Genomic DNA, 113,600 nt, shown 5'->3' on the forward strand with positions numbered 1-113,600 from the left:
CGGAGATCTTGCCGATCGAGTACTCCAGTCCCGACAGCACCGGCGGCCTGTCGCGTGGCGCGATCACCCAGGAATTGGCCGGGCTGATGTCACGGCGGATGCTCGCCGCCAGCTCGCGCGCAAACGCGGCATCGTGGACGACCACCGCGCTTTCGGTGTTGTAGTTGTCCCCGCGCGGATCGAAGTTGTGGGTGCCCACCACGCCGATCCGGCGATCGATGACCAGCGACTTGGCGTGCATGCCCACCCGCACCCCGGCCCGTCGCAGAGGTACCGGCTCGTTGGACTGCCGGCGCAGGTGGCGGATGGCGCCGTATTCGGTCGCCAGCGGTTTGCGGTAGCGGGCGGAGCGCAGCACGCTGCGACGGTCCCGGGCCACACTCGGACCCGGCGGCAGGGGAGCATCGACGAACTCGGGCAGGAACGCGCCGGTGGCCTCCAGGTCGATCGGCGCATCCTCCGGAAAGGGTTTGTATTCGTAGATGTTGAAGCCGAAATCGCGCAGGTAGCGGCGCTTGTACTTGTAGGAGAGCGCGTAGGCGATGAAGGCATCGGTTGCGGCCAGCGAGTTGGTCGACACCACCACGCGCGGTGCATCCGGACGCTGGTGCAAGCGCTCGAACAACGTCTGTGCCGGGCGCGAAAGCACCAGGTAGGGCGTCTGCAGGACCACTTCCCGGTCGGCGGAAGCGATCAACTCCCCCAGAGACTGCGACGCAGCCGCAAATTCCGACGGGGTATCGGCCTCGTGCTTGCCCGGGCCGTCCGACACGTATTCGACCTTGCCCACCTGCAGTGCTTCGCTGGCCAGGCGCTCGAACACCAGCAGCGCATCGCCGGCATCCTGCCGCATCGATGCGGCACGCTCGGGGAGGCGGTACTGACCGGGCTCCAGCGGTGGCACACCGCGTTCCAGCAGCAGGCGGCCGACGTCGACCAGACGCGACGGTGGCACGGCGCGGCGGTCGTCCCAGAAGCGGCGGAAGTCCACCGCCATGATCCGTGCGACCGGGCCCGCCACCAGCAGGTCGCGGTCGCGGAAGTTGTACTGGTCGCTCCAGTCGAAATAATCGTCCTGATAATTCCTGCCGCCGGTGATCGCCACGGCATCGTCGATCAGCAGCAGCTTGGTGTGCATGCGCTGGTTGAGTTGCCGCCAACAGCACGCCGCCGCGATCGCGTATTGCGGGTAGGTGACCCGCGCCCGTCCCATCACCGGGTTGTAGAGCTTGATGTGGAAATTGCGGTGCGCACCGGCCAAGGCCGCGAGCGACTCCACGCTCTGGATAGCGGACAGCTGGTCCATCAGAACGCGTATGCGCACGCCGCGCCGCGCCGCCGCGAGGAGCTCCTCGAGCACCAGCCGGCCGGCATCGTCGTCCTCATAGATGTAGGTCTGCAGGTCGATGCTGGTGGTGGCGCTGCGGATCAGGTTGATCCGGGCGAGCAGCGCGTCGGTGCCACGGTCGAGGATCACCGTGTAATGACGCGGCTGTTGCGGCGTCGACTCCCGCAAGGCCTTGTCGGCCAGCTGGTGCAGTGGCGATGGCTGGGCGCAGGCATCGCGCGCATCGCAGCTGGAGGCGTCGGACCGGGCCGCGCCGGCAATGGCATACGCGCGGTCGGCCTGCTGCGGACTGAGCGTGGCGCAGGCGGCCAACAGCAGGACCAACGCAGCGGTGCAAAACCGCAGCATCACACCGGAAAACCCATCGCCGAGCAGCGGCCACGCGGCCAGCGCCCGACTCATGGCGCCGGATCCCGCAGCCGCACCTGCATGGTGAATCTCACCCGGTCGGACAATACCAGGCGCATGCCGGCAATGCCGTAATCACTGCGCGCGACGCTGCCACTGGCAAACGCGTCGCAGTCCTCGCCCGCGCGATCACAGCGCGCCGGCGCAACCACGAAGGTTTCCGGGCGGCTCACCCCGTGCATGCGCAGGTAGCCCTGCAGCAGTCCGCCCCGACGGGTCAGCACATCGTCGTGCGGCTCGGACACGAATTCGATATCGGGATGGTGCTCGGCGTCGAAGAACGCGTCGGAACGGGCCATCGCGGCGTAGCGCTCCGATCCGGCGACATCGATCGAGCCGGCGGCCAAGCGGATCCGCACCTGGCGGCGACCGTCGGGCAGGAACAGGACCGTACCGTCATACACCGGAAACTGGCCCTGCACGCGCTGGCCCCAACGGGTGCGCAGTTCGAATCCGAACCGCGTATGCGCGGCGTCGAAGGCATAGACGCGCACGCCCGACTGCCTGGATCGGTCGGCAAACGCGCGGAATGCCTGGTCGGCGGCGGCCTGAACAGACACCACGGGTGCAGCGTGCTGCGCTGGCGCGGCCAGGGGCAGCGTCAGCAACAGCAGCAAGCACCATTTGTCGCGGAATCGTGCTGGCGTCACGGCCACCAGAACGCGTCGAGCCGGGCTACACCCGGCTCAAGGCGGGCGCCGTCGGGGATCGAAAGCACCGCGACGCTGCCCGGTGGCATCCCGCGGTAGTCACCGGTGCGGCCGCTGTACAACAGCGCCGCCAGCAACTCCAGGCCCGGGTTGTGACCGACCAGCATCAACCGTTCGACCCCCGGACTGTTGTCGGCCAAGGCGATCAGCGCGCCCGGCTCGGCGTCGTAGATCTCCTCCTGGATGCGCTGCTCGACGTAGCCGATGACGCCCAACACCGCTTCCAGAGTCTCCCGCGTGCGCCGCGCCGGCGAGCAGAGCACGCGGTCGGGCGCCATCTTGCGCTCCTCCAGCCAGCGGCCGGCGGCTTCGGCCTCGGCCAGTCCCTGAGCGGACAATGGCCGGTCGATATCCGCCTGGCCGGCAGTGGCATGTTCGGCGTGGGCATGGCGCAGCAGGATCAGTTCACGCATGGCGGAGTCTCCTCATTTGGCCAGCCATTTCAGCAATGGCTGCCAATCGGACTGGTGATCGCGGACATTCGCGGAATGGTAGTCAAACAGACTTTTGCCGAGGCCGGCCAGCACCACGTAGGCCTGACTGTCGCGCAGTTGGGCGACGACCGGATAAGGCCACTTGTCGAGCATCGCGAGGGTTTCGCGCGAGGTGCTGGTCCAGGGCCGCAACCGGTTGGCTACCAGACCCACCTTCAGCTCGCCGCTGCGCACGCGGCGATGCCGCGCCAGCGAGTCCAGGAAGGGCACACTGGCCTCGATGTCCAGCAGCGATGGCTGGATCGGCACCACCACGGCGTCGGCGACGTCGAGGAAGCTCTCCAGCTCGTCGGCCATGGCCCCTGCCGGGGCGTCGATGATCACCCGCTCGGTGTCCGCAGGCACGCCGCGCTGCCACTTCCAGCGATTGGTGCCATCCACCGGCAGCACCGCGCTGTCCAGCGCGGCCCGACGTTGCGCCCAGCCGTGGGACGAGCGTTGCGGGTCCGCGTCGACCAGCGCCGTGCGATGACCCTGCAGCGCGGCGTTCGCGGCCAAATGGGTGGCGATCGTGGTCTTCCCTGCACCACCCTTGGATGTGGCCACCAGCACCGTTTTCATCGCGTCTCCGGGGTTTGCAGTCTGCGCTGCGCGTCAGGCTGCAGCGTACAACACCGGGAGCGCGCTTCACCGCCAAGGCGGGGCGGCTTGTGCGGTCAACGCGGCGGTGGCGGCAGCTGCCAATCCGCCGGCGGTGCCGCCGCGATACCCGCGCGGGCCAGCAACTTCGCCATCGCACCCAACTCGCCATCGCTGGCGACCCAGCGCGCGTACTCGTTGGCTCCTGGCGTGCCGCTGACATCGGCGAGCAATGGCAGTGACTGCTCCTGCCACCACGCGAGCTGGCGCATGCGCGGCGCCCACTGGTTGGTCAGCCCGGGATCCAGTCCGACCAGCAGTCGGGTCGCCATCTGTGCATACGGCAGGTTGGTGTCGTCCGCGGCGAGCCGGGAGAGCAGCGCGATGCAGTCGCTGCGCAGGCCCGGATCGCGCGCGAGTTGAGTGGAACCCGGTCCGCACAAGTGGCTGACGCCCTGCATCGGCGCCAGCGCGATGGCGGCCCATTGACCCAGTGCCTGCGTGGCCATGAAATCCGCCGGCGCGCGGGTGCCGGTTGCGGCCTGCATGCCGGCGGACACGCGCGGATCCATGGTGGGCACCGCCGCTCCCGCGCGCGCGTCGAGCAACAGGGCCAGCAATTGGCCGGCGTGGGGTTCGTAGCGGGGCGCGACAGCGGCCGAATGCAGGTACTCGCGAGCGGCGCGCAGATCACCCGACTCCAACGCAATGCCGTTCGCCCACAGGTGGCTCGCGGCGTTGTTGCCGTCCAGCTGCAGCAGGCGTGCAATCGCAGCGTCACGATCGCAGCCGAGAACATGGCAATCGGTAACCTCCACCCAGGCGACCAGCGGGTCGGTCGGCCCGAGCTGGCGGGCACGTGCGAACCAGCCGCGCGCCTGCGGTCCCAGCACGCCGGGCGCGTTATCGGATGTGCCGTCCTGGGCGGGCATGATCATCATCGCGCCCAGCAGGCTGCGGACATCGCCGCGCTGCGCCAGCGACTGCGCATGCGCCGCCATCGCGGACTCATAGTCGCGGCTCCACGCCTCCATCGCCGCCTGCGTGGCGGGATCGTCCAGCACCGCACGGTCGAGGCCGGGAGCCTGTCCCGCCGCGTGAACGGACCCCACCAACGACACGGCAACGAGCAGGACCGTGGCGAGGGTTCCTTCACGCAGTCGTCTACTCAGCATTCCGTTGCTCCCGTTCGAGTGGTAGAGTGGTCAGGCGCGGATCAGCGCCATTGTGGCGGATCAGCCTGCCACGCTTGTTGGACCTTCACGAGTGTCTCGCGCTCGGCGGGCAACCAATCGGGCAACAGCTCTTCGTACCGATCGGGGTAGCTCCAGCGGTCCGGGTGCGTACGCACGGCAGCCGCATACCACTCCACCGCCTCGTCCTTGCGGTCGAGTTGCCACAACGCCAGGGCAAACGTGGTCGGCATCCAGTCGGCGGTGACGTTGCGCGCCTTGACCAGCGTGTCCCAGCGCTCCAGCGCGGCTTCCGGGTCGCCGTTGCGGAGCAGGTCCCAGCCGTAGTTCCACAGCACCGGGCGATACAGGACTTCGGTCGTGCTCAGATCACGCAGCACGCGCTCGTAAAGCTCCACGCCCAGCTCGGGCCGCCCGCCGCTCATGGCGACATGGGCAAGCTGGGCGGTCTCGGCTTGGGCACGCGGCTTACGCGCGATCACCTTGAGCAGCGCTTCGGCCACCGCCTCGCCTTCGCCCCGGATGGCGATCACCGGACGCGTCGTGCGCGCCTCCTCGGCGAAATAGAACTCCGACGCCGGCACCAGCCGGCTTTGCGCCGCTGCCCCACCGGTGACCAGCAGACAGGCTGCCAGCGCGGCACCCAAAACCCGGCCACTGAGCGGCCGCTTCAAATTCAACATGCACATTCCCCCCTGGATTGCGCCCTCATGGTAGCGCGCGCGGCCCGCTGGACAAAGCCGTTGGCTGTTAGACTCCCGCGGCTGCGCCCACGTCGCGCACCGGTCATTCACCCTCAGACCCGGCGGGTGCAGCAGCGTTTCCCGAGCCGACTTCAGATCCCCGCAGCCACCTCGCGGCCGCCGCCGCGTCGGAGCCCCGCATGACCAGTACCGCCCAGCTCTCCTCGCCCGCCTCGGCCGACACCGTCGGCCTCGCCGACCCCGATTACGGCCTGGACCACAAGTACAGCCGCGAATCCGGTCGGATCTATCTGTCCGGCGTGCAGGCACTGGTGCGGTTGCCGCTGATGCAGCGCCTGCGCGATCAGGCCGCCGGACTGAACACCGCCGGCTTCATCTCCGGCTACCGCGGCTCGCCGTTGGGCGGATTCGATCTGGAGCTGTGGCGGGCCAAGCAGCACCTGACCAAGGCCGGGGTGAAGTTCATTCCCGGACTCAACGAGGACCTCGGCGCGACCATGGTCTGGGGCACCCAGCAGACCAACCTGTTTGAAGGCGCGAAGGTCGATGGTGTGTTCGGCATGTGGTACGCCAAGGGCCCCGGCGTGGACCGCAGCGGCGACGTGCTCAAACACGCCAATGCCGCCGGTACCAGTCCGCTGGGCGGTGTGCTGGCGCTGGCCGCCGACGACCACGCCTGCCGCAGCTCGACGCTTCCCCACGGGTCGGAGGGCGAGTTCACCAGCGCGATGATGCCGATCCTGAATCCGGCCGGGGTGCAGGACATCCTCGACATGGGCGCGATTGGCTGGGCGATGTCGCGCTACACCGGGCGCTGGGTCGGCTTCAAGACGATCGCCGAGACGGTGGAGTCCTCCGCTTCGGTCGACGTCAATCCGCTGGCGCTGCAGATCGTCACTCCGGACGACTTCGAGATGCCGGTCGGCGGCCTCAACATCCGCTGGCCGGATCCGCCGCTGGACCAGGAAATGCGCCTGCACCGGTATGCCGTGAAGGCCGCGCAGGCCTTCGCGCGGGCCAACGCGATCGACCGCATCGTGATCGACTCGCCGAACCCGCGCCTGGGCATCATCACCACCGGCAAGTCCTACCTGGACGTGTTGACCGCGCTGGAATACCTCGGCCTGGACGAGCGCGCCTGCGAGGACCTGGGCATCCGCGTGTACAAGGTCGGCATGACCTGGCCGCTGGAGCCGGTCGGCCTGAAGCGTTTCGCCGAGGGTCTGGCCGACATCGTGGTGGTGGAGGAGAAGCACGCCTTCATCGAGAGCCAGATGAAGGAGGCGATGTACAACTGGGGCGGCGGCGCGCGTCCCTCGATCGTCGGCAAGTACGACGAGCAGGGCAACTGGATCCTGCCCAGCACCGGCGAGCTGACCCCGGCCACGATCGCCGGGGTGATCGGGCGGCGGATCCAGAAGTTCCACGACAACGAGCGCATGCGCGAGGTGATGCGCTGGATGGCCGAGAAGGAAGCCGAGTTGGCGCTGCCGCGGGCGCAGTTCCCGCGCGTGCCGCATTACTGCTCCGGCTGCCCGCACAACATCTCGACCGCCGTGCCGGAAGGCTCGCGCGCGCTGGGCGGGATCGGTTGCCATTACATGGTGACCTGGATGAACCGCAGCACCGACACCTACACCCACATGGGCGGCGAGGGCGTCACCTGGGCCGGGCAGGCCGCGTTCACCGACACCGAGCACGTGTTCCAGAACCTCGGCGACGGCACCTACTTCCACTCCGGCACGCTGGCGATCCGACAGGCGGTCGCGGCCGGGGTCAACATCACCTACAAGATCCTCTACAACGATGCGGTCGCAATGACCGGCGGCCAGCCGGTGGACGGCCAGTTGAGCGTGCCGCAGATCGCCCATCAGGTCCGCAGCGAAGGCGTGCACGCGATCGTGGTGGTGTCCGATGAGATCGGCAAATGGCGCCGCCGCGACCTGTTCCCGAGCGACGTCGAGTTCTTCGACCGCGCCGAACTGGACGCGGTGCAGAAGCGCCTGCGCGAGGTCAAGGGCACCTCGGTGCTGATCTACGACCAGACCTGCGCGACCGAGCTGCGACGTCGCCGCAAGCGCGGCAAGGTGGTCGATCCGGCCAAACGCGTCATGGTCAACTCGCTGGTCTGCGAGGGCTGCGGCGACTGCGGCAAGAAGTCGTTCTGCGTGTCGGTGCTGCCGAAGGAAACCGAGTTCGGCCGCAAGCGCGAGATCGACCAGTCCAACTGCAACAAGGACTACAGCTGCGTCAGCGGCTTCTGCCCCAGCTTTGTCACCATCGAAGGCGGCGGGTTGCGCAAAAAGTCCGCCAGCAACGCACGCGACCGGCTGGCCAATCTGCCGATGCCGGTACTGCCGACGCTGGAGCGGCCATGGAACATCCTGATCACCGGCGTTGGCGGTACCGGCGTGGTGACCATCGGCGCGTTGCTGGGCATGGCCGGGCATCTGGAGGGCAAGGGCTCCAGCGTGCTCGACCAGACCGGACTGGCGCAGAAGGGCGGCGCGGTCACCACCCACATCCGCATCGCCAACAGCCCGGCCGAGATCCACGCGGTGCGCATCGCCGCCGGTGAGGCCGATCTGGTGCTGGGCTGCGACATGGTGGTTGTCAACGACTACTGGGCGCTGTCGAAGATCCGCGGCGGCCGCAGCCAGGTGGTGCTCAACAGCTACGAGGCGATGCCGGGCAGCTTCACCACCCGTCCGGACATCCAGTTCCCGGCGGCCGACATCATCAGCGCGGTGCAGACGGCGCTTGGCGGCGAGAAGCCGTTCGTGGTCGACGCGACCCAGATCGCCACCGCCCTGCTCGGCAACGCGATCGGCAGCAACCTGTTCCTGCTCGGCTATGCCTGGCAGCGCGGCCTGGTGCCGATCTCGCTAGACGCGATCATGCGCGCGGTCGAGCTCAACGGCGCGGCGATCGAAATGAACAAGACCGCATTCGCCTGGGGCCGGCTGGCGGTGATCGATCCCAACGCGGTGGCCGATGCGGCCGGACTGGTGCGCAACCAGCCGACCGCGGCGGAAGCCACCCCACGCGACCTGCCGATGCTGGGTGCCGGCGACTGGGAAGGCAGCGAATTCGCCAGCCCGTCGGCGCCACTGGGCGGGCGCAACGAGGACGAACTGCGCCACGTGCCGCAGAACCATCCCGGCGACCGCGTCGCGTTCCTGCCGATGGACGACTCACGCCTGTCGCGCTCGCTGGACGAACTGATTGGCCGCCGGGTGCAGTTCCTGACCGAGTACCAGGACGCCGCCTATGCGCGCCATTACGCCAGTCTGGTCAACCGTGTGCGCGACGCCGAGGCCGGCAAGGCCGGCGGCAGCACCGACTTGACCGAGGCGGTCGCCCGCTACGCGTTCAAGCTGATGGCCTACAAGGACGAGTACGAGGTCGCACGCCTGTACACCAGCGGCGAATTCCTGCGCCAGGTGGAGCAGCAGTTCGACGGCGACTACAAGATCAGGTTCCACCTCGCACCGCCGCTGTTTGCCAAGCGCGACGACAACGGCCAGCTGATCAAGCGCGAGTTCGGGCCGTGGATGTTCACCGCGTTCAAGTGGCTGGCCAAGCTGCGCACCCTCCGCGGTGGCAGGCTGGACGTGTTTGGCTACACCGCCGAGCGCCGCGCCGAGCGCCAGCTGATCGTCGACTACTTCAAGACCATCGACGCCCTGCTGCCGACGCTGGACCGCGGCAACGTCGCCCTAGCCGTCGAAATCGCCACCATTCCCGAGCACATCCGCGGCTACGGCCACGTCAAGGAGGCGCATCTGGAAAAGGCCAAGGCGCGCGAGGCGGAGCTGTTGAAGGAGTGGTCCGGCGAGGCGCCGTCGCGGTTGGAGCTGCGTCTGATCGCCTGACTGCTGCCAAGGACCTGCCAGCCGAGCGCTGGAGCACCGAGTATCTGCAAAAGATCCACGGTGCTCCAGCGCACTAGGGTCCGCCCCAGCTACCGCGGCGCCTTGCATCCGCCCTATGGTCGGTACAGGCGCCGAAAAGGAGGCGGGACATGTTGATCGGTCAGGGTGGACTCAGCGGACTCACCAACCGCTTGCAGATGTTGGCACCGTTGCAGAACCTGCAGCGACCCGTGCCGTTTTCGCCGTTGCCACTGGGCACGAGCGGTCTGCGCGAACCGAGCTACCACCCGCAGCTGGCTTCGCTGTCCCCGGCGCGACTGGCGCCACAGGCCCCGCCGTCTCCCCCCAGCCCCTATGCCCTGCCTGCCGGCAGCACGCTGAAGGATGCCGTCAGCGGTACCAAGGCGCAGCCGTTCGATGTGACGATGTCGCAGCTGGCCACCTCGGTCTACGGAACGCGAGGCGCACCGCCCGAGGGCTGGAGCGCGGTCAGCGACTCGATGCTGGAATCACGCGGGATCGAGAACCCGGCCACCTGGCGCCAGGAATTCCTTGGCGGCGTCGAGCAGACCACCGCCAACCAGTTCAAGGCCGAGGTCTACACCGACGGGGAGGGAAACTTTGTCCTGGCCTATCGCGGCACGGCGGAAGGCGCGGCGGACTGGGGCGACAACTTCCAGCAGGGCCTGGGTTTCGAGACCGGTTCGGTCGACAAGTTCACCGGCCTGGCAGCCGACAGCGCCATCGAGTTCGCCCGGGTCTTCGGCGATGGAGAACCCGGCGCCGCAACCAACCTGGCCATCACCGGTCACTCCCAGGGCGGTGGTCTGGCCTCCGTCGCATCGCTGGCCACTGGCATTCCGGCGGTCACCTTCGACGCCTCGGGCATCCACCCCAACACCTTGGACCGGTTGGGACTGGCCAGTCCCCAGCAGGCGCGCGACATCGCTGAAGGCGGCCAGATCCGCGCCTACTCGATGAAAACCGATCTGCTAACACGGGTGCAGGAGTCCGGCCCGCTTTCGCTGGCAGCGCCCGACGCGCTGGGCACCAAGATCGTGGTCGAGCCCAAGGGCATCGACCAGCACACGTTGACCGGACGCGCCGCAAAACACGAGTTCGACCTGCCGCTGCTCGGCCAGGCTGGCGCCAACGCGTTGGTGGAAGCGATGCGCAACAGCGGCATCCCGGTCATCAGCAGTGCCGGGCAACTGGCCTACAACGCGCTCAGCCACAGCCCCAACCTGCTCACCGACACCATGATTGCGCGTGAGCCCTGGCAAGCCGGTTACCAGAACCCGTCGGACTTCGGCAAATCCCTCCACGACATGGTGCCGGAAGGCCTGCGTGATGATTTCGCGCGCAACACCCATGAGGTGGCCGATGAGGTCGTCGGTGTATTCAAGACCGACATGGCGGATGGCAATTACCTGCAGGGTTCGGTGAAGATCGGCGGGCATGTGGTGGACGGCGTGCTCAACTCGGTTGGCGATACGATCCACCACACCGCGGAAGGCGTTGCGGCGCGCGTTGAAGAGCGGGTCGCCGGGCCGGCGGGCGATCTGTTGGCCGGTGCGATTTCGATCGGCGGCAAGGCTGCCCAGTTCACCGCCGACAAGCTCGGCGACGGGATTGAGCAGATCGCCGGCGTCCAGGGCGCGATGGTGCAGAACACCGTCGACGGCATTGTCTGGGCGGGTGGCAAGGCGATCGAAGGCATCCAGTGGACGGGCGAGAAAGCGATCCAGGGAAGCACCTGGGTGGCTGGGAAGGCCGTCGAGGGCGCCAAGTGGACCGGCGAAAAAGTCGTCGAGGGCGGTATCTGGGTCGCTGGCAAAACGGTCGAGGGCGCGAAGTGGGCCGGTAACAAAGTGGTTGAAGGCGCCACCGCGATCAAGGATGGTGTGACCAACACCGGCCGCGCGATCGGCGAGGCCGTCTCCAACTCGCGGGTCATGCCCTGGAACTGGTAAATGCGTGCAGGATCGCGGATAGACTCGCTTGTCCCGGGCCGCCTCAGCGGCGCCCTTTTCGCCGCGTTCCTCTTCTCCGCTACCGGGTGTGATCCACAGTCCATGAGCAATGAAGCCTTCGCCAATTCCAGCCTCGAGCCGCTGGCCCAAGCGGTTGCCAGCGGTGACAGCGTCGAGATAAAGCGCCAACTTGCCAGCGTCGACCCCAACACCCCCGGCGCAGAGGGTGCAACCTTGCTGGTAGCGGCCATTGGCGCTGAGAACCTGACCGCGACCCAGGCACTGCTGGATGGCGGAGCGGATCCCAACCAGCCGGGCGGCGGCGGTGAAACACCGGTGCATGCGGCGGCATTCGTCGCCAATCCGGCGTTCCTGAAAGCGGTGCTGGCCCATGGCGGCGACCCGGATGCACGCAATCCGGCGACCGCATCGACCCCGCTCTCACGTGCCCTGCGCGGCCTGCAGCTGGACAACGTCCGCATCCTGCTGGATGCCGGCGCCGACCCGCAACTGGGCGACAACAACGGCGACAGGCCGTTGCACGTTGCCGCGCGAACCAACGCAGGCGAGGCAATACTGATGTTGCTGGAAGCAGGGGCGGACCCGATGGCCACCAATTCGGGCGGCGCCAGCTTCCAGGCGTATTACTTCTCCTACCCGCCGCGTAATGCGCTCAACGAGCGTGCCTTGGCGGAGCGCCGAGAGGTGGTGGCCTGGCTGAAGGCGCACCAGGTGCCGCTGGAAGCGAACGTCGACGCGGACTACTGACCCGCGCCACCTGTCACGTCCCCGCCGTATTGCCGACGTTACAACCCACCCGCTCCCGGCCGGACCTTCTCCGCGCGTTCGCGCTCCCTTTGCAGCCAGCGGACTTCCGCGTTGCGCACCTCCCGATCGTGACGCTCGCGCAGCCGCTTCTCCTCGCCCAGGGTGCGGTTCAAGGAGACCATGATCGCCACCAGCAGCACTGCAAAGGGCAGCGCGGCCACGATGATCACCGCCTGCAGGGCCTCCAGCCCCCCGGCAGCCAGCAGGGCCACGGCGATAACCGACTGGAGCACGCCCCAGACCATCTTCTTTGCCAGCGGCGGATCGCCGCCGCACTCGCTGGACATGCTGGCCAGCACCAGCGTGGCCGAGTCGGCGGAGGTGACGAAGAAACTCAGCAACAACACGATCGCCACCCATGAGATGACGGTCGACAGTGGCAGCAGGTCGGCCATCGCAAACAGCACGTGTTCGATGCCCAGGCTGAGCGCGGCCAGCTGGTCCGCGCCCTGGAACATCTGCTGGTAGAGCACGGTCGCGCCGAACGCGGCGAACCACAGGAAGCTCACCATTGCCGGCCCGCAGACCACCCCGAACACGAACTCGCGCACCGTTCGCCCGTAGGAGATCTTGGCGAAAAACGCCCCAACGAAGGGCGCCCACGCGATCCACCACGCCCAGTAGAAGATCGTCCAGTCACCCACCCACGCGCGCTGCGAGAACGGCGTCATGTGCAGGCTCATCGCCGGCAGCTGGTTGAGGTAGGCGCCCAGGGTGGTGGTCAGCGATTCAAAAATGAAGGCGGTCGGGCCGAGCACTATCACCAGCGCCAGCAGCAGCGCCGCCACCGCCATGTTGAAGTTGGACAGCCACTTGATGCCCCGGGACAGACCGGTCGCGCTGGATGCCATGTACAGCACGAACGCCACGGCGATGATCACCGCCTGGGTGGCAAAACCGGCCGGAACCGTGGTCACGTGGCTGAGGCCGGCACTGATCTGCATTGCGCCAAACCCCAGCGTGGTCGCCACCCCTATCGCAGTGGCCACGACAGCCAACACGTCCACCGCCTTGCCCGGTGCACCGTGCGAGTGCCGCTCACCGATCAAGGGCGACAGCAGGTCGCTGATCAGGCCGCGTGAGTTGCGGTTGAACTGGAACCAGGCCATCGCCAAGCCCATCAGGGCGTAGATCGCCCAGGGATGCAGGCCCCAATGGAAGAAGACATAGCGCAGCGACGCGCGCGCCGCCTCCAGGCTTTGCGGCTCAATGCCTTCCGGTGGGCGCTGGAAATGCGACAGGGGTTCGGCGGCACCGAAGAACACCAGACCGATGCCCATTCCGGCCGAAAACAGCATGGCGAACCACGAGCTCCGGCTGAATTCGGGCTCCGCATCGTCCCCGCCGATGCGCAACGCGCCCATGGGGCTTACGGCCAGATACAGCAGGAACACCAGTGCCACGAACACGATCACCAGGTACATCCAGCCTGCGCCAGACAGGGTGAGCGCCTGGGCGCGGGCGCTGATCTCACCGAATGGCCCCGGCGCGAACACGCCCGCCATCGCCAGGACGGCCAGCAGCAACACCGAAATACGAAAGACCATCAGCTCGACTCCCGCAGGCGTCGGGACTGTCTCACAAGCTGCCGGCCACGTCGCTGGACTCGCTGCGCAGTGCTTCCGACAGCTGCCCACGCTGGTCGTGGTCAACCGGGTTGGCGACAATCACGAAGCGGCCATTGTCCAGCGCTTCGCGCACCTTCATCACCACATGGTCCTGATCCGGCCGCAGCGTGATCAGGCCCCCTGCAAACAACCCGAACACCGCACCGAAAAACACCAGCACTCCGGCAACCGCCAGCGGCGAGGACGTAACCGCAGTGATGTGCATGCCGCGGAGAATGGCGAATATCACCAGTCCGGCGACGATGCCCAGGATTGCAAAAGTGATGTGCGCCTTGATGGCAGTCTGGCGGACGCCACGGCTATCGGGCTCGATCTTTCGGCCCGGATGCGGATCCTCAGGCGAGATCACCTGCAGTTGCGCGGCGTTGAGGTTGAACTGCTCGCGCAGTCGCGCGGCCACATCCTCCGCCCGCTCGCGGGAGTCAAATACCGCCGCCAGTTTGCTCAGCGACTTCTCACCAAATACCGGGCCGTCGGTTTTCATCGCGCCACTCCATGAACGTCAATGCGTCCATCGTGGCCGTCGCCCGGTCGAAGGGCGGTGAACCCCAGCTCAGAGCGTCGTCGCGGCGGCTCCGCCACTATTACCCGCACTGGCGACGGCATCGTGGGACGCGGCACCGTTGCGGGCGTCCGCCAGTATCTGGCCGGCTGTGCGGCCGCCGCAACCGAAGAAGCGCGAACCCTTCAACCACGGATCATCGGGGTAATAGGCGAACACCAGCTGGTCGTTCTTGATGGTGTCGATGACTTCGCGGGCGACCTGCGGCCGCAGCGCGGGACACCCGTAACTGCGTCCCAACCGGCCCTGCCGCTGCGCCTGCTCGGGATTCACGTAGGGCGCGCCATGGATGACGATCAGGCGGTCACGCGCATTGTCGTTCACGCCCGGCTCCAAGCCGTCCATGCGCAGGGAGTAGCCGTTGCCGCCGACGTAGGTTTCCGCGGTGCGGAACAGGCCCAGGCTGGTCTGGTGGCTGCCGTCCACGTTGCTGAAGCGGTTGGACATGTTTTCGCCACTGCCCTGGCCGTGGGCCACGTGCTCGGCATAGAGCAGGCCAGGCTGATCGACGTCGAACACCCACATGCGCTTGCGGGTGGAGGGCAACGAGTAGTCGATCACCGCCAGGCGGGTGCCGACGGCGGTCCCGCTGTTCAACGCGCATGAGCGCGCCTCCAAAGCCAGCGCCAATACACCCGGATCGATCTCCGGAGCAGCCGCGCGCAGGGCATCCAGCAGGCCCGATACGATCGGCCGCTCATCCGCGACGTCCGGTTCGGCCATCAGCTCGGCAAGCCGCGGCTCAGCCGACGGGTGCCGGTGGGAAGGCGGCGCGTGGGCGGCAACCGCAGGGCTGGCGACCACAGGCAGCGAGCCGGCCGAGCACACGGCGATCGCTGCGGCGCAGGCCAGCAGGAAGGAGGCAGGTAGGCGTGGCATGGATGGCAGGATACGGGCCGGCAGCCGATCGCGCCTGAATAGCGGGTGATGATCCCGGTCAGGAACGGCTTACTTTCCGGTGGGCGGTGGCGCAGCCGGGTCCTCGTCGGCGCGCAGCACGGTGAGGTCGGCCGGGGTGGTGCCGCGTATGGACTCGCTAGTGACCACCACGGTGGATCCGGGTTGCAGCACCTCATACACAGCACTGGCAAACGCCGGCGGAAGGTCCACCCCGCCATTGCCCAATGCGGCCTCCACGGTCGGTGCATCGGGCGATTTGCCGTCGCCGATGCTGGCCACTTCCAGCCAGCGCAGCGCCGAGCGGTCCGGAACCACCGTACTGGGCTCGGGCTTCTCGCCCTCCAGCAGCACGTACACGTGGGTCCCGGGGACCCGCGCATCCCGGGTCACGACGCTCGCACGACCGATTTCCACGCCGTTGCGCATCACCACCACCTGCTGGTCGGCGAGGCTGAGCACGAGGGTCAGCGCACCCTGGGGCGAGCGGTCGGGGTTCCAGCTGTACTCGCCCGGCCCGATCTCACCGAACTCGACGCGATGACCGCGGGCATCCGCGCCGCTGACGGGATCCACCGGCGCGAACCAGCCCGGGTTGGACACCGCCGGCGAATGCGAGGACTCGTTGGCCACCACCACGGTCATGCCGTTGGCGGTGACCTCATACAGCTTCTGGGAAAACTCGAAAGGCATGCGCACGCAACCATGCGACGCGGGGTAGCCGGGCAGACTGCCGGCGTGCAGGGCGATACCGTCCCACGTCAGCCGCTGCATGTAGGGCATGGGCGCGTTGTTGTAGAGGTTGGAATAGTGCTCCTTGCGCTTTTGCAGGATCGAGAACACGCCCGTCGGGGTCTCGTGACCGGCCTTGCCAGTGCTCACCGTGGAGACGCCGATGCGCACGCCGTTGCGATACACGTGGAGCAACTGCTCGGGAAGACTGATGACCAGGACGACCGGGCCGGAGGGCGCCATTTCCGGCATCCACAGGTACTCGCCGGCCGCCAGGCGCACCGTCGAGGTAGGCAACGGTGCAGCGACTTCCTCGGCCGGCGTGGTCGCCTCCTGCGCCATCGCACCACCAGCAATCGCAACACCCAGCACAAGCGCCGCGACACGCAGCACGATCGGATTCCAGAGTGCCGGCGTTGTGCGCGGGTCGGGATGGAAGCCGGATGTCGCGCGTCGAGGGCTAAGGGAGTTCAACGATGCTGCCTGCAGATGGTAGGGAATCAGGGCCATTATCCGCGCTCCCAGGTGATGCAGCGGTTGTTGGCGGGCGTCGCCGCGTCATCAACGAGGCGCAACCCGATCGCGTTGGCCAGTGCATCGACCGCCTCGAAATCGCGGATACCCGATGCCGGGTCACGCGCCTTCAGCCATCCATCAAACTCGCGGTTGCTGTCGCTGGTGTAATCGCCGGCATAGTTGAAGGGCCCATACACGACCAACGTGGCTGCCGGCGCCAGCGCCCGGTCCAGTCCGCGGAAGAAGGCCTGCACCTGCGGCCACCCCATGATGTGCAGGGTGTTGGCACTGAACGCCGCATCGAATTGGCCCGCCTCACCGCCCAGCTGCCAGTGCACATCGTCGACGTCGAGCTCCCGGGGGTCCGGCGTATTGGCCAGCGCGGCCTCGTCCAGCCATTGGCGGATGCCCGGCAGGTACTCGCGGCGGTCAGTGCATTGCCAGACCAGGCCGGGCATCGCGGCGGCGAAGTGGACAGCGTGCTGGCCGGTACCACTGCCGATCTCCAGCACGCGCTGCCGGTTGGCGAAAGCGCTGCGCAGCACCCCGAGGATGGGGCCGCGATTGCGCTCGCAGGCAGCTGAAAATGGCTTCTCGTGCACTGACTTATCGGACATGGCTGCGGACTGACACCGGTGAGGGACCGCGCCATGATGGACGATCCCGCCCGGCGGCACGCGTCAGCGCGTCGCCCGATCCGCCAGCAGGACGCCACCGGTCCGGCCGTCGTCCCGGCGCGCCCAGAGATAGATCAACAGGCCCGCCACGGCGGTCGCTGCACCGACGTAACCGGTCGAGGTCCAACCAAGTCCGGCGGTGATCGCCAGTCCTCCCACCCACGGCCCCAACGCATTGGCCGCGTTGAAGGCGGCATGGTTGGACGCAGCGGCCAGGGTCTGGGCCTCCCCGGCAACGTCCATCAACCGCGTCTGCAGGGCCGGGCCAAGCGCGCCCATGGTTCCGATGGCCAAAACCGCGGGCAGGATGGTCCACAGCGAGTGGGCGGCAAGCGGGAACACCAGCAGCACCAGCGCAGACCAGATCAGGATCACCGCCGTGGCGCGGAACTGCATGCGATCGACCAGCCAGCCTCCGGCCAGGTTGCCGATCACCGAACCGACACCAAATACCGCCAGCGCGACGGGTATCCAGCCGTCGGCGACGCCGGTAACGTGGGTCAATGTGGCGGTGAGGTAGCTGAAGACGCAGAACATCCCCGCAAAACCAATTGCCCCGATCAGCAGGGTCAGCCAGACCTGCGAGGTGTTGAAGGCGCGCAGCTCGCGCAGTGGCGACTGATCGGGATCGGCGGGCACGGTGCGCAGGTGGCGCGCGATCATCGCCACGGTGACCACCGCGACCACGGCCACCACGGCGAAGGTATAGCGCCAGCTGACCGCCTGGCCCATCCAGGTGGCCAACGGATTGCCGACCAGGATCGCGATCGACAGGCCCAGCATCACCTGACTCACCGCGACGCCGCGCCGTGCGGGGCCAGCGATGTCGGCCGCCACCAGCATGGCGACGCCGAAATAAGCGCCATGCGGCAGACCGGCGATGAATCGGAACGCCAGCATCGTGAGGTAGTTGGGGGCGAGCGCGGTCGCCAGGTTGCCCAGCGCGTAGAACGACATCAACGCCAGCAACAGGGTTCGCCGCGGCAGGCGCGCTCCGAGGATCGCCAGCAGCGGCGCACCCACCACCACGCCGAGCGCGTAGGCGCTGATCATGTGGCCGACCTGGGGTTCGGTGACGCCAAACGCCTGCACCAGGTTGGGCATCAGCCCCATCATCGCGAACTCGCTGGTACCGATGGCGAAGCCGCCCAGCGCCAGCGCGAACACGATCACGGCATAGCGGCTGTGGCCGTCGCTGCGATCTGGTGCTTGCGGCATTGCAGGAGCCACGCGGTGCATCCGTCGGACATCGAGCGTGCATTGTGGACCGCAGCAGCGCGGGGAGGCTTGACCGCACCCAAACGCCCTGCGCCGTCGCACCGGCCGCAGGAAGCGCGTGCGCGCAAGGCAGACCACTCCGGCGAGCCGCGCGCGGGCTGGTGCATGATCGGCCTATGGACCTGGCTTGCCCTCCGCACACCCTGCTGCTGCCCATCGATCCGGGGTTCTGGGCGCCGCCGGCAAAAGCGGTATGCGTCGACGGCGTCGCCTTTGCACCCAAACCGGAATTGCACGTGACCCTGATCGGCTCACGGCTGGGACAGCAGCTTCGCTCCACGCTGGGGCCGGACTTTCTCGCTGAGCGGATTGCATCTGCGGTGGATCAGGACTGGCGCATCCAGCGAACCGGGCGGTATGTCCAGCTCGCACACCCTGCTTCTGCCGCGCACGGAGGGGACACAGACACCGCGCCCCGCCAGTCCATCATCGAGCTGATCGAGCTGGCCGCGATGCAGCGGTTCCACCGCGCACTGGGCCGCCTGCTTGGCCGTCAGCTGCCCGTGCCGCCGCCCCACGTGACGCTTTACACCGCCCAGGACCCGCGCGGAATCGGCCTCGCCAGTGCCTCGCAATTGCGCGATCGCCGGGTGCGCGAATTGTCTGCCGACGCCCTGCGCGACGTGGATCAGCACGCGAGCGGACCCGCATGAAAGCAGGTGGCATACGGATCTTCTGCGCAGAGTATGGGTGCAATGCGGCAAAAGCCTCGCGTCCAGTCGAGGGTTTTCCCTACCGTTTCAACGGAATATCCCGCCCTGAACGCGACACACTTCCCGAATCACCAAATCACTGAACGCAAGCTTAGTGACTCGCGCGATAACGCCGTGGCAGGGGACGCACACCACACGGAGTTCAGGGAATCATGAGGGGATATTCACGGATTTTGCTGTCGGTCGCGATCAGCGGCCTTCTTGCCTCGACTGCCTTCGCCGGCGAGTCCGCCGCGTTGCCGGAGCAGGCCGCGCTGGTCGAACGCTTGAACGCCGAGGAAGCCGCCCTGCGCCCGCAGCGTCTGGCTTTCCAGCGTTACTTCAAGGAAGCCTACGCGCGCTACCCGTCGGTGCCGGTGGGCACGCTGGAGGCGATCGCCTACGTGCAGAGCCGCTGGCTCAACATCCAGCCCGACGCGAACGAGTCGCAGACCGAAGCGCACCACCACATGCCCGCCGCCCATGGCGTCATGGGGCTGTACGCCGGCCAGGGCTTCGCCGACCAGGTGACCGCTGGCGCCCAGCTGCTCGGCGTCTCGCCCGTCCTGGTCCGTACCGATGCACGCACCAACGTCCTGGCCGCCGCCGCGCTGCTGGATGCAGAAATCCGCAAGGACCACCCCGCGGCGGACTCACGCTCGCGGCTCAAGCCCGGTGGCAACACACCGACGCCGGAGGAGATCCGCCCGGCCCTGATGCGCTACGCGGGATTCTCGGCATCCCCGGTGGAAGCCGCCCGCGCCAGCGCCGTCGGCGAGTTCGCGCGCACCAGCTTTGCCTACGACGTGTTGCTGGCCCAGGACCGCGGCGTCAACGATCGCGGCATCGTGGTGCCCGAGCGGGCGATCGAATGGGAGCGCGCGTTCGACATGGACCAGCTGATCACGCAGCGTGCGCCGATGGTGCGGCTGGACGTGACCAATGACCGGATCGAGACCGCAGACTACGAGATCGACCCGATCAGCGAGACCCTGCGGGCCAAGTCGGCGGAAACCCGGCCCACCATCAAGGGCACCTCCGCCACAGGTCCCGACGCCGGCATCCAGAGCACCGACTACGGCCCGGCGATCTGGAACGCCGCGCACTCCTCCAACTACAACGCCTCCCGCTCGGCAGCGGTCAGCGCGGTCGCCATCCATACCGCACAGGGCAGCTACGCGGGCACCATTTCCTGGTTCAAGAACTCCAGCTCGAACGTCAGTGCCCACTACGTGATCCGCAGCTCCGACGGCCAGGTCACCCAGATGGTGCGCAACGCGCACACCGCATGGCACCTGCGCAACCAGAACAGTTTCGCCCTGGGCATCGAGCACGAGGGTTACGTCAACAACAGTTCCTGGTACACCAACGCGATGTACAACGCCTCAGCCGGCGTGGTGCGCAGTTTCTGCGCCAAGTACAGCACCATCCCCTGCAGTAGCGCCTACAAGGGCGCCCCCAGCAGCGGCATCAACGTGTTGCCGACCAGCGTCAAGATCAAGGGTCACCAGCACTACAGCGGTCAGACCCACACCGATCCGGGCATCAACTGGAACTGGAGCAAGTACTACGACCTGCTGAATCCGGGCAGCGGCGGCGGCAGTGGCGCGGTCACCTACCTGGACCGGTTCGAGAGCAGCGTCGGCCACTTCAACACCAGCCCGGCCTACTCCGGCAGCACCACCGGCATCTCCACCGCTTCCACCGCGACGCGCGACTGCGGTACGCGCAAGAACGGCTCCTGCTCGCTGCGGGTCCTGCTCAAGGACAACAAATCGAGCTCGGCCAACTGGGCGGTACGCCTGCTTTCCGGCAGCGGCAATCCGGGCAGCAACACCGCCCTGACGCGCGCCAACGGCACCGTCGGTTTCTGGGTCTGGTCCGGCGGTACTGGCACCAGCGTGGGCGTGGGCATCGACGACAGCGACGGCACCGAGCGCTCCACCAGCAAGTCGGTTCCGGCCAACACGTGGACCTACGTGTCCTGGGCGCTGCCGACCGCGTCAAACTGGAACGCCTGGGTAGGCGGCAACGGCGCGATCACCGCGAGCACCGTCAAGATGGACGCGATCTGGCTGTACCACGCCAACACCGCCTACGACGTCAACGTCTACATCGATGACGTGCAGATAAAGAACTAACGCGTTGCAGCAAGGGCGAACGCCCGCCGGCCTCTCTCCCGGCGGGCGTTTTTCCTCTTTTGGTTCCGCGGCGCCCGGTCGATCGGTTGGCGTTGGCTATTCCTCACCGGGAATATTGGTCTCCGTATCCAGCGCCTCGCGCACGTACAGGCGCTTGACCAGCACGAAGATCACCACCGTCAGCGGCGCGGCCAGCAGGACACCGGGCAGGCCGAACAGCGCGCCGATCGCAAACAGCGAGATCAACAGCAACGCCGGCGGCAGATCCACCACCCGCTGCTGGATCAACGGCTGCAGCACGTGGCTCTCCAGTTGCTGGATGACAATGAACAGCGCCAGCGCACCGAATCCGACCTGGGGGCTGACGGTGAAACCCAGCAGGACCGCCGGGATGGCCGCCAATACGGGCCCCGCGATCGGGACGAAATCAAGCAGCGCGGTGATGATCCCCAAGCCGAGTGCAACCGGAACGCCCAACAGCCACAGGCCCAGACCGGTGAGGACGCCGACCACCACCATCGCCAATACCTGGCCCATCAGCCAGGACTTGAGGGCATGCCCGCTGGCATCCAACGCATCGCCCACCAGCGCGCGGCGGTCAGCCGGGAACAGTTTCAACAGGCCCACCCGGTACAGGTCGGGCTGGGCCGCCAGATAGATGCCGCCGGCCACCATCAGCACCAGCTGGGTGAGGTTGCCCGAGGCCGACATCGCCAACGCACCCAGCCTGGAAGCGAGGTTGCCGGCATCGGACTGGGTCTGCTCGCTGAACTGCTGCACCGTAGGCCCGAGCGGACTGGCAGCAAGCCACGATTGGAACTGTTCCCAGGCCAGCGGCAACGAGGCCTTCAGCGACTCCATCTCGCCGGCCAGCTGTGCGCCGAACAACCACATCAGCAGGGAGAACGCGATCACCAGCACCAGCAGGACGACGGTCAGGGCCGCCCCTTGCGACAACGGAGTGCGGCGGACGGTCTGGGCGACCAGCGCGTGCAGCATCACCGACACCACCACGGCGCCAAACACCACCATGACCAAGTCCGAGAGCTGCCAGAGCAATACGGCCAAGCCGGCAAGTGCCAGCGCTATCACCACGCGCGCGACGTAGGCGCGGATATCTGACGTCCCCTGCATGAAACCCTCGAAGCGGTGGATGGGTGGGCAAACCGTAGTGGACCCTGCGCGGCGGAACTGTGAGGAGCGGAGCTCGGCCGGATCGCTGGGCGTGCTGGAGCCGGTGCTGGACGACTATCCGCAAGCGACCCTTCCCCAGCACCTCCGGCCTGCAGACCGCAACCGTCGTCGGCCTGCCGGAATCGGCCGCGACCTCTACCAGTGGCCATCACGTCCGAATCCAGTTCCCGTGGCAGCGCGGCATCGGGCCCAACTCCGGCGGTCTGGCAGAAACCGGTTCCAGTACCAGCCCCGAGGGTCACGCACCCGGCAACGACACCACCGCCACCTGGAAAGCTCACGCCCGCGGCAAGCACTAGGGAAAGCGGTTGCCCATGCAGAATTAACATCGCCTTTGTGATGAACTTCGTTCTTTCTGGTGAACAACACGAGGAGGTGAAGATGTTTCCTCGCGTTGTCCGTGCGAACTCCCGGAGCATGGGCGAGGTTTCAGTGCAAGGAAATCCCCTCCCCTCTGCCGCACTAATCGAACCGTACGTCCCTACCACTTTTGACAATGTCGGAGCCAATGAGCTTGGACATCTATTTGGCTGGCCGGACGAGTGGTTTCTGCACTGCGGCGCGCTCCACGGTCGATATGTCAACTCAGACAAGTCAGTAGATATTTCGATGCCGAAACCGGATGATGATTGGAAGCTCGACTCTGCGCTCAACTGGAGAGGTCAAGGAATGTGGGCGCAGAGTCCACAGACACCAAAATATCACATGAATCACATTAGGGACTGGTTTGTATCTAACACGGAGATGGAATGGGTAACCTCAGTGTAGCCTGCATTATTTTACCGCTTTCTGCTCTCATTTCCGCCTGTGCCGGAACGACCATGACGAAAAACGATTCTGAACGCATGTCGTTTACCCAAGATACGGTTGGCACGTCGAGACCACCGCAACCGACGTCATTGATCCTTGACGGTGACGTCGCGTCCCTGATCATACGCAAGTCGGCGCAGAATCCAGATACGGGCATGGGATATCTCGGCATAGGCGAATATGCGCTTCAAGCGAGCCCTGATCTGAAGCTGAAATTTGAATCGCTAGCCAAGGCACTTAGCAGCCAACAACTGCCGTCGCCAAAGCCGGCCCGACGTCAGAATGTCCTCAGGTATGACTTCCGCTTGGCTGAAAGAACTTACTCTGGCATTTATGACTTTTCGCTAGGAAAAGATTTTAACTCCAAGCTGAAGACTTTTGGAGAGATCAAAAACGCGATCCTGGAAAACGGCAATCCAGTTATTGGCTTTCGCCCGGAGGTAAGTGCTCAGGCAGCGGGTGGTCACATCACAATCTCCCTGACGATGGTCAATACCGGTGAAACACCACTAGAGCTGACTGGCCCGTCGGCATGGCGTGAGGACAGTGGACCCGGGGTTGCGTCGGTGACCGTCGGGGTTTCCTCCGCCGGCAAGGACAGCTCCGTATATTATTTGGATAGTGAGCATTTGGTAGTAGAAGACAGTCAGCATTCCGACGTTATTTCGATAGAGCCGGCGCAGTCGGTTACGCTTAGATTCGCGTATCCGCTGAGTGTGTCGGAAGGCTTGTCTGGAGATTATATGCTGGCCGCAAGAATGGTGGCGGTGATTCTTGCGCCCAAGAGATTCGCAGGTCCGATCGAGACTGGCGTGGACGTTGTACGGATGGCGTACTGAGCGGTTACTCGTGTTTTCAAATAGCACAAGTACACGTGATTTTTTCATTGTAGCTGCCGCATTGCGGTGTGGATCAGCGAACCACTACACACAAGAATGTCGCGACGCTTAATGCCTGTGTCATTGGACTAGATTCATCGCGAAAGCCTGCGCGTGAGATCGATCCAATCGACCAGGTGATCACCGACCGGATCGAGCTCTCGGTCATGGTGATGGGCTCGCGGCGGCACCGAGCCTGCCGAGGCGACCGTAGTCCTGCAGGAGGCGGGCACGTCGTAGGTGCTGGAGGGCCAAACCTTGGTGAAACTCGGAAGTGACCCGGCTTTCGGTGGCGGATTCACGATAGACGATGCTTTGAACGAAGCACCCAAGTGTCTGCAGCAGAAGGTTCTGGCGACCTTCCATCAGGTCCGCGACGCTCCTACGGTTGCCGCTGCGGAGCGACCGAAGCGGTAGCCGTCGGCATTGGACGTTGAGCAAGCTTCCCGCGGGTCTTCTGCCGCTTTCCGCTCTGCATGCGCACCGTCTCACCCCCTGAGACCGCCCCATGTTCCCATGGCGCCCTTTGTCAACGATGGCCGCCATGTCCTACGCCCTTGCTCCCCGTACCGCCGCCAGCGAACAGGCACTGTCGACCATCGACGGTCGCCCGTCCCGCGATGGAGCGCTGCTGGGCCAGCGGCTGGAGCGGCGCTACGCGGACCGGATTACTGGCAGCTTCACCATCCCGGGTCGGCAAGGCTCGTATGCGCCGATCCCGGAGGACGTGCCGGCAGCTTTGAGGTCGGCGCTGAAGCAACGCGGCATCGAGCAGCTCTACTCGCACCAGGCCGAGGCCTGGGATGCGGCCCAGCGAGGTGAGCATGTGGCGATCGTCACGCCCACGGCATCGGGCAAGTCGCTCTGTTACACGCTGCCGGTGGTCAGCGCGGCGATGTCGGGCAACGCGAAAGCGTTGTATCTGTTCCCGACCAAAGCGCTCGCGCAGGACCAGGTCGCCGAGTTGCTGGAGCTCAACCGCGCCGGCGATCTGGGCGTCAAGGCCTTCACCTTCGACGGCGATACGCCCGGTGACGCACGCCAGGCGATCCGCCTGCACGGCGACATCGTGGTCAGCAATCCGGACATGCTGCATCAGGCGATCCTGCCGCATCACACCAAGTGGGCGCAGTTCTTCGAGAACCTGCGCTACGTGGTGATCGACGAGGTGCACACCTACCGCGGTGTGTTCGGCAGCCACGTCACCAATGTGCTGCGCCGGCTCAAGCGTATCTGCGCGTTCTATGGGGTCAGCCCGCAGTTCATCCTCTGCTCGGCGACCATCGGCAATCCGCAGGCGCACTGCCAGGCGCTGATCGAGGCACCGGTGACCGCAATCACCGAGTCCGGGGCGCCGTCCGGGGACAAGCACGTGTTGCTGTGGAATCCACCGGTGGTGAACGCCGATCTGGGCCTGCGCGCGTCGGCCCGCTCACAGTCCAACCGCATCGCCCGCATCGCGATCAAGAGCGGTCTGAAAACGCTGGTGTTCGCACAGAGCCGCTTGATGGTCGAGGTGCTGACCAAGTACCTGAAGGACATCTTCGACCACGACCCGCGCAAGCCGCCACGGATCCGCGCCTATCGCGGCGGCTACCTGCCGACCGAGCGCCGCGCGGCGGAGCGCGACATGCGCGCCGGCAACATCGACGGGATCATCTCGACCTCCGCGCTGGAACTGGGGGTGGACATCGGCGCGCTCGACGTGGTGGTGCTGAACGGCTACCCCGGCTCGGTCGCGGCGACCTGGCAGCGTTTCGGCCGCGCCGGCCGCCGCCAGCAGCCGGCGCTGGGCGTGCTGGTGGCCAGCTCGCAACCGCTGGACCAGTACGTGGTGCGGCATCCGGACTTCTTCGCCGATGCCTCGCCCGAGCACGCACGCGTCGCGCCCGACCAGCCGCTGATCCTGTTCGACCACATCCGCTGCGCGGCCTTCGAGCTGCCGTTCGTGGTCGGCGAAGGCTTCGGCCCAATCGACCCGGACGTGTTCCTGGAGGCGCTGGCCGAGACCGACGTGGTGCACAAGGAAGGCGAGCGCTGGGAGTGGATCGCCGACAGTTACCCGGCCGGCTCGGTGTCGCTGCGCGCGGTCGCGGACGGCAATTTCGTGGTCGTCGACAAGACCGGCGGCAAGCAGCAGATCATCGCCGAGGTCGACTATTCGGCCGCCGCACTGACCCTGTACGAGGGCGCGATCCACATGGTCCAGTCCACCCCCTATCAGGTCGAGCGGCTGGACTGGGAGGGCCGCAAGGCCTATGTGGTGCGCACGTTCGTGGACTACTACACCGACTCTATCGACTACACCAAGCTGAAGGTGCTGGAGCGCTTCGAGGGCGAAGCGGCCGGTCGCGGTGAGGCCAACCACGGCGAGGTGCACGTGGTGCGCCGGGTCTCCGGCTACAAGAAGATCCGCTACTACACCCACGAGAACATCGGCTACGGCCCGGTCAATCTGCCCGACCAGGAGTTGCACACGACCGCGGCGTGGTGGCAGTTGCCGCAGGCGACCCTGCTGGCGTGGTTCGCGTCGCGGCAGGATGCGCTGGATGGTTTCCTCGGCGCCGGCTACGCGCTGCACGTGGTGGCGACGGTAGCGGTGATGGCCGATGCGCGCGACCTGCAGAAGGCGATCGGCAACGGCGATGGCGCGTGGTTCGCGACCGCCGACAACAAGGGCCGCGGGACGCTGCGCGGGATCGAGGACAGCAGCATCCTGGATGACGAGGACACCAACCACCGCCTGACCCACGCCAACGAGGAGATGATCGAGGTGCGCCAGTTCGTGCCGACCATCTACCTGTATGACAACTTTCCCGGGGGCGTCGGCCTCAGCGAGCCGCTGTGGAACCGCCAGGCCGAAATGGTCCGGCGTGCCGCGGAGCTGGTTGAGCGCTGCGACTGCAAGGCCGGCTGCCCGGCCTGCGTCGGCCCGATCCTCGCCGCCGACGAGGGCAGCGACGAAGCCACGCCCAAATCGCTGGCCCTGCGGGTGCTGGAGTTGCTGCAGGCAAACCAGTCACTGGAGGCGACCGAGGCGTGAGCATCAACCTGGACAAGTTGCGCGCGTTGCGACGGCAGGCCGGTGGCGACGTCCCAGCGCAGCCGTTCCTCGCGCGATCGCGTGTGGGCAAAACTGGAATCGGCGGCGCGGGCGGTGTGCGGGCGCCCGACGCCGCGGGACGCTCCGCTGCGGCGGGCGGAGAAACGCAGGAACGACCCGCCGCGCCCGCGTCCGGCGCAACGTCACTCCCGCCGTCATGCGCGAACTCCCCGGCACGGGCGAACGCCCCCACCCCCACACACCCGTCTCCGCATGCCGCCGCGAACCCGCGCAGCACCTCGATCGAATCGCTGCGACGGCTGCTCGGCGTCCGCGAGCGCAAGCCGGCCTATATGCACTACCCGGCGGGCCCGATAGACCGCGCCTTGCCGGGCGAGGAAATCGCGCCCGGCCTGCGTCTGATCCAGTCCCATGTCGCCTTCCCTGCTCCGGCCAGCACGTTGGCACTGGATTTCGCCAAGCGTCCGGGCGAGACCGTCGACCCGCGTGACCTGCTGTTCTTTGATACCGAAACCACCGGATTGGCCGGGGGCACGGGCACCCGCGCGTTCCAGATCGGCGCGGCCGACTGGCATCACGATCCAATCCACGGCGATGGCCTGCGCATCCGCCAATTGCTGATCACGACCCTGGCCGCCGAGCCATTGATGCTGCAGACCTTCACCGACTGGCTCCGGCCCGCGATGGTGCTGTCCAGCTACAACGGTCGCTGCTACGACGCGCCGCTGTTGAAGACGCGCTACCGGCTGGCGCGCATGGCGGACCCGATCACCGCGCTGGACCACGTCGACCTGTTGTTCCCGACGCGCCGGCGCTACCGCGGGGTGTGGGAAAACTGCCGCCTGGCGACGATCGAGCGCGAACTGCTCGGCATCGTACGCGAGGACGATCTGCCCGGCTCGGAGGCACCGGCGGCGTGGCTCTCCTACCTTCGCGGTGGTCCGTCTTCGCTGCTGCGCCGGGTTTGCGCACACAACCATCAGGACGTGGTGACGCTGGCGCGGCTGATCCTTCGGCTGGTGGAAGCGGAAGCCGAGGTCACCGGCGAGGTGTTTACCGCATCCTAACGGTGCGGCGGGCACGATCCGGGAGGTTGCCCGCCGACTGGAGACGCCGATGATCCGCACCGCCCTGTCCGCCACTGCACTGATGCTTGTCGCAGCCGCCTGCACGACTGTGCCGCCGCCGATGGCCCAGCAACGGCCGGATTCCTGCACCACCGACACGATCGGCTGGGTGATTGGCCAAGCCCCCACGCCCGAGATTGTCGAGCGCGCCCAGTTCGAAAGTTACAGTCGCGCCGTGCGGGTGATCGAGCCCGGCATGGCGGTGACGCTGGACTACCGCGGCGACCGCCTGAACCTGCACGTCAACAGTGCCGGCGCAATCAATCAGGCCACCTGCGGCTGACGGATGCCAACGCCGGTTAGCGCTGGGTCGGACAGGCGTTAGACTCGGCCGGTCAATCGAACAAGGAAGCGCCTGATGGACCGCACTCGCCTGTGGCTGGTGGCCGCCGTAATCGTGGCCGGCCTGTGGTCGTGGAGCCAGTACCGCCAGGCGCCCGTCGTGCCGCCTGCGCCGACGGTCCAATCGCCCGCGTCGTCCAGCGAAGCACCCGGCACCTCCAACGGACCTACTGCCGCGCCCACTACTCCGGCATCCGGCAGGCAAACTCGCTACCCTGCGTTCCTGCCCGCGGAAGCCCACCCGGTTTTGGACGCGATTGCCCGCGGCGGTCCTTACGCGTATCGCCAGGACAACGGGGTGTTCCAGAATCGCGAGCGACTCCTGCCGCAGCGGCCCCGCGGCCATTACCGCGAGTACACCGTCCCCACGCCCGGGGAAGCCGACCGCGGCGCGCGACGCATCGTCACCGGTGGCGATCCGCCGACGGAGTACTTCTACACTGATGACCACTACGGCAGCTTTCGCCAGTTCGAGGTGACCCCGTGATTCCCACCGACTTCCGCGCGCTGCTGCTGGAACCCGAGCAGGCGCGGGCGTTCTTCATCGACGCTCGCGACAACAGCGCCATGGCGGAGGCGGCCGCGTCGCTGGATTTCGCGATCGCGCGGATCGATCTGGGGGGTTGCGCGGAGAAGGCCGAAGCACTTGAGCGCATCGCCAAAGGACTGTCATTTCCCGGGTGGTTTGGCGGCAACTGGGATGCACTGGCCGATTGCCTTGGCGACCTGTCGTGGCTGCTGGCACCGGGTTACCTGCTGCTGATCGAGAACAGCGGCGCCTGGCACGCCGCGCAGCCGGAGGAATTCGACACGCTGTTGGCGATCCTCAACGAGGCCGCGCTGGAATGGCGCGAGCGCAACGTGGCGTTCTGGGCGCTGTTGCCCTTGCCCGCGGAGGCAATGGAAGCCCTGGAGAATGCCATCGAGCCACCTCCGGATACCGAAGGCAGCTACAGCGGGCCTTGAAGCCGGGCCGGGCTCGGCATCCGGTGGCGTGCCTCAGACCCGGTCATCCAGACCGATCACCCCCGACTTGCGTGCGCAATGCGCGCAGCAGTACATCTTGCCGTCGTGCTCGCTGCCGTGGCCGATGATCTTGCACTGGCAGTGGGCGCAGCTGGGCGCGAGTGCGTGGATCGCACATTCGAACGAGTCGAACGTCCCGCCGCCGTCAACGGTTTTCACGGTGAAGCTCTTGTCGTAGTCGTTGCCGCAGACATCGCATGTTGCCATGGTGTTTTCTCCGCACGGGATCTCGAGTTTCCCGCGCCGGGCGGCCACAGCGGGTGAAGATTCGGCCTACCGCGACCGCCTGTGCTCGCGCTTGAGGAACTTCAGCGCGGCGCTTTCCCACTGGCGCGCGCCGCGCACATTCGCCGCGGCACGCTGCAGCCGACCGTGCTCCCAGCCATCAAAGACCACCGGATCGATGTACGCCTTGCGACACACCGCCGGGGTGTTGTTAAGTTCCTGCGCGACCTGCTTGATCACCGCGTTGCGCGCCTGGGCCAGTGCGCGCTCGCTGGGCTCTCCGCCGGGTCCAGCCTCGGGGACCGGCGTGCCTGCCAACTCGCGAAACGCGATCAGCGTGCCGCCCCAGGTGCGGAAGTCCTTGGCACTGAAGCCGTTGCCCAGTGTGCGGTGGAGATAGTCATTGACCGCGCCCGAATCGACCGGCTGGATGCTCCCGTCGTCATCGCGGTACTGGAACAGCGCCTGCCCGGGCAGTTGCTGGCAGCGCCTGACCAGCTTGGCCAGACGCGCATCATCGAGCTCTATCTCGTGCTGCTGCCCGCCCTTGCCGCGGAAGCTCAGGCGCGCGCGTCCGCCGCGCAGGAAAGCGATATGGCGGTTGCGCAGCGTGGTCAGGCCGAAGGAGCGGTTGCTGCGTGCATAGCGGTCGTTGCCAATCCGCACCAGCGTATCGGACAGGAGCGCGACGACGATCGCCAACACCTTGTCGCGGCCAAAACCCGGCTCGGCCAGATCCTTGCGCAGGTGCCGGCGCAGCTTGGGCAACGCCGCCCCGAATTCGACGATTCGATCAAACTTGCCGTCTCCGCGGACCCGGCTCCAGTCGGCGTGGTAGCGGTATTGCTTGCGGCCGCGCGCGTCCCGCCCGGTTGCCTGCAGGTGACCGTTGGCGCGCTGGCAGATCCACACCTCGGTCCACGCAGGCGGAATCGCCAGCGCCTGGATGCGCGACAGGGTCTTCGCATCGCTTACCCGGTCGCCGTCCGCATTCCGAAAGTGGAAGCCCTTGCCAGACCGCAGACGGGCGAACCCGGGCTGATCGTCGCACACGTAGCGAAGTCCCGCCTGACTGGCGATTTCGATGGCGTCGACAGGGGGTGACACGGAAGCTTGTGATCTCATCGCGAGAGCATCCGGAGGTGCGTGTCGACGGACTGCGAACCCGGCAGTCCCGAATGATCGGGCTGGCGCGAAACGACCCAAAAAGATCTATCAGATCGCCGCGAGCAGACGCAGCCCGAACCAGTCGTTGGGATCGTTCCAGCGATCGACCACGCGCAGCCCGGCGCGCGCGGCCAGCGCCGCGAAACTGGCGTCGGTGTACTTGTGGCTGTACTCGACTTCCATCGCCTCCCCGTCGGCAAAATCGAAGCTCTTACCGGCCACCGTCACCTGCTGGTCGCGCAGGCTGACCAGATGGGTCTGGATGCGCATGCGCTCCGGCGAGTACACCGCGCGGTGGGCGAACGACGCCACGTCGAAGTCGCTGCCGATATCGCGGTTGAGCCGCACCAGCAGGTTGAGAGTGAAGTCCGCCGTCACCCCGGCCGCATCGTTGTAGGCCGCCTCGATCAGCGCCGGATCCTTGTCCAGGTCGATACCGATCAGCGCCTGCCCGCCGGCACCCATCGTTGCGCGCATCGAGCGCAACAGGCGCTCGGCGTCAACCGGCAGGAAGTTGCCCAGGGTCGATCCGGGAAAGAAGACCAGCACGTGGCCGTTGCCGCGCGCGGGCGTGGGTAGCGGCACCGGCTGGGTGAAGTCCGCGCAGACCGGCAGCATTTCCACGTCCGGATACGCGTCGGCGAGCCGCTCCACGCTGGCCAGCAACGCGGTACGCGAGATCTCGATCGGCGTGTAGGCCACCGGATCGGCCAGCCCGTCCAGCAGCAGGTGGGTCTTGCGCCCGCTGCCGCTGCCGTATTCCACCACGTGCGCCTTGGGGGTCACCGCATCGGCAATGGCCGGCATGGAGGCGTCCAGCAGGTCCAGTTCGACCCGGGTCAGGTAGTACTCCGGCTCGCGGGTGATCCGCTCGAACAGGCGTGACCCGCGCTCGTCGTAGAAGTACTTCGACGGCAGCGTCTTCGGGGTCTCCGACAGACCCTTGAGCACGTCGCCGGTGATGTCATCGGCGCTGGGCTGTAGGTCGCTGAGCGTGATATTCAACGCCACGGTGACCATCATGCGTCGCGCGCCAGACGCAGGCCGCTGAACTGCCAGCGGTCGGGCGCATGGAAGAAGTTGCGGTAGCTGGCGCGCAGGTGGTCGCGCGAGCTGGCACAGCTACCGCCGCGGAGGATCTGTTGTCCGCTCATGAACTTGCCGTTGTACTCGCCCAGTGAGCCGGGCATCTCGCGGAAGCCGGGGTAGGCGGTGTATGCGCTTGAGGTCCACTCCCACACGTCGCCGAACATCTGCCGCAGACCGCTCTCGTTGGCGCTGTCCGCGTCGCGCTGGGCCGCACCCGGATGCAGGTAGCCCTCATCGACAAAGTTGCCCTCAACGGCAACCGCCGCGGCCGCGTTTTCCCACTCCACCTCGGTTGGCAGCCGCGCACCGGCCCATCGCGCGAACGCATCGGCTTCGTAATAGCTGAGGTGGCTGACCGGCGCGTTGGGATCGATCGGGCGCATGCCGGCCAGGGTGAACTCGGACTCCAACGACTCATCCCAGTACAGCGGGCGCTGCCACGCGGCCTGGGTGACCAGCGCCCAGCCATCGCTCAGCCAGAGCGCCGCATCGCCATAGCCGCCGGCGTCGATGAAGTCGCGGTACTCGGCATTGGTAACCGGACGGGTGGCAAGCGCATGCGCCGGCATCAACACACGGTGCCGTGGGGATTCGTTGTCGAAGGCAAAACGGTCGCTGTCCAGCGGCCAGGCGGCTGCGCCGATCTCCACGATCGCCTCCTCCTGGCCCAGCCAGTCCAGCGGACCGGCGCTCGCTGTGGCGACCGGCAGGTCATCGCGATAGGCCGGCTTGAGCGGGTTGCACCACAGCGCATGCTTGATGTCGGTCAGCAGCAGCTCCTGGTGCTGTTGCTCGTGATGCAAACCCAGCTCGATGCGCTGGCACAGCGACGCGTCGAAATGGCCGGCGTCGAAGGCCCGTGCCATGCGCTCGTCGACCTGCCGGCGGTAATCGCGGACATCGGCCAGCGAGGGTCGCGACAGCATTCCGCGCCGGTGACGCGCGTGCATCGGGCCGACGCTCTGGTAGTAGCTGTTGAACAGGTAGTCCCACTGCGCGTTGACCGGCTGATAGCCGGCGCTTCCGGCCAGCACGAAACGCTCGAAGAACCACGTCGTGTGGGCCAGATGCCACTTGGTCGGACTGGTCTCCTCCATCGACTGCAGCATCGCGTCTTCGGCCGAGACCGGCGCGGCAAGCGCCACGCTGCGTTCGCGCACGGCACGATACCGGGAGGCGACGGACTGGCCGGCCTGCGATGCGGGAAAAGAGCGCGTCAGGCGGTCCGGCGCGTCGGCCGGCTGCGGGGCAAGTTGGCTGGACATCGCTCCAGAATACAGACGCGAATGTATCGGCCTGATCACGAAGCGGCGGCAATCAACTCCGGGACGGGCTGCCGATGAACTGCAGGAACTCGGCGCGGGTGCGGCCGTCCTCGCGGAAGCCGCCCATCATCTTGGAAGTGATCATCGCCACGCCGCGCTTGTGCACGCCACGGGTGGTCATGCAGCCGTGGGTCGCCTCGATCACCACGCCGACCCCGCGCGGTTGCAGCACGCGCTGGATGCAATCGGCGATCTGCGCGGTCATCTTCTCCTGCACCTGCAGGCGCCGCGCGTAGGCATCGACGACCCGTGCCAGCTTGCTGATGCCGACGACCTTGCCGTCGGGCAGGTAGCCCACGTGCGCACGACCGATGATCGGTGCCATGTGGTGCTCGCAGTGGCTCTCAAAGCGGATGTCGCGCAGCACGATCAGCTCGTCGTAGCCCGCAACTTCCTCAAATGTGCGCGCCAGGTACTCGTCGGGATCGATTGCGTAGCCGCTGAACCAGTCCGCGTAGGCCTTGGCAACGCGCTTGGGGGTATCGATCAAGCCCTCGCGGCTGGGGTCGTCCCCGGCCCACGACAACAGCGTGCGGACAGCGGCCTCGGCCTCTTCTCGAGTGGGTTTGACGGGATCAGCCATGGCTCTGCAACACCTTGTCTCAGGGCCCGCCATGCTACTCCACAGGCGTCAGGCGGGCATCAGGGCGTGCGCGCGGCGGCCTTGACGGCGCCCTCGCGCAGGTACTCCCAGCCAGCGGCGACGGCCGGTCGAGCTTCGGCCCATTCGGCGCGCTCCGGGCGGTCGGCGCGTTCGGTCTCCCACTCCCGGCGCAGGTCCGACTCCACTTCGGCCAGAGGCCGGCCGCGGTACTCCTCGAACTGGTCGAAGGCGAACTGGTAGGCAGGCTCGTAGTCATCCCAGGCCGTGCCCGGGCGGTAGTACGCCGCGCCGGTATAGTCGCGTTGGAAGTGCGCACGGTAATCCTCGACATTGGCTGTCGCGGCCATGGACTCGCCAGCGCCGGCACCGATCACACCGCCGGCAATAGCGCCGATCGCCATGCCGATGGGACCACCGGGTGCGCCGACGGCAGCACCCGCGACCGCGCCGGCCGCTGCTCCCGCGCCAGTGCCGAGTGCCTGCTTGCCGGTGTCATCCAGGGGTTTCTTTTCGTCGTTCATAGGGTTTGCTCCGTCAAGTTATCGAGCACCGAATATGCGTCGGCATGGGCACCACCCTGGCGGGCGCCGCGTCCGTCCTCAGTGAAGACGATCCGGATGGCGCCGTTGCGGGGGGTTGTCATTGCCACCCATTCAGCCTGCGGAGTGCGCGGCGGGCAGCAGACTGCGACAATGCCGGAGTCGCCCGGCCCGTCAGGCTGCGCGACCCGTGTCCGCATTTCCGACTCCATGCCCATGACCGTTTCCAGTCCCATCGTTCGTCTTGCCGGCCTGCGCCTTGATCGCGGCAGTCGCACGGTGTTGCAGGACATCAACCTCAGCGTGCCGCGCGGTCAGGTGCTGACGGTGTTCGGCCCGTCGGGCAGCGGCAAGTCGACCCTGCTGGCGGCGCTGACCGGAGAGCTGCCGGCGGCCGCGGGCACAGTGGAGATCTTCGGCCAGCCGATTCCACGGCGATCGCGTGCGTTGTATGAAATGCGCAAGGGCATCGGCGTGTTGCTGCAAGGCAATGGCCTGCTGACCGATCTGACCGTGGCGGAGAACGTGGCCCTGCCATTGCGCACCCACACCGCGCTGCCGCCGCCGTTGATCAACCGCCTGGTGCGGATGAAGCTGCATGCGGTCGGCCTGGTCGCGGCCGCCGATGCGTATCCACGCGAGTTGTCCGGTGGCATGGCACGCCGCGTCGCGCTGGCACGTGCGCTGGCGATGGATCCCCCGTTGATGATCTACGACGAGCCGCTGACCGGGCTGGATCCAATCGCGTCCGGCGTGGTGATGGAACTGGTGCGCCGGCTCAACGACAGCCTCGGGCTGACCAGCATCCTGGTGTCCCACCACGTCCGCGAGACCCTGCCAATCTGCGACCACGCAATCATGATCGCCAACCGAACGATCGTCTTTTCCGGCACACCTGCGGAGTTGCAGGCCAGCACCGATCCGCTGGTGCGTCAGTTCCTTGACGGCAACCCCGACGGCCCGATCGCTTTTGATGCGCGACCCCGCACCGCCACCGCGTCGAAGGAAGCTGCCTGATGGCCATCGCACCCCCGGTCCGCGCGGTCGGTCGCGCCGGACTGTTCACCTTGGCGGTCCTGCGCGCCTCCGTGCCCAGCGCCGACCTGTTCCGCGAGCTGGTGCGGGAGATCTACAAGATCGGTGCACGCTCGCTGCCGATCATCGTCGTTGGCGGCGCCTTCGTCGGTCTTTCGCTGACGCTGCTGGCTTACCGCGCCCTGGACACCTATGGCGCCAGCACCCAGGTCAGCATGATCCTGGGCCTGGGCATCTACCGCGAGTTGGGTCCGGTGCTGACCGCATTGCTGTTCATCGGCCGCGCGGGATCATCCATCGCCGCTGAGCTGGGCCTGATGCGTGCGACCGATCAGATCACCGCACTGGGCCTGATGGGCATCGACCCGGTGGGCAAGGCGGTTGCGCCCCGGTTCTGGGCCGCCGTGCTGTGCGTGCCGTTGCTGACCGGCTTCTTCTGCAGCCTGGCCATCAGCGCCAGCTATCTGGAAGCGGTTCACGTGATCGGCGTGGACGCCGGCGTGTTCTGGCAGGTCCTGCGCGACAGCGTTGACCTCGTCGACGACTTCGGCATGGCGATGGTCAAGTCCGCGGTGTTTGGCGGCGTGGCCGCGCTGGTCGCCGCCTATGTCGGGTTCCACGCCGAGCCCACCATCGAAGGCACCTCGGTGGCGACCACCAAGGCCGTGGTGAACGCCTCGCTGCTGGTGTTGATGCTGAACTTCGTAATGTCCGCCCTGCTCTTCAACTGAGCTCCGGCTCTGAACCCCCCCTTTCATGAGTAGCACCCCATGAGTAACCACAGCCCCCGCATCGAATTCGCCGTCGGCGCCTTTCTGTTGCTCGCCCTGGCGTCCCTGCTCGTGCTGGCGATAAGCTCCACCAACGGCAAGCTGGGCTGGTTTGGCGGCAATGACTACGAAGTCACCGCCCGCTTCAGCAACCTGGGCCCGCTGCGCTCGAACGCGCCGGTCAAGATCGGTGGCGTGGCGATCGGCCGGGTGTCCAACATCACCCTGGATCCGGTAAAGCTTGACTCGGTGGTGACACTGGCCATCGACAAGCGCTACGACGACCTGCCGGCGGATACGAGTGCCGCCATCCTCACCTCCGGCCTGCTCGGCGAGAGCTATATCGGCCTGCAGCCCGGCGGCGATCCCGAGCCGCTGAAAGCCGGCGACCAGATATTCCTCACCCAGTCCTCGGTCGACCTGATCCAGATGGTCGGCAAGTACATGTTCAGCGGCGGTCCGGAGAATGGTCCGGGTAGCGCCGATGACGGCGCCGCCGAGCTTCCCGCGTATCTGCAGGACAACGGCGATACCCCCAAGGACTGACTATGAAAATCCGCCTGATCTCCGTTCTGGTTTCCGCCGCGTTGCTGGCCACCGTCCCCACCCTGGCGCTCGCCAGCGGGCAGACGAGCGCCGCGACTGCCGCGGCCACCGCCTCGCCGAGCAAGCTTGTACTGGACAACTCGACCCGCGTGCTGACCACGCTGGAGGCGCGTCGCGCCGAGTTCACCACCGATCGCGCCGCGCTGCAGAAGTTCATCAGCGCCGAGTTCGAGCAGATGTTCGACAGCAAGTACGCCGCCCAGCTGGTGCTCGGTCGCCACGGTCGCGGCGCTGCCGAGGCGGACGTCAACCGGTTTGCCAAGGCCCTGGCCAGCAACCTGATGGGACGCTACGGCTCCTCGCTGCTGGACTTCAACACCCGGCTGAAAGTGCGCATCAAGTCCGAGACGCCGCTGCGTGGCGGCGCCATGGTCAAGGTGTCCAGCGAATTCATCCGCCAGGGCGGCGATCCGATTCCGGTGGATTACCTGATGCGAAAGGTCGGCAACGACTGGAAGGTGTTCGACGTGATGGTGGAAGGCGTTAGCTTCGTCCAGACCTTCCGCAACCAGTTTGACGAGCCGTTGTCGCGCAAGTCGATCAACGAGATCTCCACCGACCTGGAAGCGGGCAGGTTGCAGCCCACCGCCAAGTGACATGAGCTCCTCGGCCCACATCGCATCGGTCAAGCGTGACGGCGACGCGCTGGTCTTTTCCGGCACGCTCGATCGTCAGGCCGTGCCTGCGTTGTGGACCCGATGCGCGGCATGGCAGAGCGGTATCACCCGGCTGGATCTGGCCGCGGTGGACCGCGTCGACAGTGCCGGCGTGGCGCTGCTGGCCGAGCTGGCGGCCCGCACCGGTGCGACCACGGTTGCCGGCGAGCCGACCGGCCTGGCCGAGCTGCGGCGCGCGTATCGGCTTGGCGCCACCTTGAACTTCGCCACCTAGACGGCCCGGCGTGCGGCAATGGCGGTCGCCGCGGAATCGCTCCCCCCGACATGCCATGGACTGCTCTTGATGCCCAGACGATCCGGTAATCGCAATCGCTGTACGCCTTCGCTGGCGCTTGCCCTGGGCGTGATTCTCGCCGCGGCGAGCGTTGGTTGCGCGAGCACTCCGGGACGCGACGCGGCAGCGGCGCCGTCGACTGCGGCGGACGCCGTATTGCCTGCCCCGTTCGATGCTGTCGCGGGCTCCGCCGCGGCTGAAGTGAGCGCGGAAAGCCGGGGCGACGCTACGGCGGACGCCGCGACCATCGCGGAAGGTGCCGCGCCGGATCAGCACACGGCTGACTCGGACGAGACTTCCGCGGCGGTGGCTGCAACCGATCTTGCCGCGGCCGAGCAGGACACCCGTACCGCCGCGGAACGCGACTTCGACGCGCTTTACGGCCCTTATGACCCCGTCGCCGACCCCACCCTGCCGGCCGCCGCGCAGATGCCTGGCGTGTACGACCCCTGGGAGCGCTACAACCGGTCGATGCACCGCTTCAACAACGCGGTCGATCGCGCCGTCGCGCGACCGCTGGCGCGGTTCTACGTCGCGGTAACGCCGCGCCCGGTGCGGCTCGGGGTGAGCAATTTCTTCAGCAACCTGGGCCAGCCGGTCACCGCGATCAACGCGCTGCTGCAGGGCAATCCCGGCCAGGCGGGACAGGCCCTCGGACGGTTCGTGCTCAACACCACGCTGGGGATCGCCGGCATCTTCGATCCTGCCAGCGACGCCAACCTGGATCGGCGCAGCGAAGACTTCGGCCAGACCCTTGGCGTTTGGGGCTGGGAGCAGTCGCGCTACTTCGAGCTCCCGCTGTTTGGTCCGCGCACGGTGCGCGACGTGTTCGGGATGATTGGTGACGCCCCCCTCAGCCCGTTGCGCCAGGTGGAGGAGGACAAGATCCGCATCCCGCTGCAAGGCCTGCAGCTGGTGGATGTGCGCACCCAGTTGCTGTCGACCGACAGCCTGCGCGAGGGCGCGGCGGACGATTATGCACTGGTCCGCGACGCGTGGATGCAGCGGCGCAACTACCAGATCCTCGGCGACCGCATGAACGAGGATACCGATGACTCGCTGCCGGATTACCTGCGCGACGACGACAACCCGCTCGTTCCCGCCTCGGCGATGCCGGTGATGCCGACCGACAACTGAGGCGCTCGGTCCGTGGCTGGGCCGCCAGTGTCGGACTCGGGCTTGAGCTCGTCGGTGAGCGCGCGCCTTCCGTGCGCGCCCAGCTCGGCCAATCGTCGCGCTCGCGGGATAACCGCCTGACTGGACTCGCTGAGCCGCCGGCGCGCGTTCTTGAAGGCCTTGTCCGCGTCATCCAGGCTCTTGCCGACCTTGTCGAAGTCCGCCAGGAAGCCGATCAGCGCGTCCAACACCAAGCCGCCGGTGTCGCTGATCGCGATCGCCTCGCGCTGGATCTTGTCGCGCGTCCACAGTCTCTCGATCACCCGCAACAACGCCATCAGGGTGTTGGGCGATGCAAACACCACGCGACGGTCGAACGCGTCCGTCTGCAGCGCCGTGTCGGTACCCAGCGCCGCTGACAGCGCACCCTCGATGGGGATGAAGGCGATGGTCACCTCCAGCGCGGTATCGCCCAGCACCTTGGGGTAATTCTTCTCGCTCAACTCGCGCATGTGCTGGCGCAGGCCGGCGGCGTGGCGACGCAGGGCATCGCTCTGCTGGTCGGGCGTGTCGGCGTTCATCGCCTCCTGCCAGGCGATCAGGTTGACCTTGCTGTCGACCACCACGCACCGGTCGTCGGGCAGGCGGACGACGATATCCGGGTGCAGGCGCGCGCCGTCCTCGTCGACGGTGCCCTTCTGACGGTCGTAATGGACGCCATCCTCCAGCCCGGAGCCGCGCAGCACGCTCTCCAGCATCAACTCACCCCAGTCTCCGCGGACCTTGGAACTGCCCTTCAGCGCCCGGGTCAGCGCGTGGGCCTGCTGCGCCATGTCCTGGTTGAGGGTTTTCAACTCGGTGACCGCGCCCAGCAATAACGCCCGTTCCCTGGCCTCCTCGCCGTACAGCGTATCGACCCGGCTGCGGAACTCGCCGATGCGCTCGGCAAACGGCTTCAACAGCGCGTCGATATCAGCCTTGGACTGCAGCGACACCCGCTGCACGTTCTTCTCGAACAGCTGTCCCTTTTCCTCGAACACCTTGCCGGCGAGCTCGGTGAATGCACCGGAAAGCTTCGTCTGCGCCTCGGCCAGGAAGGCCTGCATCTCCGCGTGGGCCTGCTTGGCGTGGTGTAGATTGGCCGACACCCCCGCGTGCTCGGACTGCAGATGGCGGTAGCTGTCGCGCAACCCGGCGAGCTCGGCCTCCAGACGGTCGATCGTATGGTCGCGCTCGACAAGCGCATCCTCCAGCGCACCCACACGTCCGTGCAGGCGCCCACTTTCGGATGCCTGCCCGCGCGCCGTCTCGCGCTCGGCGCGCAACTCGTCACCCAGCCGGTCGCGCTCGTCGCGCAACGCGCCCAACTCCGCGCTTTGCCCCTGCAAACCCTGCCTGCGCAGCAAGAGGACCAACAGCACTCCGACGACCGAGATCGCCACGAGCAACAAGATGAGGAGCAGTTGGGTATCCATCGCTCCAGTGTAGCGACGCCGGTCTCACCGCCCGCGACGGCGGGTCACCGCGGAAAGCGAGCCGGCAGGCGCCGGTCGGCAGTCCCGATCACAAAGCGAATTTCGTGGAGCGACTGATCGGGATGGCCGGTCGGCGCCCATTCGACTTCCAACACGTTGATACCGAATCAAGAGAGCCCCTCAACGATGCACGCCTGAGCGCCGGCCGCGGGCTTCGATCACCAAGCGAATATCGTGGAGCGACTGATCGGAGCCCGCGGCCGGTGCCTTCCTGCGTCACCAAATACGCCAATGTGTTGCGGCGAGAGTCCGGTTCGACCGATCAAACCGACTCAGTCCAGCACCCGACAAAACGCCGCCTTCAAATACCGCGACTCCGGCACTTGCGCCAGCCACGGATGGTCCGGCCCCGCGCCGGCCACCTTCAGCACCTGCACCGTCCGGTTGGAGAAGAACGCCGCCCGCCGGATCATGTCCAGGAACTGGTCCTCGCTGACCAGACCCGTGCATGAGAACGTCGCGAACAGCCCGCCGGGCTTGACCACCCCCAGCGCCAGCTTGTTCATGTCCAGGTACTTCTTCAGCGCCGGTATCACCTGCTCGCGGTCGCGGGTCATCTTGGCCGGGTCCAGCACCACCACGTCGTACTGCTCGCCGGCGATCGCCGCATCGCGCAGCCACGGAAAGATGTCCGCCTGGACGAACTTCACCTCGGCATGGTTGAGCTTGGCGTTGCCCTTGGCGATCGACAGCACGTCCGCGTCGATATCCACGCCCACCACCTCGCTGGCGCCACGCACGGCGGCATAAATGCCGAAGCCGCCGGTGTTGCAGCACAGGTCGAGCATCCGTTTGTCGGCCACGTGCTGGCTCAGCCACTGTCGGTTGTCGCGCTGGTCGGCGAAGAAACCGGTCTTGTGCGCGCCCGCCGGGTCGGCGCGGAACTTCACCCCATGCTCGGTGATGATCGCCGGCTGGGCCGGCTCGGTGCCGCGGAAGTCGAAACTTTCCTGCTTCTGCACATGGACGTCGGCGGACATGTGGAAGCGACAGCCCGGGAACTGCTCGCGCAGCGCGGCCTGGATCCATTCGCGGTGGCGGAACGCGCCGGCACTGAAGAACTCCAGCACCAGCAGGTCGGCGTAGCGGTCGATCACCAGCCCGGAGATGCCGTCGCCTTCGCTGTGGAAGACGCGCCAGGCATCGCTGACCTCGTCAAGCTTCAGCACATCGCGGCGCAGCGACACGGCAGCGGCGATCTTGCGCGCGAACCAGTCCGCATCGATCACCGCGTTGGGATCGTTGTCGAGCATGCGCAGGGCGATGCGCGAGTGACCGTTGTAGAAGCCGCGACCGATCAGTTCGCCGTCCACGCCGATCACGTCGACGATCTCGCCGGGACGGGGCCGCTGCGCAGGCTTGGCGACCAGGCGCTGGAAGATCCAGGGATGGGAGGACTTCCAGGCGTTCTTGAGGTGGACCGTGGGGATGGTGTTGTTCATGCCGCCATTCTACGGCGCCCGCCTTGTATTCACGGCCGACAGCGCCACAGTTGGTAAATGCCTGACAAGATTCCCGAAGCGGTCGCGCTGGATCCCAGGGCCCAGCGCATCGCCGACCGCAAGCGCTGGATGGGTGCGTTCAACCTGAGCCTGGCGGCGGTGCTGCTGTTGCTGGTGATCCATTCGCTGCAGGGCGCGGTCGACCTGCGCGGCTGGATGGTGCAACCGTGGTCGGCGGCGGGACTGCTCGGCATCCTTGGTGCGCCCCTGCTGCATGGTTCCTTCGAGCATCTGGCCGCCAACGCGATTTCGCTGTTGATGCTCGGCACCTTGGCCGGCGGGATGTACCCGCGCGCAACGCTAAGGGCGCTGCCGCTGATGTGGTTCGGCTCGGGCGCCGGGGCCTGGCTGCTGGGCGAGGCGGGTTCCTACCATCTGGGCGCCAGCGGGATCACCCACGGCCTGATGTTCCTGGTTTTCATCCTCGGCCTGCTGAGGCGCGACCGCCCGGCAATTGCGGCGGCAATGATCGCGTTCTTCCTCTACGGCGGCATGCTGCTGACGATCTTCCCGCGCGAGATCGGGGTGTCGTGGCAGGCCCACATGGGTGGAGCGCTGGGCGGCGTATTGGCCGCGGTCCTGTGGCGGCGGCTCGACCCGCGCCAGCCTCGCAAGAAATACAGCTGGGAGATCGAAGAGGAGCTGGCGGACGGCGACCCCACCAACCCCGATCCGGAAGGATTGGAACTCTCCGCGCCCGACGAGGTGCCGGTGTTGTGGCACCGCCCGGAAGCCGGGGACGAGCGCGGCGTGGTCCTGCCCTTTCGACGCCGCGACTAGGCGACCCCGGCACCGATCACACCCATCCGATCAGTGGCGCGCGGCCAATCGCAGACCTCGTGGAGTGAGGCCCCGCTCAACCAGCTCGAAGCCGCCCTGCACGACCAGCGCGAGCAACGCGGCCGGCACCGCGCCCTCCAGGATCAGGCCGATATCGTCCAGGCGGATGCCGGCCAGGATCGGCTGGCCGTAACCGCCGGCACCGATCAGTGCGCCCAGCGTGGCGGTGCCGACGTTGATCACCGCGGCCGTCTTGATACCGGCCAGGATCATGCCCAGCGCGAGCGGGAGCTCAATCCGCCACAGGCGGGTGCGCGGTGGCAGGCCGAGCGCCGCCGCGGTTTCACGCAGTTCGCGCGGTATGCCGGTCAAGCCGGCATGGGTGTTGCGCACGATCGGCAACAGGCTGTAGAGGAACAGCGCGGCAATGGCCGGTCCGGCGCCGATGCCGAACAGCGGAATCATGAACACAAACACGGCCAGCGACGGCAACGTCTGCAGCAGGCCAGTCACGGTCAGCACCAGCTGGCCCAGCCGCGGCCGGCGCGCGGCCAGCACACCGAGGGGCAACGCGACGACCAGCGCCAGTCCCAGCGACATTCCCACCAGCGCGAGGTGTTCCAGGGTCCGCTTCCAGATCCGCTGCGCACGCGACGCTGCGGCTGGCGCGCCAACGCCCAGCCATTCCGCGGCGACACCGGCTTCGCTGACGCCTTCCAGCTTCACTTCGGCATTGAGGCGTTGCATCGTCGGCGCATCGATCCGGCCAGCCAGACCTTGCAGCGCCGCCAGCCATTCCGGCGCGCGCGCGTCCAGGTCCTTCCGGTACAGGAACACCGCCGCGTAATCGGGAAAATAGCCGCGATCGTCGTCCAGCACGACCAGGTCGTAGTACGGAATTTCCGCGTCCGTTGTGTACAGGTCGATGACATCCAGCGCACCGCTCGCCAAGCCGCGGTAAGCCAGGTCGTGGTCGAGTCCGTCCGGCCGCTGCGGCAAGCCGTAGGCCTCACGCACGCCCGGCCACCCGTCGGCGCGCTGCATGAACTCGTTGCTCAGACCGATTTTCAACTCTGGCTGGGCGGCCAGATCGGACACCGCGGCCACCCCCAGTTCGCGCGCCCGGGCGCGCGTCATGCCCAGCGCGTAGGTATTGCTGAATCCCAGCGACGCGGTCATGCCCAGACCGCGTTCGCCCAGCGCGGCGCGCAGCCGTCCAGGGTCGGCGCCGGGCATCTGCAGCAGTTCCGCGGCCAGGGTGCCGGTGTATTCGGGATAGGCGTCGATGTCGCCTTCGATCAGCGCCCGCCACAGGATCCGGGTGCCGCCCAGCTGGGCCCTGTGGGTCACCGCAACACCCTCGCCATGGGGCAGTCCGGCGGCGACCTCACCCAGGATCACCGACTCGGTGAACGCCTTGGATCCGACCGTCACCCGTTCGGCATGAACCGGGGCGGTAGCCACCGCGGCGCCTGCCACGGCGGCGACCAGCGCCATCAGCCACCCAGCCATGCCGGCACCCACGCTCACAGACTCTGCTCCAGGCTGCGCTGGGCGGTCATGAACCGCGTCACGAAGGGCTCGGCGGGCGCGTCATGCAGTTCGCGGGCGCTGCCCTGCTGGACGATCCTGCCGGCGCGCAGCAACACCAGCGTGTCGGCCAGGTACGCCGCTTCGGCAACGTCATGGGTGACCAGCACCACGGTCTTGCGCAGCTCCACAAACAACTCGCGCATCTGCTCTTGCAGCTCGTAGCGGATGATCGGATCCAGCGCGCCCAGCGGCTCGTCCAGCAACAGCACTTGCGGGTCCAGCATCAGCGCCCGGATCAGCCCGACCCGCTGACGCTGGCCGCCCGACAACTCGGCGGGATATCGCTGTAGTGCGGCCACCGGCAAGCGGGTCATCGCCGCCAGCACGTCGATGCGCTGGCCAATGCGCTCGGCCGACCAGCCCACGGTGCGCGGCAGCAGGCCGATATTGGCCGCCGCGCTCAGGTGTGGGAACAAGCCGCCCTCCTGGATCACGTAGCCGATGCGGCGGCGCTGTTCGAGCAGGCGGCTGGGTTGCAGCGGTTCTCCATCGAAGCGCACCTCACCGGTGTCCGGCCAGTCCAGTCCGACCAGCATCCGCAGCACGCTGGACTTGCCCGCGCCACTGGGGCCAATCAAGGCCGTGGTGCGGCCGCTGGCAATGCACAGGTCGACCGCGTCCAGCGCAACGACGCGACCGTGGGATTTGCAGACCTGGCGGAGTTCGAACACGCCCCGAGAATAAGCCACGCGCGACGCTGGACTGACCACATTCAAGCGCCGCGCTCTATCCTTGCAGTCCCGTCATTCAATGTGCCTGTCGCCATGCGGCTGAAAACCCTGTTCCGCCCTTCTCACTGGCTGGCCCTGAGCACGGGCATGCTGCTGACCGCGTGCGGGGGCAACACCCGACCGGACCCCGCGCCTTCCATCGCGGCGCCGGTCACACCCGTCAGCGTGCCCCCGCCCCGGATCGGCGTGGCCCTGGGGGGCGGCGCGGCTAAGGGTTTCGCCCACATCGGCGTGATCAAGATGCTCGAGGCCAACGGCATGGAGCCGGTGGTCGTATCGGGCACCAGCGCGGGCAGCGTGGTCGGCGCGCTGTATGCCAGCGGCATGGATTCCTTCCAGATGCAGCGTCAGGCCTTCGCCCTGGACGAGTCGAAGATCCGCGACGTAAGCCTGTTCTCCGGCGGGGTGATCAAGGGCCAGAAGCTGCAGGACTACGTCAACGAGCTGGTCGGAGGGCGAACGCTGGACAAGATGGTCAAGCCCTTCGCGGTGGTGTCCACCCAGTTGGAAACCGGCGAGCGCACCGTGTTCGTGCGCGGCAACACCGGCCAGGCGGTGCGCGCATCCAGCAGCATTCCCGGCGTGTTCGAGCCCACCCTGATCGGCGGCCGCCACTACGTGGACGGCGGCATCGTCAGCCCGGTGCCGGTGGACGCTGCGCGCGAGCTGGGCGCGGACTTCGTGATCGCCGTGGACATCTCCACGATTGCCAGTGGCAAGGCGCCGGGTAGCCTGCTGGGCAACGTCAACCAGTCGATCGCGATCATGGGCCGCAAGCTCGGTGCCCAGGAACTGGCCCGGGCGGACATCGTCATCCGGCCGCGGGTGGACGACATCGGGCCGGCCAGTTTCGAGCAGCGCAACAACGCGATCCTGGAAGGCGAAAAAGCCGCGATGGCGGCGTTGCCGCAGATCCGCGCCGCGCTGGCCAAGATGCAAAAACAGCGTGTCGCCGAAGCCACCCTCGCGGCCCGCCAGTCGGCGGCTGCCGCGGCGCGCAAGTCCGCGCAGGAGGCAGCTGCGGAGGCCGAACGCTGCGCGCAGGAGCAGTCGCGCATCGGCAGCCTGCTGCGGCGCACGCCCGATTGCGCCGCGGGCGCCGACTCACGCTGACGGGCTGGCCGGCAAGGGCATCCCGCGAAACGCCTTGACAGTGCGCAGCACGAAACTCGAGTTGACGTCGTCCACACCCGACTGGTTCAGCAGGTGGTCCAGCAGGAAGCGCGAGAAGTGGTCGAGGTCGCGCACCGCCACCTGCAGCAGGTAATCCATGTCGCCGGTCAGCGCGTGGCAGGCAACCACCTCCTCCCACTGGTTGACGAAAACGGTGAACCGCTCGATCGCACCGGTGTCGTGACGGCTGAGCTGGACCCGTACAAATGCCTGCAGGCCCACCCCGATCCGCTCCGGGTCGACCACGGCGCGGTAGCCTGCAATCACTCCCTCGCGTTCCAGCCGCTGCACCCGTCGCAGGCATGCCGACGGCGACAGGCGCACCCGTTCGGCCAGCTCGGCATTGGTCTGGCGACCAGCGCGCTGCAACTCGCCCAGTAACTGCAGATCCGTTCGATCCAGGCTCACGTTTGGCATGATCTTGCTCGCTTTGGACGATTGACGCACCTATCGTGCTCTTGGGCGGGGCTGGCATGCAACAACGCAACCCGATTGCGCGTGGAGGCGTCTATTGTGGTGGTTGACCCGGACTGTCAACGAGGATCGCCCATGGAAAGCGCCCGCCGCACCGAATCCCAGCTCACCGACAAGGGCTACGTGCCGGTGTACACGACTGCCGTTGTGGAGCAGCCATGGGACAGTTATACCGCCGCCGACCACGCGGTCTGGGCGCAGTTGTTCGCGCGACAGAAGGCGATCCTGCCCGGCCTGGCCAGCGACGAGTTCATTGCCGCGCTGTCGGCGATGGAGATGACCGCCGACCGGATCCCCAGGTTTGCCGACCTCAGTCCCATCCTGCGTGCGGCGACGGGCTGGGAGTTGATCGGCGTGGAAGGCCTGCTGCCGGAGCTTGAGTTCTTCCAGCACCTGGCCAACCGGCGATTCCCGGTGACGTGGTGGATCCGCCGTGAGGACCAGCTGGACTATCTGGCCGAGCCGGACCTGTTCCATGACCTCTTCGGCCACGTGCCGCTGCTGATGAACCCGGTGTTCGCCGACTACATGGCGGCCTACGGACGCGGCGGGGTGAAGGCCCACGGCATCGGCAGCGACGCACTGGTCAACCTGACCCGGCTGTACTGGTACACGGTCGAGTTCGGCCTGATCCAGCAAGAGGACGGCCTGCGCATCTATGGCAGCGGCATCGTGTCCTCCAAGGGCGAGTCGATCCATTGCCTGCAAAGCGATGCACCCAACCGGATCGGCTTCGACCTGGAGCGGATCATGCGCACCCGCTACCGCATCGACACCTACCAGAAGACGTACTTCGTCATCGACAACTTCCAGCAGCTGATGGACGCGACGGGACCGGACTTCGCGCCGATCTACGCGAAACTCGCCGCAATGGACCCGATTCCGGCCGGCGACGTGCTGGACAGCGACCGTGTCTTTCACCGCGGCACCGGCGAGGGCTGGCTCAACGACGGCGACGTCTGAGCAGCCGGGCCGGAACGTGGGCCGCGGCTTACAATGCGGCCATCGCCACTGCCCGGGAACGCCACGATGACGCCCAATCGCTCCAACAGCCCGTACTCGCTCACCCGTTTCCTGATCGAGGAGGAGCGCGCCGGCCATATCCGTCCCGACCTGCGCCTGCTGATCGAAGTGGTCACCCGCGCCTGCAAGCGCATCTCCATCGAGGTCGGCAAGGGCGCGCTGGGCGGGGTGTTGGGGGATGCCGGCACGCCCGGGCAGGCCAGCATCAACGTCCAGGGCGAAGCGCAGAAGAAGCTCGACGTGATCGCCAACGACGTGCTGATGGAAGCCAACGCCTGGGGCGGCCACCTGGCTGGATTGGCGTCCGAGGAGATGGACCACAGCGTGCCGATCCAGGAACTGTGCCCGGACGGCGCGACGGCCGGCAACTATCTGCTGCTGTTCGATCCGCTGGATGGCAGTTCCAACATCGACGTCAACATCTCGGTCGGCACGATCTTCTCGGTCCTGCGCTGCCCCGAAGGCGTGGAAAAACCCGCCGATGAGCACTACCTGCAGCCGGGCACGGAACAGCTGGTCGCCGGCTACTGCACCTACGGACCCAACACGACCCTGGTGCTGACCATCGGCCACGGCACCCACGCCTTTACCCTGGACCGCGAGATCGGCAGCTTCACACTGACCACGCGCGGCATGAAGATCCCGGAAGACACGCAGGAATTCGCGGTCAACATGTCCAACCAGCGCCATTGGCAGCCGCCGATGCAGTCCTACGTGGCCGACCTGCTGGCGGGCAAGACCGGACCGCGCGGGAAGGACTTCAACATGCGCTGGGTGGCCAGCATGGTCGCCGACGTGCATCGCCTGCTGACCCGCGGCGGCATCTTCAGCTACCCGCTGGACGCCAAGTGCGAGGCAAAGGGCGGCAAGCTGCGCCTGATGTACGAAGCCAACCCGATGGCGATGCTGGTCGAGCAGGCGGGCGGTGCGGCCAGCACCGGCCGCCAGCGCATGCTGGAAGTGACGCCCACCGGCTTGCACCAGCGCGTGCCGGTGTTCCTGGGTTCGCGCAATGAGGTGGAGGCCGCAGTGCGCTACCACCGCGAGTTCGACCAGCAGACCCCGGCCTGACCGGGGCTGCAGTGGCGCCAACGGCTCCCCCGGTGTTCATGATCATGTCCGGGAATCCGCAGGCGCCGCGTTGTAATCCAGTACCCGGGTCATTGCGGCACCTCGCGCGCGGCTTGAGGAGTGTGAAACCCGTATCAGGAGGGAGACTGCAGTCGGCTTGACAGGGGGAATCCGGCCGCGTTTTGCCCAAGCGTCATTTGGGGGGAACCCATGGCTGTTGTTCCAGCGCTTTCCACGCAGTGCGTGATCTGGTTTGGAGAACCACGGCGCCACGAACGCGCTGCCCTGGGCGCCGCCGGTTGGCAGGTTCGTGCAGCCCATGTCGATGATGGGATCGGACTGCGCGCGGGCGATACGGTGGTCGGCCTGCTGGATCTGCGCGACGGCAGCCACGGCTGTCTGGACGGGCTGGAGCGTCTCACCGATGACCACGATTACCTGTCGTTGCTGGCGGTCGTGCCGGGGGGAACCACCCACCCACCGGTCCACCACCCCTTGTTGGAGCAGTGCGCGGCGATCCTTACCGCACCGCTTGATCTTTCTCGCCTGATCCAGGCCCTGGGTCGGCTGGCCCATGAGCCGCGGCTCCACCCCACCCATGCGTTGGATGCGCTGATCGGCGCAAGTCCGCCGATGCGCGATATCCACGGCACGATCCGCAAGTTCGCCCCCGTCGATCTGCCGGTACTCATCACCGGCCAGACCGGTACCGGCAAGGATGTGGCAGCGCGCGTGCTGCATGAGCTCTCCGCGCGTCGCCACGCGCGCTTCGCTGCGGTCAACTGCGGCGCACTGTCTCCCAATCTGGTCCAGTCCGAATTGTTCGGGCACGAACGCGGCGCCTTCACCGGTGCCAACGCGCGCCGCACCGGGCTGTTCGAAACCGCCAATGGCGGCACCGTTTTCCTGGACGAGATCGGCGACCTGCCGCTGGAAGCGCAGACCAACCTGTTGCGCGTGCTGCAGGAGCACAGCGTGCAACGCGTGGGCAGCCACGAATCGATCCCGGTCGATGTGCGGGTACTGGCTGCCACTAACCTCGATCTGGAAGCGGCCGTCGCGGCGGGCAGGTTCCGCGATGACCTGTTCTACCGCCTCAACGTCCTGCGATTGCACATGCCACCGCTGCACGAGAGGGGCCAGGACATCCTCCTGCTTGCGGGGCATTTCCTGAGTGCTTTCCGGGAATCGAACCCGACCCGCGCGCGTGCGTTCAGCGCGGATGCGCAGAAGGCCATGCTGGGGTTTGATTGGCCCGGGCACGTGCGCGAGCTGATCAACCGGGTCCAGCGCGCTGCGGTCATCGCCAGCGGCGAGCTGATCAGCGCCCAGGAGCTGGGCCTGTGCGGCAAGCGGCAGCTGCATGTGGGTGACGGCGCGCTCGACGTGGCCCGAGAGTCGGCCGAACGCGAGGCAATCCTGACCTGCCTGCACGAGAGTGGGTTCAACATCAGCGAAACGGCGCGCCGGCTGAAGGTGTCCCGGGTGACCGTTTACCGCCTGTGCCGGAAACACGGCCTGGACCTCGCCGAGCTGCGTTGACACGGCGTTCGGCGCGCAACCCTCAAGCGGTCGCCAGGGCCTCGCGGCTCACAGCATGTACGGCACCTTGAACACCAGGCTGAAGTCGGGTGCATCCGGCGTGAGCCCAATGCCCAGCGAGCTGACCAGGGTGGTGTGCTGACTGAGCGCATAGGTCACGCCCAGGTTGAACATGCCCGCGTTGGCATCGCTGCCGATGATCTTGACCCACTCCTGGCCGTCGTAGCGGGTCCTCGCACGGGCGCTGAGCTTGTCGCTGTAGGAAATGCTCAGGCTGGTGCGCTCGTTGAACGCGAATGCCACCCCGGCGCCGAAGTAGAAACTGCGGCCCAGCTGCACATCTCCGGGATTGACCGTCTCGGGGTTGTTGTCGAGGTCGTCGAAGCTGTTGCTGAACGAGTGGATGTAGCCGAAGTTGCCGAACAGGATCGCCGGGTCGGCGGTCTTCACCACCGACACGCCCACGTTGGTTTGCCAGACGCCGTTGCCGGTGGGTTCCTTCTCGGGTACGGCGAAGCGGATGAATCCGTCGTCATCGCGTTCCAGCACCTCCCAGGAGATACCGTACGGCTCGCGCCCGGTGGGGGCGGTCACACCCAAGGTAAGCACGGTCTCCGGCCAGCGCGGGCTTTCCATGAACATCCGATAGTTGCCGCTGACCGTGATATCCCCGAACCCGTGCCCGTAGGTGTCCTCCTGGGCCACCGCCCCGGCCGATCCGCCCGCGCCGCCCTTCTGGTAGACCGTTTTGCGCGCGATATAGGGCACGTCCAGGTTCAGGGTCAGGCGCGGGTTGAGGCCGTAGCGGGCGGCGAAGTTGTAGGTCAGCGTGTCGGACTCGACGTTCTCGATGGCGATGTTGCCAAGGAAGATCGCGTCCAGTGCCAGGAAGCCGGTCAGAGTGAGTTGCTTGCGGTCGTAGCGGTTGTAGGTGACGGCGTTTTCCAGGGTGAGCCGGCGATCGAACACCGCCGCGACCTGCTGTTTGACGTCATCGACGCTGCGCTTGGCGGCTTCCTTCGCCTCGGCCGCTTCGGCGGGGCTGCTGGCGTAGCCCTCCGCCGATGTCGGGGGCGAGGCGGCAGCCGACCGGGTCGCGGTCGGCGCAGGGGGCGGGCTGCTTGCAACCGCCGCCGACTGGGCCGGAAGGGTCTTGCCGTCGACCCGTGCCTGCAGCGCCTGCACGCGCATGTCCAACTCCCGCAGGCGGCGAACCTCCTGTGCGTAGCTTCCTTTCAGCGCTTCCAGCTCGGCGAGTAGCGCGCGCACATCGGCCTGGTCCTGCGGGTCGACACTGCGCTCCGGGGACGCTCCAGCGGATTGGCTTTGTGGCGCTGGTGGCGCTGGCTGGGCTCGGTGGGCCTCCTGAGCGATCGCGGCGAGTGGTGTGACGCCGGCCAACACCACGGTGATGGCAATCGGCAGGACGTTCATGCGCGGCCTTCCGTGAGCGATTGCCCCGCTGTCCGTACCCTCGCACTCCATGGCTCCGCGCTCCACGCGCCCGCCGTCCATGCGTCTGCCTGCTCCATTTAATAGCCTCCCGGCCCGATCCCGCGCGTCATCTGTATTGCCTGGGCCACGTTCTGCGCCAGCTGCGCATTGGACGCCAATGATTGCCGCACCAGATCGATCTCCATCCGGTTGCTGACCTGCTGATGGTCGCTGGTCAGCTGGATCGACTGGCCCAGGCTGCCATTGCGGATCCACTGCTGGACCGCGCCCTGCCCCTGGATCTGCAGCAGCACATTGGCACTGCCGCCGTCGAAACCGGCACTCGCCACGGCGTCGCCGACACGGCTGGTGGCACTGCCGGTCGCCGATGCCGCGGTGGACGCGGGTGCGGCTCCATCACGCACGCGCAGGCGGGTAACGTTGGCGGCGATGTTGCCGTCGCCGGCCACCTGCACGCTCTGGGTCATCCCCGACACGTTGGCCAAGCCGGACGCATCGACGCTGCGGGCAATTCCGTCATTGCCGATCACCGGCGCGTCGGCCGCGGTGATATTGACCGTCGGCGTGAAGCTGACCACCGGGCGGCCACCCTGGGCGAAGTCCATGCCCAGCAGCAGCGTGCCTTCCAGCGTCTGTCCGGACGCGGTCTGCCAGGTCGAAATCATCGACACACCGAACCAGGCCACCTGATGGTCGCCCACCGTGTAGCGCCCGCGCATGGTCGCCAGTTCCGGATCCGGGATTTCGGTCATGCCCGCCGGGCGGCGCTCTGAATGCGGGGAAATGGGGGTTGCCAGAACCGTGCTCGCGTTGGCGGCGTCGGTCGGACCGGCTGTCGGGCCGCCAGCATCCGCGGGCATGGCCAGCAGCAACAGGCCCAGCCCGAACCCGGCTGTTGTGAGGTTGGAACAGAGTCGGCGCATGATCGCGCTCCTTCAAAAAAGATCGGCGTGGGTGAAACCGAAATCCAGCAGGTCGGCTTCACTGATCGGTCGCTGCATGGCCAGCAAGGCGCGCGCGCTGGGGCGCTCGGACGGCTGCAGCAACGCCGTGTTGCGGTCAAAGTCACTTCCTATAACGACGAACACCGCACGCGACGGCCAGGACTCGAGGAACTCCTCGATCGGCACGCTGCGGTTGCCAAGGATCGGATCGGCGATTTCGGCGTACTCCCCGGCCACCTGCTTGAGCACGACGAAGTGACGAAATCCGCGCACATCCATCAACACCAGGCCCGGGACCCGCAACGAACGCAGCCGTTCTTCACTGATCCGGTAGCCTCGCCCTCGCATGCCAATCGACTCGACGAAGCGCTTGATGTCCAGCAACGAGAATCCGCGTTGCTCGACCAGCTCCGGGTCGGCGATTCCCAGCATGCCTTCGATCACCGTGGTCTCGTCGGCATCCAGGTGGTAGGCATAGCGCAGGATGGTGGCGAGCGCCGAGGCGCCGCAGCTGTAGTCGGTTTGTTGACGCACGATGTTGCGGAAGCGCCCTTCGCGCATGCTTTCCACGTTTCTCGTGTACAGGCCTCCGTTGGGCAGCACCCCGCTGAATGCGATCTCGCCGGCCAGTGCGGGCGCCGCGAACGCGGACCAGGTCAGCGCGCAGCCCATCGTCAGCATCGGCAGCAATCGGGTCATGTCACTCCACCGTTGAAAGGGAAAGCCCCGCTCCCGGGGGAAAGGAGAGCGGGGCTTTCGGGACCCGGTCGCAGGGGAGGGCGACCGGGGTTACGCTCCTGGGTTACTGCTCGCCGCCGCCACCGCCACCACCGCCGCCGCCTGTCGAGGGCTGCGCGACCGCGAGGGACAGGCTGTTGGCCTGCAAGTTGCCGGTACCCGCGGCGACGTTGACGCCGATGTTGCCGGAGGCGGCGCTGAATGCACTGCCCGACAGGCTCGCCGTGTTGGTCGCGTCCACTGCGATCCAGTACGAGTTGGTCACGCTGCCGCTCAGGCTGGCATCCAGTGCCGCGTAACCCAACTCCAAGAAGCCCAGCTCACCGGACTCGCTCGACTCGGTCGTGCCGGAGACTGTGCCGTCGCCGTCCAGATCCACACCAAACGCCAGCGCACCACCGTCGCCGTTGAGGTCGGATCCGCCCTGGGTATCGGTATCCAGGTCGAGGTGGCCCATCAGGTTGCCGCCCGGATGCGGATTGGACGAGTCGTCGTTGGCTGTGTTGGACCACATGTCGGGATACACGTCCCCGATCTGGTCGGCATAGCCGGACAACGAGGCCGTGCTGTCGCCTTCGAAGGTGCCCTGCGACGTGCCCTCGTAGTTGCCGTAGCCTTCGGCGATCGTGAAGCCGTCCACCGTACCGGTCAGGTTGATTGCGACCGTTTCGCTGCGCCGCTCGTAGTGGCCGGCGTTGTCGGTCACGTTACCCGAGCTGTTCTGGTTGGAACTGACGCTCGATTGGGCGTAGGCACTGGTGGCCACCGACGCGGCCAGCGCATTTTTCTGCTGGTTGTTGTTGCCCGCAGCGATATTGACCCCGATGTTGCCGGAGGCCGCACTGAACGCGTTGCCACCCATGCTGGCGTCGTTGGTCACGCCGCTGTTCATGGTGAGGTTGCCGCTGCCCGCCTGATTGACGAAGACCTCGGCATCGGCCATGCCGAAGGCGAAGCTGGCATCCGCTGCGGACAGGGCCGCCGCGTTGTCCTGGACGTTGTTGTCACCCGCCGCGACGTTGAAGGCCAGGTTGCCGGAAGCATCCGAACCCACATCGTCCTCGATCGACGCCTCGTTTGTCAGCATGTCGTTCAGGCCGAGGTTGTCGCTGGAAGACTGGCGGTTATCGACGATGGCAATGGCCGCCGAGTCCAGTTCGATGTCGCCACTGATGGTCGGATTGCCGGTGAAGCTGATATCCGAGCTCAGCGAGAGATCCTTCTTCAGCGACACCGATACCTGATGCTCGTTGCCTTCCTTGCGGATGTCGGAGTTCACCACCTCGGTGCGCTCGATGTTTTCGGTGACGTCGTTGGACCAGGTGTAGGCACGATCATCGGTGATGGACGTGTCGCTGGTGTACGAATCGCTCATCGAATTGCTCGTGTCGTTGGTGCTCGACGTGCTGTAGTTGCGATCGTCGTTGACCGATACGTCGCTGGACCAGTCGCTCGAGTACGAGTCGCTCACCGAGTTGCTGGTGCTGTTGTCCACCGACGAGCTGTAACTGCGATCATCGTTGATCGACACGTCGCCGGTGTAGTAATCGCTCACCGAATTGTTGGTGTAATTGTTGACACTGGTGCTGTCGGAGGTGTTGTTGGTGGTGTCGTTGTAAACGATGGTGTTGCGGGTGTCGTCAACGGTGATGTCCCAGTCTTCCACGACGACGTGGTTGTGCAGGATATCTGCACTGACATTGGGGTCATCCACGCTCTGGGCAAAGGCCAGCGGGCTGGCGAGCAGTGTGGTGACCGCCAATGCGATGGCGGTTTTCCGGATCCTGATCTTCATTGCTTCATCCTCTCTCTCTCGTGGTACCAATTGAACGGGAACGACTCACGGGTGCCCTTCGACAGACAGCGCCAGCTGGTTGCTGATGCTGTTGCCGGACCCCGCGATCTGGTTGAGTTGCAGAATTCCTTCGAACCCCTGCATGGCGGTGGATTCCACCGCGACGTTGCGCGTGCCGGGTCTGGCCACGTCCGGATTCGGGGACGCCTGCCCCCCTGCTGACGCGGATACGGCCGACAGCAGGTTGCCGTCGGTCGATTCGCGTATGCCCTGGTGCGCCAGCGCGGCGGCAACGAGATTGGTCTCGGCGTTGCCGCTTCCGCTGGCCTGGTTGATCGACACCAACCCGCTGGCATGGCCAAAGGCCTGACCACCAATCGTTGCGGACGCATGGGTCGGGGTGTCGTAGCGATCGTTGTCGCTTTGCTGGTTGGACTGGGCGATGGAAGCCGCTTGTCCGCCACTGGCAAAGCTGCGCAGGTTGGCCTGAAGATTGTGGTCACCGGCCGCCAGGTTGGCACCGATTGCGCCGCTGGCATCGACGAACGCCCGGCCGTCGATGCGGCTGGTGGCAAGGTAATCGAGCATCTCGGCATAGCCGTCGCCCGACTGCCCGGCGAGCGCCGACGAGCAGAAAAGGGTGGCCGCGACAGTCATCGCCAGAACGTGCAACGGACGGGAGCAGGTCATCGTCATCTCAGCCACCCGGCGGCGGTGTAGTAGCGGGGGGCGTCATCAACGGGAACTGCGCCAGCGCGCCGCGGACCTGGTCACCTACACCGCGGGTGACATTGCCCACCGCGCCCATCGGCACGCCGAGTGCCTGGTTGATGCCGCTGCCCGACAGGGTGCCGTTGGTGGTGCCAGTCAGCGATCCCAGCGGCGCCAGCGCACGTCCGGTGATCTGGGTCACTGCCGGGGAGGGTCCACCGCTGCTGCCCGCACCCAGGCTGGCGTACTCTTCGTCGGACAACTCGCCGGTGCCGAGGGTCTGGTCGATATTGCTCTTGGGCGACGGATCAACGATCAGCGCCATCCCTGGCGGCTTGGACCGGACGGCGTGGCGGGCCGAGACGTCGCGCAGCAGGACCATCTCGCCAGGCTTGGCGTGGACGCCCTTGCGTGCGCCGGATGCCGAAGCGCTCGAGGGCACCAGCACAAGGGCTATCAGCAGTAGCGGCACCAGTCCCGCTGGCGTGACGATTGCGTAGCGCATATCCATTCCCCAGGTAGGTCCGGGGTATGACGCATCATGCGTGCCAACGGAAAATACTGTTATTTTTCAGTACGTTATAGGATTTTGGTCGGAATCATAGCCGACAGGTTGTCACACCCCTGTCACACCCACCCGGCGGAACGCGTCCCGCAAGCCCTTAATCCTTGATGAACCATAGGTTCCGCCGCTGTATCAGCGATGTAACACCTCGTTCGGGGTCGCGTTACAACGCTCGGGTATGGTCCCGGCGAGCGCATGGCGTTCTTCAGCGGCGTACGGCTTCGGATTCCGCCTGGCGGGTGCGACGATGCGTGGGGCCCGCTCATCCGAACCACATCCATGGAGTCCGCATGCCCGTCCCCAGCCAGTCCAGCCCGAGCCCAACCGCCCCTTCTGCCGGTGCCGGCGATTTCATCCATGTCCGCCACGACTGCCTGGATCGGGGCTGGTGTCAGGATCTGGTCGCGCGTTTCGGCAGCAGCGGCGCGGCGCGGCCGGGGGAGGTGGGCGGAGGCGTGTATACCGACCTCAAGGACAGTCTGGACCTGACCATCAGCGGCCGCCCCGAATGGCGCGATGTCGAAGCCTCGTTGAACGCGGCGATGTTCTCCGCGCTGCTGGAGTACGTGCGGCGCTGGCCGCACACGCTGATCGCACCCTTGATGCTGGAGGTCACCGACGCGGACGGCGGGCATCGGCGGCTGACGCCGGAGCGGATGCAGGCGATGACCGATGCTGAGCTGGCACCGATCGTACGCACGGTTCTGCGCCCGGGAGCGATCAACCTGCAGCGCTACCGCGCCGGCAGCGGCGGCTATCCGTACTGGCATTGCGAGCTTTATCCTCGCGATGCCCAGGCCGAGACCTTGCACCGCCACCTGCTGTGGACGGCCTATCTCAATGACGACTTTGAGCAGGGAGAAACGGAGTTCCTCTACCAGCAGCGCAAGATCGCGCCGCGTACGGGTTCGGTGTTGATCGCCCCGGCCGCCTTTACCCATACCCACCGCGGCAATCGCCCGCAAGGCGGCGATAAATTCATCGCTACCAGCTGGCTCCTGTTCCAACGCGCCGAGGCGCTGTACGCGCCGGGCTGATCCGGAACCGCGAACTCAGGTACGAGCGTGGTTGAGTACCAACCAATACAGGCCAACCTGCTTGACCGCCCAGACGAACTGCTCGAAATCGACCGGCTTCTGGATGTAGCTGTTGACCCCCAGCGAGTAGCTGGCTTCGACATCGAAGGGCTCGGTGCTGGTGGTCAGCACGACCACCGGCAGCGTCTTGGTGACAGGATTGGCGCGCACCGCCTGGAGCACCTCGCGCCCGTCGACCTTGGGCAGGTTGAGGTCCAGCAGCACGATCGAGGGCAGCTCGTTCGGATCGCGGTCGGCGTACTTGCCCTTGGCAAACAGGTAGTCCAACGCTTCCGCGCCGTCGCCCACCACCACCAGCTGGTTGGCGATCTTCGCCTCGTCAAACGCCAGGCGCGTCAGCTCGACGTCGTCGGGGTTGTCTTCGACCAGCAGGATGACCTTGTTCATCGGTACTACTCTCCAGGCACTGCACCGGCGATCTGGGCCGCCGGCAGATAGATATGGAACACACTGCCGGCATCCGGTTCGGATTCGGCATCGATGCGACCGCCATGACGTTCGGCGATTCGCTGGGCGATGGCCAGACCCAAGCCATCGCCGGCCCCTTCATCGGCGCCGTGCAGGCGCTGGAAGGGCTCAAACAGTTTGTGACGGTAGCGCATGTCGAACCCGCGGCCACGGTCACGTATGGACAACTGCAGCATGCCATCGACCTGCGTGCCCGCCACGTCAACGCTCACGGGGCCGTCGTCGTGGGAAAACCGGCGTGCGTTGTCCAGCAACTGGATCAGCATTGTCTTCAGCAGGTGCTCGTCGCCGCGGGCGCTCAGGTCCGGCTGCACCGTGATGACGAACTCCCGGTCCGGGTGGGCGTCCTGCAGCTCGGCGCCCACCCAGTCGGCCAGCATGCTGAGGTCGACCGCACCCTCGCGCACCTGCGCGGTGGATGCGCGCGACAGCTCGGCCAAGCCGTCCAGAAGGCCGGCCATGCGCGCGGCGGCGGCGCGGATCCGGCCAAAATGGTCGCGCGAGGTCGCATCCAGTCCTTCGTCCAGCTTGCGCGCGAGCAAGCCCGAAAAATTGGTGATCGATCGCAGCGGTGCGCGCAGGTCATGGGCAACCGCATCCACCTGCGTCTGCAACTGGCGACGCATGGCATCCAGGGCGGTGGCATGGGCGGCGCCGGTGTCCTCGCGCAGCTGCACCACCAGACCGGTCGCCTGGCCCGCAGCGTCGCGCATGACGGCGATAGTGACCCAGGCATCGAACGTGTCGTCGCCGCGACGGCAGGTGACTGCGCGATCGACGGCGCGTTGGTTGCCTGCGATCAGGGCACTCACCAAGCGGCGCAGCTCAGCCGCCTGATCAGGCGCGACAGCCTCGAAAATCGTCCCGGGGCCGGGCCCTGCAGCGGATGGGGCACCGGGCGCACCGGCGAGCAACTCACGCATCGCCGGATTGGTCTCCAGCCATATGCCGTCCAGATCCAGGATCGCCATCCCCAACGCAGTAGCGTCCATTGCGGCACGAAAACGATCGTCGTTGGGCGGGGGCAGCGGGGTGGGCGGCATTGACAGGGAGGCGGGAGGCAGGTCCGGATTGTAACGTCACCCGCCGTGATGGGGCGGTGGTTGGATCGACACACGACGGCCGCCACTGTCACCGGTTCTAACGCACAATGCGCGCAATGGCCTGGCTCCCGATCACACTGCAGCAGCTGACCTTCCTGCTGATCCTCGGCGGTGGACTGTACCTGTTCATCAGCGAGCGGCTGCGCGTGGATGTAACCGCCATGCTGATCCTGATGGCGCTGGTGGTCACCGGCCTGCTGAACGAGGAGCAGGCATTGTCCGGCTTCTCCAGCGAACCGGCGATCATCGTTGCGGCGGTGTTCGTCATCTCCGGGGGTCTGGGCGCAACCGGCATCACCGAGCACATTGGCCAATGGATCGGCCGCGCGTCGGGCAAGAGCGAGGCACGGGTGATAGCGGTGACCATGCCCGCGGTCGCGATCATGGCGTCCTTCACCCACCACGTGATGGTCACCGCGATGATGCTGCCGATCATGGGGCGGCTGGCCAAGACCAACGGCCTGGCCCCGTCGCGACTGCTGATGCCGATGTCCTTGGCCGCGTCACTGGGCACCTGCCTGACCCTGGTCAGCGCGCCGGCGTTCCTGCTGGCCAACAACCTGCTCAAGCGCACCGGCGCTGAGGGCCTCGGGGTGTTCTCGATCACGCCGATCGGCATCGCGCTGGTGCTCATCGGCATGGCCTACATGCTGTTGACCCGCTGGATCCTGCCCAAGCGCGGCGTGGATGCAGAGGATGACGGGTACCTGCGTCTGGACCGCTACCGCACCGAGCTGCTGATCGTTGAAGGGTCGCGCTGGAGCACCCGACCGCTGGCCGAGTTGGAGAAGGCACTGGGCGACAAGTTCCGCATGGTCGGCTGGCTGCGCAACAACAAACTGCGCCGCGACCTGGGCACATCCAGTCCACTGATCAGCGGCGACGTGCTGCTGGTGGAGGCCTCCGCCGATGCGCTGGCCTCACTGCACGATGACAGCGGGATCGACCTGCACGCCATTTCGCGCTTCGGCACCCGCGCGCTGGGTGATGGCGACGGCAAGCCGCAGCTGGTCCAGGCGGTGGTGGCGCCGGGTTCGGAGTTCATCGGCCGCAGCATCCGCGAGCTCGATTTCTCGCACCGTTTCAAGGCCGTGATCGTCGGCCTGTGGCGGCGTCAGGGTCACGTTGCACCCCGCCTGGCGGATGCCCGCCTGCGCGAGGGTGACCTGTTGGTCCTGTGGGGACGCCCGGGCCGCTTCGCCGAGTTGGCCACCCACCACGGCTTCCTGATGCTGGTGCCGTTTGCCGGAGAGGCCAAGCGTCGCGTGCGCGCGCCGCTGGCGCTGACGATCCTCGCGGTCACCATCCTCGCGGCCGTGCTGGAGTGGCTGCCCGTGCCGCTGGCATTCCTGCTCGGCGCGGTGGCCATCGTCGCCACCCGCTGCGTCGACGTCGGCCAGGCCTACCGCGAGATCGACGTGCGCGTGTTCGTGATGATCGCCGGGGTGATCCCACTTGGCATCGCCATGGAGCAGACCGGCACCGCACAGCTGATGGCCTCCGGCTTGCGCCACGTGGTCGCCGACTGGCCGGTGCTGATGATCCTGCTGGTGCTGTTCTCGATCGCCGGCCTGTTGACCCAGGTCCTTTCCGACTCGGCGACAGTGGTCCTGCTGGGTCCCATCGCGGTGCAGCTGGCGCAGTCGCTGTCGTTGGAGCCGACCCCGTTCGTGGTGTGTACCGCGCTGGGCGCGGTGGTTGCGTTCCTGACCCCGATCGGCCATCACGGCAACCTGTTGATCCTGGGACCCGGACAGTACCGGTTCGGCGACTTTCTGCGAGTGGGTGTGCCACTGACCGTCCTCATTGCCCTGGTCAGTGCGTGGATGACGCGCTGGCTGTGGCTGGACGGGCCGCTGCTGCCCGGAATTGGTTGAGCGATGAGTGAAACCCTGAGTGCGTGGTGGCATCAGACCACCGCGATCGAACATCTGGCGGCGTGGCTGGCGCTGGGCTGGGCAGTTTACGTGGTCTGGCTGGGGGTCTGGATCATCCTGCAAAAACGGGAGCCGGCCGCGACCCTGAGCTGGCTGGTGAGCCTGGCCGCCCTGCCCTACCTGGGGTTTGCGATCTACTTCTTTTTCGGCCCGCAACGGATCCGGCGGCAACGGCTGCGGCGCGATCGCAGCCGCACCCGGATGCCGGCACTGCAGCCGGGCCGGGTGCCCGACGCGGCGGCCATCGAGCTCGCGCGGATGGCGCAGACCATCACCGGCCTGCCCCCCAGCACCGCGACCAGTGCGCAGCTGCTCATCGATGGCAGCAGCAAGTACCACCGCCTTCACCAGGAGATCGCGACCGCGCGCGAGCACGTGCATCTGGAGTACTACATCTTCCAGCCCGACCGCACCGGCACGGCGCTGCGCGATGCGCTGATCGAGCGTGCCCGCGCCGGGGTCAAGGTGCGCCTGCTGCTGGACGCGGTCGGCTCGGGCAGCACCTCGCGGGCGTTCCTTAAACCGCTGATCGACGCCGGTGGCGAGGTCGCGTGGTTCCATCCCATGCGCCTGCACTGGTTCTGGCAGCGGCCATGGCTGAACCTGCGCAGCCATCGCAAAATCGTCGTGATCGACGGCCGCGCGGGCTTCATTGGTGGCATCAACATCACCGATGAAGAAGACGAGACCCTGGGCGACAACGCCTATCGCGACCTGCACCTGCGCCTGGAGGGCGACGTGGTGCGCTCGCTGCAGCTGGTGTTCCTGGAGGACTGGGTCTACGCCACCGGCGAACCACCGCCGCACGTCACCTTCCCCGAGTCCACGCCCGGCGACATCATGGTGCAGATGGTGGTTTCCGGACCGGATTCGCCTTGGGAAGCCATCCACCGCCTGCATGTCTCGGCCATCCACGCCGCGCGTCGCCGGGTCTGGTTGGTCACCCCCTACTTCGTCCCGGGCGAGGCGGCGATGATGGCGCTGACCTCCGCTGCTCTGGGCGGCGTCGACGTGCGCCTGCTGGTGCCCAAGAATACCGACAGTCGGCTCGTCACCCATGCCGCCCGATCCTACTTCGACGATCTGATGGCGGCGGGAGTGAAGGTCCTCGAGTACGGTCCCAGGATGTTGCACACCAAGGCCCTCCTCTGCGACGACGACCTGGCGATCATCGGCAGCGCCAACTTCGACCATCGTAGCTTCCGCCTGAATTTCGAAAGCTCGGTGCTGTTCCGCGATCGCGCGGTGGTGGCCGACCTGGCCGAGCTGATCGAACACGACTCCCTGAGCTGCACCCCGGTTAAGGCCGACCGCCAGCGCCCGCTGTGGCGCAGCCGCCTTCCCGAAGCGCTCGCGCGGCTGATGTCGCCCTTGCTGTAGCTCCGGCGCACGCCGATCAGCGGCCGCGGGAGGGTCGCCGGCGGTGCGACGCGGCCGGCGACACGTCCTACACTCGGCACGTTGCTCCACATGGAACGTCGAGATGCCCTGGATTCTTCTGGCCGCCGCCGTCGTGGCCCTGATTGGCGCCTTCAAAACCACATCGGTGGGAGTTTTGGCGTTGTGCCTGCTGCTGAGCTTCGGATTGGCCGTCACTGCGTTGGTCCAGTTGCTGGCCAGGCGTGTCGCCGAGCGCACCCGCGACGAACGCACCATGATCGACCCCGTTGTACTGGCGCAGCTCCGCAGCCAGGTGCAGACGGACGCGCCGGCCGAGCGCGCACCGCCCCAGTAACGGGTCCCAGTGACGCACGTGCCGCGGGTGACGCGCTAAGCTGTGGCGATGACTTCGCTAAGCGTCAACGTCAACAAGATCGCGGTGCTGCGCAATTCCCGAGGCGGCACCGAGCCCGATGTGGTGCAGGCCGCGAGCGCGTGCTTGGACGCCGGCGCCCATGGCATCACCGTCCACCCCCGCCCCGATGCCCGCCACATCCGCGCGGCGGATGTGCATGCGCTGGCTGAGCTCACTGCGACACGCGGTGTCGAGTTCAATCTGGAAGGCAATCCCTTTGCCCCGCCGCGCGAGGGCTATCCAGGGTTCATCGCCCTGTGCGAGGCGGTCCGCCCCGCCCAGGCCACGCTGGTTCCCGACGGCGATGACCAGCTCACCTCCGACCACGGTTTCGATTTTCTTCGCGATGCCGATCGTCTGCGCCCGCTGGTGCGTCAGCTGCACGACCTGGGCTGCCGGGTCAGCCTGTTTGCCGATGCCTGGGATCCGCTGCGCTCGGCCGGCATTGAACACGCCGCCCATATCGGTGCGGACAGGGTCGAGCTGTACACGGGGCCGTATGCCGATGCGTTCCACCGCGGAGAACAGGCCAGCATGCTCGAGCGCTTCGCCGGCATCGCCCGCCGTGCGCAGGGCGTGGGCTTGGGCGTCAATGCCGGCCATGACCTCAGTCAGGACAACTTGGGCGCGTTCCTGGCCGCGGTTCCCGACGTGCTGGAAGTGTCCATCGGCCATGCCTTGATCAGCGAGGCGCTGCATGACGGTCTGGCAAAGACCGTCCGTGGCTACCTGGCGATTCTGGACCGGACCACGAAGAAATCATCGGCGTAGCAGTGCGTCAACGTGCCGCAGGCAAAAAAACGCCGCCCGAGGGGCGGCGTTTCCAATCCACGACGTGGTGCAACTCAGTTCTCGACGAACCCGATCTTCTTCATGTCGGCGTTCTTCGCCAGCGCCAGGACCTTGGCCAGGATGCCGTAGTCCGCGTCCTCGTTGGTGTCGATCTCCAGCTGTGGCTGGTTGGTCGGATCACGTTCGACTTCGGTGCGCATCATATTGCCGATCACCGACAACGGATACGGTGAATCGTTCCAGAACACCTCGCCCGATGCCCCGATACGCAGCCGGATCGGCGGCGGCGGTTCGGACAAAGGCGGCGGCTGGGTGGAGCGTTGTGGCAGGTTGACTTCAATCGGATAGGACGCGATCGGTGCCGTGACCATGAAGATGATCAGCAACACCAGCAGCACGTCCACCAACGGGGTAACGTTGATGTCCGCCATTGCGCCGCTACCGGAGCTTGAACCCATGGACATGTTTCTGTTCTCCGGTATTAGTTGGAACGATCCTTGGTAGCGACAAAACCGACCTTGCGCATGCCCTGGGACTGTGCAATCTGCACCACGTCCTTCACGACGCGGTACTTGGTGGTCTTGTCGCCGCGGATGTTGATCTGCGGCTGCGGCGTCTTCTGTGCCTCCACCGACAGGCGGCTTTCCATCAACGCCGGAGTGACCGGCTCGTCGTTCCAGTACACGGTGCCGTCGGCCTCGATCGCGATCGTGATCGGTGGTACCTCAGGTGCCATCTCGTCCTTGCGGTCGAGGTTGGCTTCAGGCAAAGCCACCTGGATCTTATGGTTCATGAGCGGTGCCGTGATCATGAAGATGATCAACAGCACCAGCATCACGTCGACCAGGGGCGTGACGTTGATTTCGGCCATCGGGCCGGCGTTACTGCCTGTACTGAAGGCCATATCCGTACTCCAACTTGCTTATGGATGGCCGATCAACGCTGGGACGGCAGTTCGCCAACACGCGAGCCGGTTGCGAAGAAGTCGTGCAGGTCGTGCGCGAACGTATCGAAACGGCTGTTGGTGACCCGGTTGATGCGGGTGAAGAAGTTGAACGCGATCACCGCCGGGATTGCGACGAACAGACCGAACGCGGTCATGATCAGCGCCTCACCCACCGGACCGGCGACGGCGTCGATGGACGCGTTACCGCTCTGGCCGATGCGGATCAGGGCGTGATAGATGCCCCAGACGGTACCCAGCAGTCCGATGAACGGCGAGGTGGAACCGACAGTCGCGAGAACGGTCAGCCCGCTTTCCAGCTTCATTGACTCGCGGGTGACGGCCTGACGCAGCGCACGGTCCACGAACTCGGAGCGGTTAAGCGATTCAACCAGGCGCGAGCCTTCGTTGCGCTGGTGATGGGCCGCGGCCTGGGCCGCATCAAGGGCGATCTTGGAGAACGGCTCCGAGCTGCCCTGCTCTTCCATGTAGCGAATCGCATCCTGCGCGTTGGTGGTTTCCCAGAACGTGGTGACCACGCGGTCTGCCTTGGAGCGCAGGCGCGCGCCCTTGATCAGGTTGACCACGATCCAGTAGATCGAGAGCACCGAGAACAGCACCAGGGTAAGGAACACGATCCAAGCAACGGTATCGAAGTTCGTCACCATGTGGGAGAAGCTCATCTGCTGGAACGCGTCGGCGTTGTTGCCTCCAGCAGCAGCGGTAGTGGTTTCCTGAAGCATGACGCTTACCTTTGGATGTCGTGGAAGAAAGGGACGGCTAGTGAAGCAAGGGGGTGAAGCGGAAAAACAGTTGCGGCTACAGCTTTATCAGTTGAGGTTGAAGTCGACCGGGACCCGGACGCGGCTGGCGACGGCGACGCCGTTCTGCACCTCCGGGTTGAAACGCCATTTCTTTGCAGCGGCCATGGCGGCCCGGTCAAGGTCACGGTTGCGACTGGACTTCTCGACCTCGACACCCAGGACATTGCCCTCCTTGTCGATGCTGATGACCAGAATCACCGTACCCTCGATGCCCGCACGTGCGGCAGCCGGCGGATACTGCGGCGGGTTCATCGCCTTGGACGACGGATCAACCGCACCCAGCGACGTGGTCGGTGCCGGCGGTGCCGGCGGTGCCGGCGGCAGCGGAGGCAGGTCAACCGGGCTCGGGTCATCGAACTCGATCGGCGGCGCTTCCGGCGGCGGCGGCAACGGCGTGGTCTGCTTCGGCGGCGACAGCTCCTTGGGCGGAGTGATCGGCTTCGGTGGCTCCGGCGGCGGCGGCGGCGGTGGCGGCGGCGGCGGCGGCGGCTTGATCAGGTTCACCATCGTGACCGGTTCTTCAACCTTGTCCGTCGGTGGTGCAGCCATCGGAGCCAGCATCATCAACAGGGCGCCAGCGTGCACAGCGATAGCCATGGTGATACCGGCGATACGCGCCCAGTTCAGACCTTCGCTGTCGTCTCTAACCTTCTTTACGGGAGTATCCAAGTCTTGCGTCATGCGCCGTCAGCTCGGGAGTATTGCCGGGCGCGTGGAGCACCTCGGACCGTCAGATGGGTCGCGCCGCCATTGTGGCGACAGGAACCTACAAGGATATACCAAAGCCTGCTGTCATTTCCAAGCAGAATCTGGTGGTTGGGTGATCGGCTCACTTGCCGGGAAGCGCAATGATCACGTTGGCGTCCTTCTCCCTTTTGATGCCCTTGGCCAGCGCCTGTCGGGCGGCCGCCTTGGCTTCTGTGATGCGGTTTTCCTGCTGCAGCACGCGGGCCAGGTTGAGATAGGTCTCGCCGTCCTTGGCCATCGGCGCGGCTTTTTCGTAGGCGGTGATCGCCTGGGCCGGCTGATCGGAGAAGTAGTACGCCTGCGCCAGCGCGACATAGGTGTTGTACTCCGGCTCGAGCACGCCCTTCTCCAAACCTTCGTTGATGACCGCGATCACGTCCTTCTCGCGGCCGTCGATGCCGGCGTAAGTCGTGAACAACACCTTGTATTCGTTGGCGGAGTCGAGCTTGCCGCTGGTGCGCAACTTCTCCAGGATCCCCAACGCCTTGTCGGACATGTCGGCCTGGGAATAGATCGCGGCGAGGTTCATCTGCGCACGCTTGTCGTCGGGGTTGGCCGCGGCGATCTGCTCGGCGGTGCTCACCGCCTCGCCGATCTTGTCCGCGTCCAGATACACCTGCATCAACAGCGACAGCCATTCGGGCTTGGGCGCATCGCTGGCTTCGATGGCCTGCTTGATGGTGGTCGCCGCCTCGTCGTAGCGCTGCATCAGGTAGAGCCCCTGGCCCTTGACCATCAGCACGGTCGGGTCAGTGCTCTTGGTCTCGGCGAAGAAGCGGTCGAAGGTCGCCAGCGAATCGGCGTACTGCTCCTCCTGCTGCTGCAGCTGCGCTAGGTTGATCATCAATCCGTAGTGCGAATTATTGTCCAGGCCATCGGCGTCGATCGCCTGCTGGAAGTAGCGGATCGCACCGGCCATGTCATCGGCCTCGTAGGCGATCTGGGCAGCGAACTGCGCCGCGTAGGCCTTCTCGTAGCTGTTGGCCTTGGCGTCGGTGAGGATCTCCTCGGCGACCGCGCGGGCTTCGTCGCGTTTGTCGGCGTCGAACAGCTTGCCCATCTCGGTCATCTTGCGCGACATGGCTTGACTGGCCTTCGCGGTCGGATTCTTGCGGGTCGCTTCCGGGTAGGCCTCGACTGCCGCCGCCTCGGACTTCCGGCTGGAGCGCGAGCTGTCGCGATCGGCGCTCTTGGCGCCACCGCGTGCCTGCGGCTCACCGGCAGGCGCGGCGAATGCGGCACCGGTCATGGTCAAAAACGCGGCACCCATGGCGACAGCAAGGATCCGCTGGGAGAAATTCGGATTGGTCATCGGGTCTCTTGTCCACGCTCGGGGCGAACCGGGCACGGCGCTGAAAGCTGCGGTGGGAGTGTCAACCTAGCAGAAAGCGTTTCGCGGAAGAAGCCGTCTTGCGGGCCGGCGCGATTCATGTTTAGCCGCACTTCGGCTTGCGGCCCGACGCACGCGCCTGCTGGTAGGTATCGGCCAGACTGCCGGCGCGGTTGCGGAGTTCGGAGATCCGCGAGCGTGGATCGGGGTGGGTGGAAAGCCACTCTGGCGGGTTACCGGAACTGGCGGAAATCATGTTCTCCCACAGGTTGACGGCCTGCTGGGGATCAAACCCGGCCTGGGCCATCAGCCGCTGTCCGACCACGTCGGCCTCCGACTCCTGGGTACGGCTGTTGGGCAGCAGGAATACCCCCTGCACGACCGCGCCGCCGAGCTGCTGTGTGGTCTGCTGCGCGGCACTGCCGTACTGCGAGCCGAGCAGCGCTCCCACCAGCCCCAGGCCCGTCTGCGCACCCATCTGACGGGTCACGCGCTCGTCGTGGTGGCGCGAGATGACGTGCCCGATCTCGTGTGCGATCACCGCCGCCAGTTGGTCCTGGGTCTTGGCCACCTTGAAGATGCCGGTGTTGACGCCGATCTTTCCGCCCGGGAGGGCAAAGGCGTTGGGTGAGTCGTCGTTGAACAGGGCCGATTCCCAGCCCGCCTGCGCGCCGGCCGGCAATTCACGCGTCAGCGCGTTCACCACGCAGCTGACATACGCGTTCTGGGCGCCGTTGGTGCTGCGCGGCAGCTTGCTCTTGTACTCGGCGAAGGCCTGCTCGCCCATCTGGTCCAGCTGCTGCTGGGAAATGGCACCGACGGTCTGCTTCCGGCCGGTCGGTGAGGTGGTGGTCGCGCAGGCCGCGATGGCACCGGTAATGGCAAGGGCAAGCAACAGTCGTTTCATGGAGAGGTAGTCCTGTTCATATTGGATGGGGCAAGCAGAGTGGAGAGGCCTCGGCACGCGGCGCTGTGGGTCGATCGGCAACGTGCAAGGGTCGACAGTCATGGGCATTCAGGCGCGAATCGACGGATCGGGCAAAGTTCGCGCAAGCTCGTCACAGCGTGGGATTGACTGTAATTGGCGGCAACGCAGCCCCAAGTGAAGACGCGGAGCCAAGGCAATGTGCGCTACCGCACAAAATGATTAACCGGAAAACAGCACGGCCCGCAAGAATCGCGGGCCGTGCAGATGGCGCCCCCTGTTCAGGTACGCCGACCAAACGGTGGATCAGATATCCAGGTTGCCGGCCTTGAGTGCATTGTCCTCAATGAATGCGCGTCGCGGCTCGACCACATCGCCCATCAAAGTGCTGAAGACCTCGTCGGCGGCCACGGCATCCTCGATCTTCACCTGCAGCAGGCGACGCGTATCCGGATTGACGGTCGTGTCCCACAGCTGTTCGGGGTTCATTTCACCCAGGCCCTTGAATCGCTGGATCTGACGTCCCTTCTTGGCCTCCTCAAGCAGCCACTCCTGCGCCTCGGCAAAGCTTTCAATGCTCTTCTCGCGGTTGCCACGCACGATCTTGGCACCGTCGCGGATCAGTCCATGCAACTGTGCGGCGGCCTCGCGCAAAGGACGCAGCTCGCCGGAGCCGAATGCTGCCAACGGCAGGATCTGGATCAGCTCCTCCCCCATGTGGCTGCGTTTGGCGACCAAGGCCGCAGGATGGCCCTCGGTGGCGGCTTGCAGTCGCAGCGAATAACGCGGCTTGCCCAGACCCTTGCGGTTGACCCGCTTTTCCAGCGCGTCCAGTTCAGCCCGCTCGTCGATGTTCTGCGACAGATGCTCGATGTCCAACGGGGTGAAGTCGACCAGCGCCTCCAGGATGAGCGGATCGTAGCGGTGGGCGTTACGGGTAATCGTTTCGCGCGCACCGGCAAAGGCCAGCAGCAACTGCTCAAGAGCCGCGCCGGTGATCGGCGGCTCGCCTTCGGCGGGAATCAGTGCCGCGCCTTCAATGGCATTGCTGGCCAAGTAAGCGTTCAGCGCAGCGTCGTCCTTCAGGTACAGCTCGGTCTTGCCCTGCTTGATCTTGTACAGCGGCGGCAGGCCGATGTAGATGTGCCCGCGCTCGATCAGCTCCGGCATCTGCCGATAGAAGAAGGTCAGCAGCAAGGTACGGATGTGGCTGCCGTCGACGTCCGCGTCGGTCATCAGGATGATCCGGTGGTAGCGCAGTTTGTCGGGGTCGTAGTCGTCCTTGCCGATGCCCGTGCCCAGCGCGGTGATCAGCGTTCCAACCTCCGCGCTGGAGAGCATACGGTCAAAGCGCGCCCGCTCGACGTTGAGGATCTTGCCCTTCAACGGCAGGATCGCCTGGGTCTTGCGGTTGCGACCCTGTTTGGCGGAGCCACCGGCGGAGTCACCCTCGACGATGAACAGCTCCGACAGCGCTGGGTCCTTTTCCTGACAATCGGCCAGCTTTCCGGGCAGGCCGGCGATATCCAGCGCGCCCTTGCGGCGGGTCAGATCCCGCGCCTTGCGCGCGGCCTCACGGGCGCGGGCGGCATCGAGGATTTTGCCGGCGATGGCGCGGGCTTCGGTCGGGTTTTCCTGCAGGAACTCCTCCAGGCGCGCACCAAAGGTGTGCTCGACCACCGGACGGACGTCCGAAGACACCAGCTTTTCCTTGGTCTGCGAGGAGAAGCTCGGGTCGGGCACCTTGACCGAGAGCACCGCGATCATGCCTTCGCGCATGTCATCGCCGGACAGGCTGACCTTGGCCTGCTTGGCCAGACCGTTCTGCTCGATGTAGTTGCTCAGCGTGCGCGTCAGCGCGGCGCGGAAGCCGATCAGGTGGGTACCACCGTCTTTCTGCGGGATGTTGTTGGTGTAGCAGAACATTGTTTCCTGATACGCGTCCGTCCACTGCAGCGCCACATCGACAGTGATCCCGTTTTCCTCGCCCGTGACGGAGATCACGTTGGGATGCAGCGGGGTCTTGAGCTGGGCCAGATGCTCGACAAAGGAACGGATACCACCCTCGTACTGGAAGATGTCCTCGCGCCCTTCGCCACGCTCGTCGCTGAGCACGATCTTGACGCCGGAGTTGAGGAACGACAGCTCACGCAGGCGCTTGGCGAGGATCTCGTAGTGGAAATCCACGTTGCTGAAGATGGCGGTGGCCGGCTTGAAGCGCAGCAGCGTGCCGCGCTTGGTGGTCGGCTCGATCTCCTTCAGCGGGTAGAGCGGTTCGCCCAGGGAATATTCCTGACGGTAGTGGAAGCCGTCGCGCCAGATATCCAGCCACAGGTGCTCGGAGAGCGCGTTGACGACCGATACCCCCACGCCGTGAAGGCCACCGGAGACCTTGTAGCTGTTGTCGTCGAACTTACCGCCCGCGTGCAGCACGGTCATGATGACCTCGGCCGCGGACACATGTTCTTCCTTGTGGATGTCCACGGGGATGCCACGACCGTTGTCGGAGACCTCGACCGAGCCGTCCTCGCGGAGGGTCACCCGGATCTCGTCGGCGTGGCCGGCCAGCGCTTCGTCCACCGCGTTGTCGACCACCTCGAACACCATGTGATGCAGACCGGTCCCGTCGTGCACGTCGCCGATGTACATGCCCGGGCGCTTGCGCACCGCATCCAGACCCCGCAATACGGTGATCCGGCTGGAGTCGTAGGGTTGCGCGCCTGCGGCAACAACGGCAGGAAGGGTTTCTTCGTCCTCGACGGACGCGGGATCGTGCTCGATCTGGGTCATGCGGTAACAGGCTCCACGACGCCGCCACATCACGCGCGGCAGCGTCTAAACACATGGGAAATCAAGTGGCCAGTATAGCAGGCGCAGCACCTCGGCCTGTGGCTGTCAACCTGCGTACTGTTGGGCTGCGTCAGGGCACAACTCGGCCGTCGGCAACTGACGCCCCGGGTTCACCGCACGGCACCACAGTCACTGAGCCGTGTTCCACGTGGAACACAGCGAAGTCCACGCCGGATTCGGACAAGACCGCCGGCACCTCCGTTCCGGTGATCAAAACCTGCGCCCCTGTGGCCACCAGTCGCGACAAAACACGATGCTGGTGGCTGCGGTCAAGCTCTGAGGCCAGATCATCGAAGGCAATTATCGGTAGCTGCCCGGTGCGCACGGTGAAGTGGTCAGCCTGGGATAGCAGTGCGGCGAGGGCGGTCAATTTTGCCTGGCCACGGGAAAGCGCATCGCGACCGGGGATGGTGCCGAACTGGATCCGCCAGTCGGCGCGATGCGGACCGACCGACGTGAACCCGGAGTGCAGATCACGTTCGCGCGCCAACAGCAAGGCGTCCGCCAACGGCATCTCGTCGCAGCGCCAGCCTGGTGCATAGTGAAGGCGGCACTCACCCAAAGCGGGCGCCATCTCGCGCATCAGTTCGCAGAATGCCGGCTGCAGCGCATCCAGATAGCTTTGGCGGAACCGGTTCAGCGGTTCCCCGGACTCCACCAGCTCATGGTCCCACGTATCTAGATGCGCCCGCGGCGCACGCGTCTTCAGGAGTGCGTTGCGCTGCTTGAGTGCTCGCGAATAACGACGCCAGGTAGCGAAGAACTGATGTTCCACGTGGAACAGCCCCCAGTCGAGGAACCGACGGCGTATTTCGGCGGGACCGGTGATCAAGGCGTGGCTGCCGGGTTCGAACGTGATCACCGCCAGTGCCGCGCACAGCTCGCCGAGCTGGGTGACGGTTTCCCCGTCCAACCGCCCGCTCCATTCCTGACCGCTGTGGCGCAGGCCGGCTTTGCGCTGGCGGGGAGCGACGCGCTGCGCTGGACTCTGGACGGCGCCTGACGCGGCGGCCTGCATCTCCTCCCATTCGACAAACACCTCCAGCGCCGGCTCTCCGTCGCGCACAAGCCCGTCGCGTACTCTGCCGCGGAAGCTCCGGCCGTAAGCCATCAGGTGCAGCGCTTCAAGAACGCTGGTTTTACCGGCGCCATTGTCGCCCGAAAAGAAGTTTACTCCGGGCCCGAGATCGACACGGATCTCCCGAAAGGCCCGTAGATCGCGGATGTCGAGCCGGATCACCCGCATGATGGGGCCCTCAGGGGCGTTTCCGATGTCTGGATACACTCACGCCCGGACAAGCCGGGCGTGAGTGCGTTGCTGTCGGGTTCCACGTGGAACACCCCGTGGGTCAAAGGCGCAACGGCATCACCACATGGCGGCAACGCTCATTATCGGCCTCGCGCACCAGAGCGGACGAGTTTGCGTCACGCAACGCCAGCACCACGAGTTCACTCTTCAGCGCAGTCAACGCATCCAGCAGGTAATTGACGTTGAACCCAACGGCCAGGTCGTCAACCCGGGTATCCGCCTCAACTTCCTCCTGCGCTTCTTCCTGCTCGGGGTTGTGCGCGCTGATCTTCAGCTGACCGGGTGAGACCTCGATGCGCACACCACGGTACTTTTCGTTGGACAGGATCGCCGCACGCTGCAAAGACGCGCGCAGGACCTCGCGGTCGATACGCACCTCCTTGTCGGCGCCGATTGGAATCACCGCCTCGTAATCGGGAAACCGGCCATCGATCAGCTTGCTGGTAAACGTGACATCGTCGTGCTTGACGCGGATGTGCCCGCGGCCCATTTCCAGCTCGAGCTCGCGGTCGCCGCCTTCCAGCAGGCGCATCAATTCGGTGACACCCTTGCGCGGCACGATGATCTGTCGCTTGGTTCCCGTACCGCCCTCGTAGGGCGCCTCACACAAGGCGAGGCGGTGGCCGTCGGTGGCGACGCAGCGCAAGGTGTCCTCGCGCAGGTCGAACAACAGACCGTTCAGGTAGTAGCGGACGTCCTGCTGCGCCATCGCGAACGCGGTGCGCTCGATCAGCTCCTTCAGGGTGGACTCCGGCACCCGGACGCGCTCAGTGGCGTCGACCTCGTCAATAGACGGAAAGTCGTTGGCTGACAGGCTCGCCAAGGTGAAGCGCGAGCGTCCGGCCTGGACGGTCAGCTTCTCGCCCGACTGGGTCACCGTCACCTTGCTGCCATCGGGCAGTGCGCGAACGATGTCGAAGAGCTTGCGGGCAGGAATGGTGGTTTCCCCGTCCTCGGCATCGTTGACCATAATGCGCGACACCATCTCCACTTCCAGGTCGGTGCCGGTCAGCGACAGCTGTCCATCTTTCACCTGGGCCAGCAAGTTAGCCAGCACCGGCAGGGTCTGGCGGCGTTCGACCACGTTGACGACCTGTGACAGCGGCTTGAGGAATACTTCGCGTTGCAGGCTGAAACGCATACCGTCCTTACCCCTATAACCAATACAAAGGAATGTATAAATCAAAAGCTTGGTGGTGGTGGTGTCCGCAAGCTTTCGGTAAAACACGCATAACGTGTTGATTTAAAAGCGTTTTACGGGCACCAGAACCCTTGTACAACTTGCATCGTGCAGCAGGGACAAGTTGTGGGCAACTTGACGATGATAGCGCTCCCTTGCAGTTGCCCACAGCCTATGCCGGTGAAATCCACGCACATGTTGATTTCGATGCTTCTGCGGGCTCCTGGGCGCAGCTGTCACGCGCCCAGTGCCGTTCCGATCAGGCAGCAGCGTCAGATCCTGTTCGAACACGAATTTACGTTTGTCGGCGTCACACGAACTCCAGTACAGAGTTATGTATAAATCAAAAGCCTGGTGGTGGTGGTGTAGCCAAAATCGCGGGAGAAGCTACGTAACCAACTGATAGTAAAAATGTTTATCGGCGTGGGAAGCGCGGTACAAGCGTATTTCAGACTGGGTACAAGCTGTGGATAGAATTTGATCGTCGCCGGCGATGTCGAGTTGTCCACAGCTTGTACCCAGATGCGGCACAGGGCTTATTCGCTGAGCTTGCGGATCAGTTTTTCCCAGTCCTCGCGCATCTTGCCGTCGGTTTCCATCAGCGTGCGGATCTGCCGGCAGGCGTGCAGCACGGTGGTGTGGTCACGGCCGCCAAACGCGTCGCCGATCTCCGGCAGGCTGTGCTCGGTCAGTTCCTTGGTCAGGGCCATGGCCATCTGCCGGGGGCGCGCCAGTGAGCGCGTGCGGCGCTTGGAGAGCATGTCCTTCATCTGCAGACCGAAGTAGTCGGCCACGGTCTTCTGGATGTTGGGAATGCCGATCGCGTGCTGCTGCGCGCGCAGCAGGTCGCGCAGGGTCTCCTGGGCGAATTCGGTGGTGATAGCGCGACCGGTGAAGTTGGCGCGGGCGGTCAGGGTGTTGAGCGCGCCCTCCAGGTCGCGCACGTTGGAGCGCATCTTCTTGGCGAGCAGGAACGCGACATCCTCGGGGATCACCACGCCGCGCTCGGCGGCCTTGGACAGCACGATCTGCGCGCGGGTCTCGAAATCGGGCGGCTCGATGGCAACGCTCAGGCCCCACGCCAGGCGCGACTTCAGCCGTGGCTCGAGGCCGTCAACCTCTCGCGGGTAACGATCGCAGGTGAGGATGATCTGCTGCTTGCCGTCGAAGAGGGCATTGAAGGTGTGGAAGAACTCCTCCTGGGTGCGGTCCTTGCCGGCGAAGAACTGGATATCGTCGATCAGCAACGCGTCGACCTGCTGGAAATGGCGCTTGAAGCCATCCATCGCTTTTTCCTGCAGCGCTTTCATCATGGCGCTGAAGAACTGCTCGCTACGCAGATACATCACCCGGGTGCCGGGATTGTTGGTACGCATCAGATTGCCGGCGGCAAACATCAGGTGGGTCTTGCCCAGGCCGGTGCCACCGTAGAGCAGCAACGGGTTGTGGCCGCGCTCACCGGGATTGAGCGCCGCCTGCATCGCCGCGGCACGCCCGAGCTGGTTGCTGCGGCCCTCAACGAAGTTTTCAAAGGTGTAGTGGCTGTCCAGGTTGCCGTTGAAGGGTTCCGCTGCCGGCGCGGCGACCGCTCGCACCCCGGCATCGGACGCCGGTGCCGGCGCGGCAGCACGGGGCAGGGAACCGACTTCCAGGCTGACCGCATCGTTGCCGGCGAAATGCGCCAGCAGCTCCTGGATCCGGTCCAGGTAGCGTTCGCGCACGTGCTCCACCACGAAGGCGTTGGGCGCGAACAGCACCATGGCGCCGTTGCGAGCACTCGATTGCAGCGGCTTCAACCACGTGTGCACATCCTCGGCCGGGAGTTCGGCTTCGAGGCGTTCTAGGCAGAGGTGCCAAACGTCCATAGGGGTTTTCTTGATGGCATGACTTACCTCCCGCGACGCCGTCAACCGGGCCACGTGAAGCAACTTGGGGGTCGGCCAGACTAGCACGCGCTGGCGCGGGCATAATGACTGCCACGCATGCATCGGTGTGGCCGGAGCGGCACGGGCTTTGGCGTCGTCTTGTCGTCGATAGGGCCCGGCCACTTGACTCCACGACCAGCTTTTGGGTAGTCTTTCCGGTCTTGTCCGCCACAACCGCAGCAGAGCCATGCCAAAGCGCACTTTCCAGCCCAGCAACCTCAAGCGCAAGCGCGACCACGGATTCCGTGCCCGCATGGCGACTGCCGATGGCCGCAAGATCCTGTCGCGCCGCCGCGCCAAGGGCCGCAAGCGTCTCAGCGCCTAAGCGCAGCTGATGTCGCAACGGCCGCCCTTAGCCGCCGTTGCCGCTACGATGCCGACGAACCGCTTTCCGCGCACCGCGCGGGTTCGCGCGCGTTCCGATTTCGATCGCATATTCAAGCATGGCCGGCGCGTGGCGCTGCCCGTGCTTGCGTTGCATTGGCAGACAGCTGATGCCGCAGCGCAGAGCTGTGCGCGTGCCAACGAAGAGCTGGCGCGCACCCGGCCAGGATCCCGCCTGCGCTTTGAGCGCCCCGATGCCGGCCCCCGGCTCGGGCTGGCGGTTTCGCGCAAAGTCGACCCGCGCGCGGTCGGACGCAACCGCATCAAGCGGGTGATGCGCGAGACCTTCCGTACCCATCGCGCGCGTCTGGCAGACGGCGACTACGTTGTGGTCGGCCGAACCGGCGCCGCGAAACTGGACGAGGCGCAACTGCGCGCCGCGCTTCTGGGCCTTCTGCAGCGGGCCGGTGCACTGTCTGCTGACGATGTCGCTCCGGCCGCGGAAGACGGCTCCTCGTTGCCCGCACCGGCCACGGCCGGCACAATGCCACGGCTGCGTCCCTGCGACGCCCCCGCTTCCATCACACCAACGTCGCCCGCGGGCGACGGCTGAGCCTGCCTGTTGCCCATGAACCAGACCCGTTTATTCCTGATTTTCGCCTGGCTGATGGTGGCGACCCTGTTGTGGATGGAGTGGAACAAGGAGCAGGCCGCCCCAGCGCCGGCTACTTCCAGCCAGCTGGCCCAGCCCGCGATGCCGGATTCGGGTATCCCGGGAGCGCCGCACGCCGCCGCCGTCCCAGGCGCCGTGGGCACGACCGGGAATCAGGAGGTTCCGGGCGTGCCGCAGATGCGCACGGCACCGGCCGAATTACCCGCCGCGGCGACCGAGTCGGCCGGCGCGGTCCAGGTGCGTACCGATGTCCTGTCGGTCACGCTCAATGGTGGTGCGATCCTGCAGGCCGACCTGCTGCGCTACCCGAGCACGGCCGACGATGACAGCCCACCGGTGCGCCTGTTCAGCCAGGACCCGGCGGATTTCTTTGTCGCCCAGAGCGGCTGGGTGAGGCAAGGCGCGCCGGCGCCCAGCCACCTGTCGGGCTTCGAACTGGACCGCTCCGCCACGCAGTCCGGCACCGCCTTCACCTTGGCCGACGGCGCGGACGAGGTGGTCGTGCCGTTCGTCTGGCATGGTCCGGACGGGGTCAGCATCCACCGCACCTACACCTTCCGCCGCGGCGCTTACGTCGTCGATGTGCGCGATCAGGTTGTCAACCAGGGCACGTCGCCCTGGCAGGGGTTTGCCTACCGCCAGTTGGCACGGGTGCCGCGGGCGCTGGAAAGCAGCGCGCCGATGAGCCCGGAGAAGTACAGCTTCCAGGGTGGGGCGTGGTTCACCGCCGCCGACAAGTATCAGAAGCGCAAATACGCCGATTTTGTGGACGACGGCCCGCTCGACAAGGCGAGCACGGGTGGCTGGATCGCATTCCTCCAGCACCACTTCTTCGGCGCCTGGATTCCGGCGGCCAACGAGGAGGGAACGTTCTCCCTGGCCACCAGCAACGACGCCGGAGCCACCCGTTACGTGGTGCGTGACATGGGCAACGGGGTGAACGTCGCTCCGGGCACCAGCGCGGTCAGCGAAGCGCGCCTGTGGGTGGGGCCGAAGCTGGTCAATCAGATCCAGGCGCAGGGCGTTCCGGGACTCGAACGCGCCGTCGACTTCAGCCGCTTCGCACCGATGGCAGCGCTGGCGGGTTGGCTGTTCTGGGTCCTGCAGTGGCTGCACGGCGTGCTGGGGAACTGGGGCTGGTCGATCGTCGGATTGGTGGTGCTGCTGAAGGCGGTGATGTTCCCGCTGTCGGCGGCGCAGTACAAATCCATGGCGAAGATGCGTAAGTTCCAGCCGCGCATGGCCCAGCTGAAGGAGCGCTACGGCGATGACAAGCAGAAGCTGCAGCAGGCCATGATGGAGCTGTACAAGAAGGAGAAGATCAACCCGGTCGGTGGCTGCCTGCCGCTGTTGCTGCAGATGCCGGTGTTCCTGGCGCTCTACTGGATGCTTTCCGAATCGGTGGAACTGCGCCACGCCCCGTGGATTCTGTGGATCCAGGATCTGACCGCGCGTGATCCGTTCTTCGTGCTGCCGGTGATCAACATCGCGCTGATGTGGGCGACGCAGAAGCTGAACCCGATGACCGGGGTCGATCCGATGCAACAGAAGATGATGCAGTTCATGCCGCTGGTGTTCGGCGTCATGTTCGCCTTCTTCCCGGCCGGTCTGGTGCTGTACTGGGTGACCAACGCCGGCCTGGGCCTGATCCAGCAGTGGTGGATGATCAAGAAGTACAGCGAGCCCACCCCCGCCAAGGCCTAAGCAATCCCGACCACCAAGCCCGCCGCCCGGCGGGCTTGGTGTATCTGGAGCAGCCTGGCCTGGCTCAGGATTGCCTGGGGCAGCCGCGTCTGCCGAACCAATCCCAACAGCGTGCTCTGGGACACAATATCCGCATGCCCCCGTCTGCCCACCCGACCGACCGCGACACCATCGCCGCCATTGCAACCGCACCCGGCGCCGGTGGGGTGGGCATCGTGCGCCTGTCGGGACCCGAGGCGCGGCGTATCGGCCAGACCGTGTGCGCGCGGACGCTCACCCCACGCTACGCCCACTACGCGCGTTTCCTGGGCGGCGACGGTGTGGCCATCGACGACGGCATAGGCCTGTATTTCGCCGCCCCCGCCAGCTATACCGGCGAGGACGTGGTCGAGTTGCAGGGGCACGGTGGGCCGGCCGTGCTGCAGGCGGTGCTGGGGCGTTGCGTGGAACTGGGCGCGCGCCTGGCACGGTCCGGGGAATTCAGCGAGCGCGCGTTTCTGGAAGGACGCCTGGACCTCGCCCAGGCCGAAGCCGTCGCCGACCTCATTGCCGCGGGTGACATCCGCGCGGCCCGCGCGGCCCGTCGGGCCCTGGATGGGGAGTTCTCGCGTCGTGTGGAGGCCATCGCAGCCGGTTTGCTCCGGATTCGGATCCATACCGAGGCCGCGATCGATTTCGCCGACGAACCACTCGATACCCTCGGCGGCGAGGCGCTGCGCGCCGGCTGCGACCAACTCACGCGTGAGCTGGCGGAGCTGCTCGCTGCGGCGCAGCGTGGACGACGCCTGCGCGATGGACTGCACGCGGTGATCGTCGGTCCCCCCAATGCCGGCAAGAGTTCGTTGCTGAATCTGCTCGCAGGAAGCGACCGGGCCATCGTCACCGACGTCGCCGGAACGACCCGCGACCTGCTGCACGAGGTGGTGCGTGTGGACGGCGTCGAGCTGACCCTGGTGGACACCGCAGGCCTGCGCGAGGGCGGCGATGCGATCGAACGCGAGGGCATGCGTCGCGCCCGCCACGAACTGGACCAGGCCGATCTGGCCATCGTCCTGCTGGACGCGCGCGATCCGCTCACGGGAGCGGCAGCGGTGGATGATGCGGTGGCCGACGTGCCGCGGCGGCTGTGGGTCTACAACAAGGCCGATCTGGTCGGTGCGGATGTCGTGATTGCCACCCCCGCCGCAGACGAGGCCGAGACGCCCCTGCGGATCTCGGTGCGTACCGGCGCCGGGATGGACGAGTTCCATGCCCGCCTGCGCGCGCTTGCCCTGGATGACGCGGTGGACGGCGGCGATGGCGCCTTCACCGCGCGCACGCGTCATGTCGATGCCCTGCAACGCGCGTCCCGGGAACTGGCGGACGCGCGCGTGCAGCTCGAGCACGGCGCGCTGGAACTGGCTGCCGAAGCCTTGCGCGCCAGTCACGACGCACTGGGCGAGATTACCGGCCGGGTCCATGCCGATGACCTGTTGGGGCATATATTTTCCAGCTTCTGTATTGGAAAATAGCTGCCGGCCGGGGCGCGGGGGCGCCCGGCGCAAGGGTATTCAATGACGCCCCGGTGATGCGCACACACCAGTGAAAACTTGACAAAACCGGTCCTGTCTCGCTTCCTTGTGCGCGTGCGACCATCAGGCCGTACTTCAGGGGAGCTCCGCCAATGAATTCTGTAACTCCACAAGCCCGGCAATCGCGCCGGCTGTTGAACCTTTCCCGGTTGTCGCTGGTGCTGGCCTTGGGCCTGGCACTGGGCGCCTGCGGCAAGGACGAACCCGCTGCCGACGCCGCTGCGCCGGCGACCAAGACCGATGCCGCACCGCCGGCCGCAACGCCCGAGACCGTGGTTGCCGACACCGTGCAGGCAATGAGCGTGGAGGAACTGCGCGACGCCGCCCGCAAGGCCTACAGCGACAACCGCCTGTATGCGCCGGCCGGCAACAATGCCGTGGAGTACTACCTCTCCCTGCGCGAGAAGAGCCCCGCAGACGCCGGCGTGTCCAGTGCGCTGACTGACCTGTTGCCGATGACCGTGATCGCCATCGAGCAGAGCATCGCTCGCGAGGACTTCACCGAAGCCGAGCGGCTGACCGCCTTGCTGGAAAGGGCCGAGCCACAGCATCCGGCGCTGGCACGGCTGCATTCCAGCATCGAGTCGCGCAAGCAGGCTGTCGCCGAGCGTGCGGTGCAGCAGCAAATCACCGCCGAACAGCAGGCGACGCGCCAGGCCGAACTGGAGCGCCAGCGCCTGATCGACCAGAAGCAGCAGCAGGAGCAGGCCGCCAAGGCGCTGCAGGAAAAGCAGGCTGCGGACGCTGCCGCCGAGGCCGCTGCCGCCGAAGCCGCCGCGCAGGCAGAGAAGCGCGCCCAGGAGCGCCGGGCCGCCGAAGCCGCCAAGGCAGCCGAACCGCCGCCGCCGCCGCGTCCGACCAGGCCCACCGCCGCTGACCTGCGGCCCCTGTCCACGCCGGCGCCGAACTTTCCCCCCGATGCCTTGCGGGCGGGAACTTCCGGTGAGGTCCAGGTCGAGTTCACCGTGGGTACCGACGGCTCGGTAACGAGCGCGCGCGTGGTCAACTCCGAACCTCGTCGGGTGTTCGACCGCGCGGCAATGGACGCCGTGCAACGCTGGCGCTTCCAGCCGATCTCCGAGCCGGTGACGACCCGGCGCACGATCGCCTTTACCCCCGGCGGCTGATTGCGCAGGCGGCGGAGGCCACGGGCTCCGCTGTCTCCTCCAGCGACAGGGCTGAAGCAAACAGAAAACCCGGCCGAGGCCGGGTTTTCTGTGTCCAGGTGATACCGGCCGGGCTCGCAGGCTCAGCCCGAGATCGCCAGCCGCTCCTGCCGGTAACGGTGCACCGCGGCGACCCACAGGATGGCCGCCAGGCCGACGCCCGCGGCAAGATACACCGCCCACGCATCGGCTCCGATCGACTCGCCGCGGATCACCTTCAGGATCATCTGGTTCTGCCCCAGAAAGGGGATCGCGTACTGCCACAGCTCCGACTTCATCGGATTCACGGCCAGCACCAGGATCGGCAGCATCGGCAGCAGCATCAGCCAGGTCATGTGGCTCTGGGCTTCCTTCATGCTTTTGGCGCTGGCGGCCAGGAAGGTCAGCAGCGTGGTGCCCAGGAACAGCATCGGCAACAGGATCACCAGCAGCTTGGCGATCGCCGCGAAGCGCACGTCGAGCATCTGGGCCATGGTGCCGGCGAACTGCGCGCTGAGCTTGAAGGCCAGCAGGACCAGCACCAGCGAGACGAGGCCGACCGCGCACGCGGCCGCAATCTTGCCGCTGACGATCGCTCCACGCGGAGCCGGGGTGGCGAGCAACGGTTCCAGCGACTGCCGCTCCCTCTCGCCGGCCGTGGCGTCCAGGATCAGGTAGGCGCCGCCCAGGAAAGCCATCAGGATCAGCAGGTAGGGCAGCAACAGCGACAGCATCAGGCCGCGCTTCGCCTCCGGTGTTGCCAGATCGCGGCTGCCCAGCGCCACCGGACTCATGATCGAGGCGTCGATGCCGCGCGCATACAGACGCAGTGCCCCGACCTGGTTGCCGTAGCCCGCCAGCGCCTGCTGCAGCCGCTGGACCGGGATCTCGGCGTTGCGCCGGGTGCTGTCCATGACCAGATCGACGCGGGCCGGCCGACCGGCCTCCCAATCGGCAGCGTAGTGTTCATCGATCTCCAGGGCGACATCGACGTCCTGCGCGCGGACCGCGGCAACCAGGTCGGCCGGTGGGTCGATGGCCTTGATGCCCAGCGTCGCGAGAAAGGCGACCAGATTCGGCGCCCGCTCCGACCCCACCACCGGCACCTCCAGTTCCTTGTCCAGCTGGGTCTTGGCGCGGTTTTCCGCAAGCGCCCCCATGCCCAGCAGCAGCACCGGGTAGAGCAACGGCGCCAGCAGCAGGGTCAACAGCAGGGTGCGGCGGTCACGGGAGAAGTCGCGCAGCTCCTTGCGCATCACCGTCCACACGGCCGCGAAGGCGCCCACGCGCCGATTTCGGGATTTCGTGCTCATGCGTGCAGGCCCTCGTCGCTGCCGATCGCCTTGACGAAGGCGTCCTCAAGGTTGGTCTCGTGGAACTGCTCGCGCAGCTCGTCCGCGCTGCCTGCGGCCACCACCCTGCCTTTGGCAATGATGACGATGCGGTCACACAGCGCGGCGACCTCCTGCATGATGTGGCTGGAAAAGATCACGCAGCGGCCCTCGTCGCGCAGGTGCTTGAGAAAGCCGCGCATCGCGCGGGTGGTCATCACATCCAGGCCGTTGGTGGGCTCGTCGAGGATGACATTGCGCGGGTCGTGCACCAGGGCGCGGGCAATGGCGGTCTTGGTGCGCTGGCCCTGGCTGAAGCCGTCGGTCTGGCGGTCCAGGATCTCCTCCATGTCGAGCGCGGCCGACAGCACCCGGGTGCGCTCGGCGATGGTGGCTGCGCCCAGGCCGTGCAGCTCACCGAAGTAGGCGATGTTCTCGCGCGCGGTCAGGCGCTTGTACACGCCGCGGGCGTCCGGCAGTACGCCCAGCACTTGGCGCACGGCGGCCGGGTCGGCCGCCGCATCAATGCCATCGACCGTGATCGAGCCGGCGTCGGGCTGCATCAGGGTGTAAAGCATGCGCAAGGTCGTGGTCTTGCCGGCGCCGTTCGGCCCCAGCAAGCCGGTGATCTGGCCATCCAGCGCGGTGAAGTCCACGCCGTCGACCGCCTTGACGGTGCCGGACTTGGTCTTGAAGCCTTTGTGCAGGTTCTCAGCGGTGATCATGAGCGGCTCCATGCGTGCGAAGGGCGGTTCGGGACCGGCATGCGGTTGAGGCGCGGCGCGCCGGCCCCGGTCACGGCGACCACCCGTTGAAGTTGACGAACGGCGGCACGTAGCTGAGGTTGTCCAGGCAGCTGGCGTCCAATCCCTTCGCATCGGCGGTTTCCACGAACTGGCCCAGCAGCTTGGGCATGCAGCCAATGGCGGACACGTTGTGGCCCTGGCCCTTGAGCACCAGGTGGCGGCCATTGGGCAGGTTCGCGACGACCTGTTCGCCGTAGCGCGGCGGCGTGACCGGATCCAGTTCGCCGGAGAGCAACAGCACCGGCACCTCGGAGGTAAACGGCTTGTGGAAGCCTTCCGGCGCTTCGCCGTGCGACCACTGCGCGCAGGGCGCAAAAAAGGCCTCGGAAAGTTCCGCCCCCATGATCGTCGCGGCGGCATCCGGATCGGCCACGTAGCGCGATGCATCCTCGCTGCACACCACCGACCACTGCATGCCACGGCTCATCTGGCCCTGCATTTGCTCCGCGCTCATCTGCACCAGCGACATCAAGGGTGCGTAACGCCCGCGCGTCGCCTCGTCGATGGTTAATGGCAGCAGCGACGCGGTCTGCGGGAGGTAGGAGAACAGGAAGGCCAGGCTGCCGACCGCATCGGCGGTGATCGTGTCGCGCCGCGGCAGATTGGTCCGTGAGTCGCGGTAATCGACTTCGACCGGCGCTGCGCGGAGCGTCTGCATGACGGTGCGCAACTGCTCTCGCATGTCGGTCGGGTAGCGCTCAGCGCAGGCGTCGATCTGCCGGCACTGGGCAGACTGCAGGCGCAACGCTTCCTCCAGCGTGGTGGCGAATTCGCCGCCGACCACCAGCTCGTTGGGCGCCACCCCATCAAGCACGACGCTGCGGGTGTGCTGGGGATAGGTCGCTGCATATTGCTGGGCGACGCGGGTGCCGTAGGACACGCCGACCAGATTGATCTTTTCCACACCCAGCGCGGCGCGCACCGCGTCCAGGTCGCGCACGGCGTCGCTGGTGGTATAGAAGCGCGGATCGGCGCGGCCCTCCAGGCCCTGCACGCACTGGCGTGTGTAGGCGATGGCTTCTTCTTCGCTGGGTTCACTCATCACATCCAGCGGCAGTGGGGCGCCATCCGCGCCGCGGCAGTCCAGCGGATTGGACTGGCCGGTGCCGCGCTGGTCGACAAGGATGATGGCGCGCTGCTTGCCCACCGCACCCAACATCCGGGTGACGGAAGCCGCATGCTGGGTCGCCGCCTGGCCTGGCCCGCCTGCGAGGAAAAACACCGGGTCCTCGGTACCGCCTGCATTGGCCGGCGCCAACCAGGCGATGTTGAGGTCGATCGTGCGACCTTCCGGCTTCGCCGGATCCTCGGCGACCTGCAGGGTGCCGCAGTTGGCTTCGGTGCTCTTCCCGCCGTCGAGGCTGGTCAGGGAGCACGGCTCAAACGGGATGTTGCCAAAATGATTCGTGCCCGCGGGCTGACCGGGACCTTGTGTTTGTGCCGAGGGCACGCTCGCCGGCTGGCACGCGGCGAGGCCAGCCGCCAGCACCCCCGCGGCGATCAATGTCGCTGTGTTTCGCATGGTTTTCCCCTGCTTAAGGAAGCGTTGGATGAGTCCGGTGCCGCGCCCGGCGCGTTGGGACCGACACGCCTGTTTGCACCCCGGTCAGGATGATAGACGCGCCCGACACGCAGAACGTGACACGTCCCAGGCGCCCTTGATGCTTGCCGGGGACTCAGGGGCAGCGACGCGCCGTTGGCCTGGCAGCCAAGGCGCGCCGTTTGCGGGCGCGGCCGTCCCGCCGGGATCGGCCGACCTACTTGGACGAGACGTACTTCTCGCGACGGATCTGGCGCGGCAGCAGGCCGGCTTCGCGCAACGCATCGGCGCAGGTGTCGACCATGTCCGGGTTGCCGCACAGGTAGGCGATGTCGGTCTCCGGATCGGGGCTGAACTCGGGCAGGAACTGCTGCACGTAGCCGTGGCGAACATCCGCATGGGCGTGCGGGGAATCCGGCGCGGGCAGCTCGCGGGAGAAGCAGGGCAGGAAGCGGAAGTTGTCCGGGTGGCGGTTGGCAAATTCGCGGAACTCGTCGCCGTAGAGCAGCTCGGCGGGGTTGCGCGCGCCAAACAGCAGCACGACCTGGACATTGCGCTCGGCAATCGCCTTTTCCAGCAGCGGCAGCATCGCCCGGTACGGTGTGACGCCTGTGCCGGTCCCGATCATCAGGTAGCGCTGGTTGTTGTCGTTGGGCATCAGGCAGAAGCGGCCGAACGGGCCGGTGGCGTTGATGGAATCCCCAATCTCCAGACTCTCGAACAGGGCCGTGGCGGCGCCACCGGGGACATAGCTGACCGCGATCTCGACCAGGTCGTCCGGACCCTTCACAGGGTCGGGAATCGTCGCCAGCGAATAGCTGCGCCGCGCCGCAGTGCCGTCGGCGTACTCGAAATGCACCTGGATGAACTGGCCGGGGATGAACGGCAGCGGCTGGCCGTCGCCCCGGGCGAAGACGTAATGGCCCACTTGCGGGGCAACCATGCGACGGGAGACGAGATTCAGGGAAAACTGCTGGACTGCCACAGGGCATCGGACCTTGTTTGGACGGTGGACGGCCCACCGGGGCACGCTGCCGGCGGAACACTCCGTGGCCGGAGCGCGGCCACCAAGGCGCCTATACTACCGGGATAGCCACGCGGCTTCCCGCGCGTCGGCACCAGAAAAAGGGCCCGAGCCAGATGTCCCAACACCCGGTGGGTGCCAATTCCGACCCTGTAACACCAAACTCCGCTGCCGCCAGCGCCAGCCCCGCAAGGCACGACCCGGCGCGTTCGACGGCAGTTCCTGCGCTGCGCGTCACCGATCTGCGCAAGACCTACGGCAACGGGGTCGAGGCGCTCAAGGGCGTGTCGCTGGATGTCGCAGAAGGGGATTTCTTCGCCTTGCTGGGCCCCAACGGCGCCGGCAAGAGCACCCTGATCGGCATCGTGTCCTCGCTGGTCAACCTGACCTCGGGCTCGGTGGAGATCTTCGGCACCGACATCACCCGTCGCCGCAGCGAGGCGATGCGCCTGATTGGCCTGGTGCCGCAGGAACTGAACTTCAACCTGTTCGAAAAACCCATCGATATCCTGGTCAACTACGCCGGGTTCTACGGCGTGCCGCGCAAGGTGGCGCTGGAGCGCGCCGAGATCGAGCTGAAACGTGCGCATCTGTGGAGCAAGGCGCAGATGACCAGCCGCACCCTTTCGGGCGGCATGAAGCGCCGCTTGATGATCGCCCGCGCAATGATGACCCGGCCGCGCCTGCTGATCCTGGACGAGCCCACCGCAGGGGTCGATATCGAGATCCGCCGCGGCATGTGGGACGCGCTGCAGGAGATCAACGCCTCGGGCACGACGATCATCCTGACCACGCATTACCTGGAGGAGGCCGAGCACCTGTGCCGCAACCTGGCGATCATCGACCACGGCAGCATCATCGCCAGTGGGCCGATGCGCTCGCTGCTGGCGGAGCTGGACGTGCAGGGCTTCGTACTCGACACCGACGGGGCGTTGCCGGCGACCCTGCCGGTGATCGAGGGTGCGACGCTGCGGGCGCGCGATCCGCACACGCTGGACATCGACATGCCGCGCGAGATGGACCTCAACCACATCTTCGTCGCCCTGGATGCCGCCGGCATCCGCGTGCGCTCGATGCGCACCAAGAGCAACCGCCTGGAAGAACTGTTCGTGCGCATGACCGCACGTCCGGAGCAGTCCGAATGACCCACCCCAACCTGGTCGCGCTGTGGACAGTGTCCCGCCGCGAGATCCACCGCATCCTGCGCATCTGGGCCCAGACCCTGGTGCCGCCGGCGATCACGATGACGCTGTACTTCCTGATTTTCGGCGGCCTGATCGGCTCGCGGATCGGACAGATGGATGGCATCGGCTACATGGATTTCATCGTCCCCGGGCTGGTGATGATGAGCGTGATCCAGAACAGCTACGGCAACATCGCCTCGAGCTTCTTCGGCGCGAAGTTCAGCCGCTTCGTCGAGGAACTGCTGGTCAGCCCGATGCCTGATTGGGTGATCCTGGCCGGTTACGTCAGTGGCGCGGTGGTGCGCGGCGTGGCGGTCGGTGCGATCGTGCTGCTGATCGCGACATTGTTCACCGACGTCCACATTCCGCACCCGCTGGTGACCCTGACCACGGTATTGCTGGGCGCGACGATCTTCGCCCTGGCCGGCTTCGTCAATGCGATGTTTGCGACCAAGTTCGACGACGTGGCGATCGTACCGACCTTCATCCTGACCCCGCTGACCTACCTGGGCGGCGTGTTCTATTCGGTCAAGCTGCTGCCGGACTGGGCGGAGACGGCGACCCATGCCAACCCGATTTTCTACATGGTCAACGCGTTCCGCTATGGCCTGCTGGGTGTCAGCGACGTGCCGTTGTGGATCGCCTACGCGCTGATGCTGGCGTTCGTGGCGGTGCTGGCCACGCTCAGCCTGTGGCTGCTCAAACGCGGCATCGGCCTGCGCAGCTGACCGGGGCTTCTCGGCACAGACCCCGGCATTGCGCCGGCGGGGCCGGAGTCACTCTTCCGCGGGGCGCGCGGCTGGCGTGACCGGTTCGGGCAGGCGGAAAAATTCCCGCGCCGTACGGGTCGCGTTCGCAGCGGTGACCCCCACGTCTTCGCCGCGGTCGCGGGCGAGCTCCTCGACGATATGGGCCAGGTACATCGGCTCGTTGCGGCGGTGGCTGGGCGCGGGTCGCACCGTACGCGGCAACAGGTAGGGCGAGTCGGTCTCGATCATCAGCCGGTTGGCCGGGATGTTCTTCACCAGCTCGCGCAGGTGCAAGCCCCGGCGCTCGTCGCACAGCCAACCAGTGATGCCCACGTGCCAGTCGCGGTCGAGGTAGTCGAACAGCTCCTCGCGGCTGCCGGTGAAGCAGTGCACCACCACCGGGCCCAGGCGGCCATCGAACTCGCCCATCACGCCCATGAAGTCCGCATGCGCGTCGCGCTGGTGCAGGAACAGCGGTTTGCCCACGCCGTCGACCGCGAAATCGGCGGCGATCTGCAGCTGCATCTCGAAAGCACGGCGCTGGGCCGGGCGCGGCGAGAAGTCGCGGAAGTAGTCCAGCCCGCATTCGCCCACCGCGACCACTTCCGGATGCTGCTGCAATGCGCGTATCTCGGCGTCGCACTCGGCGGTGTACTCGCTGGCGTGGTGCGGGTGTACGCCGGCGGTCGCAAACAGCTCGCCGGGGTGGGCGCGGGCCAGTTGGAGAGCCTGCGGCGAGTGCTCGCGGCTCGCGCCGGTGACCACCATCTGCACCACGCCCGCGTCGCGCGCGCGTTGCATCACCGCGTCGCGGTCGTGGTCGAAAGACTCGTGGGTGAGGTTGGCGCCGATATCGATCAAATCCATGCCGCGGATTCTAGGCGACATCACGGTGGTCGGCATTGGCAACAGCAACAGCAACAGCAACAACAGGGGCGCGGGCTTCGGGAGGGGCACCGACCGGGGGGGCAGTTGCTTCTCGGCTCGGTCGGGATTCCTGCCCGACTCGCCGCCGCGGACATCCCTGCCCGCTCTACGCAACCACCCGCCCGGACGCCGCAACGGGGTTTGAGCATGACGACTTTCCTTCCCGACCAGGTATCTGATCTTTCCATCAGCCACCGAGAGGTTCCGCTGGCGCCTGCCGGGTGTCCCGATCACCAAGCGAATATCGTGGAGCGACTGATCGGGATACCCGGCAGGCGCTGCACTCGTCGCTGCACGCCCTGCTTTTCCGCCGCCACATCTCTCGCGCAATCCCGCCGTGCGCCCCATATCCTTGTGCCCAGATGAGCCGCACCGAATTTCCCATCGATGTCCTGTTGCCGCAGATCCGCGACAGCCTCGCCCAGCATCCCCGACTGGTGCTGGAAGCGCCGCCGGGCGCCGGCAAGACCACTCGGGTGCCGCCGGCGTTGCTGGACGAGTCGTGGCTGCAGGGGCGCCGGATCATCATGCTGGAGCCACGCCGGGTCGCGGCGCGCGCGGCGGCGCGATTCATGGCTGCACAGCTCGGCGAGGCCATCGGCGCCACCATCGGCTACCGGATCCGCTTCGACCATCAGGTCTCCGCGGTCACCCGCATCGAAGTCGTCACCGAGGGAATCCTGACCCGGATGATCCAGGACGATCCGACCCTGGAAGGCGTGGGCGCGGTGATTTTCGACGAGTTCCATGAGCGCCATCTGGCTGCCGATCTGGGCCTCGCGCTGGTTCTGGACGTGCAGACGGCATTGCGCGATGACCTCCGCATCGTGGTCATGTCGGCCACGCTCGACGGCGAGCGCTTGGCGGGATTCCTCGATGCCCCGCGTCTGTCCAGCGCCGGGCGCGGCCATCCGGTGGAGATCGGCCACTTCCCGGCGCGCCGCGAGGAGCGCCTTGAGCATCAGGTCGGCCGTGCGGTCGTACATGCGCTGGCATCGCATCCGGGCGACCTGCTGGTGTTCCTGCCCGGCCAGCGCGAAATCGCACGCACGCGCCAGGTGCTGGACCGGCAGATCGACGATCCCGGCGTGGACGTGCTGACCCTGCACGGCGAGTTGCCGGTGGAGGAGCAGTCGCGGGTGCTGCAGCCCGGGGCGGAGGCGCGCCGGCGGGTGGTGCTGGCCACCAACGTCGCCGAGTCCAGCGTCACCCTGCCGGGTGTGCGCGTGGTGATCGACTCGGGACTGGCCCGCGAGCCGCGATCCGATCCCAACAGCGGCTTCCCCAGGCTGGACGTGGTGCTGGTCTCGCAGGCCTCCGCCGACCAGCGCGCCGGCCGGGCAGGGCGGGTTGCGTCGGGTTGGGCGTACCGGCTATGGCCGCAGTCGCAGCGCCTGGAGCCGCAGCGGCGTGCGGAAATCACCCAGGTTGAGCTGGCCTCGCTGGCACTGGAACTGGCGGCCTGGGGCGACCCGGATCTGCGCTTTCCCGACCCGCCGCCCGCGGGCGCATTGGCAGCAGCCCGCGAGCTGCTGCGCACCCTGGGTGCCTTGGACGGCGCCACCATCACCGCCGATGGTCGCCGGATGCTGCAGCTGGGCACCCACCCGCGCCTTGCAACAATGCTGCTGGCCGCCGCCGGTGATAGCGAGCGCGCTATCGCCTGTGATCTGGCCGCGCTGCTGGAATCGCGCGATCCGCTGCGCTCGCGCAGCGACGCGCTGGCTGACCGCTGGCAGGCCCTGTCCGCTTTCCGCCGCAATCGTCTCGGTGGCGATGCCCCGCGCAGCGCGCTGGCGTCCATCGACCAGGCCGCCCGGCAATGGCGTCGGCGGCTGCGCTGCAACGCCACGCCGCCGGTCGATGCGCCCGCCCATCTGCTCGGAGACCTGCTCGCCCACGCCTACCCGGACCGCATCGCCCACCAGCATCCGAGCGATCCGTGGCGCTACCAGCTGGCCAACGGTCGCAGCGCACGGTTGATGGACGACAGCGTGTTGTTCGGCGAACCCTGGCTGGCGATCGACGAACTGCGCGACGAGGGCCGCGATGCACGGGTACTGCGCGCTGCGCCGTTGGATCCGCAGCGCCTGGAGCGTGACTGGGCGGCGCATTTCCGGGGAACCGACCGGGTGTTCTGGGACGCGGACGCGCGCCGCATCAGCGCCGTACGCGAGCGCCGCTTTGACCGCATCCTGCTCGACAGCAGGCCGCTGGCGACCCGGGACCGCTCGCAGTACCCGGCCGCGCTTGCGGACGCGGTGCGCCAGCTCGGGCTCGACTCCCTGCCATGGACCGAAGGTCTTCGACAATGGCGCGCACGGGTACGGTGCCTGCGCGTGTGGCGCCCGGAGCTGGAGCTTCCGGACCTGGCCGATGACGCGTTGCTGGCCGGCATCGACACCTGGCTGCTGCCGGTTCTCGAAGGCAAGAGCCGGCTGGATGCCTTGAGCGAAGGCGAGTTGGCCGACGCCCTCAAGAGCCACGTGTCGTGGTCCCAGCGCAACAGCATCGACGAGGCCGCGCCGGTACGCATCGCGGTACCGTCCGGGTTGCAACGGCCCGTCGACTACGCCTTTGATGACGCTACCGGCGAGCCGGTGCCACCGGTGCTGGCGGTCAAGCTGCAGGAGCTGTTCGGATTGGCCGACACCCCGGCGATCGCCAACGGCCGCGTGCCGCTGACCCTGCACCTGTTGTCACCCGGCGGGCGTCCGCTGCAGGTCACCGGCGACCTGCGCGGCTTCTGGGAGCGTACCTACCCGGAGGTCCGCAAGGAGATGAAGGGGCGTTACCCGCGCCATCCTTGGCCAATGGACCCCTGGACTGCGACCGCCACCCATCGGGCCAAACCACGCGGCACCTGAACCGCGGGGACGCGTGTTGCCAGGTATCACGTGGTTTCGACGGCCAGACACCGATACTCGGTGTCTCCCCCACTTTCAGGCATCGACGATGAGCAAATTCGACCGACTTCCCGACCGCGCAATTGATCTGGCCAACGATGTCGGCGATCGCATCCGCAACGCGATGCCGTCCAACGTAGGCGATCGCATCCGCCATGCGCTCCCATCCAACGTGGGCAACCGCGTGCGCAATGCGCTGCCCTCGCGTGCCGGCGGTCTGCTGGAGGCGGGCGTGGCATTGGGCGCGATGAAGACTGCGGGCCGCACTGCGACCGTGTTCGTGCGCCGCAATCCAGGCATCGCGGTGGCGGCTCTGGCGGGTGCCGGACTGCTCTGGTACGCCGCCCATCGCCGCGCGCAGAAGGCCGAACGTGGGCTGCTGGAAGGCCGGTCGCGGCGGGTCGACGTCACCGCTGCCCGCGACGAGCCGATCACCGAAACCCGAAAGGATGACCGCGACGACGCGAGCAGCGTCACCCCGCGCATCGCGTAGCCCGTCACGCCAGGAATCGTGGCCCGGCGTTCGGGCCGCGGAGCTGTCCCGCTATCAGGCGGGCAGCGGCGTCGGTGCTTTGACCGCGACGGGGAGTTCGATCACGAACACCGATCCCCCGCCGTCACGGTCCTCGTACCACAGGTGACCGCCGGCGTTGGCAACGATCTGCTTGGCCAGCGACAGGCCGAGCCCGCTGGATACGCCATCCTCTTCGGCTGGGCCCAGACGGCTGAAAGGCTTGAACAGCTCACGTTGCTGATGGGCGGGAATTCCGGGGCCACGGTCCGCTGCGACCAGCTGCCAGTAGCCGGGCGCGCCCGGTCGTCCTGACAGCAGAAGCTCCCCATTGGGCGCGTACTTCATCGCATTGCTGACCAGGTTCTCCGCCACTTGGCGCAGCACGCGGTCATTGATGGCCACCAGGGTCCCGGCGGGCGGCTCAATCACGGTGAGATCGATGCCTTGGGCGTCCAGCTGGAATTCGTAGCGATTTGCCAGCCACTGCAGGGTTGCGCCCAGGTCCGCACAGTCGGTTGCCTCGCACACGTCGCGTGATGCGCCTGCCTGTGTCTCCAGGTAGTGGCGGATGTAGCCGATCGCATCGCTCGCGCTTTCGTAGATCATGTCCAGATAACGCGGTATCCGCTCGGCGCGGACCGCGTTATTGCGCAGAATATCGCTGGCGAACAACACACTCGACAGCGGGTTCTTCAGGTCATGTGCGACCAGGTTGACCAGTTCCTGGCGCTCGGTTGCGACCCGCACCAGGCGGTCGCGGGTCAGCTTCAGGCCCACGTGGGCGTTGACCCGCGCGATCAGCTCCTCAGGCAGGAACGGCTTGGTCACGTAGTCGACAACGCCGGCGTCGAATGCGCGCAGCAGCAGGTCGCGATCATGCGCGGCGGTCACGAACACCACCGGCACGCCCAGGCCCCGCTCCTTCAGAGCGGCCATGACCTCAAAGCCGTCCATGCCGGGCATCATCATGTCGAGCAGGACCAGATCGGGCTGGGCTTCGTCGTAACGGGCGAGGGCTTCTTCGCCCGAGCCTGCGGACACCACGTCATACCCCTCGCGCGTCAACAAGGTGCTGACGACGCGACGATTCGCGGACTGGTCATCGACGACCAGAATGTTGCCAAGACCGGTCTGGGTAGGGGTCATTCGTTTGTCCTGATGCCGCGCCCACCCCGGGGCACGGCCTTTCTTGGGAGCGATAGCAAACCACGAAAAGCTGAATTCGGCAGATGAACCGCCTTAACAGTTCAGCTGTGACGGGGGCCCGCAGCCAGATCATGCCACTGTCCGGGCAGCAACGGGCCCAGTTGATGCGGACCGACGGCAACGCGGACCAGCCGCAGCGTCGGCAGGCCGACCGCGGCGGTCATCCGCCGGACCTGGCGGTTGCGGCCCTCGCGGATCTGCAGCTCCAACCACGCATCGGTCACGGTCTTGCGAAAACGTACCGGCGGATCGCGTGGCCACAGGGACGGCGGCGGAATGTTCCGCGCCTGCGCCGGCAAGGTCGGCCCGTCCTTCAACTCCACGCCGGCCCGCAACGCAGCCAGTTGCCGCTCATCGGGCGTGCCCTCCACCTGCACCCAATAGGTCTTGAGCGCTTTGTGGCGGGGATCGGTAAGCCGGTGGGCGAGACGGCCGTCGTCGGTAAGCAGCAGCAATCCCTCGCTGTCGTAGTCAAGGCGCCCGGCGGGGTAGACGTCAGCCGGCAGCCCGAACCCCGCCAATGTCGCCCGCGCAGGCCCGTCCGCGGCGCTGTCGGTGAACTGGCACAGGACGCGGAATGGCTTGTTGAACGCGATCAGCAATGATCGCTCAGCCGGGCTTTCGGAAGCGCAGGGTCATGCGGTCGCTTTCGCCGATGGCCTGGTACTTGGCGCCATCGTCACCTTCGCTGACGCTGTTGCTGGGCGGCAGGGTCCATACGCCGTTGGGGTGGTCGCGGGTGTCGCGCGGATTGGCGTTGATCTCGCTGGCCTCCTCGAACGTGAAACCCGCGGCCTCGGCGAGCGCTATCACCTGCGCCTGGCCCACGTAACCGCTGCCATCGTCATCGGCGACATCCGCAGCGGCGCGGTGCTCCACCACGCCCAGGGTGCCGCCGGGTTTGAGCACCGTGTAGAAACCCTCGAACATGCCCGGCGCCTGACCGGACTTGCGCCAGTTGTGGACGTTGCGGAAGGTCAGTACGACGTCTGCGGTGCCCGGGCTACCCAGTACCGGTGCGCTCGGATCGTAGGCAACCATGTTGGCGCGGTCGAACTGCGCCGGCGCCGCGGCGAAGGTCGCCTCCAGCTGGTCCTTGGCCCGTTGCTGGTAATCCCGTCCACCGCCCTCGGGCAACACGGCCGGATCCACCACGGCGGCGACGTAGTTGCCGTCCTCGTGGAGATAGGGCGCGAGGATCTGTGCATACCAGCCCGCGCCCGGAGTGATTTCGATCACCGTCTGGTCCGGCTGCAGGCCGAAGAATGCCAGCGTCTCCAGCGGGTGGCGGTAGGTGTCGCGGGCGATGTCCTCCGGGCTGCGCCAGGCGCCCGCAACGGCCGCCTGCAAGCCGGCATGGTCATCGGACGCGGCGCGCGCATCCGTTGCGGTGGCGGTGTCCGCGCGGCTCGCCGAGCCCGCGTCGGCGCCGCTCGCTGCCGGCTCGCCGGTGCAGGCCAGCAGCAGGAACGGCGCGAGTGCGTAGCTGAGCAGGGTGAGGGGAAGGCGATCGTTCATGGGGCGACTCCACGGAATGGGACAGGGCAGACCGCAGCCTAGCGCAAACCCGCGGTCGGCCTGTTTCAGGGCCGCCGGGGAACAGGTCGCGGCGGTGGTGTCGACGGGGCGGGGCCCGCTAGTGCAGGTCCCGCCAGCCATCAGTCCGGCCGGCTCAGCGCCGCGGCAGGTTCGCCAGTGCCTCGTTGAACAGCGTGCTGGGACGCATCGCACTGGCCAGCTTGGCGAGGTCGGGGTGGTAATAACCGCCGATCTCCACCGCACGTCCCTGCGCGCCGTTGAGCTCGGCCACGATCTTCGCCTCGTCCCGGGTGAGGGCCTGCGCGAGCGGGGTGAACGCCGCCTTCAGCCCGGCGTCCTCGTCCTGCGCCGCCAGCGCCTGGGCCCAGTACATCGCCAGATAGAAATGGCTGCCGCGGTTGTCCAGCTCACCGACCTTGCGCGAGGGCGACTTGTTCTGGTCCAGGAAGGTGCCGGTGGCTTCGTCCAGGGTCTTCGCCAGCACCAGCGCCTGCGGGTTGTCGTAACGCTGGCCCAGATGTTCCAGCGAGGCGGCCAGGGCGAGGAATTCGCCGAGCGAATCCCAGCGCAGGTGGTTTTCCTGCACCAGCTGCTGCACGTGCTTGGGCGCGCTGCCGCCGGCACCGGTCTCGAACAGGCCGCCACCGTTCATCAGCGGCACGATCGAGAGCATCTTCGCGCTGGTGCCCAGCTCCAGGATCGGGAACAGGTCGGTCAGGTAGTCGCGCAGGATGTTGCCGGTGACCGAGATGGTGTCCAGCCCGCGCGCCACGCGCTCCAGCGTGAAACGCATCGCGCGCACCTGCGACATCACCGAGATCTTCAGCCCCTCGGTGTCGTGATCCTTCAGGTACTTGTTGACCTTCTTGATCAGCTCGTTCTCGTGCGGACGGTAGGGGTCCAGCCAGAACACCGCCGGCATGCCGGAGTTGCGGGCACGGTTGACCGCCAGCTTCACCCAGTCCTGGATCGGTGCGTCCTTGACCTGGCACATGCGCCAGATGTCACCGGCTTCGACGTTCTGGCTCAGCAACACCTCGCCGGTGGCGAGGTCGGTGATGTTGGCGACACCGGCTTCGGCAATCTCGAAGGTCTTGTCGTGCGAGCCGTACTCCTCGGCCTTCTGCGCCATCAGGCCGACGTTCGGCACGGTGCCCATCGTGCGCGGATCGAAGGCGCCATTCGACTTGCAGAAGTTGATCATCTCCTGGTAGATGCGGGCAAACGTCGACTCGGGCATGACGCACTTGCTGTCGTGCGGCTTGCCGTCCGCGCCCCACATCTTGCCGCCCTCACGGATCATCGCCGGCATCGAGGCATCCACGATGACGTCGCTGGGCGAATGGAAATTGGTGATGCCCTTGGCCGAATCCACCATCGCCAGCGCGGGGCGGTGCTCGTGGCAGGCGTGCAGGTCTTGGATGATCTCGTCGTGGATCGACTCCGGCAGGGTCTTGATCTTCTCGTAGAGGTCGACCATGCCGTTGTTGACGTTGACACCCAGCTCATCGAACAGCTTGCCGTGCTTGGCGAAGGCGTCCTTGTAGTAGATCCGCACGCAGTGGCCGAACACGATCGGGTGCGAGACCTTCATCATCGTCGCCTTCACGTGCAGCGAGAACAGGATCCCGGCCTCGCGGCAGTCGTCGAGCTCGCGCTCGTAGAACTCCAGCAGCGCCTGCTTGCTCATGAACATCGAGTCGATGATCTCGCCGTCCAGCAGCGAGACCTTCGGCTTGAGCACGATGGTTTTGCCCGAGGCGGTGATCAGCTCCATCTTGACGTCGCGCGCCCGGTCCAGCGTGAGCGATTTTTCGCCGTGGTAGAAGTCGCCGTGCTGCATGTGCGAGACGTGGGTCTGCGACCACTGCTTCCACTCACCCATCGAGTGTGGGTGCTTCTTGGCGTAGTTCTTGACCGCCAGCGGCGCGCGGCGATCGGAGTTGCCCTCGCGAAGCACCGGGTTGACCGCGCTGCCCTTGACCCGGTCGTAGCGGCTCCGGGCATCGCGCTCGGCATCGGTGCTCGGCTCGTCGACGTAGTCCGGCAACGCGAAACCCTGTTGCTGCAGCTCGCGGATCGCGGCTTTCAGCTGCGGCTCGGACGCGCTGACGTTGGGCAGCTTGATGATGTTGGCTTCCGGCTTCGTGGCCAGCGCGCCCAGTTCGGCCAGGTCGTCGCTGACCGCCGCATCGCCGAGCACGTCGGAGAACTGCGCCAGGATGCGCGCCGCCAGTGAGATGTCGCGGGTCTCCACGGCGATCCCGGCGGTACCGGTGAATGCCTGCACGATCGGCAGCAGCGACTGCGTCGCCAGCATCGGCGCCTCGTCGGTGAGGGTGTAGATGATCTTGGGGGTATCGGACATTGGGCTCTCGTGGTCGGGGAGGGGGACGATGAACGCGGCTGCGCGGAGCGCGGCGGCAGACGTTCACCGGCGGCACCGGTCCGGCGCGTGTGGCGCCATCGGACCGGCTATTGTCGCCCCGTGCGGCGACCGGGGCAAAGACGGCGTTGCCGCTCTGCGTCCGTTAGATGCCCTGTTTGCGCTCGCGCACTTCCTCTTCGGCCACCGTGTAGAGTGCGGAAGGCATCGCTTCCAGACGTGCACGCGGGATCGGATCGCCACTCTGCTCGGACTGGCCGTAGGTGCCTTGCTCGATCTTCTCCAGCGCACGATGCACCGTTTGCAGGCGCATCCGGTCATGGGCGCGCACGGCACGGTTGTTGTCCTGCTGGGCGCTGTCCTGCGCGTCGCTGCCGCTGGTGTGGCTCTGGTTGGTGCGGGTTTCCTGCATCTCCACCTCGTCCTCGAGGCGCAAATCGAGCGAGGACTGCAGTTGTGCCTGCAGCGCCTCCAATCGCTGCTTCTGTCTGCGGATGAAGTCCGGATCAAGTGGCTCGTTGTGCTTGCTCATGGGTGCCCCGCGGTGGCTGTCTGGTTGGCACCAGTGTGGCCACCGCGACGTGATTCCGGCATGACCCCGCCCCGGCGCCGCCAGCGCCCAGCCCTGCACGGCGAGGGAGTAAACCTCAAGCGCTACGCGGCACCGGGGTCCAGCCAGGGCCGGGCGGATCGTTCCAGCTTTCGGGGGTCAGCGGCGGCATGCCGTGGGCGATGCGGGCGCGATCGCACTGCGCACTGGGCCGGCCTTGCTCCCACGCTGGCTGCAGCTCATGGCACGGTGACGGGCGTTGTTGGTAGATACCGCAGTGGGCGGCCACGCCGACGTCCCCCTGCAGGGCGACGCAGCGGGTTACCCCGTTGCGGGTACCGCGCATGACCACCCGATGCGGGTCGAGTTTTTCGGTCAGATCCGGCGGCGTGTCGCCGCCCAGGAAAGGGTCGGTTTCAGCCCAGTGGAAGGCCACGCGGAAGTGCGCGCAGCAGGCACCGCAACTCAGGCAGGGGTGGAGCGGCATCGGAGCGGCCGGCAGGTGGCGTCCAGCTGCGGCCGCGTGGCCGCCCAGGTGCGCCGGTGGAGGATCGCCTATTTTCCGCCCGTCGCCGATCGAGCGGAAGGGGCAATCGCGCCTGTTACGCGCCGCAGCACTTCTTGTACTTCTTGCCGCTGCCGCAGGGGCAGGGCTCGTTGCGCTCCGGTGTGTCAAGCGCGCGGATCGGCTCGCGCGGGGTCAGCGCCTCGATGCGGTGGTGATGCAGGTCCGCCAGCATGTCGGGCAGCATGGCGATGATGCCCAGCCGTTCGGGGTAGTCGATGGGGGTGCCGGGCTGGGTCGGGTCTTCGCCGATGACTTCGCCACTGGCCAAGCGGTCGAACTGCTCGAAGATCTCCTCCATCCAGTCGTTCTGGTCCAGCCACGCGTCCCACGCGTCTTCCTGCAGCTCAACGGCGGTGAAAAAGCCCAGCGCCCAGTCCCGGCCGACGTCCAGCTCGTCCTCCTGCGGTGCCTGCGCGCCCTCGGCCGGGTTTTCCGGGTCCTCGGGCAGCCACAGCAGCGGCGCCAGGTGGTCGGGCAGGGTCTCGTTGCCGTGGCGCACACGGGCGAGTGCCATGTTGCGATGGCTGAGGAGAAGGTCTTCGATGCCCGCGCGCTCGGCGGCGTCGTCCCAGCGCGGCGTCTTGCCCCAGATGGTCGGCTCCCACTGGTCCATGGCGAGCTCGGCCGGTGAGACCGCCAGCGCGGTGAGATAACCGTCAAGCGCCTCCAGATTGAAGCCGCGGAACGGCACCGCGCGTTGCTCGAGCAAGTGGGCGAGGCGTTCGATCTGATCGTCGGACAGATAGGCGGATGCGGTCATGGCGGCAGGTCACGGCGGGCAGGGATGGGCCATGGTAACGGTTGCCCGGCGCGGCCGAGCGTGCTCAAACGGCGACGGGCGCACCTTGCGGCGCGCCCGTCGGGTCGATCGCTCCTTGCAGGAGGATTATTTCACCGTGAACTTGGTGCTGCGTGGCGGTGCATCATCCACGGAGACTTCGGCGGTGTAGGTGCCGGCCGGCCAACCGTTCGCATTGTTGAAGGTGAAGTTGGTGGTTTCCATGCCTTCGGTGGAAATCGACTGCGACTCTTCGCCGGCGACCTGCCCATCCTCAAATACAAGGCGGGTGTGGACCTTGGTGCTGCCGCTGTTGCCGGTGGTGGAGACGGACACGATGATCGGATCCTTGGTCGCGAACTCGGTGGTTGCCGACTCGATCATCTTGTCGGCGCCGGCCTTCTTGCCCAGTGTCACCGAGGTGATGCTGACAGCGCTGCTCATCGGCGGCGGCGTGGCCGGCTGGGTCGGCGCCGGGGTGCTCATCGGCGGCGGCGTGACCGCGTTATCGGCGGGTTTGTCCTTCTTGCAGCCGGCCAGAGCCAGCGAAGCCATCAGGGCGGTCGCGACGGCGTAACGCATGGTGGGTGCGGTCATAGGTGATTCTCCTTGAGGGGGTGGGGTCAGCCGGGGTCAGTGATCGTCCCGCGCGGGCACGCGCAGGACCTGGCCGGGCTGGATGCGATCCGGGTTGTCGAGCTGGTCGCGGTTCGCGTCGTAGATGGTGTTCCAGGCGCTCGCCTTGCCATAGAAGTGCTTGGCGATGTGTGACAGCGTGTCGCCGGCCTTCACCGTGTAGAGCTCGGGCGAGGGCTGGCCTACTTTTTCGGCGGTCGTGTCCACACTGGAGGTGACGCCGGAAAAGTCCGCCTTCTCCACCTTGTCGGCGGTGGTATCGACACTGCTGGTGACGCCGGAGAAATCGGCTTTCTTGTCTGGGTGGCTCATTGCATCGGACTCCTGCCATCGGGGCAGGGGAACGATGGCACGCGGCTTGTTAAATCCAGATCGCGGGTGGGTGATGTTGTTGCGAAGGTGCATCCATTGCGCACGTCGGCGGACGGGCCGTTTGCCCCTACTGGCGCAGGTCGCGTCCGGGTTGCGGCGCCGGGCAACCGGGCGTCGCCCGCCACGGGTTGATGTCCAGCCCACCGCGGCGGGTGTAGCGCGCTTCCACTGAAAGTTGCTTGGGGCCCGCCTGGCGCATCAGATCGCAGAACACCTGTTCCACGCACTGCTCGTGGAAGCCGGCATGGTCGCGGAAGGAGACCAGGTAGCGCAGCAGGCCGGCGCGATCGAGCTGCGGGCCGTGGTAGCGGACGACCAGTCGGGCCCAGTCCGGCTGGCCGGTTACCGGGCAATTGGATTTCAGCAGCTCGCTGGTCAGTGTCTCGGTAACGACCTGCGCAGGATCGGCGGCGATGAAGGCCGGTTCCGGCGGTCCGTAATGGTCGACGGCGATGTCCAGCGTATCGATCAGGATCCCGTCATCGACCGCTGCATCCATGGCGGGCAGGCCGAAGGCCACCTCGACCGCACTCCCGGCGACGCGCGACAGGTCCGCCACCATGCGGGTGAGCACGGCTTCGTCGCTGGGGAACGCGGTGGCGTTGAAGGAGTTCAGGTAGAGCTTGAGCGACTTGGATTCGATCAGGTGCGGCGAGCTGGCCGGCACGGTGATGGTGGCGGTCGCGACCCGTGGCTTGCCGCGACCGTCCAGCCAGCCCAGCTCGTAGGCGTGCCAGCGGTCGTTGCCGACGAACGGGAGCGCGTCGGCATCCACGCCCAGCGGGGCCCGCCCCAGGGCGCGGGCGATCGGAAACAGCAGCGATGCATCATACGAGCGCGGGTAGGCCACGCTGCGGCCCAGCGGGAGGTCGCTGCCGGGGCGCGCAGCCGCGGTGGGATCGGAGGCGGTCATCGCATCATTATCCGCCCGTTCCATCGCGGTGCGGGTTGGTCAGGTACTCGGTGGAGCGCATCTCGATCAGGCGCGAGGTGGTTCGCTCGAACGGACCGGCCAGGCGATGGCCGGTGTACAGGCCGACGGGATCGGCGGCGGCGGTGCAGACCAGGTTGACGTTGCGGTCGTAGAGCTCGTCGATCAGGTTGACGAACCGACGCGCCGGGTCGTCATTGCCGCCATCGAATACCGGGATTCGGCCCAGCAGCACGGTGTGGAACCGGGTCGCTATGGCGATGTAGTCCCCGGTGGCGCGCGGGCCGTCGCACAGGGCGTCGAAGTCGAACCAGATGTGGCCCTCGGCGATGCCGCGCACCGGGATGTCGCGTCCTTCGATATGCAGCGGGCCGTCCTCGCGCGGCGCATCGCCGGTGATCTCTTCCCAGCGCGTCGCCAGCCACGCGTCGGCCGCGGCATCCAGCGGCGCGCGGTACACCGGCGAGCGGGTCAGCGCGCGCAGCCGGTAGTCCTGGTCGCTGACCAGCTCCAGGACGTGGCAGTGCCGCTGGATCTGGTCGATCGCCGGCAGGAAGCTCTCGCGCTGCAGGCCGTCCTTGAACAGGTTCTGCGGAGCCGTGTTGGACGTCGTCACCAGAGCCACGCCGTTGGCAAACAGCTGCTCCATGAAGCGGCCCAGCAGCATCGCATCGCCGATATCGGTGACGAAGAACTCGTCCAGCACCAGTACCCGCCAGCGGCGTCCCGCGGCGTGGGCGATGGACGCCAGCGGATCGCGCTCGCCGGCGTGCTCGCGCAGGCGTGCGTGCACGTCGCGCATGAAGCGGTGGAAATGGGTGCGGTGCTTGGCCTCGATCGGCAGGCCCTCGTAGAACAGGTCGACCAGGAAGGTCTTGCCGCGGCCGACGCCGCCCCACAGATACAACCCCGGTACCGGCGTCGGCGGCTGTTTGCGAAGGCGTTGCAGCAGGCCGCGCGAAGGGGGTTCCAGCAGCGCGGCGTGGATGCGGTCCAGCTCGGCCAGCGCCGGCAGCTGGGCGGGGTCTGCATCCCATTCGCCACGGGCAACGCCGGCCCGGTAGCGCACGCCGGGCAGCGCGCCGGCGTCAGCCGTCACGACGGTATCAAGCATCGGTGGCAGGCTTCGCCGCGGGCAGGTAGGGGCGGATCCCGTGTTTCACCGCGCCGCGCAGGTCGATCAGCTTGCGGTGGAAGAAGTGGCTGGCGTCCGGAATGCGAACCAGCTCGGGTGGCTGGTCGAAGCCGTCCGCCCACGCATACACCTGCTCGGGATCCACGACATCGTCGGTCTCACCCTGGATCACCACCCAGGGGCCGTCGAAAGCCGGAATGCTGTCGAAGCGGTACCCGCGGCGGCCGGCGGGCGGAGCGATCATCAGCAGCAGCCCGGCCTCGACCTCGCTGGCGACCTGGAAGGCGACATAGGAGCCGAAACTGAAACCGCCCAGCCACAGCTGATGGTCCGGACGCTGCGCGCGGACCCAAGCCCCGACGGCGCGCAGGTCATCGGCTTCGCCGTTGCCGTTGTCGAAGTGGCCGGCGGACGCGCCCACACCACGGAAATTGAAGCGGACGGTGGTGGCGCCGGACTGGTGCAGGCCGCGCGCCGTCATGGTGACGACCTTGTTGTGCATGGTGCCGCCCTCGGTGGGCAGCGGGTGACAGATCACCATCACCACCGGGCGTGGATCGACGTCGGCCTCCGGGCCTTCCACGACGGCCTCGAGGGGGCCGGCGGGGCCATTTAAGGTGATGGCGACCGGCTTGCCGGATTGGAACTCCGGGTCGTGCGGAAATGCGGGGTTGTCCATCCGCCCATGATAAGCGTTGCGACGCTGGGCAGCCCGGAAACGACAAAGCCGCCCGGAGGCGGCCTTGTCAGCGGACCGGACAAGCTGGTGCTGCGTTACTTCAGGTTCTCGATCATCCAGTCGACCGTGGCGATGACCTGCTCGTCGGTCAGGGCCGGATTGCCGCCCTTAGCCGGCATCAGGCCGGCGCTGCCGGTGTAGCCCTCGATGGCGTGCTTGTGCAAGGTATCCATGCCTTGGGCGATACGCGCCGACCAGTGGGCCTGGTCCATCGTCGGCGCGCCACCGGCGCCTGAGCCGTGGCACCCCGTGCACAGGCCTTCGAAGATCACCGAACCATCCAGCGTGCCGCCATAGGCGACCTGCGAAGACGCCGCCGCTGCCGCTGCGGATGCCGCCGCTGCCGCTGCCGCTGCCCCGGTGCTGCCGGCATACACGCCACCGACGGGAGCGATGCGCTCCACGGTTCGTTGCGCGAAATTCTCCGGCTCGTCGTAGGGAAGCGAGTTGCTGATGATGCGCGCACCGGCCACCAGGCCAAGGCTGAGCACGATCAGGAAGCCGATCACCAATGAGAATCTTTTCAGGAAATCAAGGTCGTAATTGCGCACGGTCCCACCTTTTGGGCGCTCCCCGCGATGGGGCGCGCGTCGACATCCAACAAAAATCCGCAATCAAGCGGCCGCGGGCCAGTATAAAGCGTTGCCGGCCAGACAAGTAGGGGCGACGGGAATGGATGTTCTGCGACCCGTTCACTCCGTCCGGAGCGACGCAGCGCTCGCGCGTGCCCCGGTCTGTCTGCGCTCACCACAGGCGGTAGCCGAAATCGATGCCGTAGGTGCGCGGGACGTTCATGTAGGCGGCGGCCATGCCGAGCCCGGGGATATCGAAGCCACCGGTCATGTATTCCACATCCGTGGCGTTCTTCGTCCAGGCGGCCACCATCCATTTGGCGTCGGCGGGCTCCCACGACAGACGGGCGTCCACCAAGGTGTAGGGCTTGGTGTAGACCAGCGGTGAGTTGTCCTGCTGCAGCTCGTACTTGTCGGAGTGATGCGCCTGGGCGGAGAACACCAGATTGCCGCCCGCCAGAGGCATCGTATTGGTGGTGCCGATGGTCCACTGCACCTTCGGGGCCTGCTTGAGGTTCTTGCCTTCAAACGCGGGCCGGTTCGCATCACTGAAGCCGCGATATTCCCCGTCGATGGTGCCGACGCTGGCATGCATCTGCCAATTGTCGGTGAGGATCGCCTGCAACTCGCCTTCGAAACCCTGGATCAGGGTGTCGGTCGCGTTGCTGAGTACCAGTGCCCCGACGTCATTGAATGCTGTCAGCTGCAGATCGGAGTAGTCGTTGCGGTAGTAGTTCACGTTCAACCGGACCCGATCGTCGAGCAGTTGGGACTTCAGACCCAGCTCGTAGGACAGCACGGATTCCTCATCCACACTGGTTAGCTGGGCCACCGACGCCGCGCGTCCGTTGAATCCCCCGCTCTTGAAGCCGGTGGCGGCGCTGGCGTAACCCATGACCGAATCGGTGAAGTCGTAATCCAGGACGATTTTCCAGTCGGGCTTGGCCCAGCTCTCCTTGCGCATCACCGCGTAGTTGGGAGTGCCGTTGGGCAGCACAGAGTTGATGGTGAACCGCTTCTGCTCATGGCTGTATCGACCGCCGACCGTGAGGCCAAATCCGCTGTCAAATTGATAGGAGCCCTGCAGATAGCCCGCAAACGCCTTTGTGTCCTGGCCGACGTAGTTGGTCGGGCCGGTAACGAAGTTGTCCTGGCGGGTCGGCTGGTCATTGCTTTCAAAGAAGGCGAACAGACCCCCGGTCCAAGTGAACGGTCCGGTGCCCTGTGAGATCAGCTGGGTCTCGAAGCCCCGCTGGCTCTGGCTCTGGTCCTGCAGCAGGTGGAAACGACGCTGGGCGGTGCCGTCCACGTCGGCGTACAGCAGGTTATCGAGGCTGCGGTAGTGCAGGATGTTGCGCCAGAACACGGTTCCCAGATCCGTCTCCAGGGTGATCGCGATGCCGGATTGATCCAGATCGTTCTTGCCCGGCACCAGATCCGTCTCCAGCGTGTAGTAGTTGCGATCCGGGTCGTTCACCGGGCGCACGGCGCCGCTCGGGGTGGTGACCGGGTCGCGGATCACACTGGTCGCATACACCGGGCCGGAACGCTCCTTGACATGATCGATGTTCACCGTGGCGCGGGTCAGCTCGCCCACCGGGAATCCGAAACCCATCCGTGCCGCATAGACTTCCTGATCGTTGACGTCGCGATCGTTGGTGACATCCCGACTAATGCCGTCGCGGTTACGGGTCAGTGCGGCGGCGGAAAAGTCGACCCATTCGCCCAAACGCTCACTCAGGGAAACCCGCAGATCAGCACGGCCCAGATTGCCGATCTGCCCGGAGATCTCACCGGTGGATTCTCCATTGGGCTTCTTGGTGATGTAGCGGATCGCTCCACCGGTGGCGTTGCGGCCGTACAGAGTGCCCTGCGGTCCGCGCAGCACCTCGATGCGCTCGACATCGTAAAGATCAAACATCGCTCCGGTCTGACGCGGGATGTACACGTCATCGATGTAGATCGCGACGGCCGGGTCAGTGGTGAAAAGCGAGTCGTCGGTGCCCACGCCGCGCAGGTAGATCTTTGCACCGCTGCTGGTGACGGTGTTGGGCTCGATCACCACATTCGGAACGCTGAACTTGAGGTCGTCGATCCGCATCACCTGCTGGAGTTCCAGCTCCTCGGCGCTGAGCGCGGTGATCGTTACCGGAGTTTTCTGCAGCGATTCCTCACGGCGCTGGGCAGTGACGGTGACCGCGTCAAGCTGGGTCGCCGAACGGTTTGCCGAGGGCTGGGGCGCATCCTGCGGATTTGCTTCCTGGGCCGCCACAATCCCGGGCGCCAGAATGGCAGCGACGGCGAGGGTGAGCGTGCGTGTGTGCAGGTGGGGCATGTGCATGGATCACCTTCTATGTGGGGAGGCCAGGAGAGCAACGGTTAGCGAGGCGGCGCAGCCAGGATCTTCTCGTAGCGTTGCAGGTGGTAATTCATCCGATCGGAAAACGGGTCTTTCTGCATCACTGGTGGAACGTCCAGCACCATCAGCTCGAGGTTGTCATCACCGGCGGGGGTCCACTCCGGCAGCCCGGGGCCGTTGGGATTGCCGCTGCGGGCAAAGTTGGTCCAGTAGCCGGTCATGATGCGTGCCATCTCCTGGCCGGTCTCGTCGCCGGTCAGCGAGGGCTGTGCGACCAGCTCGAACAGGTAGGGGAGGTCTTCGCTATGCGCCGCGCCTGCGTTCCTGTTTTCGCTTCCGTCGCTGACGTGGGCGAAGCGGTAGACCCATGCCGGTTCTCCGTGCGCGGCGACCTGGCGCGCGAGGAAATGCGCGGGCGCATTGAAGGCCGTATCGGCAAACCACTCGCCCACCAGGGTCTTGTCGTCGACGCCCGGATTGGCAGCGCGCACCGTGTCTGCCGGGACGGCGCGCAGGATGGCCTGCAACGGCAGATTGAAGGGGACCACCAGGCTTTCTTCCCAGCTGGTGGAACCGATCATCAGCGGCGTGGGGTTCTGGCGACCCTCGGCGAAGGTACGGTCGACGTTGCCGGTAAGGAACCGGCCATCGGTGACCGGTACCAGGGCGCCTGCGGCCTGCGTGTCGGAGTACGCGATGATCGACTCCCACGGCAGCGCCCGCAGCTGGGCGGGGACGTCGCCGGCCGGGTTGATCCCGAGTGCCTGCGCGGTCGCCACGCCATCCTTTTCCAGCGACGGCGAGTCAGGGTAATCACGTGACACGTGACGCTCCTGCTCCAGGTTGGCCATCGCGCCACTATGTGCAATGGCACGGTGGTAGAGCCCGCGCGTCATCGGCGAGGCCATCAGCGCGGTCACCGCCACACCGCCGGAAGACTGGCCGAAGATCGTCACATTGTCCGGGTCGCCGCCAAACGCCTGGATATTGTCCTGCACCCAATGCAGCGCGGCCGTCATGTCCATCAAACCGTAGTTGGCCAGCGGCTCGTCGGGCTGGGTGGCACTGAGCGCCGGGTGAGCGAACAGGCCGAGGCGGTCGAGGCGGTAGTTGATGGTGACCACCACCGTGTCGTGTTTCGCCAAGGACTTGCCGTCGTAACGCGAGCCGCTGCCGATACGGGCGAAGCCGCCGTGGATCCAGACCATCACCGGCGCCTTGGCGTCCGGCTGAACGCGCGGGCTGTAGACAGTGAGGTTGAGGCAGTCCTCCTGCATGTCGAACTCCGCCAGCCATGGCTCGGAGACACCATCCTTCTCGCGCTTCGATTGCGCACAGATCGGACCGTGTCGGGTGCCGTCACGTACACCCTGCCACCGCGGTGCCGGACCGGGTGGGCGCCAGCGACCTTCGCCACTGACGTCGCCGGCAAACGGAATGCCGCGGAACACGCTGATGCCGTCGTCGACGAACCCACGCACGTCGCCGCCGACGGTACGCACCAGCGGCGCAGCGTCCAGCATGTCATTGGCTGGCGCGGCGGGATGATCGGTCGAGGTGGAGCACCCCGCCAACGTGGCCACCAGCGCTACCGACAGGGCGAGCGCGACCGGGCGAGCTCGGAATGCGTACCAGGAGTTGTGGACCATCGAGGAATCACCGTTGGCGAGGGATGTCAATCCGAGTATCTTGATAAATGTCCGGACAATCAACGGCAGCTGAATATCCTCCCTGTCCAGCGTCGCAAAGGAGGTCTGGCGCGGACCAAGTAACCCGATACAGCAGCGAAGTGTCACGTCGGAACGATCAGGAGTGGTGCATGGCGATACCCCATGAGCGGCAGGTGGTGCAGGTACTGCGCTACCCCGACGGCATGCCGCGAGAGGCGGATTTCGGCCTCGACCAGCGGCCGTTGCCGGCACTTCGCGCAGGCGAGGTGCTGTTGCGTACGCAGTGGCTTTCGATCGACCCGTATCTGCGCCCGCTGCTGGCCGGCCGGTACGCCGTGCCGCGCCCGGATCTGGGCGAGATGGTTCCCGGTGGGGCGGTGTCGCAGGTCGTCCAAAGCACCAGTGACCGCTTCGCCGTGGGCGACTGGGTGGTCGGTGATACGGGTTGGTGCGACTACGCGGTCGCCGCGGTCGATACCCTGCGCCAGGTGGATCCGGACCTGGCTCCGCTGTCCACAGCGCTCGGCGTGCTGGGTATTCCCGGCCTTACCGCCTGGGCCGGCTTGAAGACCATCGGCCGGCCGCAGCCGGGCGACACCGTGCTGATCTCCACCGCTGCCGGCGCCGTGGGCAGCGTGGCCGGGCAACTGGCGCGCCTTGCCGGTTGCCGCACCGTCGGCATCGCCGGGCTGCCGGAGAAATGCGCGATCGCGCGCGATGCGTACGGGTTTGAGGAGTGCGTCAGCCACCTCAGCCCGACGTTCACCGAGGACCTGCGCACGGCGTGTCCGGAAGGAATCGACGTGTATTTCGACAACGTCGGCGGGCCGGTGCTGGAAGCGGCACTGTCGCTGCTGCGACCGCACGCGCGCGTTGTGCTGTGCGGCTTGAGTGCGCAGTACAACCAGGCGGAGCGTCCACCCGGCCCCAATCTGGGCCCGGTGATCGGTGCCCGCGCGACCTTGCAGGGCCTGGTGGTATTCGACTATCTGGCGCGGTTCGACGAGTTCACCGCCGAGGTCGCCCCGCTCGTGCGCGACGGCAGCGTGCAGTATCGCGAGTCGATCAGCGACGGCCTGGCCGCCGCGCCGGCCGCCTTCGTCGCGATGATGTCGGGGCAGAATCTGGGCAAGTCACTGGTGAGGTTGGCGTCATGAGCGTGTGCATCCATCGTCGCTTCGTTCGCATCGGCCAGCGGCACGTGCACCTGCGCCATGCCGGCCAAGGCCCGGCGCTGGTCCTGCTGCACCAGTCCCCGCAGAACTCGCGGATGTGGCTGGACATGATCGCGCGCTTCGCCGATCGCTATACCGTGATCGCGCCGGACACGCCTGGCTTCGGCTATTCCGATCCGCTCGAGATTGCTGAGCCGTCCATCGCCGATCTCGCCACGGCCACCGTCGCGGTGCTGGACGCGCTGGGCATCGATCGCTTCGCGGTGTTTGGCATGCACACCGGCGGGCTGGTCGCCGCCCAGGTCGCGGCCGCCTATCCGGAGCGGGTCAGCGCGCTGGTGGTGGATGGCTATGCCGCCTTCACCCGGGAGGAAAGCGCGCTCTACGGCGACCGCTACCTGCCGCCGTTCGTGCCCGCATGGGATGGCTCACACCTGCGCTGGCTGTGGTCGCGGATGCGCGAGCAGAAGTACTTCTTCCCCTGGTACGACGACCGCGCCGAAGCCGCGATGGCGATCGACCCGCACACCACCGCCAGCACCCACGAGGCGGTGATGGACGTGCTGGAGGTCGGCGATGCGTACCGGGCCGGTTACGGTGCCGCCTTCAGGCACGTAGAACACGGGTTCCTCTCCACCCTGCAGCCGCCGTCGCTGCTGGTGTTCCGCCGCGGCGACCCGCTCCTGGCCCACCTGCCGCGCCTGCCGGCGCTGCCTGCGCATGTGCAGGCCACGGTCGAGGAGAACGGCATCGCGGGCATGCACGCACGCATGGACGCGCTGCTTGGCGACGCCCTGGCAACTGAAGCGCCGGCCAGCGTGACGGGCAGCGGCGCATCCTCCGACGCAGACGGCGATGGCGTCCGTGATCCTTCCGGAGGTCCTGACGGCTCCGGTTGGTCGCGTCGCATCGTCGCCTGTGCGGTGGGGGACGTCGCGCTCTGGTCCCGCGACGGTGTGGATTCGTTGCGGCTGGTGCTGCATGCCCTCGGCGAGCGGCCGCTGGGGCCGGCGGCGCTGGCAGCGGGCACGGCAGCGGTGGTCGCGCCGGACCTTCCGGGACACGGCGGCTCGTCCGAGATCGACGCGGACCTGGATGTCCGGACCATGGTGAGCGCGATCCTGGCGACGCTGGGTACGGTGCCGGGACGGCTCCCGGTGACGATCGAGAGCCATGGCGCGGCCGCAGGCTACGTGCCGGCGCTGGCGGTGGCGCTGGGTGAACGCCTGCAGCGGATCGTGCTGCACCGGCCGTGGCTGCTGGAGGGCGATGAGACCGCGACCCTGCTGGCACAACTGCCCGATCCGCGGCTGCTGCGCGCCGGTGGCCACCTTGATGAGGCATGGCAGTGGGAGCGCGAACGTCACCTGATGTGGCCGTGGCTCGCACCGTCCGCCGCCGCCCGCCGTACCGTCGCCGCGCCGACGCCGGCTCAGGTCAACGCGAACGTGGTGGAACTGTTGCGTCTCGGCGAGCGCTGCAAGCCGATGTTCCGCGAGGCCGCCGCGCCCGGCTTGGCCGGTCGCCTTAGCGCGCTGGGTGTGCCGCTGGCAGCCGGTAGTTCAGCCAGCGCGGACGACTATCTTGGCCGCGCCGCCGCGCTGCTGAACCAGCAACCCGACACATCCCATTCCTGATCCAGTTCCTTCCGCAGCTCCTGACCCACTCGCCCGTCAACCGCGCAACGCGCGGAGCGACTCAACGACCTACGAGGACTTCCCCATGAGCACCACGCTCTCCCCCGATCACGTCATCGCCGAACTGAAAACCCGCTGGGGCGACGGCGTCATCACCGATCCCACCGAACTCGAGTATTTCGGCACCGACGTCTACTCGCAGGGCGAACCGCTGTTGGCGGTCCTGCGCCCCACCAGCGCGGAGCAGCTCGCCGCTGCCGTGGCGGAGTTGACCGCGGCCGGGGTCACCCTGATTGCCCGCGGCGGCGGCATGAGCTACACCGGCGGCTACCTCGCCACCCGCCAGCCCACGGTGCTGATCGACACCGGCGGCCTGGACAAGGTGGTGGAAATCAACGTCCAGGATGCCTACGTGGTGGTCGAGGCGGGCGTCACCTGGGAAGCCCTGCAGAAGACGCTGCAAGCCAAGGGCGTGCGGACGCCGTACTTCGGTCCGATGTCCGGCTCGCACGCGACCGTCGGCGGGGCGTTGTCCCAGGGCAGCGTGTTCCATGGCTCCGCGCGTTACGGTTCCTCGGCCGACTCCGTGCTGGGACTGGAAGTGGTCACCGCCAATGGCGAGATCCTGCGCACCGGCTCGGCGGCCTCGGGCAATGCCACGCCGTTCTTCCGCTGGCACGGCCCGGATCTGACCGGCGTGTTCCTGGGCGACTGCGGCCTGCTCGGCATCAAGGTCCGCGCCAGCCTGCGTCTGTTGCCCAGGCATTCGCACATCGATTACCTGTCGTGGCAGTTCGAACGCGCCGACCAGTTGATGGACGCCATGGGTGCACTGGCCCGCGCCGGACTCGCGTCGGAGATTGCCGCGTTCGATCCCAGCCTCTCGCAGATCCGCATGCGTCGGGCCAGCCTGAGCAGCGATGTCAAAAGCCTTGGCAACGTGATCAAGAAGGGCGGGCTCATGCAGGGTCTGAAGCTGGTCACCAAGGGCCGCGACTTCCTCGACCCCGACCTGTTCACCCTGCACATCACCCTGGAGGGCGACTCGGAGGGCGAGATCAGCGCGCGCGTGGCGGCGGCCCGCAAGGCGGTCGCGGCATTCGGCAAGGAGGTTGAGAACAGTGTGCCCAAGGTGATGGCGGCCAACCCGTTCGCGGCCAAGAACGCCATGCTCGGATCCGCCGGGGAGCGCTGGGCACCTATCCACGGCATCGTGCCGCACTCGCGCAGCACCGATCTGTTCAACGCCCTGCAGGAGCTGTTCGCTGCCGAGAAGGCGGTGATGGATGAGCACGGCCTGTTCATCGGCACCCTGATGACCACCGTGGGCGCACAGGCGACCTTGATCGAACCGTGCATCTATTGGCCCGACTCGCACAACGCCTTCCACGTCCGCACCGTGGACCCGGAGCACCGTGCCAAGATCGGCTGCCCCGGTGAGAACCTGCCGGCGCGCGCAGCCACCGACGCACTCAAGCGCAAGATCGCTGACACCATGCGCGCGCACGGTGCGGCGAGCTTCCAGATCGGCAAGTTCTACACGTACCGCGAAGGTCGCGACCCGGCCGCGCTGGCGATGCTGGATGCGATCAAGCAGCAACTCGACCCGAAGGGTCTGATGAACCCCGGCGTCCTCGGACGCTGAGCCACGGCGGGTAACCGCGTCCCGGGCGCCGCTGCGCATGGACTGCGGCGCCCGGGGTCACATCACTAGAGCGATCCGGTCTGGATCAGATGGCGGTGCAGCGCTCGATGACCTCGCCCGTCGTGCTGTCCGCCATGTGGCGGAAGAGCGTGCCCTCGGAGCCGGTGCCCGACCCCTTGGTCCACCACTCCATCTCGCCGCCCACGTAGCGCGAGCCACTGGCGGACACCGCGATCGCCATGTTGTGGCTTTCGCCCTTGTACTGGACGGTCGCCGAGTCGGTGGTGGGATAGCTGGCGGCGATCGTCTGGCCGCTTTCGCAGCGGTAATTGTGGGTGGCCGACGCCGAGCCCGCGGGAGTCTGCGGCGCGGTCGCGCACGCAGAAAGCAGAAGAACGGATGCGAAAGCAACAGGAGCAAGAATTTTCATGGTGAGCCTCTTTGGTGGATCGTGCCGCCACTCGCCGGATTGCTCCAGCGCATTCGCTTGCCCGACACATGGCAAGCGGGTGACCAGCACGCTACTGAGGCATCTGAGCAAATCGCGCGTGACCGCGCTGTCGTGGGAAGTCTCCGCGGTCAAACCGAATCCGGCTCGCGGAGCTCCCAGGCGGCTAGCGCCCGAAACTTTAAGAAGGGGCGACGCTGTCTCCGTTTGAATGACCAGTTTTTTTTAAGTAGCTCACGGCAGCAACTCGATGCCGAAGTGACGCACAACGAGAGCAAATAAGCCGAAGCAAACAACAGTTATCCCGATGCTGGACAGCATGCTGAGCCAGAATCCGATACGGGGAAGTAATACTGGAAATGCCAGGAACATCGGCAGTGTCGGAACCACATACCAGAATGTGTACCACGCGTGGTTCGCAATTTTCGCTTCCGGCTGCTTCTCGACGTAGAGCCAGATAAGCGCCAGGAAGGTCACCAGTGGTAGCGCAGCTATGAAGCCGCCAATCTTGTCGCTTCGCTTTGCTACCTCAGACACCAGGACGACTACGGCCGCGGTGAGCATGTATTTGGTAATTAGCCAGCCCACAGCGATCTCCAAAGTTGTCTAACACCGGAATTAAGCCGACCCGCGACGTGCAAGCCGGCTGATGATAAAGACAGAATCACGAGCCTGCCTCGAAATGACACTTCGCGGGTTCGGCTTGAATGACCAGTTAGAGCGAAGCGTGGAAGCTTTCGGCGCCGAGCGTCACCCAGATTGCCACACCCAAGACAACTAGCACCATTGCCATGAACGCAAGGAGCGCTAGAGAAGGCTGGAGTAAAGAGGCTACGCCTGACATAGCGTAGCCGAGCGGCAGGACAAGCAATCGGTTTCCGGCCCATCGGTGAAGG

104 protein-coding genes (2 of these 104 running past the window's edge) are annotated in these 113,600 nt (G+C 66.5%); 39 read left to right on the forward strand and 65 right to left on the reverse strand.

Going from position 1 to position 113,600, the window contains the following annotated elements:
- The 6 genes from KZ491_RS11800 to KZ491_RS11825 form a co-directional block, all read right to left on the reverse strand.
- A protein-coding gene (locus KZ491_RS11800; RefSeq protein WP_222566052.1) for a phospholipase D family protein crosses the window boundary here: on the reverse strand, positions 1–1,750 show its 5' portion. 218 nt of this gene lie to the left of the window's left edge; the window shows 1,750 of its 1,968 coding nt (coding positions 1–1,750); its start codon is at positions 1,748–1,750; its stop codon lies beyond the left edge, outside the window.
- Positions 1,747–2,406, reverse strand: coding sequence for a YceI family protein (locus tag KZ491_RS11805; protein WP_222566053.1), 660 nt, complete (start codon positions 2,404–2,406; stop codon positions 1,747–1,749). Before KZ491_RS11805 ends, KZ491_RS11800 begins: the two co-directional genes overlap by 4 nt.
- The gene (locus tag KZ491_RS11810; protein WP_222566054.1) at positions 2,403–2,879 is read right to left on the reverse strand and encodes a SixA phosphatase family protein; all 477 of its coding nucleotides are present in this window, start codon (positions 2,877–2,879) and stop codon (positions 2,403–2,405) included. The genes KZ491_RS11805 and KZ491_RS11810 overlap by 4 nt, the downstream gene beginning before the upstream one ends.
- 12 nt (positions 2,880–2,891) lie before the next feature.
- Positions 2,892–3,521 (reverse strand): ParA family protein, encoded by a 630-nt coding sequence (locus KZ491_RS11815; protein ID WP_222566055.1) that lies wholly within the window; start codon positions 3,519–3,521, stop codon positions 2,892–2,894.
- Positions 3,522–3,616: 95 nt separating this feature from the next.
- A complete protein-coding gene (locus KZ491_RS11820; RefSeq protein ID WP_222566056.1) occupies positions 3,617–4,714 on the reverse strand; it encodes a hypothetical protein in 1,098 nt (365 codons plus the stop codon).
- Between the two features lie 41 nt (positions 4,715–4,755).
- Positions 4,756–5,415 carry a tetratricopeptide repeat protein gene (locus KZ491_RS11825; RefSeq protein ID WP_246606814.1) on the reverse strand — a complete coding sequence of 220 codons (660 nt, stop codon included), beginning with the start codon at positions 5,413–5,415 and terminating at the stop codon, positions 4,756–4,758.
- Positions 5,416–5,615: 200 nt separating this feature from the next.
- Here KZ491_RS11825 and KZ491_RS11830 point away from each other — a divergent pair, with 200 nt between their 5' ends.
- The 3 genes from KZ491_RS11830 (at position 5,616) to KZ491_RS11840 (ending at position 12,052) form a co-directional block, all read left to right on the forward strand.
- Positions 5,616–9,311 (forward strand): indolepyruvate ferredoxin oxidoreductase family protein, encoded by a 3,696-nt coding sequence (locus KZ491_RS11830; protein ID WP_222566057.1) that lies wholly within the window; start codon positions 5,616–5,618, stop codon positions 9,309–9,311.
- A gap of 149 nt (positions 9,312–9,460) precedes the next feature.
- Positions 9,461–11,284: a Tle-like phospholipase domain-containing protein gene (locus KZ491_RS11835; protein ID WP_222566058.1), complete on the forward strand. Its 1,824-nt coding sequence runs from the start codon at positions 9,461–9,463 to the stop codon at positions 11,282–11,284.
- Positions 11,285–11,386: 102 nt separating this feature from the next.
- Entirely contained in the window at positions 11,387–12,052 is a 666-nt protein-coding gene (locus KZ491_RS11840; protein WP_222566059.1) for an ankyrin repeat domain-containing protein, read from the forward strand.
- A 38-nt stretch (positions 12,053–12,090) separates the two neighbouring features.
- Here KZ491_RS11840 and KZ491_RS11845 read toward each other — a convergent pair whose 3' ends face one another.
- From KZ491_RS11845 to KZ491_RS11870, 6 genes are all read right to left on the reverse strand, one after another.
- Positions 12,091–13,659 (reverse strand): BCCT family transporter, encoded by a 1,569-nt coding sequence (locus KZ491_RS11845; protein ID WP_222566060.1) that lies wholly within the window; start codon positions 13,657–13,659, stop codon positions 12,091–12,093.
- A 31-nt stretch (positions 13,660–13,690) separates the two neighbouring features.
- Positions 13,691–14,224 carry a hypothetical protein gene (locus KZ491_RS11850; protein ID WP_222566061.1) on the reverse strand — a complete coding sequence of 178 codons (534 nt, stop codon included), beginning with the start codon at positions 14,222–14,224 and terminating at the stop codon, positions 13,691–13,693.
- Between the two features lie 69 nt (positions 14,225–14,293).
- Complete coding sequence (locus tag KZ491_RS11855) at positions 14,294–15,025, reverse strand: murein L,D-transpeptidase catalytic domain family protein (RefSeq protein WP_222566225.1); 732 nt, start codon at positions 15,023–15,025, stop codon at positions 14,294–14,296.
- A gap of 225 nt (positions 15,026–15,250) precedes the next feature.
- Positions 15,251–16,441 carry a L,D-transpeptidase gene (locus KZ491_RS11860; RefSeq protein ID WP_222566062.1) on the reverse strand — a complete coding sequence of 397 codons (1,191 nt, stop codon included), beginning with the start codon at positions 16,439–16,441 and terminating at the stop codon, positions 15,251–15,253.
- The gene (locus KZ491_RS11865; RefSeq protein ID WP_222566063.1) at positions 16,441–17,064 is read right to left on the reverse strand and encodes a DUF938 domain-containing protein; all 624 of its coding nucleotides are present in this window, start codon (positions 17,062–17,064) and stop codon (positions 16,441–16,443) included. Before KZ491_RS11865 ends, KZ491_RS11860 begins: the two co-directional genes overlap by 1 nt.
- Before the next feature lie 63 nt (positions 17,065–17,127).
- Positions 17,128–18,342, reverse strand: a complete 1,215-nt coding sequence (locus tag KZ491_RS11870) for an MFS transporter (RefSeq protein WP_222566064.1) — start codon at positions 18,340–18,342, stop codon at positions 17,128–17,130.
- 176 nt (positions 18,343–18,518) lie between these two features.
- Between KZ491_RS11870 and KZ491_RS11875 the strand changes: the two genes are divergently transcribed.
- Positions 18,519–19,055: a hypothetical protein gene (locus tag KZ491_RS11875; RefSeq protein WP_222566065.1), complete on the forward strand. Its 537-nt coding sequence runs from the start codon at positions 18,519–18,521 to the stop codon at positions 19,053–19,055.
- 212 nt (positions 19,056–19,267) lie between these two features.
- On the forward strand, positions 19,268–21,235 hold the full coding sequence (locus tag KZ491_RS11880; protein WP_222566066.1) for an N-acetylmuramoyl-L-alanine amidase: 1,968 nt from the start codon (positions 19,268–19,270) through the stop codon (positions 21,233–21,235).
- Positions 21,236–21,331: 96 nt separating this feature from the next.
- On the opposite strand, the gene KZ491_RS11885 is transcribed toward KZ491_RS11880, so the two are convergent.
- Entirely contained in the window at positions 21,332–22,369 is a 1,038-nt protein-coding gene (locus tag KZ491_RS11885; RefSeq protein ID WP_222566067.1) for an AI-2E family transporter, read from the reverse strand.
- Between the two features lie 809 nt (positions 22,370–23,178).
- Between KZ491_RS11885 and KZ491_RS11890 the strand changes: the two genes are divergently transcribed.
- The 6 genes from KZ491_RS11890 to KZ491_RS11915 all read left to right on the forward strand — a co-directional run bounded on the left by KZ491_RS11890 (position 23,179) and on the right by KZ491_RS11915 (position 29,616).
- The gene (locus KZ491_RS11890) at positions 23,179–24,078 is read left to right on the forward strand and encodes a hypothetical protein (RefSeq protein ID WP_222566068.1); all 900 of its coding nucleotides are present in this window, start codon (positions 23,179–23,181) and stop codon (positions 24,076–24,078) included.
- A gap of 583 nt (positions 24,079–24,661) precedes the next feature.
- The gene (locus KZ491_RS11895; RefSeq protein WP_222566069.1) at positions 24,662–27,160 is read left to right on the forward strand and encodes a DEAD/DEAH box helicase; all 2,499 of its coding nucleotides are present in this window, start codon (positions 24,662–24,664) and stop codon (positions 27,158–27,160) included.
- A complete protein-coding gene (locus tag KZ491_RS11900; protein ID WP_222566070.1) occupies positions 27,157–28,248 on the forward strand; it encodes a ribonuclease H-like domain-containing protein in 1,092 nt (363 codons plus the stop codon). Before KZ491_RS11895 ends, KZ491_RS11900 begins: the two co-directional genes overlap by 4 nt.
- 49 nt (positions 28,249–28,297) lie before the next feature.
- Entirely contained in the window at positions 28,298–28,591 is a 294-nt protein-coding gene (locus tag KZ491_RS11905) for an I78 family peptidase inhibitor (RefSeq protein ID WP_222566071.1), read from the forward strand.
- Between the two features lie 75 nt (positions 28,592–28,666).
- Positions 28,667–29,137, forward strand: a complete 471-nt coding sequence (locus KZ491_RS11910) for a guanyl-specific ribonuclease (RefSeq protein ID WP_222566072.1) — start codon at positions 28,667–28,669, stop codon at positions 29,135–29,137.
- Positions 29,134–29,616, forward strand: a complete 483-nt coding sequence (locus KZ491_RS11915) for a barstar family protein (protein WP_222566073.1) — start codon at positions 29,134–29,136, stop codon at positions 29,614–29,616. The genes KZ491_RS11910 and KZ491_RS11915 overlap by 4 nt, the downstream gene beginning before the upstream one ends.
- A gap of 33 nt (positions 29,617–29,649) precedes the next feature.
- On the opposite strand, the gene KZ491_RS11920 is transcribed toward KZ491_RS11915, so the two are convergent.
- The 6 genes from KZ491_RS11920 to KZ491_RS11945 form a co-directional block, all read right to left on the reverse strand.
- Positions 29,650–29,883 carry a hypothetical protein gene (locus tag KZ491_RS11920; RefSeq protein ID WP_222566074.1) on the reverse strand — a complete coding sequence of 78 codons (234 nt, stop codon included), beginning with the start codon at positions 29,881–29,883 and terminating at the stop codon, positions 29,650–29,652.
- Between the two features lie 66 nt (positions 29,884–29,949).
- The gene (locus KZ491_RS11925) at positions 29,950–31,026 is read right to left on the reverse strand and encodes a DNA topoisomerase IB (RefSeq protein WP_222566075.1); all 1,077 of its coding nucleotides are present in this window, start codon (positions 31,024–31,026) and stop codon (positions 29,950–29,952) included.
- 90 nt (positions 31,027–31,116) lie between these two features.
- Complete coding sequence (egtD, locus tag KZ491_RS11930) at positions 31,117–32,091, reverse strand: L-histidine N(alpha)-methyltransferase (RefSeq protein ID WP_222566076.1); 975 nt, start codon at positions 32,089–32,091, stop codon at positions 31,117–31,119.
- A complete protein-coding gene (gene egtB / locus KZ491_RS11935; protein WP_222566077.1) occupies positions 32,088–33,422 on the reverse strand; it encodes an ergothioneine biosynthesis protein EgtB in 1,335 nt (444 codons plus the stop codon). Before egtB ends, egtD begins: the two co-directional genes overlap by 4 nt.
- 52 nt (positions 33,423–33,474) lie before the next feature.
- Positions 33,475–34,065: a GTP cyclohydrolase I FolE gene (folE, locus tag KZ491_RS11940; RefSeq protein WP_222566078.1), complete on the reverse strand. Its 591-nt coding sequence runs from the start codon at positions 34,063–34,065 to the stop codon at positions 33,475–33,477.
- 59 nt (positions 34,066–34,124) lie between these two features.
- The gene (locus tag KZ491_RS11945; RefSeq protein WP_222566079.1) at positions 34,125–34,607 is read right to left on the reverse strand and encodes a hypothetical protein; all 483 of its coding nucleotides are present in this window, start codon (positions 34,605–34,607) and stop codon (positions 34,125–34,127) included.
- Between the two features lie 234 nt (positions 34,608–34,841).
- Between KZ491_RS11945 and KZ491_RS11950 the strand changes: the two genes are divergently transcribed.
- From KZ491_RS11950 to KZ491_RS11975, 6 genes are all read left to right on the forward strand, one after another.
- The gene (locus tag KZ491_RS11950; protein ID WP_222566080.1) at positions 34,842–35,642 is read left to right on the forward strand and encodes an ABC transporter ATP-binding protein; all 801 of its coding nucleotides are present in this window, start codon (positions 34,842–34,844) and stop codon (positions 35,640–35,642) included.
- Positions 35,642–36,391 carry an MlaE family lipid ABC transporter permease subunit gene (locus KZ491_RS11955; protein WP_222566081.1) on the forward strand — a complete coding sequence of 250 codons (750 nt, stop codon included), beginning with the start codon at positions 35,642–35,644 and terminating at the stop codon, positions 36,389–36,391. The genes KZ491_RS11950 and KZ491_RS11955 overlap by 1 nt, the downstream gene beginning before the upstream one ends.
- A 39-nt stretch (positions 36,392–36,430) precedes the next feature.
- Positions 36,431–36,976 (forward strand): outer membrane lipid asymmetry maintenance protein MlaD, encoded by a 546-nt coding sequence (gene mlaD / locus KZ491_RS11960; RefSeq protein ID WP_222566082.1) that lies wholly within the window; start codon positions 36,431–36,433, stop codon positions 36,974–36,976.
- 2 nt (positions 36,977–36,978) lie between these two features.
- The gene (locus KZ491_RS11965) at positions 36,979–37,632 is read left to right on the forward strand and encodes an MlaC/ttg2D family ABC transporter substrate-binding protein (RefSeq protein WP_222566083.1); all 654 of its coding nucleotides are present in this window, start codon (positions 36,979–36,981) and stop codon (positions 37,630–37,632) included.
- Position 37,633: 1 nt separating this feature from the next.
- On the forward strand, positions 37,634–37,927 hold the full coding sequence (locus tag KZ491_RS11970) for an STAS domain-containing protein (protein WP_222566084.1): 294 nt from the start codon (positions 37,634–37,636) through the stop codon (positions 37,925–37,927).
- 69 nt (positions 37,928–37,996) lie between these two features.
- Positions 37,997–39,124 carry an MlaA family lipoprotein gene (locus KZ491_RS11975; RefSeq protein WP_222566085.1) on the forward strand — a complete coding sequence of 376 codons (1,128 nt, stop codon included), beginning with the start codon at positions 37,997–37,999 and terminating at the stop codon, positions 39,122–39,124.
- Here KZ491_RS11975 and KZ491_RS11980 read toward each other — a convergent pair.
- Both KZ491_RS11980 and KZ491_RS11985 read right to left on the reverse strand, forming a co-directional pair.
- On the reverse strand, positions 39,055–40,578 hold the full coding sequence (locus KZ491_RS11980; RefSeq protein ID WP_222566086.1) for a DNA recombination protein RmuC: 1,524 nt from the start codon (positions 40,576–40,578) through the stop codon (positions 39,055–39,057). The genes KZ491_RS11975 and KZ491_RS11980 overlap by 70 nt on opposite strands.
- 332 nt (positions 40,579–40,910) lie before the next feature.
- Positions 40,911–42,080: a class I SAM-dependent rRNA methyltransferase gene (locus KZ491_RS11985; protein WP_222566087.1), complete on the reverse strand. Its 1,170-nt coding sequence runs from the start codon at positions 42,078–42,080 to the stop codon at positions 40,911–40,913.
- A 57-nt stretch (positions 42,081–42,137) separates the two neighbouring features.
- Between KZ491_RS11985 and KZ491_RS11990 the strand changes: the two genes are divergently transcribed.
- Positions 42,138–42,920 carry a rhomboid family intramembrane serine protease gene (locus KZ491_RS11990; RefSeq protein WP_222566088.1) on the forward strand — a complete coding sequence of 261 codons (783 nt, stop codon included), beginning with the start codon at positions 42,138–42,140 and terminating at the stop codon, positions 42,918–42,920.
- 30 nt (positions 42,921–42,950) lie between these two features.
- Here the strand turns inward: KZ491_RS11990 and KZ491_RS11995 are convergent, their stop codons facing one another.
- Together KZ491_RS11995 and KZ491_RS12000 are read right to left on the reverse strand one after the other, a co-directional pair.
- A complete protein-coding gene (locus tag KZ491_RS11995) occupies positions 42,951–44,420 on the reverse strand; it encodes an ABC transporter permease/substrate-binding protein (protein WP_425493159.1) in 1,470 nt (489 codons plus the stop codon).
- 26 nt (positions 44,421–44,446) lie between these two features.
- Entirely contained in the window at positions 44,447–45,184 is a 738-nt protein-coding gene (locus KZ491_RS12000; protein WP_222566227.1) for an ATP-binding cassette domain-containing protein, read from the reverse strand.
- Positions 45,185–45,277: 93 nt separating this feature from the next.
- Between KZ491_RS12000 and KZ491_RS12005 the strand changes: the two genes are divergently transcribed.
- Positions 45,278–46,357 (forward strand): patatin-like phospholipase family protein, encoded by a 1,080-nt coding sequence (locus KZ491_RS12005; protein ID WP_222566089.1) that lies wholly within the window; start codon positions 45,278–45,280, stop codon positions 46,355–46,357.
- Here KZ491_RS12005 and KZ491_RS12010 read toward each other — a convergent pair.
- Positions 46,349–46,834: an Lrp/AsnC family transcriptional regulator gene (locus tag KZ491_RS12010; protein WP_222566090.1), complete on the reverse strand. Its 486-nt coding sequence runs from the start codon at positions 46,832–46,834 to the stop codon at positions 46,349–46,351. The genes KZ491_RS12005 and KZ491_RS12010 overlap by 9 nt on opposite strands.
- Positions 46,835–46,966: 132 nt before the next feature.
- Between KZ491_RS12010 and phhA the strand changes: the two genes are divergently transcribed.
- The 3 genes from phhA (at position 46,967) to KZ491_RS12025 (ending at position 50,527) form a co-directional block, all read left to right on the forward strand.
- Positions 46,967–47,854 carry a phenylalanine 4-monooxygenase gene (phhA, locus tag KZ491_RS12015; protein WP_222566091.1) on the forward strand — a complete coding sequence of 296 codons (888 nt, stop codon included), beginning with the start codon at positions 46,967–46,969 and terminating at the stop codon, positions 47,852–47,854.
- A 66-nt stretch (positions 47,855–47,920) separates the two neighbouring features.
- Positions 47,921–48,985 (forward strand): class 1 fructose-bisphosphatase, encoded by a 1,065-nt coding sequence (locus KZ491_RS12020; protein WP_222566092.1) that lies wholly within the window; start codon positions 47,921–47,923, stop codon positions 48,983–48,985.
- A 210-nt stretch (positions 48,986–49,195) separates the two neighbouring features.
- Complete coding sequence (locus KZ491_RS12025; RefSeq protein ID WP_222566093.1) at positions 49,196–50,527, forward strand: sigma-54 interaction domain-containing protein; 1,332 nt, start codon at positions 49,196–49,198, stop codon at positions 50,525–50,527.
- Positions 50,528–50,575: 48 nt separating this feature from the next.
- Here the strand turns inward: KZ491_RS12025 and KZ491_RS12030 are convergent, their stop codons facing one another.
- The 6 genes from KZ491_RS12030 to KZ491_RS12055 all read right to left on the reverse strand — a co-directional run bounded on the left by KZ491_RS12030 (position 50,576) and on the right by KZ491_RS12055 (position 56,675).
- Positions 50,576–51,961 carry a transporter gene (locus tag KZ491_RS12030; protein WP_222566094.1) on the reverse strand — a complete coding sequence of 462 codons (1,386 nt, stop codon included), beginning with the start codon at positions 51,959–51,961 and terminating at the stop codon, positions 50,576–50,578.
- A 98-nt stretch (positions 51,962–52,059) separates the two neighbouring features.
- On the reverse strand, positions 52,060–52,734 hold the full coding sequence (locus KZ491_RS12035; protein WP_222566228.1) for a hypothetical protein: 675 nt from the start codon (positions 52,732–52,734) through the stop codon (positions 52,060–52,062).
- 183 nt (positions 52,735–52,917) lie between these two features.
- Positions 52,918–53,607, reverse strand: coding sequence for a C39 family peptidase (locus tag KZ491_RS12040; RefSeq protein ID WP_246606842.1), 690 nt, complete (start codon positions 53,605–53,607; stop codon positions 52,918–52,920).
- Between the two features lie 121 nt (positions 53,608–53,728).
- Positions 53,729–55,459 (reverse strand): adhesin, encoded by a 1,731-nt coding sequence (locus tag KZ491_RS12045; RefSeq protein WP_222566096.1) that lies wholly within the window; start codon positions 55,457–55,459, stop codon positions 53,729–53,731.
- A gap of 45 nt (positions 55,460–55,504) precedes the next feature.
- Positions 55,505–56,149: a hypothetical protein gene (locus tag KZ491_RS12050; protein ID WP_343225621.1), complete on the reverse strand. Its 645-nt coding sequence runs from the start codon at positions 56,147–56,149 to the stop codon at positions 55,505–55,507.
- Positions 56,150–56,156: 7 nt separating this feature from the next.
- Positions 56,157–56,675 (reverse strand): hypothetical protein, encoded by a 519-nt coding sequence (locus KZ491_RS12055; RefSeq protein WP_222566097.1) that lies wholly within the window; start codon positions 56,673–56,675, stop codon positions 56,157–56,159.
- A gap of 350 nt (positions 56,676–57,025) precedes the next feature.
- Here KZ491_RS12055 and KZ491_RS12060 point away from each other — a divergent pair, with 350 nt between their 5' ends.
- Entirely contained in the window at positions 57,026–57,772 is a 747-nt protein-coding gene (locus KZ491_RS12060) for a 2OG-Fe(II) oxygenase (RefSeq protein WP_222566098.1), read from the forward strand.
- A gap of 15 nt (positions 57,773–57,787) precedes the next feature.
- On the opposite strand, the gene KZ491_RS12065 is transcribed toward KZ491_RS12060, so the two are convergent.
- Positions 57,788–58,219: a response regulator gene (locus KZ491_RS12065; RefSeq protein ID WP_222566099.1), complete on the reverse strand. Its 432-nt coding sequence runs from the start codon at positions 58,217–58,219 to the stop codon at positions 57,788–57,790.
- Positions 58,220–58,224: 5 nt separating this feature from the next.
- Positions 58,225–59,343 carry a sensor histidine kinase gene (locus tag KZ491_RS12070; RefSeq protein ID WP_343225622.1) on the reverse strand — a complete coding sequence of 373 codons (1,119 nt, stop codon included), beginning with the start codon at positions 59,341–59,343 and terminating at the stop codon, positions 58,225–58,227.
- 116 nt (positions 59,344–59,459) lie between these two features.
- Between KZ491_RS12070 and KZ491_RS12075 the strand changes: the two genes are divergently transcribed.
- From KZ491_RS12075 to KZ491_RS12090, 4 genes are all read left to right on the forward strand, one after another.
- Positions 59,460–61,280: an SLC13 family permease gene (locus tag KZ491_RS12075; RefSeq protein WP_246606817.1), complete on the forward strand. Its 1,821-nt coding sequence runs from the start codon at positions 59,460–59,462 to the stop codon at positions 61,278–61,280.
- Between the two features lie 3 nt (positions 61,281–61,283).
- Positions 61,284–62,720 carry a cardiolipin synthase gene (gene cls, locus KZ491_RS12080; RefSeq protein WP_222566101.1) on the forward strand — a complete coding sequence of 479 codons (1,437 nt, stop codon included), beginning with the start codon at positions 61,284–61,286 and terminating at the stop codon, positions 62,718–62,720.
- A gap of 103 nt (positions 62,721–62,823) precedes the next feature.
- Complete coding sequence (locus KZ491_RS12085) at positions 62,824–63,075, forward strand: hypothetical protein (RefSeq protein WP_222566102.1); 252 nt, start codon at positions 62,824–62,826, stop codon at positions 63,073–63,075.
- Between the two features lie 48 nt (positions 63,076–63,123).
- Positions 63,124–63,906 carry a pyridoxine 5'-phosphate synthase gene (locus KZ491_RS12090; protein WP_222566104.1) on the forward strand — a complete coding sequence of 261 codons (783 nt, stop codon included), beginning with the start codon at positions 63,124–63,126 and terminating at the stop codon, positions 63,904–63,906.
- Between the two features lie 74 nt (positions 63,907–63,980).
- Here the strand turns inward: KZ491_RS12090 and KZ491_RS12095 are convergent, their stop codons facing one another.
- The 10 genes from KZ491_RS12095 to dnaA all read right to left on the reverse strand — a co-directional run bounded on the left by KZ491_RS12095 (position 63,981) and on the right by dnaA (position 75,900).
- Positions 63,981–64,391 carry an ExbD/TolR family protein gene (locus KZ491_RS12095; RefSeq protein ID WP_246606818.1) on the reverse strand — a complete coding sequence of 137 codons (411 nt, stop codon included), beginning with the start codon at positions 64,389–64,391 and terminating at the stop codon, positions 63,981–63,983.
- A 17-nt stretch (positions 64,392–64,408) separates the two neighbouring features.
- A complete protein-coding gene (locus KZ491_RS12100; protein ID WP_222566106.1) occupies positions 64,409–64,831 on the reverse strand; it encodes an ExbD/TolR family protein in 423 nt (140 codons plus the stop codon).
- Between the two features lie 32 nt (positions 64,832–64,863).
- Positions 64,864–65,613 (reverse strand): MotA/TolQ/ExbB proton channel family protein, encoded by a 750-nt coding sequence (locus KZ491_RS12105; protein ID WP_222566107.1) that lies wholly within the window; start codon positions 65,611–65,613, stop codon positions 64,864–64,866.
- 87 nt (positions 65,614–65,700) lie between these two features.
- The gene (locus KZ491_RS12110) at positions 65,701–66,375 is read right to left on the reverse strand and encodes an energy transducer TonB (protein WP_222566108.1); all 675 of its coding nucleotides are present in this window, start codon (positions 66,373–66,375) and stop codon (positions 65,701–65,703) included.
- Positions 66,376–66,523: 148 nt separating this feature from the next.
- A complete protein-coding gene (locus tag KZ491_RS12115; protein WP_425493160.1) occupies positions 66,524–67,711 on the reverse strand; it encodes a tetratricopeptide repeat protein in 1,188 nt (395 codons plus the stop codon).
- A gap of 163 nt (positions 67,712–67,874) precedes the next feature.
- Positions 67,875–68,678, reverse strand: coding sequence for a M48 family metallopeptidase (locus tag KZ491_RS12120; RefSeq protein WP_222566110.1), 804 nt, complete (start codon positions 68,676–68,678; stop codon positions 67,875–67,877).
- A 324-nt stretch (positions 68,679–69,002) separates the two neighbouring features.
- On the reverse strand, positions 69,003–71,486 hold the full coding sequence (gyrB, locus tag KZ491_RS12125; RefSeq protein ID WP_222566111.1) for a DNA topoisomerase (ATP-hydrolyzing) subunit B: 2,484 nt from the start codon (positions 71,484–71,486) through the stop codon (positions 69,003–69,005).
- Positions 71,487–71,616: 130 nt separating this feature from the next.
- Positions 71,617–72,792, reverse strand: a complete 1,176-nt coding sequence (gene recF, locus KZ491_RS12130; protein ID WP_222566112.1) for a DNA replication/repair protein RecF — start codon at positions 72,790–72,792, stop codon at positions 71,617–71,619.
- Positions 72,793–72,895: 103 nt separating this feature from the next.
- A complete protein-coding gene (dnaN, locus tag KZ491_RS12135; RefSeq protein WP_222566113.1) occupies positions 72,896–73,996 on the reverse strand; it encodes a DNA polymerase III subunit beta in 1,101 nt (366 codons plus the stop codon).
- Between the two features lie 575 nt (positions 73,997–74,571).
- Positions 74,572–75,900 (reverse strand): chromosomal replication initiator protein DnaA, encoded by a 1,329-nt coding sequence (gene dnaA / locus KZ491_RS12140; protein WP_222566114.1) that lies wholly within the window; start codon positions 75,898–75,900, stop codon positions 74,572–74,574.
- Between the two features lie 247 nt (positions 75,901–76,147).
- Here dnaA and rpmH point away from each other — a divergent pair, with 247 nt between their 5' ends.
- The 5 genes from rpmH to KZ491_RS12165 all read left to right on the forward strand — a co-directional run bounded on the left by rpmH (position 76,148) and on the right by KZ491_RS12165 (position 81,359).
- A complete protein-coding gene (gene rpmH, locus KZ491_RS12145) occupies positions 76,148–76,285 on the forward strand; it encodes a 50S ribosomal protein L34 (protein WP_043958566.1) in 138 nt (45 codons plus the stop codon).
- A 9-nt stretch (positions 76,286–76,294) separates the two neighbouring features.
- Entirely contained in the window at positions 76,295–76,897 is a 603-nt protein-coding gene (rnpA, locus tag KZ491_RS12150) for a ribonuclease P protein component (RefSeq protein WP_222566115.1), read from the forward strand.
- A 15-nt stretch (positions 76,898–76,912) separates the two neighbouring features.
- A complete protein-coding gene (gene yidC / locus KZ491_RS12155; protein ID WP_222566116.1) occupies positions 76,913–78,661 on the forward strand; it encodes a membrane protein insertase YidC in 1,749 nt (582 codons plus the stop codon).
- Positions 78,662–78,795: 134 nt separating this feature from the next.
- A complete protein-coding gene (mnmE, locus tag KZ491_RS12160) occupies positions 78,796–80,172 on the forward strand; it encodes a tRNA uridine-5-carboxymethylaminomethyl(34) synthesis GTPase MnmE (protein WP_222566117.1) in 1,377 nt (458 codons plus the stop codon).
- Positions 80,173–80,324: 152 nt separating this feature from the next.
- Entirely contained in the window at positions 80,325–81,359 is a 1,035-nt protein-coding gene (locus tag KZ491_RS12165; RefSeq protein WP_222566118.1) for an energy transducer TonB, read from the forward strand.
- Between the two features lie 122 nt (positions 81,360–81,481).
- Here KZ491_RS12165 and KZ491_RS12170 read toward each other — a convergent pair whose 3' ends face one another.
- The 4 genes from KZ491_RS12170 to KZ491_RS12185 form a co-directional block, all read right to left on the reverse strand.
- Complete coding sequence (locus KZ491_RS12170; protein WP_222566119.1) at positions 81,482–82,690, reverse strand: ABC transporter permease; 1,209 nt, start codon at positions 82,688–82,690, stop codon at positions 81,482–81,484.
- On the reverse strand, positions 82,687–83,433 hold the full coding sequence (locus KZ491_RS12175) for an ABC transporter ATP-binding protein (protein ID WP_222566120.1): 747 nt from the start codon (positions 83,431–83,433) through the stop codon (positions 82,687–82,689). Before KZ491_RS12175 ends, KZ491_RS12170 begins: the two co-directional genes overlap by 4 nt.
- A gap of 70 nt (positions 83,434–83,503) precedes the next feature.
- The gene (locus tag KZ491_RS12180; protein ID WP_222566121.1) at positions 83,504–85,036 is read right to left on the reverse strand and encodes an alpha/beta hydrolase; all 1,533 of its coding nucleotides are present in this window, start codon (positions 85,034–85,036) and stop codon (positions 83,504–83,506) included.
- Between the two features lie 235 nt (positions 85,037–85,271).
- A complete protein-coding gene (locus KZ491_RS12185; protein WP_343225623.1) occupies positions 85,272–86,084 on the reverse strand; it encodes a ferredoxin--NADP reductase in 813 nt (270 codons plus the stop codon).
- Positions 86,085–86,194: 110 nt separating this feature from the next.
- Between KZ491_RS12185 and KZ491_RS12190 the strand changes: the two genes are divergently transcribed.
- Positions 86,195–87,223, forward strand: coding sequence for an ABC transporter ATP-binding protein (locus KZ491_RS12190; RefSeq protein ID WP_222566122.1), 1,029 nt, complete (start codon positions 86,195–86,197; stop codon positions 87,221–87,223).
- Positions 87,220–87,990, forward strand: a complete 771-nt coding sequence (locus tag KZ491_RS12195) for an ABC transporter permease (protein ID WP_222566123.1) — start codon at positions 87,220–87,222, stop codon at positions 87,988–87,990. The genes KZ491_RS12190 and KZ491_RS12195 overlap by 4 nt, the downstream gene beginning before the upstream one ends.
- A gap of 48 nt (positions 87,991–88,038) precedes the next feature.
- On the opposite strand, the gene KZ491_RS12200 is transcribed toward KZ491_RS12195, so the two are convergent.
- On the reverse strand, positions 88,039–88,878 hold the full coding sequence (locus KZ491_RS12200; RefSeq protein ID WP_222566124.1) for a TatD family hydrolase: 840 nt from the start codon (positions 88,876–88,878) through the stop codon (positions 88,039–88,041).
- A gap of 422 nt (positions 88,879–89,300) precedes the next feature.
- On the opposite strand from KZ491_RS12200, the gene hrpB reads away from it, so the two are divergent.
- Together hrpB and KZ491_RS12210 are read left to right on the forward strand one after the other, a co-directional pair.
- The gene (hrpB, locus tag KZ491_RS12205) at positions 89,301–91,805 is read left to right on the forward strand and encodes an ATP-dependent helicase HrpB (protein WP_222566125.1); all 2,505 of its coding nucleotides are present in this window, start codon (positions 89,301–89,303) and stop codon (positions 91,803–91,805) included.
- An 88-nt stretch (positions 91,806–91,893) separates the two neighbouring features.
- Positions 91,894–92,337, forward strand: coding sequence for a hypothetical protein (locus KZ491_RS12210; protein ID WP_222566126.1), 444 nt, complete (start codon positions 91,894–91,896; stop codon positions 92,335–92,337).
- 54 nt (positions 92,338–92,391) lie between these two features.
- Here the strand turns inward: KZ491_RS12210 and KZ491_RS12215 are convergent, their stop codons facing one another.
- The 15 genes from KZ491_RS12215 to KZ491_RS12285 form a co-directional block, all read right to left on the reverse strand.
- The gene (locus KZ491_RS12215) at positions 92,392–93,504 is read right to left on the reverse strand and encodes a hybrid sensor histidine kinase/response regulator (RefSeq protein WP_222566127.1); all 1,113 of its coding nucleotides are present in this window, start codon (positions 93,502–93,504) and stop codon (positions 92,392–92,394) included.
- A 101-nt stretch (positions 93,505–93,605) separates the two neighbouring features.
- On the reverse strand, positions 93,606–94,166 hold the full coding sequence (locus KZ491_RS12220; RefSeq protein WP_222566128.1) for a pseudouridine synthase: 561 nt from the start codon (positions 94,164–94,166) through the stop codon (positions 93,606–93,608).
- A 7-nt stretch (positions 94,167–94,173) separates the two neighbouring features.
- On the reverse strand, positions 94,174–95,082 hold the full coding sequence (locus KZ491_RS12225) for a class I SAM-dependent methyltransferase (protein WP_222566129.1): 909 nt from the start codon (positions 95,080–95,082) through the stop codon (positions 94,174–94,176).
- A gap of 154 nt (positions 95,083–95,236) precedes the next feature.
- Positions 95,237–97,471, reverse strand: coding sequence for an NADP-dependent isocitrate dehydrogenase (locus tag KZ491_RS12230; RefSeq protein WP_222566130.1), 2,235 nt, complete (start codon positions 97,469–97,471; stop codon positions 95,237–95,239).
- Between the two features lie 163 nt (positions 97,472–97,634).
- On the reverse strand, positions 97,635–98,021 hold the full coding sequence (locus KZ491_RS12235) for a TraR/DksA family transcriptional regulator (RefSeq protein WP_222566131.1): 387 nt from the start codon (positions 98,019–98,021) through the stop codon (positions 97,635–97,637).
- Between the two features lie 115 nt (positions 98,022–98,136).
- Complete coding sequence (locus KZ491_RS12240; RefSeq protein ID WP_222566132.1) at positions 98,137–98,526, reverse strand: YkgJ family cysteine cluster protein; 390 nt, start codon at positions 98,524–98,526, stop codon at positions 98,137–98,139.
- 115 nt (positions 98,527–98,641) lie between these two features.
- Positions 98,642–99,367: a UPF0149 family protein gene (locus KZ491_RS12245; RefSeq protein WP_222566133.1), complete on the reverse strand. Its 726-nt coding sequence runs from the start codon at positions 99,365–99,367 to the stop codon at positions 98,642–98,644.
- A 126-nt stretch (positions 99,368–99,493) separates the two neighbouring features.
- Positions 99,494–99,982, reverse strand: a complete 489-nt coding sequence (locus tag KZ491_RS12250; protein ID WP_222566134.1) for a hypothetical protein — start codon at positions 99,980–99,982, stop codon at positions 99,494–99,496.
- A 36-nt stretch (positions 99,983–100,018) separates the two neighbouring features.
- The gene (locus KZ491_RS12255) at positions 100,019–100,333 is read right to left on the reverse strand and encodes a LysM peptidoglycan-binding domain-containing protein (protein WP_222566135.1); all 315 of its coding nucleotides are present in this window, start codon (positions 100,331–100,333) and stop codon (positions 100,019–100,021) included.
- A 127-nt stretch (positions 100,334–100,460) separates the two neighbouring features.
- Complete coding sequence (gene queF / locus KZ491_RS12260) at positions 100,461–101,306, reverse strand: NADPH-dependent 7-cyano-7-deazaguanine reductase QueF (RefSeq protein WP_222566136.1); 846 nt, start codon at positions 101,304–101,306, stop codon at positions 100,461–100,463.
- 7 nt (positions 101,307–101,313) lie between these two features.
- Positions 101,314–102,438 carry a cell division protein ZapE gene (zapE, locus tag KZ491_RS12265; RefSeq protein ID WP_222566137.1) on the reverse strand — a complete coding sequence of 375 codons (1,125 nt, stop codon included), beginning with the start codon at positions 102,436–102,438 and terminating at the stop codon, positions 101,314–101,316.
- Complete coding sequence (locus KZ491_RS12270) at positions 102,431–103,138, reverse strand: alpha/beta hydrolase (RefSeq protein WP_222566138.1); 708 nt, start codon at positions 103,136–103,138, stop codon at positions 102,431–102,433. Before KZ491_RS12270 ends, zapE begins: the two co-directional genes overlap by 8 nt.
- A gap of 95 nt (positions 103,139–103,233) precedes the next feature.
- Positions 103,234–103,749: a c-type cytochrome gene (locus KZ491_RS12275; RefSeq protein WP_222566139.1), complete on the reverse strand. Its 516-nt coding sequence runs from the start codon at positions 103,747–103,749 to the stop codon at positions 103,234–103,236.
- Between the two features lie 193 nt (positions 103,750–103,942).
- The gene (locus KZ491_RS12280; RefSeq protein ID WP_222566140.1) at positions 103,943–106,105 is read right to left on the reverse strand and encodes a TonB-dependent receptor; all 2,163 of its coding nucleotides are present in this window, start codon (positions 106,103–106,105) and stop codon (positions 103,943–103,945) included.
- Positions 106,106–106,149: 44 nt separating this feature from the next.
- On the reverse strand, positions 106,150–107,808 hold the full coding sequence (locus KZ491_RS12285; RefSeq protein ID WP_222566141.1) for a carboxylesterase/lipase family protein: 1,659 nt from the start codon (positions 107,806–107,808) through the stop codon (positions 106,150–106,152).
- 140 nt (positions 107,809–107,948) lie between these two features.
- Here KZ491_RS12285 and KZ491_RS12290 point away from each other — a divergent pair, with 140 nt between their 5' ends.
- The 3 genes from KZ491_RS12290 to KZ491_RS12300 all read left to right on the forward strand — a co-directional run bounded on the left by KZ491_RS12290 (position 107,949) and on the right by KZ491_RS12300 (position 112,256).
- Complete coding sequence (locus KZ491_RS12290) at positions 107,949–108,956, forward strand: NADP-dependent oxidoreductase (protein ID WP_222566142.1); 1,008 nt, start codon at positions 107,949–107,951, stop codon at positions 108,954–108,956.
- On the forward strand, positions 108,953–110,611 hold the full coding sequence (locus KZ491_RS12295) for an alpha/beta hydrolase (protein ID WP_222566143.1): 1,659 nt from the start codon (positions 108,953–108,955) through the stop codon (positions 110,609–110,611). Before KZ491_RS12290 ends, KZ491_RS12295 begins: the two co-directional genes overlap by 4 nt.
- 85 nt (positions 110,612–110,696) lie before the next feature.
- Positions 110,697–112,256 (forward strand): FAD-binding oxidoreductase, encoded by a 1,560-nt coding sequence (locus tag KZ491_RS12300; RefSeq protein ID WP_222566233.1) that lies wholly within the window; start codon positions 110,697–110,699, stop codon positions 112,254–112,256.
- An 85-nt stretch (positions 112,257–112,341) separates the two neighbouring features.
- Here KZ491_RS12300 and KZ491_RS12305 read toward each other — a convergent pair whose 3' ends face one another.
- The 3 genes from KZ491_RS12305 to KZ491_RS12315 form a co-directional block, all read right to left on the reverse strand.
- A complete protein-coding gene (locus tag KZ491_RS12305; RefSeq protein ID WP_222566144.1) occupies positions 112,342–112,686 on the reverse strand; it encodes an MliC family protein in 345 nt (114 codons plus the stop codon).
- A 252-nt stretch (positions 112,687–112,938) separates the two neighbouring features.
- Positions 112,939–113,292 (reverse strand): DUF3147 family protein, encoded by a 354-nt coding sequence (locus tag KZ491_RS12310; RefSeq protein ID WP_222566145.1) that lies wholly within the window; start codon positions 113,290–113,292, stop codon positions 112,939–112,941.
- 127 nt (positions 113,293–113,419) lie between these two features.
- On the reverse strand, positions 113,420–113,600 hold the 3' portion of the coding sequence (locus KZ491_RS12315; RefSeq protein ID WP_222566146.1) for a hypothetical protein. The gene runs 134 nt beyond the window's last position; the window shows 181 of its 315 coding nt (coding positions 135–315); the start codon falls outside the window, past its right edge — the gene reads right to left on this strand; its stop codon occupies positions 113,420–113,422.

This window comes from Novilysobacter antarcticus (assembly GCF_019802285.1).
Lineage (GTDB): Bacteria > Pseudomonadota > Gammaproteobacteria > Xanthomonadales > Xanthomonadaceae > Novilysobacter > Novilysobacter antarcticus.

What these genes read in the sequence shown, in the direction of transcription:
- dnaA (WP_222566114.1), bottom strand. Translation starts at nt 75,900, where the DNA reads ATGGACGTTTGGCACCTCTGCCTAGAACGCCTCGAAGCCGAACTCCCG.
- KZ491_RS12210 (WP_222566126.1), top strand. Translation starts at nt 91,894, where the DNA reads ATGAGCAAATTCGACCGACTTCCCGACCGCGCAATTGATCTGGCCAAC.
- KZ491_RS12190 (WP_222566122.1), top strand. Translation starts at nt 86,195, where the DNA reads ATGTCCCAACACCCGGTGGGTGCCAATTCCGACCCTGTAACACCAAAC.
- mnmE (WP_222566117.1), top strand. Translation starts at nt 78,796, where the DNA reads ATGCCCCCGTCTGCCCACCCGACCGACCGCGACACCATCGCCGCCATT.
- KZ491_RS11905 (WP_222566071.1), top strand. Translation starts at nt 28,298, where the DNA reads ATGATCCGCACCGCCCTGTCCGCCACTGCACTGATGCTTGTCGCAGCC.
- hrpB (WP_222566125.1), top strand. Translation starts at nt 89,301, where the DNA reads ATGAGCCGCACCGAATTTCCCATCGATGTCCTGTTGCCGCAGATCCGC.
- KZ491_RS11885 (WP_222566067.1), bottom strand. Translation starts at nt 22,369, where the DNA reads ATGCAGGGGACGTCAGATATCCGCGCCTACGTCGCGCGCGTGGTGATA.
- KZ491_RS11985 (WP_222566087.1), bottom strand. Translation starts at nt 42,080, where the DNA reads ATGAACAACACCATCCCCACGGTCCACCTCAAGAACGCCTGGAAGTCC.
- KZ491_RS11890 (WP_222566068.1), top strand. Translation starts at nt 23,179, where the DNA reads ATGGGTAACCTCAGTGTAGCCTGCATTATTTTACCGCTTTCTGCTCTC.
- KZ491_RS12030 (WP_222566094.1), bottom strand. Translation starts at nt 51,961, where the DNA reads ATGAACGTCCTGCCGATTGCCATCACCGTGGTGTTGGCCGGCGTCACA.
- KZ491_RS12070 (WP_343225622.1), bottom strand. Translation starts at nt 59,343, where the DNA reads ATGCCGCCCACCCCGCTGCCCCCGCCCAACGACGATCGTTTTCGTGCC.
- yidC (WP_222566116.1), top strand. Translation starts at nt 76,913, where the DNA reads ATGAACCAGACCCGTTTATTCCTGATTTTCGCCTGGCTGATGGTGGCG.
- KZ491_RS12090 (WP_222566104.1), top strand. Translation starts at nt 63,124, where the DNA reads ATGACTTCGCTAAGCGTCAACGTCAACAAGATCGCGGTGCTGCGCAAT.
- KZ491_RS12025 (WP_222566093.1), top strand. Translation starts at nt 49,196, where the DNA reads ATGGCTGTTGTTCCAGCGCTTTCCACGCAGTGCGTGATCTGGTTTGGA.
- KZ491_RS12300 (WP_222566233.1), top strand. Translation starts at nt 110,697, where the DNA reads ATGAGCACCACGCTCTCCCCCGATCACGTCATCGCCGAACTGAAAACC.
- KZ491_RS11975 (WP_222566085.1), top strand. Translation starts at nt 37,997, where the DNA reads ATGCCCAGACGATCCGGTAATCGCAATCGCTGTACGCCTTCGCTGGCG.
- phhA (WP_222566091.1), top strand. Translation starts at nt 46,967, where the DNA reads ATGGAAAGCGCCCGCCGCACCGAATCCCAGCTCACCGACAAGGGCTAC.
- KZ491_RS12020 (WP_222566092.1), top strand. Translation starts at nt 47,921, where the DNA reads ATGACGCCCAATCGCTCCAACAGCCCGTACTCGCTCACCCGTTTCCTG.
- KZ491_RS12050 (WP_343225621.1), bottom strand. Translation starts at nt 56,149, where the DNA reads ATGACCTGCTCCCGTCCGTTGCACGTTCTGGCGATGACTGTCGCGGCC.
- KZ491_RS11920 (WP_222566074.1), bottom strand. Translation starts at nt 29,883, where the DNA reads ATGGCAACATGCGATGTCTGCGGCAACGACTACGACAAGAGCTTCACC.
- KZ491_RS11880 (WP_222566066.1), top strand. Translation starts at nt 19,268, where the DNA reads ATGAGGGGATATTCACGGATTTTGCTGTCGGTCGCGATCAGCGGCCTT.
- KZ491_RS11970 (WP_222566084.1), top strand. Translation starts at nt 37,634, where the DNA reads ATGAGCTCCTCGGCCCACATCGCATCGGTCAAGCGTGACGGCGACGCG.
- KZ491_RS11815 (WP_222566055.1), bottom strand. Translation starts at nt 3,521, where the DNA reads ATGAAAACGGTGCTGGTGGCCACATCCAAGGGTGGTGCAGGGAAGACC.
- gyrB (WP_222566111.1), bottom strand. Translation starts at nt 71,486, where the DNA reads ATGACCCAGATCGAGCACGATCCCGCGTCCGTCGAGGACGAAGAAACC.
- KZ491_RS11860 (WP_222566062.1), bottom strand. Translation starts at nt 16,441, where the DNA reads ATGGCCCTGATTCCCTACCATCTGCAGGCAGCATCGTTGAACTCCCTT.
- KZ491_RS11925 (WP_222566075.1), bottom strand. Translation starts at nt 31,026, where the DNA reads ATGAGATCACAAGCTTCCGTGTCACCCCCTGTCGACGCCATCGAAATC.
- egtD (WP_222566076.1), bottom strand. Translation starts at nt 32,091, where the DNA reads ATGATGGTCACCGTGGCGTTGAATATCACGCTCAGCGACCTACAGCCC.
- KZ491_RS12305 (WP_222566144.1), bottom strand. Translation starts at nt 112,686, where the DNA reads ATGAAAATTCTTGCTCCTGTTGCTTTCGCATCCGTTCTTCTGCTTTCT.
- KZ491_RS12040 (WP_246606842.1), bottom strand. Translation starts at nt 53,607, where the DNA reads ATGCTGACGATGGGCTGCGCGCTGACCTGGTCCGCGTTCGCGGCGCCC.
- KZ491_RS12180 (WP_222566121.1), bottom strand. Translation starts at nt 85,036, where the DNA reads ATGCGAAACACAGCGACATTGATCGCCGCGGGGGTGCTGGCGGCTGGC.
- KZ491_RS11835 (WP_222566058.1), top strand. Translation starts at nt 9,461, where the DNA reads ATGTTGATCGGTCAGGGTGGACTCAGCGGACTCACCAACCGCTTGCAG.
- KZ491_RS12240 (WP_222566132.1), bottom strand. Translation starts at nt 98,526, where the DNA reads ATGCCGCTCCACCCCTGCCTGAGTTGCGGTGCCTGCTGCGCGCACTTC.
- KZ491_RS12055 (WP_222566097.1), bottom strand. Translation starts at nt 56,675, where the DNA reads ATGCGCTACGCAATCGTCACGCCAGCGGGACTGGTGCCGCTACTGCTG.
- KZ491_RS12280 (WP_222566140.1), bottom strand. Translation starts at nt 106,105, where the DNA reads ATGCCCCACCTGCACACACGCACGCTCACCCTCGCCGTCGCTGCCATT.
- KZ491_RS11845 (WP_222566060.1), bottom strand. Translation starts at nt 13,659, where the DNA reads ATGGTCTTTCGTATTTCGGTGTTGCTGCTGGCCGTCCTGGCGATGGCG.
- KZ491_RS12110 (WP_222566108.1), bottom strand. Translation starts at nt 66,375, where the DNA reads ATGACGCAAGACTTGGATACTCCCGTAAAGAAGGTTAGAGACGACAGC.
- KZ491_RS12045 (WP_222566096.1), bottom strand. Translation starts at nt 55,459, where the DNA reads ATGAAGATCAGGATCCGGAAAACCGCCATCGCATTGGCGGTCACCACA.
- KZ491_RS12105 (WP_222566107.1), bottom strand. Translation starts at nt 65,613, where the DNA reads ATGCTTCAGGAAACCACTACCGCTGCTGCTGGAGGCAACAACGCCGAC.
- KZ491_RS12270 (WP_222566138.1), bottom strand. Translation starts at nt 103,138, where the DNA reads ATGGACAACCCCGCATTTCCGCACGACCCGGAGTTCCAATCCGGCAAG.
- KZ491_RS11830 (WP_222566057.1), top strand. Translation starts at nt 5,616, where the DNA reads ATGACCAGTACCGCCCAGCTCTCCTCGCCCGCCTCGGCCGACACCGTC.
- KZ491_RS12230 (WP_222566130.1), bottom strand. Translation starts at nt 97,471, where the DNA reads ATGTCCGATACCCCCAAGATCATCTACACCCTCACCGACGAGGCGCCG.
- recF (WP_222566112.1), bottom strand. Translation starts at nt 72,792, where the DNA reads ATGCGGGTGATCCGGCTCGACATCCGCGATCTACGGGCCTTTCGGGAG.
- KZ491_RS12245 (WP_222566133.1), bottom strand. Translation starts at nt 99,367, where the DNA reads ATGACCGCATCCGCCTATCTGTCCGACGATCAGATCGAACGCCTCGCC.
- KZ491_RS11990 (WP_222566088.1), top strand. Translation starts at nt 42,138, where the DNA reads ATGCCTGACAAGATTCCCGAAGCGGTCGCGCTGGATCCCAGGGCCCAG.
- KZ491_RS11825 (WP_246606814.1), bottom strand. Translation starts at nt 5,415, where the DNA reads ATGTTGAATTTGAAGCGGCCGCTCAGTGGCCGGGTTTTGGGTGCCGCG.
- KZ491_RS11820 (WP_222566056.1), bottom strand. Translation starts at nt 4,714, where the DNA reads ATGCTGAGTAGACGACTGCGTGAAGGAACCCTCGCCACGGTCCTGCTC.
- KZ491_RS12005 (WP_222566089.1), top strand. Translation starts at nt 45,278, where the DNA reads ATGCGGCTGAAAACCCTGTTCCGCCCTTCTCACTGGCTGGCCCTGAGC.
- KZ491_RS12225 (WP_222566129.1), bottom strand. Translation starts at nt 95,082, where the DNA reads ATGAACGATCGCCTTCCCCTCACCCTGCTCAGCTACGCACTCGCGCCG.
- mlaD (WP_222566082.1), top strand. Translation starts at nt 36,431, where the DNA reads ATGAGTAACCACAGCCCCCGCATCGAATTCGCCGTCGGCGCCTTTCTG.
- egtB (WP_222566077.1), bottom strand. Translation starts at nt 33,422, where the DNA reads ATGTCCAGCCAACTTGCCCCGCAGCCGGCCGACGCGCCGGACCGCCTG.
- rnpA (WP_222566115.1), top strand. Translation starts at nt 76,295, where the DNA reads ATGTCGCAACGGCCGCCCTTAGCCGCCGTTGCCGCTACGATGCCGACG.
- KZ491_RS11865 (WP_222566063.1), bottom strand. Translation starts at nt 17,064, where the DNA reads ATGTCCGATAAGTCAGTGCACGAGAAGCCATTTTCAGCTGCCTGCGAG.
- KZ491_RS12170 (WP_222566119.1), bottom strand. Translation starts at nt 82,690, where the DNA reads ATGAGCACGAAATCCCGAAATCGGCGCGTGGGCGCCTTCGCGGCCGTG.
- KZ491_RS12120 (WP_222566110.1), bottom strand. Translation starts at nt 68,678, where the DNA reads ATGAAACGACTGTTGCTTGCCCTTGCCATTACCGGTGCCATCGCGGCC.
- KZ491_RS12065 (WP_222566099.1), bottom strand. Translation starts at nt 58,219, where the DNA reads ATGAACAAGGTCATCCTGCTGGTCGAAGACAACCCCGACGACGTCGAG.
- KZ491_RS11910 (WP_222566072.1), top strand. Translation starts at nt 28,667, where the DNA reads ATGGACCGCACTCGCCTGTGGCTGGTGGCCGCCGTAATCGTGGCCGGC.
- KZ491_RS12035 (WP_222566228.1), bottom strand. Translation starts at nt 52,734, where the DNA reads ATGACCGAAATCCCGGATCCGGAACTGGCGACCATGCGCGGGCGCTAC.
- KZ491_RS12095 (WP_246606818.1), bottom strand. Translation starts at nt 64,391, where the DNA reads ATGTCCATGGGTTCAAGCTCCGGTAGCGGCGCAATGGCGGACATCAAC.
- KZ491_RS11875 (WP_222566065.1), top strand. Translation starts at nt 18,519, where the DNA reads ATGGACCTGGCTTGCCCTCCGCACACCCTGCTGCTGCCCATCGATCCG.
- KZ491_RS12215 (WP_222566127.1), bottom strand. Translation starts at nt 93,504, where the DNA reads ATGACCCCTACCCAGACCGGTCTTGGCAACATTCTGGTCGTCGATGAC.
- KZ491_RS11965 (WP_222566083.1), top strand. Translation starts at nt 36,979, where the DNA reads ATGAAAATCCGCCTGATCTCCGTTCTGGTTTCCGCCGCGTTGCTGGCC.
- KZ491_RS12295 (WP_222566143.1), top strand. Translation starts at nt 108,953, where the DNA reads ATGAGCGTGTGCATCCATCGTCGCTTCGTTCGCATCGGCCAGCGGCAC.
- zapE (WP_222566137.1), bottom strand. Translation starts at nt 102,438, where the DNA reads ATGCTTGATACCGTCGTGACGGCTGACGCCGGCGCGCTGCCCGGCGTG.
- KZ491_RS12010 (WP_222566090.1), bottom strand. Translation starts at nt 46,834, where the DNA reads ATGCCAAACGTGAGCCTGGATCGAACGGATCTGCAGTTACTGGGCGAG.
- folE (WP_222566078.1), bottom strand. Translation starts at nt 34,065, where the DNA reads ATGGCTGATCCCGTCAAACCCACTCGAGAAGAGGCCGAGGCCGCTGTC.
- KZ491_RS11950 (WP_222566080.1), top strand. Translation starts at nt 34,842, where the DNA reads ATGACCGTTTCCAGTCCCATCGTTCGTCTTGCCGGCCTGCGCCTTGAT.
- KZ491_RS12200 (WP_222566124.1), bottom strand. Translation starts at nt 88,878, where the DNA reads ATGGATTTGATCGATATCGGCGCCAACCTCACCCACGAGTCTTTCGAC.
- KZ491_RS12165 (WP_222566118.1), top strand. Translation starts at nt 80,325, where the DNA reads ATGAATTCTGTAACTCCACAAGCCCGGCAATCGCGCCGGCTGTTGAAC.
- KZ491_RS11945 (WP_222566079.1), bottom strand. Translation starts at nt 34,607, where the DNA reads ATGAACGACGAAAAGAAACCCCTGGATGACACCGGCAAGCAGGCACTC.
- KZ491_RS12085 (WP_222566102.1), top strand. Translation starts at nt 62,824, where the DNA reads ATGCCCTGGATTCTTCTGGCCGCCGCCGTCGTGGCCCTGATTGGCGCC.
- KZ491_RS12255 (WP_222566135.1), bottom strand. Translation starts at nt 100,333, where the DNA reads ATGAGCCACCCAGACAAGAAAGCCGATTTCTCCGGCGTCACCAGCAGT.
- KZ491_RS11980 (WP_222566086.1), bottom strand. Translation starts at nt 40,578, where the DNA reads ATGGATACCCAACTGCTCCTCATCTTGTTGCTCGTGGCGATCTCGGTC.
- KZ491_RS12290 (WP_222566142.1), top strand. Translation starts at nt 107,949, where the DNA reads ATGGCGATACCCCATGAGCGGCAGGTGGTGCAGGTACTGCGCTACCCC.
- KZ491_RS12075 (WP_246606817.1), top strand. Translation starts at nt 59,460, where the DNA reads ATGGCCTGGCTCCCGATCACACTGCAGCAGCTGACCTTCCTGCTGATC.
- KZ491_RS12250 (WP_222566134.1), bottom strand. Translation starts at nt 99,982, where the DNA reads ATGACCGCACCCACCATGCGTTACGCCGTCGCGACCGCCCTGATGGCT.
- cls (WP_222566101.1), top strand. Translation starts at nt 61,284, where the DNA reads ATGAGTGAAACCCTGAGTGCGTGGTGGCATCAGACCACCGCGATCGAA.
- KZ491_RS12235 (WP_222566131.1), bottom strand. Translation starts at nt 98,021, where the DNA reads ATGAGCAAGCACAACGAGCCACTTGATCCGGACTTCATCCGCAGACAG.
- dnaN (WP_222566113.1), bottom strand. Translation starts at nt 73,996, where the DNA reads ATGCGTTTCAGCCTGCAACGCGAAGTATTCCTCAAGCCGCTGTCACAG.
- KZ491_RS11895 (WP_222566069.1), top strand. Translation starts at nt 24,662, where the DNA reads ATGTCCTACGCCCTTGCTCCCCGTACCGCCGCCAGCGAACAGGCACTG.
- KZ491_RS11850 (WP_222566061.1), bottom strand. Translation starts at nt 14,224, where the DNA reads ATGAAAACCGACGGCCCGGTATTTGGTGAGAAGTCGCTGAGCAAACTG.
- KZ491_RS12115 (WP_425493160.1), bottom strand. Translation starts at nt 67,711, where the DNA reads ATGGGTGCCGCGTTTTTGACCATGACCGGTGCCGCATTCGCCGCGCCT.
- rpmH (WP_043958566.1), top strand. Translation starts at nt 76,148, where the DNA reads ATGCCAAAGCGCACTTTCCAGCCCAGCAACCTCAAGCGCAAGCGCGAC.
- KZ491_RS12175 (WP_222566120.1), bottom strand. Translation starts at nt 83,433, where the DNA reads ATGATCACCGCTGAGAACCTGCACAAAGGCTTCAAGACCAAGTCCGGC.
- queF (WP_222566136.1), bottom strand. Translation starts at nt 101,306, where the DNA reads ATGACCGCCTCCGATCCCACCGCGGCTGCGCGCCCCGGCAGCGACCTC.
- KZ491_RS12100 (WP_222566106.1), bottom strand. Translation starts at nt 64,831, where the DNA reads ATGGCCTTCAGTACAGGCAGTAACGCCGGCCCGATGGCCGAAATCAAC.
- KZ491_RS11855 (WP_222566225.1), bottom strand. Translation starts at nt 15,025, where the DNA reads ATGGCCGAACCGGACGTCGCGGATGAGCGGCCGATCGTATCGGGCCTG.
- KZ491_RS11840 (WP_222566059.1), top strand. Translation starts at nt 11,387, where the DNA reads ATGAGCAATGAAGCCTTCGCCAATTCCAGCCTCGAGCCGCTGGCCCAA.
- KZ491_RS11955 (WP_222566081.1), top strand. Translation starts at nt 35,642, where the DNA reads ATGGCCATCGCACCCCCGGTCCGCGCGGTCGGTCGCGCCGGACTGTTC.
- KZ491_RS12195 (WP_222566123.1), top strand. Translation starts at nt 87,220, where the DNA reads ATGACCCACCCCAACCTGGTCGCGCTGTGGACAGTGTCCCGCCGCGAG.
- KZ491_RS11810 (WP_222566054.1), bottom strand. Translation starts at nt 2,879, where the DNA reads ATGCGTGAACTGATCCTGCTGCGCCATGCCCACGCCGAACATGCCACT.
- KZ491_RS11870 (WP_222566064.1), bottom strand. Translation starts at nt 18,342, where the DNA reads ATGCCGCAAGCACCAGATCGCAGCGACGGCCACAGCCGCTATGCCGTG.
- KZ491_RS12060 (WP_222566098.1), top strand. Translation starts at nt 57,026, where the DNA reads ATGCCCGTCCCCAGCCAGTCCAGCCCGAGCCCAACCGCCCCTTCTGCC.